Origin of the sequence: Sphingomonas prati (assembly GCF_014643515.1) — a bacterium.
Classification (GTDB): Bacteria; Pseudomonadota; Alphaproteobacteria; order Sphingomonadales; family Sphingomonadaceae; genus Sphingomonas_R; species Sphingomonas_R prati.
In genome coordinates this window covers 278,164-382,692 of sequence record NZ_BMJP01000004.1, presented here as the reverse complement: position 1 = coordinate 382,692, position 104,529 = coordinate 278,164, and the positions used below count along the sequence as shown (strand labels likewise).

Genomic DNA, 104,529 nt, shown 5'->3' with positions numbered 1-104,529 from the left:
GGGTGGAGCAGCCCGGTAGCTCGTCAGGCTCATAACCTGAAGGTCACAGGTTCAAATCCTGTCCCCGCAACCAACGATCTCACAACTCCCTCAGGCCGTCCGGCTTGAGGGAGTTTTCGTTTGTCCGCCGCACACGGGCAGCTCCAGCATCGACGCAAACTCACCGCGCAGTTCGATGGCGAGCTTTCCATCCGTTGCGGTCAGCACGACAGACGCTATCAACGCGCGCTGGCGCTTGAAGGCCTCCGCCTTGAGCGCATCATCATGGAACGCTGCAGCGAACTTTGTCACCCCAAACTGACGTAGCAAAACTGGGCGCAGCGAGGGAGTTGCAACAGGACATTTGGTCGCGCGTCCAATCGCACATTTTGGCTTTGCGGTCGCGCAGCAGCTTAAGCAGCATCGGACTCCGCACGCCGGTGAGCATGTCCACGGCGAGACTGTTGATCTCTTGCAACACTCCGGCGATCCGATCTACGGAGGCCGGGTCCTTCTACATTGTCTCGTTCGCTGGACGTGCCATTTCCCGCCGGAATTCGTCTGCGAACCGTCGGGCATGATGCTCAGTCAACAGATGGTGTTGAAGCGCCGAGAGCGCTGCGGCTTCGAGCGGACCCTTGTGTACGAACACCGTGCTCGAGCAAGTACCCCGCTTCTTATTTGGCCTGCGCAGCTGGAATAGTCATTGCCCGGGATTGTGTAGCCGGGCTCAGCAGCCGCCGGATAGCGCGCCAATCCACCAGCTTGAAATTCTGCGCCTGCGGAGCGTTGTCGCCGTCCTGCGCGATCATGATGCCCTCGGGGAATTCCGAACCGAAGTCGCCGAGCGCGACCTCGATGCCGTCGGTTTGGCTTACCGCCCCTAAACGGCCGGGCGCGATCCTGAAGCGTCCAAGGAAGCGTTCGCTAGCGAGATCGTACAGCGCATAGGCATTATCACCCTGACTGGATGCCACGAGTATGCCCCCGCCGGCCGGTTCCAAGGCCAGCGCCAAGCCCTCGACATCGGCGACCAAGGTACGACCACCCACCTTGGCGACGGAAACCGGCGTATTGTCTCCATCGGGGCGCGCGTCGAACCGCCAGATACCGACATCCTCCTCCGCGACGTAGAGCCGCTGACTGCGGGGATCGATCACACACCCTTCGGATTGGCTACCGAGTTTCAACGTGCGGACCACGGCACCCTTCGGAGCGCCTGCGCTGAGATCGAGTGCGACCTGATTGATCGTGCCGTCCTTCAGAACGACAAAGGCATCCACACCGTCGCCGCGCGCGGTCAGGCAGATGCCATAGGCCTCACCCGTGCCCGCCGCAACGACACCGATCGGCAGGAGTCGAGCAGCAGCGGTATCGAGCCGGAACAGCGCGATTTTCGGGGCCAGCGGGTCGTTGCGGTCCGACGCGGCCACTAGCACGGCAGACCGACCGGCAATGGTCGTCTCGATCACGTCAACATTGTTGACGCGTCCCGCGTTCACGTAATTGCGCTGACGGCCCATAAGATCATAAACGTTGAGCCCTGCCTTCTTGTCGGTGCCGACGATCAGGCTGGCAGCCGGATCCGCCGCATTGCGCCAGATGGCAGGATCGTCCGCCGCATCAGCGTTCGCAGTTTGAACGGCGTTGGTTTCACGCGAAGCGAAAACGGTTGGGGATGGCGCGCGCTTCGCTACCGTGGCCCAGTCGGGTTGGGCAGTCGCGCAGCCTGCAAGCGCGGTCGCTGTGGCTACCGCTGTCACGGTTCTGAAAAACGTCTGTCGCGATGCTGTCATGCTAAACTCCCAGGCCGGCCGCGTCGCAGTTCATTGCGTCAAAGCAATGACGCCAGAATGTACCCCGGGGAAAAACATGAAAACGATCGCCTCGCTGCGTCTCGGCGTAGCCTCAATGGTTCTGGCTGCGTCCATGCCCGCGCTGGCGCAGGAGGCACGCGGCAACACCGCGCCTGCCGAAGCGCCGCAAGAGAAGGCAGGTGAGGAGGAAACTGCGTCGGACATCATCGTTACCGGCACGATCGCCTTTCGCAATCGTACAACCGATCCCAACCCCGTGCTGTCCTACGACCTGGAGTATTTTCAGCGTTTCGAGCCGGTGTCGGTGGGCGAGATGCTGAAGCGCGTGCCTGGGGTTACGTTCACGTCCGACGTCCTGGAATATGATCAGCCGCAGTTTCGCGGCCTGCCCGGAGGCTACACGCAGGTGCTGATCAACGGGCGCCGCGCGCCCGGCGGCGAAGCGGATCGCAGCTTTTTCGTCGATCGCATTCCCGCCGAATTGGTGGAACGGATCGAAATCGTCCGCAGCCCGCGCGCCGACCAGCCGAGCGAAGGGGTGGCCGGATCGCTGAACATCGTCACCAAGGAAGCCGCCACCTTCAACGGCGGCTTTGCCAAGCTGGGCACGCTGATCAACAAAGACGGCACGTTCCGCCCATCGGTCGCCGGCGCCTATGCGGGTCGGATCGGAGAGGATACGAGTTACTGGGCTGCGCTCAACTATCAGGAGCGTCGTAATCCCAAGAAAAAGCTGTCGTTGCGCTTCGACGATGTCGCGACCGGCCCGCTCGACGAGAGCAATCCGGTCTTCAACAACACGGAGATCCAGGACGATACCCGGGACGGCAGCGACCTGTCCGGCTCCGCGGAAATCAGACATGCGCTGCCCGGCGACGGCTTCGTCCGCTTGCAGGGCTTCTTTGTCGATACCGATCGCAACGAGTTCGAGCGTTCGGTGACCTACGAAGGTGCGGACCTCGATTTTGACGGAGTCGAGGTGCAGAACGAGGAAATCAGTCAGCAGACCTATGCGCTGAGCGCGGACACGCGCATTCCGCTTGGCGAAAAGCTGAACCTCGGTCTTGCCGCCGGTTGGTCGGGATACCGGGAGGATACCGCCACGACCGTCTTCGTCGGCGAAAACGCTGACGATTTTGACGACGTCGAAATCGACGACGAGGATCGGATCAGGATCAAGGACGACGAGTTCACCGGGACGGGCTATCTCGCCCTGGAACAGGGGATCGCGAAGGTAAAACTGGGAATCGATCTGCTCCACAAGAAGCGCAGTGGCCTGAATGACGGAGACTTCCTGAGCGGCGAGTTCGCGGTGAAGGAAAAGCGCTACGATCCCTATGCGCGGCTGACGCTGGAGCCCAACAGCACGCTGAGCGCTGACCTCGGGCTGCGTTATGAGATCACGCGACGGACAGTCTCCGGAGAAGCGGTAGCGACCACCCGCTACAAAGCCGAAATGCTCAACCCCTCGGCGCACCTCCGCTATGCGCCGACAGCGGCGGATCAGTTCCGCCTTTCCATCGCCCGCACCGTCCGTCGGCCAAGCTACGATTTTATCTCGCCGTTCCAGGACGAAGAGAGCCCAGGCGACGACGATGCCACGCGCGGCAATGCCGCACTGCGTAATGAAAGCGCCTGGGGCGTGGACATCGGGTATGAGCGGCGCGTCGCCGGAAACGGGATCGTCGGCATCAATGGCTTCTACCGGCGGATCAACAACCTCATCGAACTCGTGTCACTGGGCGAGAACCCGGACAATCCGGACGGCCAGCTGTTCACTCCGCAGAATATCGGCCGCGGCAAGACGTGGGGCGTCGAGATCGATGCCTCGACACCACTCACTTTCCTGAACCTCCCCGATACTGGGGTGTTCGCGAACTATACCTACCTCGACAGCGAGGTCACCGATCCCTTCACCGGTGAAAAGCGCCAGTTCAACAACCAACCGCATCACCTGTACAATGCGGGCTTCATCCAGACCGTACGGTCGGTGAACGGCAGCTTCGGCATGACCGTATCCGGGCGAAGTAAGGCGCAGGCATCGAATTTCGATCAGACCGTCGATCTCCGTTATGGTGCCGACCTTGAAGCGTTTGTCGAAAAGCGGTTCGGCAAGACTTTCGTGCTCCGTTTTTCCGCACAGGACATCTTGCGCCGTACGAAGTACGAAGATTTCCGGAAATATGACGGGAACAACTACGCAGAAATTCTTGCCAACCGACAGGCCGGCGATGTCGATGAATATGAACTGGAGCGCGAGCGCGCAGGACCGCTGTACCAGATCACGCTGCGCGCGGCATTCTAAAGAGGACTGGCACTGATCCTGCCGGAACGCGTCACTTTATACTTGCGGCCGAGACAGCCCCTATCCTCTGCCCTACCTGATCGCGTGGGGCAGTTGTTTTTCCTTCCGCGATCAACCCGTTCGTGTCGGTCTGTTCTGCCACTGCGACATTGCCGTGGCCGGCAGGAGCGGGTGCTTCGAACATGATACCCTCGGTCTGCCAAGCGGGCCGAGGGTAAGTGCGCGTCCGGTCCACGTCCCCGTGACACGCTGCGAACGGCGAGCGGCTCGGCAGTCACAAGGGTCACGCCGTCCGACGAAGGGGTCTCTTTTGGCGCGGGCAGGCAGGGATTCTGAGCGCCGGTTTTCACATGTCGATCGGTCGGCCCTTTGCGACATCAATGTCGGCGTCGTCGGCACACGACGGCAGCAAAGCTGTCCTGCTCGCCAACCGTAGGATCGCGTGACTTTCGGTGGGGCCATTGACCCGTGCCTGCGCGGGTCGTGGCCATAGCCGGCATGTGCGCCGTTGGCAGATCGATCAATTACGAGCAGCTCGGCACCTTCGTCGCCAAACATGAACACGTGACCCGCGCAGCGGATTGAACGCCAGCAGGTCGGTTGCAAGCAAAGTGGTCGCCGTTCGAGACCGCGTCGCAACGTGCCGTCGTGTTACCGGGTGGACCGTCGCGACGCCCTCGATGCCAAAGGCGCCTTTCGCAATCAGTGCGCAACCGCGCGAAACCCGGCCGTTCGGGCAAGTTCGGCAAAAGTCGCTGGAGAGCCGGTCGGATCGGGCCCCCTGTCGCGGTTTGGAACGGACGGCCGGCACGTCGCTGTTCTCGGCGAGCATCATCAGACACACGAACGCCGGCAAGACGATGTCTTGCCGGCGTTCAATGTTCGGTCGGTCAGTCGGAGTTAGAAGCTGAAACGCGCGCCGACCCGGACCGAGTAGAGCGAGAGGTTGGGCAGCAACGCGGCAGTCGGCTCGCTTGGCGAGGAGTAGACGTAGCGACCGCAGGTGTTGGCACCGACCGCTTCGCAGGCAATCCGGATCGGGGTCTCCGTGTAGGGGAAGCCGAACTGGCGGAGCGAGCCCCACTTGTTGTTCAGCAAGTTGCCGAGGTTCTCGATGTCCGCGAAGAGCGAGAAGCGCGACGTTCCGATGAATGCCGGCACCTCCTGCTCGACGTGGAGATCGATCTTCGTGAACCAAGGCGAGCGGAACGCGTTCCGCGGTGCGATCTTGCCCTGATACTTGTTGAGCTTGCTCGTCGTAATCAGGTTTTCAAAGCGCGCCTGCGTAGCCGCATTGTCATAGCGTACCAACGGATCGCCGCCGACCGTCGGGACGTAGAGCAGGTTTCGCCCGCCGACGCCGACGACACCGTACACTGCGCCGCGACCCTGAGTCGGATCGAACGAGGTGTAGCTGAAGGGACGGCCGCTCCGGGTTTCACCGAACAGGGTCGCCGAGGTGTTGAAGTCCCCGAAGAAAGCCCGAACGAAGCTGACGTTGTATTTGACCTGATATTTGGTTTCTTCGTTCGACGTGCCGTAGGTCGCCTGATTGCTCCCGTTGAACGCGCCGCTGTTGTAGTTCGAGCCTGCCGTCGACGAGGTCGCGGGGGCTTCGTCGGTCACGTCCTGATACGTGAAGCTTGCGCCGAAGCTGAGCCCCAGATCGAACGATTTTTCGAAGCGGGCGACGGCGACGTAGCTGCGGCCACGCTTCACGTTCGTCAGCAGGATGTCCTGGTTGGTATCGGCGGCGAGGACCGCGGCGGTCAGGCCGGACTCCGCGATACGACGGTAACGCTGGCGACCGTCCGGGGTGAGCGAGCCGGGGATCGGGACCGAGCGTATATCCCGGAACGCGACCTGGTTGCGCACGGCCGAATAGAGGAAGTCGACGCCGAAGTTCCACTTGTCACCAAGCGGGCCAAGATCGGCCGAATAGTCGGTCGACAGGGTGGCACGCCACTGCGACGGCAGCTTGAAGTTCGGATCGAGTGCATTCGTGGTCGCGGTCGTGGCGAGCGTCCCGTTCTGCAGCAGCGTACCTGCGGCCGGGGCAATGGCAGTCCCGTTGACGTTGGTCAGGATCGCCGAACCCTGCGCCGGCGTTGCGCCGGTGTAGGAGGTGGAGTTGTTGTTTTGCCGGACGTCGATCGAATTGGTCAGGATGCCGGTGTTCGAGAAGCTGTTCGAAATATAGACGTCTGGCGCGCCCCCGGCGAAGATGCCGACGCCACCGCGGAACGAGAGGCGCTGCACCGGCTTGAAGTTGAAGCCGATGCGCGGCTGGAACACGCCGCGACCGTTGATGAAGCTGGTGTTGTCGAACCCGTAGCGAGCCAGGAAGTTCGGGTTCTGCTCCGCGGCGCTGTGACCGCCGAACAGATCGTAGCGCGCGCCGTAGGTAAGGGTCAGCATGTCGTTGACGCGCCAGTCGTCCTGGATGCCGAACGTGTAGGTCTGGTACCCAAACTGCGCCGCGGCGTCATTCTCGTCGAGCGACGTGGCGTTCTGGTAGCGTAGACGCTGTGCATTGCCGGCCGCGAAGTCGGCGATCGAGTCGAAGTAGTAGTCGCCAGCCGAACGCTGGAGGAACTGGTTGAACGTGTCGTTGTCCTGATATTCCGCCAGGATCTTCAGTTCGTGACCGTTGAGCGTCAGACGGGCCAGGCCGGAGAAGCCGTAGGTCTTGCTGGTGAGCGCGTTCGACTGACGCGAGATGTCCGGACCGAACGAGACGGTAGGCACGCCGTTCGGGCAGACGATCGACAACGAGGTCGAGGTGCCGAGCGCCGCCGCTGCGGTGCCGCGGTCCGAAGTCGGCGCAGTGCAGACCTGGAACTGCCCGAACCCACGACCCAGGATCGGGTCCTGACCGCGCTTATAGTCCTTGTAGAAGCCGCGGACTTCGGTCGAGAAGCTGTCGGACCAGTCCGAATTCAGCTGCGCGATACCGGAGTGGAGGCGGTTGGAGGCGCGATAGCCGTTCGACCGCAGGCCGAGCGACGGCGTCGCCGTGCTGGTCGACGCGTTCTGGCTGATGAGGATCGAGTCCTTCGTGTAGGTGTAGGTCAGCGAGGCGCGCTGCGTATCCGAAAGGTTCGCATCGAGCTTGGCCACGACGCGGTCGTCTCGATCGTCCGAGTTGCTGAGCACGCCGCCGGTTTCGTAACCGTAGCGGCTCTGCGCGATCTGACTGACCTGGTCGATCGCCGCGCTGGTGAGGTTCGGGATGCCGACGCCGGCGCCGCCGTCGCTGGCCCCTTCGAAGATCGGCGTGCCGGCGCGGATCCGTTCACCCGCAACCATGAAGAACAGCTTGTCCTTGATGATGGGACCGGACAGCTGGATGCCGTAATCTTCGGACTTGAAGTTGGGAATAACGACGCTGCGGTTGCCGATCGTCTTGTCGCCGTTCAGCTCGTCGTTGGTCTGGCTGTAGAAGCCGGTGCCCTGGAAATCGTTGGTGCCGGAGCGCAGCACGATGTTGATGGCGCCGCCCTGGAAGTTGCCTTCGCGAATGTCGAACGGCGCGATCTTCACCTGGAACTGGCCGATCGCGTCGAGCGGCACGGGGCCACGACGGCTTGGCAGACCATCCGGGTTCAAACCGAAATTGTCGGAGACCGCGACGCCGTCGACCGAGAAGCGGTTGAAACGCGGGTTCTGACCGGCGAATGACACGGCGCGGTTGTTCGCGAGATCGAGCGAGGCAAACGGATCGCGGCGGGCGAGATCGCGGATATCGCGGTTGATCGAAGCGACCTGCGCGATGTCGGCGCGGCTGAGCACCGTGCTGGGGCCCTGCGACACGCTGCTGGCGTTCGATGCGGCCGCCGTGATGACGACTTCTTCGCCCGCATCGGCGGTGTTCGCCGCGGTCAGCGTGATGGGAACTTCATAAGCCTGGCCGACAATGGTGAAGATGTCGGTGATTGTTGCATCGGTGTAACCCGGCGCGCTGACAGCGACGCTGAACGGGCCGCCCACGCGGAGGCCGTTGGCGTTGAAGCTGCCTGACGCGTCGGTCGTGAGCGTCGAGCGGGTGCCCGTCGACGGATTGGCGATGACGACGGTCGCCCCGGCAACCGGCGCACCGTTCGCGGTGACGGAACCGCGGATAATCGACGTAGTTTCCTGCGCATAAGCCGCCGGCGATGCGAGCGCGACGACCGCGCAGCCGATCAGAAACTTGTTCATGTCCGTGTAATCCCCCTGTGTATACGCGACATCGACCGTTCTGGCTCCGGCCGTGTGCCTTCGATCGTCCGGCCGATCGGCTCCGGGACAATCGTCGGCGCAAACCGCGACGTGGCGTTGCAACGACGCGGCCGGTAGCCGAGTCCTTCCGGTGAGCAAAGCGGGATGAAAGCCGCTTGATTCGCGGGTTTTGGCGCGTCGGCGAGAAAGGTCGGCGGCAGATTGGCGCAAATCCGGGGCTTTCTACCGGTGTCATTTGCGCGTCACAAAATACGTTATGAGAGAAGGTTTTTGCTGTCGCCGGATTAACGTCCTTCAATGATGTCGAATATGTAAAATTGTGGTCTTCCTGCAACATGCGGTTCCGTCGTTCGCGATTTGACGGGCTTGAAAGTCTTGGGAGACGGCCCGTAACGGTCGTGCCAAACGATACTCGTCCGGATGGATGAACCGCCGACTGCGATCCCAACGGCGACTCGTCTCGAGACAGGAAAGTGCGACGTCGCCGCCAGACTGACGGCGGGTAACGGCTTTTGCTTCGCCACTCCGGGCAATTCAGCGCCACGTCGAAGTTCGGCAACAGCGGGTCGCCACGGTGTTGCCCTGCCGGCGACCGCTTGGGACGTCCCGCCGGCAGGGGCTACGCAGTGACCGAGTCGCCCGCGCTGACATTACAGTGCCGCAAACTTGTTGCTGTGAAAAGACTGTGTCGCTGCGTTACGAATATGACGATCGTGCAATACAGCTACCGCATGATCTCAGGGTCGGACGACGTGCGGGATGTCGTTAGGCGATTTGACCTGACGCCCAGATGTGCAGTTTTGCGTGTCATGGTGTCGGCTGCCGAGGCCGGAATGCCGTAGTCGCGAAACCGCCGCGTATCAGGTTGCGCCCAGGGTCAGCGTTGCCTGTATTCCCCCGTCGGGGTGGGCGGCCAGGGAGAGGGTGGCGCCGGTCGCTGTCGCCTGAGCGCGGGCGATCGTGAGGCCGATGCCGGTGCCGTCGCCGCTCGACCGTGAGACGTCGGCGCGGACGAACGGGTCGAAGGCGCAGGCGAGCATCGCGTCGCTCATGCCGGGACCGTGGTCGCGTACGGTGACGATCACGGTCTTGCCGACGCGACGCGAGGCGATGTCGGCATCGCCGCCATATTTGATCGCGTTGTCGATCAGGTTCGACAGGCAGCGGGTGAGCGCGTCCGGCCGCACCCGGACCAGCGCGCCGCAGCCATCGACGAACCGGACGGCGTGGCCGAACTCCGCGGCATCGTCGGCAAGGCTGGACAGCAGCGAGTCGAGATCGACCATCGACCAGTCCTCCACACTGTCCGCGCTGCGCGCGAGATCAAGGCCGCGCTTCAGCATCGCCAGCGTCGCCGACAGATCGGCCACCAGCCGGTCGCGCAGCACCTCGTCCTCGACCTGTTCCAGGCGGAGACGCAGGCGGGTGAGCGGGGTTTGGAGATCGTGGCTGATCGCGGCCAGCATGCGGGTTCGTTCGCGAAGGCCCGCACGGACCCGTTCCTGCATGAGGTTGAATGTCGCAAGCGCAGCGCGGACGTCGCTGGGGCCGGTTTCGAGCACCGGTTCGGCGTCGATCGATCCGGCGAACGCATCGGCGGCGGCGGACAGGCGACGCAGCGGGCTGGTCGCGAGCGCCGCGACCAGCAGCGAGAGCGCGATGGCGGCGGCGGCCACGAGCCACAGAAACACCGTGTCGGTCGACCAGCTCGGCGGCAACGGCAGCCGGGGGAGGGCCACGGCCAGGGCCAGCGGCCGGCCGTCCAGCCGGAACCGGACGAGCCAGCAATCCGGCACCATCAACGGGGCGAACCCCGCGGCGCGCGGGCGCCCCCAGAACGGATCGTTGCGCAGGCAGACACTGGCCGGCGCGCGTCCGACCGTCGGCCGCATGCCGGGCGCAATGCGAAGCGCCAACATCCGGGTCAGCGCGTCGTCCTGGACCGTCGCCGGGATCGGCGGCCCGTCGACCAGGCGCGCGCCGACCAGGCGGTTGTCGCGCAGGCTGGCGAGCGTGCCCGCACGGTCGCGGTGGAGCCGGTCGATCACGTCGACCGCGCTGGCGATCACCCGCTCGCTGCGCAGGCGGTCATACTCTGCGCGCCGACCCTGTTCGGCGAGGAGCAGCGCCCCGAACATGGCGAGCGAGATGCCGACCGACAGGATCACCGCGATCCGGCCCGCGAGCGAGCCCATGAACCGAACGAGCCGATCGATCGCGCGCATCATTCGAACCGCACGGTCGCGGCGAGCATGTAACCCTGGCCACGGACCGTCAGGATCAGGTCGTCGCCATCGGGGCGCAGTTTCTGGCGCAGCCGGCTGATCTGGTTGTCGATCGTCCGGTCATAGGCGGCGGTGGCGGCGCGGGCGGGAAACAGCGCCTCGCGCGAGAGCGGCCGCCCGGCGGACTGGACGAGGCGGGAGAGCATGTCGAACTCCGCGGTAGACAGCATCACCACACTGTCGCCGGGCGCCAAGAGCCGCCGTTTGGTGAGGTTGAGCCGCCAGCGGCCGAAAAGCGCGTTGCGCGGCCCGGCGACCGCGCCGGCATCGCGCGCACCGCGCCGGAGCAGGTTGCGGACCCGCGCGGTCAGCTCGCGCGGCTCGAACGGTTTGGTGAGATAATCGTCGGCGCCGAGTTCGAGTCCGAGGACCCGGTCGATCGCGCTGTCGCGTGCGGTCACCATGATGATCGCGCCTTCGTAGCCCTCGGCACGGAGTTCGCGGCACAAGGTCAGCCCGTCGCCATCGGGCAGGCCGAGGTCGAGGACGATGAGGTCGACGATGCCGGCGGCGAGCACCGCGCGGATGCCGGCGACGTCGCCCGCCGGGGTCAGGCGATATCCCTCCCGCATCAGCTGCGCGGTCACCAGGTCGCGGATGTCGGCATCGTCGTCGGCGATCAGCAGGTGCGGGCGATCGGTGGGGGTGGTCGTCGTCATTCCGGTTCCGCGCGGTCCGGGGCGCAGATGGCCGCCGATGGAGCATAGGTGAGCGCCACGCGCATGCACAGTAGCGCCAGGCGTCGATGCGCGTCACAGGATCTGAGGCATTGTGCGTTGATCGCCCGGGCGATCTCCTGCGCCGATCGGTGGGACCAGTAACGGAACTCGTTCGCGTCCATCGCCGGCGGGTCGCGTTCGTCGACCGTCACAATGTGTCGTCCGACCCGATCGCCTGGTACAGCGTCACGCGGTTGACGAGGTCGGTCAGCGTGGCGGTGATCGCGGTCTGTCGCGCGGAATAGAGCGTGCGTTGCGCGACCAATGTGGTCAGGAAACTGTCCGTGCCCTCCCGGTAGCGCGCCTCGCTGATTCGGTAGCTGGTCTGCGCGGCGGTCACGAGATCGGCCTGCGCGCGGCGCTGCCGATCGATCGTGCCGCGCCGGGCAAGGCCGTCGGCGACGTCGCGATAGGCGGTCTGCGCCGCCTTTCGGTAGGTCGCGAGATAGTAGTCCACCTGGGCCCGGGCGTAGTCGAGATTGCCGCGGTTCGTGCCGCCGAGGATCGGGATGCTGGCGGACGGCGTCGTCGTCCAGGTCGCGCCCGAGAACAGGCCGGTCAGCGCCGTGCTGGCGAGACCCAGCACGCTGGTGAGCGAGATCGTCGGGAAGAAGGCGGCACGCGCCGCACCGACATCGGCGTTGGCGCTCTTCAGCTGATGTTCGGCCTCCACCACGTCGGGGCGATCGAGCAACACGGTGGACGAGAGCCCGGCGGGCACGTTGGCGATCGCGGGATCGAGCGCGGCGAGACTGGCGGGCAGCAGCGCGTCCTCGACGGGACCGCCGACGAGCAGTTCGAGCGCGTTGCGATCCTGCGCGACCTGGGTCGTGCGCTGTGCCGCGTCGGCTTGCGCCTGGGCGAGCAAGGTGCGGGCGTCGGCGACGTCGGCGCCGTTCACCAGCCCGGTGTCGTGCAGTTCCTCGTTCAGCCGGACCGTCCGCGCGCTGCTCTGCACCTGATCCTGCGACACGGTCAGCAGGTCGCGGTCGGCGGCGAACGTGAGATAGGCGCTGGCCGTTTCGGTGACGACGGCGAAGCGCGTCGAGCGGGCGCCGCTCTGCGTGCCGAGATAGGTTTCGAACGCGGCCTGCGACAGGTTCTTCTGGCGACCGAACAGATCGAGTTCGAAGCCGCTGATGCCGACATTGCCGGAGAATAGCGAGCCGGACCCGGACGTCGCGGTGCCGCCGCCCACCGCCTGGGCAAGCGAGGCGCTGCCGTCCGCCGACAGGGTGGGCAGCTGTGCGGATCGCTGCACGCGGTACAGCGCGCGGGCGGAGGCGACGTTGGCGACGGCGGCGGCGAGATCCTGGTTGTTCGCCAGCGCGCGTTCGATGACGGTGCGGAGCTTTTCGTCGCGGACGAGCGAGCGCCATGGCATCCCCGCCTTGCCCGCGGCCGCGGGAGCGTAGGCGGCGCCCGACGGCCATCCCTGCGGCACGGATTGCGAGACCGACCGGACATAGGTCGGCGCCAGATTGCAGGCGGTGAGCGCGCTCGCCCCCAGCATCAGCAGTGCGGTACGCAGGCGGATCATGCCGCGGTCTCCTTGCGGCCATGGAACAGTTTCGCGACGACGACGAAGAACAGCGGCACGTAGAAGATCGCCAGCACCGTCGCGGTCAGCATGCCGCCGATCACCGCGGTGCCGATCGCGATGCGGCTGTTGGCGCCCGCACCACTGGCGACCGCGAGCGGGAACACGCCGAAGATGAAGGCCAGGCTGGTCATCAGGATCGGGCGCAGCCGGGTACGCGCCGCCTCCAGCGCCGCATCGACGACATCCTTGCCGGCGCGGCGGGCTTCCTCGGCGAATTCGACGATGAGGATCGCGTTCTTGGCGGCGAGACCGATCGTCGTGATCAGCCCGACCTGGAAGTAGATGTCGTTGTCCAGCCCGCGCAGCGTCACCGCCAGCACCGCACCGATGATGCCGAGCGGCAGGACGAGCAGCACCGCGATCGGCACCGACCAGCTTTCGTAGAGTGCGGCGAGGCACAGGAAGACGATCAGGACGGACAGGCCGTAGAGCATCGGTGCCTGGCCGCTCGCCTGCTGTTCCTGGAACGACAGGCCCGCCCACGCATAGCCGGTGCCGGGTGCCAGTTCCTTCTGGAGCTTCACCATCTCGGTCATCGCGGCGCCCGAGCTGCCGCCCGCGGCGGGCTCACCCTGGATCTCGTAGGAGGAGCGGCCGTTGAAGCGCGCGACGCTGTTCGGGCCCTTTTCCCACGACAGTGTCGCGATCGAGGAGAAGGGCGCCATCGTGCCGTCCGCGGTCCGGATGAACCAGCCGTCGAGATCGTCCGGCAGCATGCGGTAGGGGGCGTCCGATTGCATATAGACGCGCTTTACGCGACCGCGATCGACGAAGTCGTTGACGTAGACGCCGCCCCACGCGCTCGACAGCACGTTGGTCACGTTGGCCTCCGTCAGGCCGAGCACGGCGAGCTTCGCGTCGTCGAGCGTGACGCGCAGCTGCGGCGTATCGGGCAGCGTGGATGCGCGGACGCGGGCGAGCTTGGGGTCCTTGTTCGCCGCGGCGATCAGCTTGTCGCGGAGTGCCACGAAGGCGTCGCGGCTGAGCCCGCTGGTGTTGGTCAGTTCGAACGTGAAGCCGTTCGACTGGCCCAGGCCCGAGATGGCCGGCGGGGTGAGCGGGATGACGGTGGCATCACGGATCGTGCCGAATTCCTTCATCGCGCGGCCGTTGAGCGCGTCCGCGCTCTGGTCGGCCTTCTTGCGATCCTCGAACGGGGCGAGGCTGGCGAAGGCCATGCCGGCATTCTGGCCGGATCCGCTGAACCCGAACCCGGTGATGCTGAACGCGTTGGCGACCGTCGCCTTCTCCTTGGTGGAATAGTAGGCCTGGATCTTGTCGCGCACGGCCTCGGTCCGCTCGTTGGTGGCGCCGGCGGGCAATGTGTACATGACCATCACCTGGCCCTGATCCTCGGTGGGCAGGAAGCTGGTCGGCAGCCGCACGAACAGGATTGCGAGCACGATCGTGATGACGCCGACAACGCCCAGATGGAGCCAGCGCCGGCCGATCACCGCACGGGTGCCCGCGACATAACGCTGCGTCGTGCGGTCGAACCAACGGTTGAACCGGCCGAACACGCCGCGCCGTTCCAGCGGGTCGCCGTGAACCGGCTTGAGCAGCGTCGCGGTCATTGCGGGGGTCAGCACGAGTGCCACCAGCACGGACAGCAGCATCGCGGACACGATGGTGATCGAGAACTGGCGGTAGATGACGCCGGTCGATCCGCCGAAGAACGCCATCGGCAGGAACACCGCCGACAGGACGAGTGCCACGCCGACCAGGGCCGAGCCGATTTCGCCCATCGAGCGGATCGTCGCGGCCTTCGGATCGAGTTTCTCGTCGGCCATCACGCGTTCGACATTTTCGACCACGACGATCGCGTCGTCGACGAGCAGGCCGATGGCGAGCACCATGGCGAACAGGGTCAGCGTGTTGATCGAATAGCCGAAGACCGACAGCACGCCGAAAGTGCCGAGCAGGACGACCGGGACGGCGACCGCCGGGATCAGCGTCGCGCGCCAGTTCTGGAGGAACACGAACATCACGACGATGACGAGCACGATCGCGATGGCGAGCGTTTCGATGACCTCTTCGACCGACAGCTTGACGAAGGTCGTCGTGTCGCGCGGGTAGGCGATCGCGTAGCCGGCCGGCATGTTGGTCGCCAGTTCCGCCATCCGCGCCTTCACCGCGGTTGCGGTTTCGAGCGCGTCGGCGCCGGTTGCCAGCTGGATCGCCATGCCCGACGCGGGGTGGCCGTCGAGCTGTGCCGAGGTGGTGTAGCTGTCCTGCCCCAGTTCGACGCGAGCGACGTCGGCCAGCCGGACGATCGATCCGTTGCTGGTGGTCTTCAGCACGATCTGGCGGAACTGTTCGGGCGTCGACAGGCGCGACTTGGCGCGGACGGTGGCGTTGAGCATCTGGCCCTTCACCGCCGGCTGTGCGCCGACCTGGCCCGCCGCGACATCGACATTCTGCGCCTCGATCGCGCTCTGCACGTCCGACGGCATCAGCTGGACCGCGGCGAGCTTGGTCGGGTCGAGCCACACGCGCATCGCATATTGCGAGCCGAACACCTGGCTCTGGCCGACGCCCTCGACGCGGGCCAGATCGTCCTGGAAATTGCTGACGAGATAGTCGGCGATGTCGCTGGCGGACGCCTTGTTCGTCTTGTCGTACAGCGCGACGATCAGCAGGAAGTCGCTGTTCGACTTGGTGACGGTCACGCCCTGCGCGGTCACGGCGCTGGGCAGCCGGGCGGTTGCCTGCTGGACCTTGTTCTGGACCTGCACCTGCGCAGTGTCGGGGTCGGTGCCTTTCTCGAACGTCACGGTGATCGACGCCGAGCCGGAGGAGTCCGAGCTGGACTGGAAATATTGCAGGCCGTCGATGCCGGTCAGCTGCTGTTCGATCACCTGAGTCACGCTGGTTTCGAGCGTTTCGGCGGATGCGCCGGGATAGGTCGCGTTGATCGCGATCGTCGGCGGCGCGACGTCGGGATATTGCGCGATCGGCAGCGCGCGGAGGCCCGCAATGCCGCCGAGCATGATGACGATCGCGATCACCCAGGCGAAGATCGGGCGTTCGACGAAGAAGCGGCTGATACCCATGTTATTTGGTCCCGGTCTGGACGGCGACGGGCTTCACGGCCGCGCCGGCCTGCGCCTTGTCGGTGCCCTGCACGATCAGGCGGTCGCCCGCCTTGAGGCCGGCGGTGACGAGCCATTTGTCGCCGATCGCCTGACCGGTGGTGACCTGGCGCAGCGCGACCTTGTTGTCGGCGCCCACGACCAGCGCGGTGGCATTGCCCTTCGCATCGCGGGTGATGCCCTGTTGCGGTGCGAGGATGCCGTTGCGCACGACCGTCTGCGGCACGGTCAGCCGCACGAACATGCCGGGCAGCAGGATGCCCTGCGGGTTGGGGAAGCGGGCGCGGAGCGTGACGGTGCTGGTGGTGGTGTCGACCGTGACCTCGCCGAACTGGATCGTGCCGGTCTGCGCATAGCCGCGGCCGTTTTCCAGCGTCAGGCGCACGGTCGTGCTGGCGGGCAGCGTGTCGCCGTTGGCGAGGCTTTCGCGGAGGTCGAGCAGCGCGGTGCTGGATTGCTGGATATCGACGAAGATCGGATCGAGCTGCGAGATGGTCGCCAGCGCGGATGTCTGCCCGGCGGTCACGAGCGCGCCGACGGTGAAGGCGGAGCGGCCGATGCGGCCCGAAATGGGTGCGTAGACGCGGGTGAAGCCGAGGTTGACGTTCGCGGTGCGCAGGCTGGCGCGGTACTGCGCGGTGCTGGCGGCGGCCTGCCGCGCGGTGGCGACGGCGTCGTCGACGTCCTGGCGCGCGACGGCGTCCGCGCTTTGCAGCCGGTTGTAGCGCGCGACCTTGGCCTGCGCGGTCACGGCCGCAGCCTGCGCGCTGGCGAGTTGCGCCGCGGTCTGGTCGCGCGTGGCGCGGTAGAGCCGCGGGTCGATCTGGTACAGCGGCTGGCCGGCGCGGACGACTGCGCCTTCCTCGAACAGCCGCGCCTTGATGATCCCGTCGACCTGCGGGCGCACCTCCGCCATCGCCGTCGCGGCGATGCGGCCGGTGAGTTCGGTGGTGGTGGTGACGGGCTGTGCCGCCAGCGTCACGACGCCGACCTCGGGCGTGGGCGGCGGACCCATCGGTGCGTCGGACGCGCCGCCGCAGCCGGTGAGGGACAGGCCGAGCAAAAGGATCGGGGCGAGGCGCAGGGGCGAGGGGAGCATGGCGCTGTTTCGCTTACCGGGGGCGACGCAGGCGGATGCCGCGCAGGTCGGTGCCGGTGTGAGGCGACGCCGTGTCGTGCGCGGACCGGACGGCATCCGGTCGGGGCGCGGACGCCGCGGCGACCATCGCGGCGGCGAGTTCGAATGCGAACATGGGGAGAGGACCTTCTCTGGTGGTCCTCTCGACTAGACGCGAAATCCGCCCCTAAACATGCACGCGGGGTAAGCGAACGTATCGGATTGTAACGGGCGGAGCGTCAGACGGTCGCGGCCCCGGTCAGGCGAGGACCCGCCGGGCGAACGCGGTGGCGGCGGCGAGGCCGTCCTGTCCGACGCTGTGGCCCATGCCCGGCGAGACATGGGTTTCGACCGCGACGCCGACCGCCGCGAGGGACGCGGAGGCGAGGTCCAGCGAGCGGAACGGCACCACTTCGTCATCGGTGCCGTGGATCAGCAGCACCGGCGGGCGGCTGCGGATCTCGCCCTCCAGCCGATCCGGCGCGACGAGCATGCCTGACATGCCGACGATGCCGGCGATAGGCCCTGCGCGGCGGAGACCGACGTGCAGCGCCATCATCGTGCCCTGGCTGAACCCGACGAGCAGGAGGCGGTCGGCGGGCAGGCCGGTTTTCTCGAGCTCCTGCGTGATGAAGGCGTCGAGCGTCGGCGCGGCCGAAACGGCCCCCGCCGCGCGTTCGGCCATCGAGAATGTCTGGATCGGCCACCACTGGTAGGCGGCGGCCATCTGCGGCATCCGCATGGGTGCATTCGGCGCGACGAACGCGGCGTTCGGGAGTGCCGGCTGGATCATGCGCGCCAGCGAGATGAGATCGTCGCCGTTCGACCCGTAGCCATGGATCAGGATGACGAGCGCGTCCGGCGCGGAGCCGGAGAGGGGGGCGAGGCGGGGACCGTCGAGCGACACGGAAGACCTTTCAGCGGTGGGGGCAGGGCAGACCTAGCCGGTCGGCGCGGTCATGTCGCGGCGCGATCGGCGTCCTCGTTCGACGCGGCGACTTCGCGCGCGAGGCGGATGAAGGCCGTGAACGCGGCGGACGGGTTCCGGCGGTTCGGATAGTAGAGGCACAGCGGCGCGAGTGGCGGCGTCCAGTCCTCCAGGATCCGGACGAGGCGGCCGGCGGCGAGGTCGTCCCGAATGTCGGGTTCCATGAAGAAGCCGATGCCGACGCCCGCCAGAACGGCCATGCGGGAGAGGCTGGCCTCATCGAGCGTGATCGGACCCGCGACATCGATCTGGACCGCCTGTCCCTCCCGTTCGAAATGCCAGCGGTAGAGCGCGCCGTTGGGAAGCCGGATGCGGATGCAGGGATGACCATGCAGGTCCGGCGGGACGCGCGGGATGTCCCTGTCCCGGAAATAGGACGGGGCGGCCACGACGGCGAAGCGGCGGACGAGGCCGAGCGGGATCGCGATCGTGTCGCTGGGGACGAGGTCCGCGGTTCGGACGCCCAGATCGAAGCCCTCCGCCACGATATCGACCAGGCGCCCCTCGGTGACCAGATCGACGTGGACGCGCGGATGGCGGCGCAGGAACTCCAGGATGAGCGGTGAGAGGATTTCGCGCGCGGCCGTCGCAAAGGCGTTGATCCGGAGCGTTCCGGACGGCGTCTCCTGCTGCGCACGCGCCATGTCCATTGCCGCGGTGATGGTGTCGAGCGCCGGGCCGACTTGACCGACGAAGGTCCGGCCGGCGTCGGTGAGCGAGACACTGCGCGTCGTGCGGTTGAACAGGCGGATGCCGAGCTGCCGTTCGAGCTTGCCGATCGCGTTGCTCAGGGCGGTGGTCGATACCCCCAGTTCGAGCGCCGCCGCACGGAACGAACCGCGCCGCACGATGGCGAACACCGCCTCCAGCTCGATCAGGCCGGACCTAGCCACCGTCCCGGAAATCGCAACGCTTCATCCCGCTTTGTCCCGATTATCGTGGCCGTCGTCCATCGCTAATTCGAGGTCCGACGAGGCAGGCACGCGGCCGGCCCGTCGATCCGGAGCCAATGGAGAAGCGAAGATGACCGTCACATTGCCAGGCACGATCGCAGCCTATTTCGAAGCGGATGCAGCGGGCGACGCCGGGGCGGTTGCCCGGTGCTTCGCGAAGGACGGCGTCGTCAAGGACGAGGGCGAAACGCATGTCGGAGGTGCCGCGATCGGGCAGTGGAAGGCCAATGCGTCGAGCCAGTATCATTACACGGTCGAGCCGTTCGCCGTGGCAACCGAGGGCGACCGTACCATCGTCACCGCGCATGTGGCGGGCGACTTTCCCGGCAGCCCGACGGACCTGCGCTACCGCTTCGTCCTGGCCGGTGGGAAGATCGCGGAGCTGGAGATCGTCCCGTGACCCCGTTCGTGACGCTGGAGGGAAAGCGGGCGCTGATCACGTCCGGCACGCGCGGGGCGGGGGCCGCGACGGTCGCGTTGTTCCGTGAACTGGGCGCGGAGGTTCTGACGACCGCCCGGACGAAGCCCGATGCCCTGCCGGACGAGTTGTTTATCGCGGCGGACCTGACCACGCCGGAGGGATGCGCGGCGCTGGCGTCCGCGGTTCTGGCGCGATGGGGTGGGGTGGACATCGTCGTCCATATGCTGGGCGGGTCGACCGCGCCTCCCGGTGGGTTCGGCGCGCTCGGCGATGCCGAATGGGCGCGGGCGCGGGCGCTGGACCTGAATCTGATGCCGGCGGTCCGGCTCGATCGTGAACTGGTGCCCGACATGGTGGCGCGCGGCGACGGTGTCGTCGTGCATGTGACGTCGATCCAGCGCGTGCTGCCGTTGCCCGAGGCGACGACCGCCTATGCCGCCGCGAAGGCGGCCCTGTCGACGTACAGCAAGAGCCTGTCCAAGGAGATCGGGCCCCGCGGGGTTCGTGTGGTGCGGGTTTCGCCCGGCTGGATCGAGACCGAGGCTGCGGTGGACCTAGCGGAGCGGCTCGGGGCGGAAGGCGGGGTGGAGGCAGGCAAGCGGATGATCATGCAATCGCTGGGCGGGATCCCGATCGGGCGGCCGTCGACACCCGACGAGGTGGCGAACCTGATCGCCTTCCTGGCATCCGCCCGCGCCGGCAGCATCACGGGCGCCGAATATGTGATCGATGGCGGCACGGTGCCGACGGCTTGAGCCGGGACCAGGTGCTGCGCGCCGTTTTCGTGCCGTTCGTCGATTTCCTGGCGGCCTGACTGTAGTGATGATGCTTGCGTGTGCGTGCTGTGACGTCGCGGTGCCGGGAGTTCGAGCATGATCGCAATCGGGTGTCTGGCGCTGCTCGTCCTGCCATTGACCGGGCTGGCGTGTGGCGGATGGATCGCCGGTCCGGACGGGGCGATCTGGGGTGCCGCGATCGGGTTCGGCCTGGCGCTGGGGGTCTGCGGGTTCAGTGCGTACGCCTTGCGGGTGATCGGTCGGCGGCCGTGATGCAGTCGTGACGTTCGAGGGTAGGCGGCGCCGGGCGGGCGCGTTACGCTGGTGGCCATGCTTGCGATCCGCCTCCTCGTTGCGCTGACTGCGTGTTTTGCCTCCACGTCCGTCCTGGCGGAGTGCCGGGTCGGGGCGCTCGACGCGTTTCCGGAAAGGGCGCGGATCCATGTGCCCGTTTCGCCATCGGCCGGCGCCATGCCGCTCGTCATCCTGCTCCACGGCAGCACGAGCACGGGCGCGGAAATGCTGCGCGAGAGCCAGCTTGCCGGGACGGCGGACCGGCATGGCTTCATCGTGGTGGCACCCGACGGCGGGATCGCGGCGGGGCGTGGATATGTGTGGAACATCCCCGGCGTGGCGACCGTCACGGGGGCGATGCCCGCGAAGGACGCGCGCGACGACACCGCTTATCTGACGGGCCTGATCGACCGGATGGTCGCGACGGGCTGCGCCGACCGCAGCCGCGTCTACGCGACGGGATTGTCGGGTGGGGGGCGGATGGTGTCGTGGCTCGGCTGCGTCGATCCGCGCCGGTTTGCGGCGATCGCGCCGGTCGTCGGGTTGCGCGCCGGGCGTCCGCTGGGGTCCGATCCGAGACGCGTGGACCCTGCGACCTGTCGCCCGCGCGCGGCGTTGCCGGTGCTGGCGTTCTCGGGCGATGCCGACACGACCAACCCGATTGCGGGGGGCGGGGCGCCTTACTGGCAATATCCGCAGACCGCCGCGTTGCAGCGGTGGGCGACGCTGAACGGCTGCACCGAACCCTATGCGCGCGACGTCGGCAAGGGCGTGTACGAGCAGGGCTATGCCCGTTGCCGGGGCGGGGCGACCGTGGCGGCGCGCGTGATGCGCGGGGGCAAGCATAGCTGGTCGGTCGTCGACAACGAGGCGATGTGGGCGTTCCTGGCGCAGCACCGGCGTTAGCGGGCAGCCTAACGCACGGAACTTCCCTCAGTACGGTGACGGTCAGGCGCCGCCGAACGGGTCGCTGCAGGTGATGCGGCCGGGCGTGTCGATCCGGCCGGCGAGGCGGCGGCGATAGTCGGGCGCGCCGGGTGTCGACAGCGTGATGTCGTACCAGCCGAAGCTGTCGCGCAGCGGCCAGCGGTGGCGCGGTTCGGTGAGCGCGACGCGGGCGGGCGTGGTGCCGATCCGTTCGACCTGCGCGACCAGCCCAAGGCTCCGCGGATCGGACGGGAGGCGCAGGACCAGATCGTCTGGGGTTGCGGTCCAGCCGAGCGTCGCGAGGGCGGCCGGGTCGGCGCGGTACCCGGCGAAGTGGCGGTGGAAGCCGTTGGGGCCGAGCACCCACAGATCGTAGCGATCGCCGTTGTCGAACGACCAGTGGTCGTCGAGCGCTTTGCCCGGTTCGACCGTGTAGCGCCGCGGTGCGCGGGTCAGGTCGCGCCGATCGTAGACGTGGAAGACCGCGGCGGCGGTGCCGTCTGCGGCGAACCGGAGCTGGATCGCGCCGTCGGCGATCGTGTCGATGACGGTCAGTGCGTAGGGGAGCGGGCGGGCGCGACGGATGCCGGGTTCCTGCCAGGGGCGATCGGTGGTGGTGGGTGCCTGCGGGCGGACCTGTTTGGGGATCGCGGCGGCGCGGGTGGCGTCCGGGCGCGGGTCGGGCATGACCGCGGCCTGTGTGCGATCGGCCTTTGTGAAGTCGAACGCGGACGTCAGGTCGCCGCAGACCGCGCGGCGCCAGGGGGCGATATTGGGTTCGTGGATGCCGAAGCGTCGTTCGAGGAAGCGGATGACCGATGTATGGTCGAACACCTGCGAATTGACCCAGCCGCCGCGGCTCCACGGCGAGACAACGTAGAGCGGCACGCGGGGCCCGAGACCGTAGGGGCGACCGCGATAGGCGGGGAGATCGAGCGGGGCATCGGCCTTGCTCGGTTGGAGATGGTAGCTGCCGGTCAGGTTGACGGTCGATCCGCCGCCGGGCGTGCCGTCAGCAGCGCGCGATGGGGGCGCGGGCGGGGGCATATGATCGAAAAAGCCGTCATTCTCGTCGAACATGACGAGCAGCGCGGTGCGTGCCCAGACGGCGGGGTCGGCGGTCAGCGCGTCGAGCACCGCGGCGGTATAGGCGGCCCCCTGCGCCGGGCTGGACGGGCCGGGATGTTCAGAGCCCTTGGCGGTGGCGATGATGTAGGACACCTGCGGCAGCTGGCCGGCGAGGACGTCGGCGCGCAGCGCGTCCAGCTTGTGCGTGGTGATCGCGCGGTCGCGGAGCACGGCATCGCCGCGGCCGTCATGCGCGGCGCGGAAGGCGGCGAAACCGGCCAGCGGGTTGTCGGTGAAGTTGTCGGCCATGTCCTGGTAGATGCGCCAGTCGACGCCGGCGGCCTGCAACCGTTCGACGACGGTGGTCCAGCGGTAGGCGTCGGGGTTGCCGCCGTCCTGCGGGAAACTGTCGTGCGAGTTGCCGATCGCCGGGCCGCCGAGCGTGCCGCCCGGATCGTTGGTGCCGGACCAGAGGAACAGCCGGTTGGTGTTGGTGCCGGTTTGCGCCGAGCAGTGATAGGCGTCGCAGATCGTGAACGCCTCGGCCAGCGCGAACTGGAACGGGATGTCCTCGCGCCGGTAATGGCCCATCGCGCGCTGGCTCTTGGCCTCGGGCCAGTGCGCCATGCGACCCTCGTCCCAGCCGCGTTGCGCATCGGGCCAGCTGTGCGGCGTGCCCTCCATCCGCATTAGATCGAAATCAGTGCGGGTGGCGAGGTGGAAGGGCCGGACGGTGCGCTCGCCGGCCGGGTCGGTGCGGTCGCGCTGGTCCCAGACGGGGGCCGGATCTGGCGTCCCGGGGACTGGGATGGGGAGGCGATCGGCAAAGCCGCGAACGCCGCGCAGCGAGCCGAAATAATGATCGAAGCCGCGATTTTCCTGCATCAGGATGACGACATGCTGGACGTCCATGATCGAGCCGGTCCGCGCGTCGGGGGCGATCGCGGCGGCGCGGGCGATCGCGGCGGGTAGCGTCGACAGTGCGGCACCGGCGAAACCGGTGGCGAGCAGACTGCGGCGGGACAGGTCGGTCATCGGGATGGTCCCATGGCGAACGGGCGCGGTCCGGCTTCTACGCGGACCGCGCCCGGATGGCGTCAGAAATCGACGGACAGCGCGGCGGTCACGGTGCGCGGCGAGCCGAGGAAGGCCGACCCGCCGTCCGCGCTCGACAGGTAGCGCTTGTCGGTCAGGTTGGTCGCCTGGATCGTGACGGAGACGCCCTTCAGCCGGTCGTTCACCTCGCCGAGGTCCGCGCCGACATAGCCGCTGACCAGCGTGAACTTGCCGGCCTTTGCCTCGCCCCGCGTATCGATGTTGCGGTCGCCGACGAACTTGGTCGCGACGCCCGCCTTGAAGATCGATTTCTTGTAGTCCGCCGACAGGACCCACATGGTGCGCGGCGAATTGATCACCTGCACCCCCGGCGTCACGCCGACATCGGCATCCTGCGCGGCGTTGCCCGTGCCGATATAGGTCGCGTGGTTGTAGGTGAAGCTGCCCGACAGCGTGAGCGGCGGCAGGATGCGGTAGGCGAGCGCGGCCTCGACTCCGCGGCTCTTCACGCCACCGACGTTCAGGTAGACGCTGTCCTGCTGTTCCAGATAGTCGATCCCGGTGACGAGGTTCGACGAGATCGACACGATCTGGTTCTTGAACTTGATGTCGTAGCCGGTCAGCGAGGCCTGGATGCGGCCGGTGCTGTAGCGGGCGCCGACCTCGATATTGTTCGCGGTTTCGGGGCGCAGGTTGCGGATCGTCTCGGCGGGCTGGCCGAGCGGACCGTTGCCGATCGCGGCGAAATTCTGCGAATAGCCGGCGAACAGCTCCATCCCCTGGAGCGGCGTGACGTAGGTCAGGCCGGCGTTGATCAGCGGCTTGGAATGCGACTTCAGCGACGTCGCGCTGAGATCACCGAGCAGTTCGGTGCGGGTCTGGTCGAGGAAGAACTGTTTCACGCCGAACCGGGCGGTCAGCGGCCCGGCGGTCACCGCGTCCTCGGCATAATACATGATCTCGTCCAGGCCGTAGTCGGTGCTGAACTGGACGTAATAAGGCGTGCCGTCATAGGCCGGGCCGACGGTGGCGTCGGTGACCTTGTGCCAGTCGCGCAGCTGGTTCGAGCGGCCATGTTCGTACCAGAGGCCGGCGCGGAACTGGTTCTGGACGGATCCGAAATCATGCTGCCAGTCGACGTCGCCGGTGAAGCCGAAGCGGTCGTTCTGGTAGTGGGTGTGGCGGTACGACATGACCGGCGTCGCGTTGGCGGCGTAGCAGGTCGGCGAGTATTCCGCGGGCACGCCGCTGGTGCCGACGCAGCCGGCGGTCATGGTGGCCGCCGCACCGGTCGGCGTGACGAAGTACACCTTGCCGATCGAATCGTCGCCGCGCACGGTCGTGCCACCGGTATATTCGCTTTCGGGATTGCCGGCGCCGTCGTTCCGGACGTCAACCAGATAGGGCGGCGCGAAATCGCCGCGGCCGCGCATGCGGTGATAGTAGCCGGCCGCCTGCAGCTTCACCTCGCCCACTTCGGTGCGCGCCTTGAGATAGCCGAACAGGTTCTTGCGCAGCGCGCGCGACGTGGAGCGATAGGCCTGGTCGGTGTAGGGCAGGCCGGTCCAGTTGTCGGTATAGGCATCGTGATTAGGGTCGTTGGCGAATTGCGCCGGCGAGACCGATCCGAATTCGGATTCATCGGCATCGTCGTAGGAGACGAAGCCGGTCAGGTCGACGGTGCCGACCCGGCTGAGCAACTTGGCATCGATATGGTCGCGGCGGGTCTTGCCCGATCCGCCGATCCAGTCGTGAACGCGGGAGGTGGAGGCGCTGACGTAGGCGGTGGTGTTCGGCGCGATCGTGCCGGTGTCGCCGCGGACGTAGAATTTGCGCGCACCGAAATCGCCGCCCGCCGCGGTAAAGCGCAGCCGGCTGTCCGCGGTGGGATCGGACGTGACATAGTCGAGCGTCGCGCCGAGTGCCTCGTTCGAGCGCGACGAGATGTCGGCGGTGCCCTGCGACACGTTGACGGTCTTGAGGTCGAGCACGTCGATGTAGCGGTTGGCGCGCGATCCGCCGCCATAGCCCGACCCGCCGTTGGGCAGGCCGTCGATGGTGGAGCCGATCTGCTGTCCGCCGCCGCCGCCGCTGTTGAACCCGCGGATGCTGATCGACGTCACCCAGTCGGACGAGCCGAACGCGTCGCCCTCCGCCACGAACACGCCGGGCAGTTCGTTGATGACGTCGTTGACGCTGGCCAGCGCGGACTGACGGTCGATCATCGGCGCGGTGACGCGGGTGTTGGCGAAGGCGGTGGACTGCCCCGTCACGACGATGTCGTCGCCGGCGGACTGCGGGTCGTCCCGCGTCACGGGGGTCTTGTCGGCCGTGCCCGACGCCGCCACCGGAATCACGGCAGTTTGCGCGGCAGCACCCGTCGTCGCCGTCGCGATCACCAGGATCGCGGCCCCCGTCATCCAGCTTGTCATGTCGATCTCCCCGCGGTGCGGTCCGACTTTGGTCGGGTGTCACCGGTCACGACGCCCATGCGGAGATCATGTGACATCGTTGTGACATCATGTGGGATTACGTGGAAGTTTATGGGTTGTATCGGGTCGTCCTTCCCGCGAAACAGGGGCGGGGGAGTTGCCGGATGACGCAGTCGGATCGTATCGCCAGCCTGGTGGCGTTGCTGAAAGCGCGCGGATCCTGTTCGATCGCGATGCTGGCCAGTCACTTCGCCGTGTCGGACGAGACGATCCGTCGCGACGTCCGGCTGCTGGAGACCACCGGCCGTGCGTACAAGGTGCATGGCGGCGTCAAGCTGCCCGACAATCAGCTTGAGGCGCCGTACCGGCTGCGGATGCACGAACAGTCGGCCGCCAAGCAGGCGGTCGCGCGGCGTGCCGCAACGCTGATCGAGGACGGCATGACGGTGCTGATCGATTCGGGGACGACATCCTGCTGGGTGGCGCGTGCGTTGGCGGACCGCAAACGGCTGACCATCGTCACGAACAATCTGGAGGTGGCCGGCGACATGCTGGGGCGCAGCGGGATCCGCGTCTTCCTGGCCGGCGGGGCGGTGAACGTCGATTATCGTGCGACGTTCGATGCGGAGGCGATCCGTTACTCGCGCTGTTTTTCGCCCGATGCGACGATCCTGTCGATGGGCGCGATCGAGGCGCAGCGCGGCTTCATGGATTTCGAACCGGACGAGGCGGGGTACAAACGCGCGCTGCTCGACGGGGCGAGGCGGGTGATCGTCGTGGCCGATGCGGCAAAGTTCGACCGCGCGGGGACGGTGCATGTCGCCGATTTCGCGCAGGTCCACGACCTGGTTACCAACGCCCCCGCGCCGCCGGCGATCGCAGAGGCCGCGGCGCGGGCCGGAACCCGTTTGCACGACGGCTGACGTCGCGTCACGACGGGCGTTGGCGGATGAACCAGAGTGCCGAGCAGAACGTCAGCACGATCAGCGCGCCGCTCGTCCACAGCCCGGCATCGAGGAACAGGTCGAGCCAGTCGCGATCGCGGGTGGTCGCCCGGCGGATCAGCACCAGCGCGATGCTGCCCGAATAGCCGAACGCGTCGGCGAGGTAGATGAGGAAACCGGCGGTGCCGGGGGAGGGGCTGAGCGCGATCATGCGATCGAACAGGATCGCGCTGAACGGCGCGTAGGCGAGGTAGATGCCGACGCCCATCAGGATCATGCCGGCGACCGGCCCGATCGCGCCCGTCCGCAACGCGATGGTCGAGACCGCGAGGATCGCCGCGCCGAGCATGATGACCGCGTGGATCGTCACCACGGCACGCCGGTTGTCGCGCACCAGTGCCAGCATTGCGAGCCCGAGCAGCACGATCAGCGCGATCGGCGCCTCGGTCGCCGCGTAGAGTGCGGGGGTCGCGGGATGATCCAGCGCGGTCCAGAGTTCGGGCGCGAAATTGTCGCGCAGGTCACGCAACGCGGCGAGCATCGTGTAGCCGGCGACCAGCGCGGTGACCGGCAGCCAGTGGCGGCGCAGATAGGCGCGGCGGGCGGGCGCATTCATCGGTGCACGGGCGCCGCGTACGGCCTGATCCTGATCGTCCGGCGGCGGGGAGCGGGCCAGGACGACCATCCCGCCGAGCAGCAGCGGCGTGAACAGCAGGCCGGTCAGCGCCGGCATCCAGAACGGGCTGACCCCGAGGCCGAGCAGCGCGCTGCCGACCGACCGCGTGACGCCCGACGACAGGATGAAGCTGGCGGTCAGGATCGTCGCCAGGATGTCCGAATTGCGGCGGCCCTCAAGGTAGCTGAACACCAGCCCCCAGATCAGCCCGAGCGGCAGGCCATTCAGCAGCATGGCCAGCGGGCCCCAGCGGGCGGGGAGCAGCGCCAGCAGAAGGAGCGCGACCCAGGCCGCGCCGATCAGCGACAGGATCAGCCGGGCGCGATGTTCCGGGCGATGCGCGGAGACGACATGGACGCCGATCAATTTCGACGCGGCATAGCCGACCGCCTGTGACAGGATCAGCGCCGTCTTGTAGTCCAGACCGTCGAACAGGCCCGGCACGCCGGCAAAGTCCGCGACGGCGAACGGTTTACGGAAGCCATACATCGCGAAATAGACGCCGAACGCCGCGATGCCGGGCACGAACGCCGTCAGGCTGAGGCGGCCCGATGGCGGCGAGGATACTGAAAACACTGACGCCGACTAGGGCCGGACCATGTCAGGGGCGTGACAGCTCTCCCACCCGACGCGCCCGCCGGATGACAGTGTCCCGGCGATTGCGTAAGACAAGTGTCATCCGGCTTGCCGCATACGCGTCAAGACGCGGATCGACGTACCGAGAGCCGTTCATGCTGTTTGCCGTCGCACTGGCCTATGCGAGCCTGTTGTTCCTCGTCGCGTACCGGATCGACGGGGCCGGGGCGGACGGGGTGCGCCGCCGGTGGCGCGGGACCGCCTATGCGCTGTCGCTGACCGTCTATTGCACCAGTTGGACATTCTACGGCGCGGTCGGCAGCGCGAGCGTCGGGGGATGGGCCTATCTGCCGATCTATCTCGGGCCGATCCTGCTCTACGCGCTGGGGATCCGCTGGCTCGAACGGCTGATCGTGGTGGCCAAGGAAGTCGGTGCGACGTCGGTGTCGGATTTCATCGGAACGCGGTTCGGCAAGAGCCGCGGCGTGGCGGCGCTGGTAACGCTGCTCGCGCTGGCCGGCACGGTGCCGTATCTCGCGCTGCAGCTCCGGTCGGTCGGGACGACCTATGCGCTGTTGTCCGACCATGCATCGACGTTGCTGCCAATGGCGACGACCGCGGTCGTGCTGGCGGTGTTCGCGATGCTGTTCGGCACGCGGCGCTACGAGGCGGCGGGCAAGAACCCCGGCGTCATGTTCGCGGTGGCGGTGGAGGCCAGCGTGAAGCTGATCGCGTTCCTGGCGATCGGGGTGTTCGCGGTGATGCAGATCACCAATACGCCGCCCGCGGTCCGCGCGCTGGCCGTCGACCGGCTGGCGACGCTGTTCGCGCCGGGGGCGTTGCGGGCGGACTTCTTCGTGACGACGTTGCTGGCGGCCGTGGCGGCGATTGCCCTGCCGCGGCAGTTCCACATCGCGGTGACGCAGGCCGACGACGCGCGCGACATCAGGCGCGCGCGCTGGCCGTTCGTGGGGGCGCTGGCGATTTTCAGCTTGACCGTGCTGCCGATCACGCTGGCGGTGCTGGCCGCGGGATCGGGCGGCGCGGCCGACATGCTGGTCATCCAGCTACCGTTGCAGGCGGGCAGTTTCCCGGTGGCGCTGCTGGTGTTCGTCGGCGGTTTCTCGGCCGCGACGGGCATGGTGGTGGTCGAGATGATCGCGTTGTCGACGATGGTGTCGAACGACCTGCTCGCGCCGTTGCTGATCCGTCGGCTGACGGTGGCGAGCGAGGCGGATGCCGGCGTGGTGCTGCTGCGCGTCCGGCGCACGGTGATCGCAGGGCTGATGGCGATTGCGCTCGGCTATGCGGTCGCGCTGCCGACGGGTGTCACGCTGGCCGAGACGGGGCTGGTGGCGTTCACGGCGATGGCGCAGTTCGCGCCCGCGCTGATCCTGGCGGTCGAGCGCGAGGGGCGCGACGCGCCGGCCGCCAAGGCGGGGCTGGCGACCGGGCTGGTTGCGTGGACCACGCTGGTCCTGATCCCCGCGCTGGGCGTGGCCGCACCGCTGAGCGGACTGGCGGCGGCGATCGGGCTGGGCGGGTTCGCGACGGGCGCGGTGGCGAGCCTGGCGGCGAACCTGTTCGTCCACGCGCTGGTCGCGGCGCGGCCGGCCGGGCGGAGCGTGATCGCGGCCCCCGCCGCCCGTGACGCCGGGCGTGCGATGACGTCGGGCGAGTTGCTCGATTTCGTCGCGCGGTTCGTGGGGATGGACAAGGCGCGGGCTGCGTTGAACGAAGCCGGCAGACCGGGCGGCGGAGCCCATTCGCAGGCGCGCGCCGCGGAACGGCTGATCGCGAGTGCGGTGGGGGCGCCGTCGGCACGGGCGCTGGTGGCATCCGCGCTGTCGGGCACCTCGCTGTCCGCGATCGAGGTGGCGCGGATGCTGGATGCGAGCGGGCAGAGCCTGCAATTCTCGCAAGGGCTGCTTGCCGCGACACTCGAGAATATCGATCCGGCGGTCAGCGTCGTCGACCGCGACCTGGCGCTGGTCGCGTGGAATACGCGGTATCTGGAGATGTTCGGGTTCCCGCCTGGGATGATCCGGGTCGGCGCACCGGTGGCCGACGCGATCGCGTTCAACGCGATGCGCGGTGAGTGCGGACCGGGCGAGGTAGACAGCCATGTGGAACGCCGGCTGGCGAACATCCGGCGCGGGCGGCAGCATAGTTTTGAACGGACGCGCAGCGACGGCCGCGTGCTGAAGACGGTCGGCGGGCCGATGCCGGGCGGGGGTTACGTAATGTGCTTCTCCGACGTGACGGCGGAGGCCAAGGCGCGGGACGTGCTGGAAAGCGCGCGGATCGAGCTAGAGGCGCGTGTCGAGCAGCGTACGGCCGAGCTGTCCGCGGTGAACGCCGACCTGGCCCGCGCAACGGCCGACAAGACGCGGTTCCTGGCAGCGGCCAGCCATGACCTGATCCAGCCGCTGCACGCCGCGCGGCTGTTCACCGCGGCGCTGGACCGGGCGGTGGGCGGGCATCCGCTGGCGGCGAAGGTCGATCAGTCGATCGTCGCGGCGGAGCGGCTGCTGCGCGCGCTACTCGACATTTCCCGGCTGGATGCGGGCGGGATCGTGCCGGTCGTGCGGCCGTTCGCGCTGCGCCCGTTGCTGCGCGAGGTGCTCGACGGGCTGGCGCCGCGGGCGGCGGAGAAGGGGCTGACGCTGCGGCTGGCGTGCGGCGACGCGGTGGTGGCGAGCGATGCGACGATGGTGCGGTCGATCGTGCAGAACCTGATTTCGAACGCGGTACGGTACACCGCGGAGGGCGGGGTGGTGGTGGGCGCGCGGCGGCGCGGCGACGGCATCCTGATCGAGGTGTGGGACAGCGGGATCGGCATTCCGGCGGCGGACCGCCAGCGGATCTTCGGCGAGTTCGAACGGCTCGAAAGCGGTGACGATGTGGGGGTCGGGCTGGGCCTCGCGATCGTCGAGCGGACCGCGCGGCTGCTCGGCGCGCCGGTGACGTTGACCAGTCAGGTCGGGCGCGGCAGCCGGTTCGCGTTCACGCTGCCCGAGGCGGCGGACGCGCCGGTGGTGGCGCCGCGTGTGGCCCCCAAGCGGTTCGCGCGGGCGGCGACGATCCTGGTCGTCGACGACGATGCGCGGGTGTGCGAGGCGATGGTCGCGATGCTGTCGGCCCGTGGCCACCGGGTGCATGTCGCGGGGAGCGCGGCGGCGGCGCTGGCGACCGGATTGCCGTATGACGCGGCGCTGATCGATTTCCACCTAGGCGAGGAGATGGACGGGCTGGCGCTGATTGCAGCACTTTCTGCAATACCGGCGGCGCTGGTGACGGCGGAGCCCGGCCCGGCGCTGGCGCAGCGGGCCGCGGCGTGCGGGGTCGCGCTGCTAACCAAGCCGCTCGATCCCGATGCGTTCGACAACTGGCTGGCGGGCGCGCTCAGCGCTTGATGGCGGGGCGGGGCTCTAGCCCCAGCGCGCGGGCGGCGAGCGCGGCTTGCGTGCGGTTGGTGACGTCGAGCTTGCGCAGCACGGCGGTCATGTGCGCGCGGACGGTCGCCTCGCTGATGCCGAGATCATAGGCGATCTCCTTGTTGTAGCGCCCGTCGAGCACGCCGAGCAGGACCTTGAGCTGCGTCGGGGTGAGCGATGCGACGCGGGCCGAGGCGTCGTCGGTCGGATCGGCGGGCGGGTCGGGCTCGGCGGGCGCGGCATGGCCTTCGAGTGCGGCGGCGATCGCCTGTTCGATCGTGGCGAGGTCGGCGCCCTTGCCGAGGAAACCGATCGCGCCGAACCGCCGCACCTCGGGCAGCGCCACGGCGGCGTCGGCGCTGGAGACGACCAGGATCGGCACGGTCGGCCGCTCGGCATGGATCAACGCGACGCCCGCATAGCCGGTGGCACCGGGCATCTTTAGGTCGAGCAGGATCAGCTCCAGATCGTCCGTCTCCGCCGCCAGCGTCGCGGCGCGGGCGAGCGTGCCCGCTTCGAGCACGCGCGCGGCGGGGCGCACGGCGGCGACCGCCAGGCCGAGCGCCTGGCGGAATAGCGGATGGTCGTCCGCGATCAGGATCGATCCGCTCAGCCGATCCGCTCCTTTACCAGCAGCGCAACCACCGAGGGATCGGCGAGGGTCGAGATGTCGCCGAGGCTGGTGGTGTCGCCCTCCGCGATCTTGCGCAGGATGCGCCGCATGATCTTGCCCGACCGCGTCTTGGGCAAGGCAGGTGCGAATTGCAGCGCGTCGGGCGTGGCGATCGGGCCGATTTCGCGCCGAACCCAGGCGCGCAGTTCGTCGCGGGTCGCATCGTCGCCGGTGTCGCCGGCGTTGAGCGTGACATAGGCGTAGATGCCCTGACCCTTCACCTCGTGCGGCATGCCGACGACCGCGGCCTCGGCCACGCGCGGATGGGCGACGAGCGCGCTTTCGACCTCCGCCGTGCCCATCCGGTGGCCGGAGACATTGATGACGTCGTCGACGCGGCCGGTGATCCAATAGTCGCCGTCCGCGTCGCGGCGTGCGCCGTCGCCGGTGAAATATTTGCCGGGATAGGTGCTGAAATAGGTCTGGAAGAAGCGGTCGTGATCGCCCCAGACGGTGCGCATCTGCCCCGGCCAGCTTTCGGCGATAACGAGATTGCCCTCCGTCGCGCCGTCCAGCACGACCCCCTCCGCGTCAACGAGTTGCGGCATCACGCCGGGCAGCGGCTTGGTCGCGCTGCCGGGTTTGCCGACGGCGGTGTGCGGGGAGGGGGCGATCATGATGCCGCCGGTCTCGGTCTGCCACCAGGTGTCGACGATGGGGCAGCGGCCGTCGCCGACGACGTCGTGATACCAGCGCCACGCCTCCGGATTGATCGGTTCGCCGACGCTGCCGAGCAGCCGCAGTGATGCGCGCGACGAGCGTGCGACCCAGGTGTCGCCTTCACGCATCAAGGCGCGGATCGCGGTCGGGGCGGTGTAGAAGATCGTGACGCCGAGCCGATCGATCGTTTCCCAGAAGCGGCCATGGTCGGGATAGTTGGGCACGCCGTCGAACATCACGGTGGTGGCACCGCTGGCGAGCGGGCCGTAGACGACATAGCTGTGGCCGGTGACCCAGCCGACATCGGCAGTACACCAGAAGAGATCACCCTCGCGGTAGTCGAACACTTCCTGAAACGTGACCGCGGTCCAGACGAGGTAGCCGCCGCTGCTGTGCAGGACGCCCTTGGGTTTGCCGGTTGATCCGGAGGTGTAGAGGATGAAGAGCGGATCCTCCGCGTCCATCGGTTCGGGCGCGCAGTCCGCGGACGCGTCGTCCATCGCCTCATGGTACCAGATGTCGCGCCCGGCGGTCATCGGGATGTCGGCACCCGTGCGGCGGACGACGACCACACGCTGCACGCCGGCGCATTTTTCGAGCGCGGCATCGACGTTTGCCTTTAATGGGATGCGCTTGCCGCCGCGGCAGCCTTCGTCCGCGGTGATGACGAAGGTCGATCCGCAATCCTCGATCCGCCCGGCCAGGCTGTCGGGCGAGAAGCCGCCGAACACCACCGAGTGGACTGCGCCGATCCGCGCGCAGGCGAGCATCGCGACCGCCGCCTCGACTATCATCGGCATGTAGAGCGTGACGCGGTCGCCCTTAGCGACGCCTTGCACCTTCAGGACGTTGGCAAACTTGCAAACGCGGGCGTGTAGGTCGCGGTAGGTAACGCGCTCTGTTTCGCCGGGCTCGTCACCCTCCCAAATGATCGCGACCTGATCGCCGCGCGTGTCGAGATGCCGGTCGAGGCAGTTGGCCGACACGTTGAGCTTGCCGTCCGCGAACCAGCGTATGCGGAAATCGGCGGCGTCGAACGAGGCGTCCTTCACCTGCGTGTAGGGCTCGATCCAGTCGATCGCCCGGCCGCGGTCGCGCCAATAGCCATCGGGATCGGCGGCCGCGGCGGCGCGGCGGTCCTGCAACGCGGTGTCCGGCGCGGTGTTTTTGTCGGGGTCCGCACGCTCTTGGATTGCGCTCGTCATCGATCCATCTCTCGCTTGCTACGTCCGATGCAATCTATGGGCTGACCGTGGTGAGCGGTATACGACGTTTATCGCGGTTAACGCCGCGCGGCCGCTGCGCGATGATGTACCCAGTACAAAACGGGTCGACCCGTTCGGGCTGGGGAGAGGCCAATGAGGCGTTTCAAACGCTGCGCATCGCGTATGCTGCTGCTTTCGGGCACTGCCATGCTGGTTACCACCGCCGGGCCTGCCGCGGCGCAGGGTGCCGGTTCGCCCGGGACCAGTGCGCGCGAAGCGGCACTGGAAGCCCGGCTGAAGCTGCTCGAACAGGCGGTGTCCGACCTCAGATCCGAGTTGGTCCAGAGCCGTGCGTCGTCATCGGTGGCGTCCTCGTCCGCGCCGATCGCCACCGGGGCGTCGGCTGGCGCCGCACCGACCGCGGTCGCGTCCGCATCGTCCGGCCAGTCCGGCCCCAGCGGACCGTCCGGTCCGGGCGTCAATCCGCAGGTCGCGAGCGCCGGGACGGCGGGCGGCCCCACGGCAAACAGCACCGCATCGAGCACCGCGTCGTCCCCGTCCGGCGACGGGTTCCGGATCGGCAACACGACGGTCAAGCTGAACGGCTTCGTCCGGCTGAACGTCATCGCCAGCCGGTACAGCGACGGCGAGGTCGCGGTCGGTGGTCTCGGCAAGGAGTTCTTCCTGCCGCAGCAGATCCCGGTCGGCGGCGGTTTTTCCAGCGAGGATCTGTTGCTGTCCGCCCGCCAGACGCGGCTCGGGTTCAGCACATCGACCCCGGTGAACGGGACGGACATCAAGACGCTGATCGAATTCGATTTCGCGCTGGCGACCGCACCGGTGGGGGCGCAGCGTGCGACCAATCCCTACACGCCGACGTTCCGGCGCGGCTTCATCGAATATGGCCGCTGGCTGGTCGGGCAGGAGTGGTCGACGTTCCAGAATCTCGGCGTGCTGCCCGAGACGACCGATTTCGTCGGTCCGCTGGACGGCACGGTGTTTAACCGCCAGGCGCTGATCCGCTATACCGTGCCGTTGCGGCCCGGCATGACGTTGCAGCTGGCCGCGGAGAACCCGGAGACCGAGACCGCGCTGCCGACCAACGCCGCGCTGGTCGATACGGACGACGACCGGTTGCCCGACGTCGTGGCGCGCGTGAACTGGAAGGGGACGCTAGGCGAATTCGCGCTGGCCGGCATCGCACGCGAACTGCGCACCGATACGCTGGGCGTCGGCGACAGCGCGTTCGGCTGGGGCGTGTCGGGATCGGGCAAGATCCCGTTCGGCGCCCGTCACGACCTGCGGTTCATGGCGACATACGGCCAGGGGATCGGGCGCTATCTCGGTCTCGGCTACGTGCCGGATGCGATCTACGGCGGCACTGCGCAGTCGCTGGGGCGGATCGACAATTTCGCGGCGTTCGCGGCGTTGAAGCTCGGCTGGAGCGCGACCGTGCGTTCCACCTTCATGGGCAGCTACCAGTCGGCCGACTATCCGGAGGGCGTGATCGTGACGGGTCTGGCCAACGCCAAATCCTATGGCGGTGCCGCGAACCTGTTCTGGACGCCGGCCAAGGGTTTCGACCTGGGCATCGAATATCGCCACGCCGTCCGCGAATTGCTGTCGGGGGACAAGGGCGCGCTCGACCGGGTCGAGTTCGCAGTGAAATACGGGTTCTGATCAGGAAGGACGACGCGATGGCGACGACATACGACGAAGCGCCCGATCCAAAGGCGACATTCCAAAGCGACAAGAAAGTCATCATCGCCTCGTCGCTGGGCACCGTGTTCGAATGGTACGACTTCTACCTCTACGGGCTGCTCGCGACCTATATCTCGGCGCAGTTCTTCTCCGGCGTGAACGAGACGACCGGGTTCATCCTGGCGCTCGGTGCGTTCGCGGCGGGTTTCGCCGTCCGGCCGTTCGGCGCGCTGGTGTTCGGGCGGATCGGCGATCTGGTCGGGCGCAAGAACACGTTCCTCGTCACGATGGGCATCATGGGCCTGTCGACCTTTGCGGTCGGCCTGTTGCCGTCCTACGCGTCGATCGGTGTCGCGGCACCGCTGATGCTGGTGTTCCTGCGGTTGCTGCAGGGTCTCGCGCTCGGCGGCGAATATGGCGGTGCGGCGACCTATGTCGCGGAACATGCGCCGGCGAACCGGCGTGGTCTCTACACCAGCTTCATCCAGACGACCGCAACGCTCGGGCTGTTCGCGGCGCTGCTCGTCGTGATCGGGCTGCGGTTTGCGCTGGGCGAGGAAGCGTTCGCCGCTTGGGGCTGGCGTCTGCCGTTCATCATCTCGATCGTGCTGCTCGGCGTATCGCTGTGGATCCGTCTCCAGCTTTCCGAAAGCCCCGCGTTCCAGCGGATGAAGGACGAGGGCAAGACGTCGAAGGCGCCCCTGACCGAAGCGTTCGCGCGCTGGGGTAACCTGAAGATCGTGCTGATCGCGCTGTTCGGGGCCGCAATGGGCCAGGCGGTGGTGTGGTATACCGGCCAGTTCTACGCGCTGTTCTTCTTGGAGAAGATGCTGAAGGTCGATGGGGCGACGACCAACGTGCTGATGGCGGTGGCACTCGCGCTGGGGACGCCGTTCTTCGTCATCTTCGGCTGGCTGTCGGACAAGATCGGCCGCAAGCCGATCATCCTGACGGGCTGTGCCGTGGCGGCGCTGACGTATTTCCCGCTGTTCGGCATGTTGACCCAGGCCGCCAACCCCGCGCTGGCCGCGGCACAGGCCGCATCGCCGATCACGGTCGTCAGCCACGACGACGAATGTTCGGTGCAGTTCGACCCGGTCGGCCGCAACAAGTTCGACGCCAAGAGCTGCGACATCGCCAAGTCGTTCCTGGCCAAGAACGGCGTCAATTACGCCAATGTCGAGGCACCGGCCGGCACGATCGCGCAGATCAAGATCGGTGGGCAGACGTTCGTCGCGCCCGATCCGTCGAAGGTGGCCGGTGAAGAGCGCAAGGCCGCCATCACGGCGTACCAAGCCGAGTTGAAGACGGCGATCGCGGCGGCAGGTTACGCGCCGAAGTACGATCCGGCCGGCATGAACACGCCGCTCGTCATCGGGATCCTGTTTTTCATGGTGCTGCTGGTGACCGCGGTCTACGGCCCGATTGCCGCGCTGCTGGTCGAACTGTTCCCGACCAACATTCGCTACACGTCGATGTCGTTGCCCTATCATATCGCCAATGGCTGGTTCGGCGGGTTTCTGCCGACCACGGCGTTCGCGATGGTCGCGGCGACCGGCGATATCTACTACGGGCTGTGGTACCCCGTGGTGCTGGCGGCGATCACGCTGGCCCTGGGGCTTGTGTTCCTGCCCGAGACGTTCAAGCGCGATATCGAAGCCTGATCGAGCCGACACCCCGTTGCGACTGCAACGGGGTGTCGTTCGGTCGATCGACCAGTATCGCGCTGCCGACGGTCCCGCGCAGCAAGCGGAACTTCCATCGCGAGCGGCGCATTTTCCCTTCTACGACCGCGCGGGCTTTCAGGCCGGCGCGGTTTGGTCGTCATCATGCCGATGACGAAGGCCGTTCGGTCGGCCAGAGGGGGACGCGATCGTGTCTGCAACCATCAGTCGACCGGTTCCGGCCGCGCTTCATCCGTTTCACGCCGTCTTACTCGCCGGGATGGTGCCGCCGTTCCTCGGCGCGCTGCTGAGCGATGTGGCCTATGCGGATGCCTATCAGATCCAGTGGCTGAACTTCGCATCCTGGCTGATCGTCGGGGGCATGGTGTTCTGTGGCCTGACGCTGCTGTGTGCGGCGATCGATCTGCTGCGGCGGGACCGGCGGACCAACGATGTGGTCGGTTACTTCGTGCTGGTGCTGGCGACGTTCGTACTCGGTTTTCTCAATGCGCTGGAACATGCCAAGGACGCGTGGGCGACGATGCCGGGCGGGCTGATCGTGTCCGTCGTGGTGGCGGTGCTGGCGCTGGCGTCGACGTGGGTCGGCTTCTCCAAATTTCGCGCAGGAGCAGTCGCGTGATGCGCATCGGCCAGATCTCCACCCTTTCGCTGGCCGTGCTGCTGAGCGCGTGCGGCAACGACCCGGACGTGACGCAATATGGCGCCGAGCCGACGTTGCCCGCGCAGCATCGCGGGCTTTTGCCAAGCATGAAGATCGCCGACCCGGCGGTTTGGGGCAAGGCGCGCCCGATCGTGCCGGCCGGCTATACGGTCACGGCGATCGCGACCGACCTGCTGGTGCCGCGCCAGACGCTCGTCCTGCCCAACGGCGATATCCTGGTGGCCGAGGGCAAGGGTGGCGGCGACGCGCCGAAGCAGCGCCCGAAGGACATCATTGCCAGTTTCATCAAGGCAAAGGGTACGACGTCGGTCAAGGGCGGCAACCGGCTGACGCTGCTGCGCGACAGCGACGGCGACGGCGTCTACGAAGGGCGGACGGTGTTCGCCGAGCATCTGAACGCGCCGTACGGTCTCGCGCTGGCGAACGGGTCGCTCTACGTCGCGAACCAGGATACGCTGGTGCGGTTCGCGTACCAGTCCAGGCAGATCCGGGCGAGCGGCCCGCCGGTGAAGGTCACCGACCTGCCGTCGGCGATCAACCATCACTGGACCAAGTCGCTGGCGGCGAGCCCGGATGGGCGGTTCCTGTATGTCGGCATCGGATCGAACAGCAACATCACCGAACGCGGGATGGCGGCAGAAGTCGATCGTGCGCAGGTCTGGCAGATCGATGCGCAGACCGGCGCGCACCGGCCGTTCGCGACCGGGATCCGCAACCCGACCGCGCTGGCGATCCAGCCGGGGCTGGGGCAGTTGTGGGCGGTGGTGAACGAGCGTGACGAGCTGGGGCCGAACCTGGTGCCGGATTATCTGACGTCGGTGCGCGACGGGGCGTTCTATGGTTGGCCCTACAGTTACTACGGGCAGACGGTCGATCCGCGCGTACGGCCGCAGAACCCCGAGCGCGTCGCGGCGGCGATCCGGCCGGACTATGCGCTGGGTGCGCATGTCGCGGCGTTGGGTGTCGCGTTCTCGGCACCGGTGATGGGTGCGAAGTTCGGCGACGGCGTGTTCGTCGGCGAACATGGCAGCTGGAACCGCGATACGCCGTCCGGCTACAAGGTGGTGTTCGTGCCGTTCCGCGGTGGGCGGCCGACGGGTACGCCGGTCGATTTCGTGACGGGCTTCATGGGCGCGGACGGCAAGACGCGCGGGCGGCCGGTGGGCGTCACGCTCGATCCGCGCGGCGCGATCATCGTGGCGGACGACCTGTCCAACACGCTGTGGCGCGTGACGCCGACGCGGGCGGCGCAGCGGGTCGCGTCGCGCTAAGGCGGCCCGGCCGCGTCGCGCCGAAAACGGTGGTATAAGCCGCTTTGCGCGTTATGAGTGGGCATGCCCGAGGAGAGTCCGCTAGAAGCCCGCCTGTCGCAGCACCTGCCGCTGACCTATTCGGAGCGGGACGCGCTGCGATCGCTCGAACGGCGCGAGCGGCTGTACCAGGCCGGTGAGATCGTCGTGCACGAGGGCGAGGAGACCGACAAGCTGTACGTGGTCGCGAGCGGCTGGCTGCACGGGTCGGTGCAGCTGAAGGGTGGCGGGCGGCAGGTGCTGCGGTTCTACTTTGTCGGTGATCTGACCACGACATTCTCGATCGCGTGGGGGCGGAGTGCCGCGACGCTGACCGCGGTGAGTGCGACGACATTGTACGAGCTGCCGCGGCAGGCGTTCGGCCGGCTGTTCCGCGATCATCCGCGGCTGGGCGCGCTGCTCTACGGGGTCAGCGCGTCGGAGCATGTCGCGATGGCGGACCGGCTGACGTCGGTCGGGCGGACCGACGGGATCACGCGGATCGCGACGCTGCTGCTCGATATCCGATCGCGGTTGCGCGTGACCGACGGGATCGACGGGGCGACGTTCGAACTGCCGCTGACGCAGCAGGATCTGGGCGACGCGGTGGGGCTGACCAAGACGCATGTCAGCCGGTCGCTGAAGGTGCTGGCGGAGGCCGGGCTGGTCGACCGCGACGGCAAGATCATCCGGATCAACGATGTCGAGCGGCTGTCGCAGATGGTCGATTTCCAGGATCGCCACAGCCATGTCGCGACCGACTGGTTGCCGCCATACGGGTCGAACGGCGCGGGCGAGGCGAACGGCAGTTCGAAGCCCGCAAACGGATCGAACGGCGCGAATGGTGACATACGTCATCAGGTGCTGCCCGCCGAGTGAACCTATGTCACCGCCGCCCGCGCTTATTTCGCGTGGCGGTGCGCCACCCCTCGAAACCCTGACTCAGCGCGTCATGGTCCCGTCCAAAGCAGCCCGGAGTCGGGGTGCAGGAGCAGGGATACCGATATGGCCGAGCGGCTTGGCGTAGCGATCGTGGGCGTTGGTGGGGCAGTCGCCACCACGGCGATCGCCGGAATCGAATTGATCAAGGCAGGGTCGAACAGCTTTGCGGGGCTGCCGCTGGCGGACCGCGACGTGGCCGGCATGGTGGCGTACCGCGACATGGAATTCGGCGGCTGGGACCTGGCCGACGATACGCTGGCCGACTGCGCGCTGCGCCACGGCGTGATCGGCGAGAAGGAGCTGGCCAACGGTGCCGCCAGCCTGAACCAGATGCGGCCGTGGAAGGCGGTCGGCAGCACGGGCCACTGCGCCAATATCGACGGCAGCAACAAGATGGAGAGCGGCCACCGCGCCGCGGTGCGCCAGATCCAGGCGGATCTGCAGCGGTTCAAGGAAGAGAAGGGTCTCGACCGCGTCGTGGTGGTGAACCTGGCCTCGACCGAGCGGATGCCGGTCGCCGACGCAGAGTGCCTGCAATCGCAGGAGGCGTTCGAGCGTGGGCTGGACGCGGACGACAGCGCGATCAGCCCGGCGATGCTGTACGCCTATGCATCGATCGATGCGGGTGCGCCTTACGCGAACTTCACGCCGTCGGTCGCGGCCGATGTCGCGCCGCTGGCGGATTTTGCGGCGGACCGGAACGTCCCGGTGGCGGGGAAGGACGGCAAGACCGGCCAGACGTTCATCAAGACGGTGATCGCGCCGGCGCTGCGTGATCGTGCGCTGCATGTCGACGGGTGGTTCTCGACCAACATCCTGGGCAATTCGGACGGGCTGGCGCTCGACGATCCGAAGTCGCTGGAGTCCAAGCTGGGCACCAAGGGCAGCGTGCTCAATTCGATCCTGGGCTACCCGGTCGAGGATCATATCGTGATGATCCATTATTACCGGCCGCGTGGCGACGACAAGGAAGCGTGGGACAACATCGATCTGACCGGTTTCATGGGCCAGAAGATGCAGCTGAAGCTGAATTTCCTGTGCAAGGATTCGATTCTGGCAGCGCCGCTGGCAATCGAGATCGCGCGGTGCCTGGACCTGGCGCAGCAGCGCGGCGAAGGCGGCGTGCAGGAGCAGATGGGGCTGTTCTTCAAGCTGCCGCAGATGAAGGGCAGCAACGATCCGGTCCATGCCTTCCCGGAACAGCAGCTGATCCTCGACCGCTGGCTGGGCGACCAGGGCGCGTGAGTGTCGGACTGTCGCCGGCGACGCTGCCGTTCTTCCGCGAACTGGGCGACCTGAAGCGGATACATTCGGCCGCCGCGTCAGGGTCGATTGCGGAACGCTTGTTCCGTGACGGCTGGGCGGCGCTGTTCGACGGGCAGGCGCCGGCGACGGTGATGAAGCAGGTCGTGGCCGCGGCGCTGGTCGCGGCACGGCTGGGCGACCTGGACCTGGCGGCGTTGCAGGCGCTGGGGACGGGCGAGCAGGCTGTGGTCATCCTCAACCGCAGTTTCGACGAGGTGACGGGCGACATGGACCCGGCGCTGTGCGCCCGGTTGCGCGGGGCGTTGTCGTCCGGGCGGCCGGCGGCGGGGGACGTGCCGGCGTTCGTCGACAAGCTGGCGCGGCAGCCGCGGGCGGGGGTGACCTGTCCGGGGCAACCGCGGATCATGTTGCAGCCGGCGGAGAACCATGCGGAACATTGCCTGATGGTGGCGGTGTACGGCGTGGTGGCGAGCCCGTGGTACGGGGCCGATCCGGTCGCGGTGTTCCTGGCCGGGATGGCGCACCACCTGCACAATGCCGACATGCCGGACAGCGGTTATTCGGGCGAGATGCTGCTGGGCGGGATGCTTGATACGGTGATCGTGCATGCGCGCGAGGCGGCGTTTCGCGAGCTGGCCGATGTGCCGGAGCTGGAGGCCGATGTGCGCGCCGCGCTGGCGCCGATCGGTGGGGACGAGACGTCCGAGGCGCGCGCGTTCCATGTCGCCGACGTGCTGGACCGCGTGCTGGAGATCGAACAGCATATGCGTGCGGCGCGGCTGACGATGGGCGTGGTACTGGACGATTACGGGCTGGTCCATGACGGCCCGGTCAAGGCGTTCCACGATGAGATCCTGGCGACAACCGGCCTGTCGGGTCGGGCGTGACGCTCCGTTCGCCGCTGACCGGTCGGGTGTTGATGGCCGATACGCCCCATTCGCTGGCGGCGCCGGGGGAGCGGTGGCCGGTGGTGGACGGGATCCCGTATCTGCGCACAGAGAGCGAGGGGCTGGTCGCGGTGGCGCTCGATGATCTCGACGCCGGGTGCCCGGACGATGCGCTGGTCGCGTTGCTGACCGATCAGGATGCGTGGTGGACCGGGCCGGCGACCGACCTGCGTGAGCTGAAGCGGCTGGTGCGCGAGCGCGACATGCTGTCGTTGCGCGAGGCGATGGCGCTGCTGCGGATGGGGCCGGTGGCGGACTATTTCGCCTATCGCTGGAGCGACCCGACCTATCTGGCGGGGCTGGCGCTGATCGAGGCGCATTGGGCGGCGCCCTATGCCGCGTTCGAACTGGCGTGCGGGATCGGGCATTATCTGCGCGAGCTTGGCGCGCGCGGTGTCGCGTGCATCGGCGCGGACGTGGTGTTCGCGAAGTGCTGGCTGGCCAAGCATTGGGTGGCGCCGCTCGCGAACTATGTCGTGTTCGATGCGGCGGGCCGCTGGCCGGTGGCGGATGCGCGGTTCGACCTGACGATGTGCAACGACGCGTTCTATTTCCTGCCGGATCAGGCGCAGGTTGCGGAGCGGTTGCGCCATGTGACGGCCGACGGCGGCGTGCTGGCGGTGAGTCACGTGCACAATGCCGGCTATCGCGGTGGGGCGAAGGGGCCGGCGCGTTCGGCGGCGGAGTGGGCCGCGCTGTTTCCTAGCGCCGTCGTGCATAACGAGGCCGTATTGCTGGCGGCGTTGATGACGCGCACGGCGCCGGCTGCGGTGGGCTGGCACGATGATCTGGCGGTGGAGGCCTGGTCGCTGGTCGAGGGCGGGCCTGCGCCGCGTGCTGTGGTGGACGGGATCGCGATGCCGGTGCCTGACGCGGTGCTGCGGCCGAACCCGTTGCTGACGGCGGACGGCGTGCAGTGGCCGTCCGAGCGGTATCGCGAAGAGTATGGCGACGGGTGCCTGTGGGCGCGGGATGATGCGGACCTGCCGACCACCGATCCGGTGCGGCTGCGTCGCGTCGTCGACCTGCCGGAGCGCTGGTGAGGTGGGCATGATGCGGTGGGGCATTGCCGGCTATGGCTGGGTGGCGCGCGACTATATGGTGCTGGGCATCGCCGCGGCAGGCGGGCGGGTGACCACGGTCGCCGATCCTTCGCCGGCGGCCCGTGCGCTGGCGGTCGCGGCCGGGCTGGCGGCGTATGAGACGACCGAGGCGATGCTGGCGGCGGGGGATGTCGACATCGTCTATGTCGCGACGCCCAACGATGCGCATGTCGGGCCGGTGCGTGCGGCGGCTGCGGCGGGCGTGCCGGTACTGTGCGAGAAGCCGATCGCCGCGACGCTGGAGCAGGCCGAGGCGTTGGCGGACGCGGTGGCGGGTAGGCCGTTGTACGGGACGGCGTTCGACCAGCGGCATCATCCGGCGCACCGCGCTATGGCGGCGGCGATTGCGGGGGGCGAGATCGGGCGGCCGGTGGCGGTGCGGATCGTCTATGCGTGCTGGGTCGCGCCGGACTGGACGCCAGACGGCTTGGTCCACGACAATTGGCGGGCGGACCCGGTGCGGGCGGGCGGCGGGGCGGTGATCGACCTGGCGCTGCATGGGCTGGATCTGGCGGAGCGGTTGCTCGGCGAGCCGCTGGTCGATCTGGCGATCATGCTGCAGCGCCGGATCCATGCCTATCCGGTCGATGATGGCGGGATGCTGACCGGCCGGACCGTGGCGGGCGTGCTGTTCCAGAGCCATGTCGCGTACAATACCGCGGAGGTGCTGCCGCGCCGCCGGCTGGAAGTGCTTGGCGAACATGGCCTGCTGGTTGCGACCGATACGATGGGGCAGACCGCGGGCGGCACGCTGACGCGGCGTTGCGCGAAGAGCGGCGTCGAGACGGCGGTGGCGTTCGACGCGGTGACGTCGCCGTTCAGCGCGCAGGCGGCCGCCTTCATGGCCGCGGTGCGGGGCGGCCCCCATGATTTCTCGATGCCGCGCGACCTTGCGTTGATGCGGCTGTTCGACGCTGCCTATCAGGATGCCAGACGATGCCTTTGACGATGTTCGCCTGCGCGAATTGCGGGTTCTGGCAGCGCCATTTTTCGCCGCCGGACTGCCCGGTCTGCACCGACGTGCGCAACGATTTGCCCGAGGATGGCTGGCGGTTCCTGCACGAGGCGGACGTGGCGGCGACGCATGACGGGGCTGCGCGCGAGGTGGCGCCGGGCCTGTGGGCGTTCAGCACGACGCCTGCGCTGGGCCTGGCCGGAACCGGCTGGCTGATTGTGCGCGAGGGCGGCAATATCGCGTTCGAGGCGGCGCCTTATTATTCCGAGGCGATGCTGGAGAAGATCGCGGAGCTGGGCGGGATCGCGTTCCTCGCGGCGAGCCATGCGCACGGATACGGCGCGCTGTTCCAGTTGCAGCACCGGTTCGACCCGGCGGTCGTCGCGATCCAGAAGGACGATCTGCGCATGACCAAGGGGTTCCGGGTGACGGTGCCCTACGACGACGTGCTTGAACTGGCGCCCGGATACACGTTGCATCATGTCGGCGGGCATTATGAGGGGCAGGCGTGCCTGCACGATGCGCCGGGCCGGCGGCTGTTCTGCGGCGACATGTTCAAGATCGACCAGGACGCGGACGGCCGATCGACCGCGATTTCGAGCCACAAGGCGTTTCACAAGGATATTCCGCTGACCCATGCCGAACTGGCGCAGTACCGCGCCGCGATCGCTCCGCTTGAGTTCGACGCGGTGCTGACCCCGTTCGAATATGCGCCGGAGGTGGACCGGACGGTCGCGCTGGCGGCGCTGGACGATGGGCTGGCGCGAATGCCGGGCGTGCGGAGGTTGGGGCTTTGAGGACTGGGTTGCCCGAGGGCTTGGGTGCGGCGGCGCATCGTTATCTCGATGCGTTTCCGGCGGGGGACGTGGTGGCGTTCCCGATCGATCCGCTCGACCGGCTGGGCCTGCCGGTGTGGGTCGTGGCGCTGTTCCCGGAGGATCCGGCGCTGGCCGGGATCATGCCGTACGGCGTGGGCTACGGTGCGACCGAAGAGGCCGCTGTGCTGGGCGGGCTGGGCGAGATCGCCGAGATGGTGTGGCCGACGCTGACGCTGGGCACGCGGACCAAGACGAGCGGGAGCTATACCGCGTTGGTCGCCAGTCTGGGCGAGCGGGGGGTGGCCGATCCGCTGACGCTCTGCCTGCCGGCCGGATCGTCGGTCGGGCGCGAGACGGTGCTCGACTGGGTGGAGGCGAAGCGCTGGGCGGATGGGTCGACCGTGCTGGTGCCGATCGATCTGGCGGCCTATTCCGCGAAGGAACTGGCGCCCGGGTATCGGCCGTTCACGACGATCATCTCGAACGGGATGGGCGCGGGGCCGGACCTGGACTGGGCGGTCGGGCACGGGCTGTGCGAGATCCTGCAGCGCGACGGCAACGGGCTGGTGTTCCGTGCGCTCGACAACGGCGTCCTGCTCGATCTGGACGGCAAGCTGCCCGCGTCGACGACGGCGATCCTCGACCGGTTCGCGGGGGCGGGCATCCGCGCGATACCGAAATTCGCAACCGACCAGTTCGGCCTGCCCAACCTCTACTGCGTCGGGATCGACGAGGCGGCGCCGCCGGCCGCGCCGATCATGGTCACGGCATGTGGCGAGGCCTGCCATGCCGACCGGGTACAGGCGCTGGAGAAATGCCTGACCGAGTTCGCGGCGAGCCGGGCGCGCAAGGCGTTCGCGCACGGGCCGGCCGATCTGGTCGCGCGCGTGGCGCCGGAAGGCTATGTCGCGCGCTTCCTGGCGCAATCGGGCGGTGCGGCGAAATCGAGCGACAGCCGGGCGTTCGATGCGATGCGCGACTGGACCGGGCGCGATGCGGGCGAGCTGCGTGGGTGGCTGGCGGACAGCGTGTTGTCGGAGCGCGCGACGATGCGGTTCGACGCATTGCCGTCGCAGCCCGCGGCGGACGGCCATGCGCGTGCGGCACGGGCGCGGGCGGCGGTCGAGGCGGCCGGGTTCGACATCCTGTATGTCGACATGTCGCCATCCGACGGGTCGGTCACGGTGGTGAAGGTCATCGTGCCGGGCATGGAGGTGGAGACGATGAGCTATGCCCGGATCGGGACGCGCAACACCGAGAAGTTGCTGGCGGTGGACAGTCCGCAGATCGGGTTCGGAGCGGAGACCGACAGCCTGCGGCGGATCCGGCTGACCCCGGAGGATGCCGAGCGGTTGGGGCATCCGCTGTTCGACGTCGCGGCGGCGGAGCGGATCGTGGGGCCGCTCTACCCGCTGTACCGCGAGCCGGAGGCGCATCATGTCGCCGCGGCGGGTGGTGCGCGATGAGCCTGCGTTATGCGTATAATACAAACGGGGCGGCCAACCACCGACTGGACGACGCACTGCGGCTGATCGCGGACTGCGGCTATGACGGGGTCGCGCTGACGCTCGACCATCATCATCTCGATCCGTTCGCGCCGAACTGGGCGCGTGAGGCGGAGCGGGTGGCGCGGGTGTTGCAGGAGTTGCGGCTGGGCAGCGTGATCGAGACGGGCGCGCGCTACCTGCTCGATCCGCGTGAGAAGCACGAGCCGACGTTGGTGACGGCGGCGGCGGACGGGCGGGCACGGCGTGTGGCGTTCCTGTGCCGGGCGCTCGACATCGCGGCAATGCTGGGCAGCGAGACGATGTCGTTCTGGGCCGGCGTGCCGAAGCCGGGTGTGGACGCGCAGGCGGCGCATGGCTGGCTGGACGAGGGGTTGGCGCGCGTGCTCGACTATGCCGAGGGGTGCGGCGTGGATGCGAGTTTCGAGCCGGAACCGGGCATGCTGATCGAGACAGTGGCAGACTATGAGCGGCTGGCGGAGCGGCATCCGCGGTTGCGGCTGGCGCTCGACACCGGGCATTGCCTGGTGACGCAGGATATCGCGCCGGATCTGGCGGTGCACGCCTATGTCGACCGGATCGGGACCGTGGCGATCGAGGATATGCGGCGCGGCGACCATACGCATTTGCCGTTCGGGGAAGGCGACATGGACATTCCCGCGGTGCTGCGCGCGCTGGAGGATATTGGTTACGCTCGGCTGGTGTGCGTCGAGATGTCGCGCGAGAGCCCGCGGGCGCATGCGGCGATCCCGGAGTCGATCGCCTATCTGCGGAGCATCGGCGCTTGAGGGTCTGCTTCGTATCGCGGCGGTTCTTCCCGGCGATTTCGGGCATGTCGATCTATGCGATCAACCTGCTGCGGCAACTGGTCGCGGGTGGGCGCGACGTGACGATGATCAGCCAATATTATGGCGATCCGGAACGCCGCAAAGTTTACGGCGGCGGGCCGCCGCCGGAGGTGCTGGGCGTTCGGGTGATCGGGCTGGAGGCAGTCGGCGAGCAGGACGGCGGCGATTTCGAGCGCGATGTCGAGACGATCGCGGCGACCATCGCGGCGGAACATGCGCGGGCGCCGTTCGACGTACTGCACGCGCAATATGGCTATCCCACCGGCTGGGCGACGTTGATCGCGGCGCAGCGGCTAGGGTTGCCGTGCGTCGTGTCGATCCAGGGTGGCGACGGGCATTGGGTGGGGTCGTGCTGCGAAACGCACCGGATCGCGATGGAGCGCGTGCTGGATCATGCGCATGCGGTGCTGATCGGCGGCGCGAGCTTTGCCGGCGAGGTGCATGACCGGCTGGGGACCGCGATGGGGCGGTTCACGATCGTGCCGGGGGCGGTCGATACCGAGCGGTTCGTGCCGGGTGAGCCCGCCGAAGGGCCGGTGCGGCTGTTCTATCATGGGCGCGTCGATCGGCGGAAGGGCGTGCTCGACATGCTGCATGCGTTGCCGGCGGTGGCGGGCGACTGGACCTGCACCGTGTCGGGCATCGGTCCGGACCTGGAGCCGGCGCGGGCGCTCTCGACCGAACTGGGGCTGGACGGGCGGGTCATGTTTACCGGCTATGCGGACTATGATCGCGTGCCGGAGCTGTACCGCGATCATGACGTGTTCGTCTCGCCGACCTATGCGGAGGGGTTTTCGAACACGATCCTGGAAGCGATGGCGGCAGGGCTGGCGGTAGCGTCGTGCCGGTCGGTCGGCGTGGTCGATTGCGTGCGCGACGGGGAGAACGGGCTGTTGACCGAGGCGGGCGATGTGCCCGCGCTGACCGCGATGCTGACGCGGCTGGTCACGGACGCCGCGTTGCGCGGGCGGCTGGCGGCGGCGGGGCTGGCGGAGTGCCGGCGCGTCTATAGCTGGCATGCGGTCGGACGGCAGATCCAGGAGATCTACGCGGCGGTGCTGGATGCGCTGCCGCTATCGGGGATCGACGAGCAGATCCCGGTGACGCCGTGCCGGTTCCGCAGCGAGCCGCACCTGCTGTGACGCATGTCGTCGCGATCTCACCGCATCTGGACGATGCGGCCTTCTCGGTCGGTGGGCTGCTGGCGGCGCATGCGCGGGCGGGGGACCGGGTGACGGTGGTGACCTGTTTCACCGGCAATGTCGCGCAGCCGACCGGGTTCGCGCTGGCGTGCCAGACGGACAAGGGGTTGGGGGCGGAGGTCGACTATATGGAGCTGCGCCGGGCGGAGGACCTGGCGGCGTGCGCGGTGATCGGGGCGGCGGCGGTGCATCTGCCGTTCCTGGAGGCGCCGCATCGTGGGTATGGCAGCGCGCCCGAACTGTTCGCGGGGCGGCGGGCGGACGATGGCGTGCTGGGGCCGCTGACGACGGCGCTGGCGGAGTTGCTGGACGGGCTGGCGGCGGATGTGGTGCTGGGGCCGCTCGCGATCGGCGATCATGTCGATCATTGGCAGGTGCGCGACGCGCTGGAGGCGGTCGAGCCGGGTGCGCTGTTGTGGGAGGACTGGCCCTATCTCCGGCGGTCGGCGGTGCGGCCGGCGCTGCCGCCGGTGCGGAGCCACCGGTTAAGCACGGACGACCGGGCGGCGCGGACCGCGATGTGCGGGGCCTATGCGTCGCAGCTCGGCTATCAGTTCGGCGGGCATGACGCGATGGTGCGGGAGGTGGCGCTGGTGGAAAGCGAGCAGCTGTATCGCGGGTGCAGGGCGGCCAGCTGACAACCTTGTCGGAACGATATTGCCACGCCGCGGGAATCGGCTAGGCCGGTCGCAACGAACAAGGGCAGGGGCAGGCATGGCACGGAAGGCGGGACCGGCACGCAGCACGACGATCGTCGATGTGGCGGCACAGGCCGGCGTTTCGCCCATGACCGTGTCGCGCGTGATCAACGACCGGACCGGCGTCGGCGCGGAAACGCGGGCGGCGGTGCAGGAGGCGATCCGGGCGCTCGGATACCGCCCCAACGTCGCGGCGCGCAGCCTGGTGATGTCGGCGGAGCTGCGGATCGGGGTCGTCTATTCCAACCCCAGCGCGGCGTTCATGAGCGATTTCCTGACCGGCGTGTTCGAGGAGGCATCGGCGCGCGGGGCGCGGCTGGTGCTGCTGAAGGGTGAGGGCGGGCGGCCGCCGGCGGAGGATGCGTTGCGTGACCTGATCGCGTCGGGCGTGTCGGGGGTGATCCTGACGCCGCCGCTGGGCGAGTCGCCCGCGGTGCTGCGCGTGCTGCGCGAGGCGGGGCTGCCGATGGCGTCGGTCGGCGCGCATCAGGTGGCGGACACGATCTGCGTGCGGATCGACGACCGGAAGGCGGCGTACGAGATGACGCGCGAGCTGATCGCGCTGGGGCATCGCCGGCTGGGGTTCATCGTGGGCAATCCCGACCAGGCGGCGAGCGCCGAGCGGCTGGCCGGGTTCCACGCGGCGGTGCGCGAGGTGGACGGCGTGCAGACCGCAGTGGCGCAGGGCGATTTCAGCTATGCGTCCGGGCTGGTCGCGGGCGAGCAGCTGCTCGATGCCCCCGTGCCGCCGACCGCGATCTTTGCGAGCAACGATGACATGGCGGCGGCGATCGTCTCGGTCGCGCACCGCCGGCAGCTGGACGTGCCGGGCGAGCTGACCGTCGTGGGGTTCGACGACACGACCGCGGCGGTGATGCTGTGGCCGCCGCTGACCACGGTGCACCAGCCGGTGCGGCGGCTGGCGGCGGAGGCGCTGGGGCTGCTCGCGACCGAGATTGCGGGGGGCGGGGACGCGGTGGAGCGGGCGGACCGGGTGTTGGCGCATGGCATGGTGAGGCGGCAGTCTACGGCTGCGCCTCGGGGGTGAGGTTCGCACTTGGGGTGGTGCGAGTTTTTGTTGAGGCCCGCTTACCCCAAGCCACGCCCCCCCCTCCCCGACCCCCCCCCGGTGGGGGGAGGGAGTTAGGGCGCTACTTTTCCTTCGTAGTGGAAGAAGGCGAAGTCGGCGGGGAGGGCGGTGCCGGCCATGTCTTGCGCGGCCATGCCGACGAAGGTGCCGGTGAAGTTCGGGAGGCCGGGGAGCGAGGCTTCGTCGGACAGGATGCTGGCGTCGTGGATGTCGGGGAGCCAGTGCCAGTCGGTTGCGTCGGCGGGACGCCAGGCGAAGCGGAGGCGGTCGAGGTCGACCGAGACGTGTAGGTCGATCGCGCCGTCGGGGAGTGCGGTCACCGCGGGGGCGATGGTGCAGCGGCCGTCGTCGGGGCTGGCGGTCATGACCTGGAGCTGGCGCGTGCCGGCGTCGTGAGTGATGAACAGGTAGTGGAATTTTGTGCTGTTATAGTAGCAGATGAGGCCGGCGGATTGCTGGAAATGGTCGGGCGCGAACTCGATCCGCGTGGTGGCGGTGTAGGACAGATGTTCCTGGCGGCGGGCGACGAGCGCCTGAGCGAACTGGCTGCCGACCGTTTCGCGGCCGTGGAGGCGCAGGAAGCCGGGGCGCGCCGTGACGCTGAACAGCGCGTCCGGATCGGGCGTGCGGAGCCATTGGTAGACGGAGGGCAGGCCGTCCGGGGTAAAGGCGGGGTTGGTCGGTTCGACGGGCCACGGCGCGGGGGGCAGCGTTGGGAGCGGGGGTGTCGGATCGGGTTCGGCGTCGCCGGCGATCGTGCGGAGCCAGCCGTCGTCGCCCCATATCATCGGTTGCAGCGCGGTTTCGCGGCCGAGGACGCAGCGCGCGCGGTCGGGGAGCGGGCGGCCGCAGAGATAGGCGATCCAGGTGGTGCCGTCGGCCAGTTCGACGAGGTCGCCGTGGCCGGCGCGGGTCACTTCGCCCATGCGGCGGCCGGCGGCGGTCAGGACCGCGACGTCGGGATGGACCTCGTACGGGCCGAACAGCGACCGCGACCGCGCCATGGTGACGGCATGGTCCCAGCCGGTGCCGCCCTCCGCGACGAGCAGGTGGTACCAGCCGTCGCGCTTGTAGAGATGCGGCCCCTCGGTGAAACCGAGCGGGGTGCCGTGGAAGATGGCGCGGCGCTCGCCGATCAGGCGGAGCGTGGCGCGGTCGAGTTCCTGCGCGATGATGCCGGCGAAGCGCGGATGGTTGGGCCGGTGGTCCCACAGCATGTTGAGCAGCCAGCTGCGCCCGTCGTCGTCGTGGAACAGCGCGGGGTCGAACCCGCTGGAGTTCAGCAGGACGGGATCGGACCATGGGCCGTCGATGCTGTCGGCGGTGACGAGATAGTTGTGGAAATCGCGCAGCGAGGCGCCCGACGCACCGTTGACCGTCGTCTGGCCGTAGCGTTTGACGTCGGTGTAGACGAGCCAGAAGCGGCCGTCGGCATGGGTCAGATCGGGCGCCCAGACGCCGCAGCTGTCGGGATCGCCACGCATGTCGAGCTGGCTGGCGCGGGTCAGCGGACGCGCCGCGAGCCGCCAGTTCACGAGATCGCGGCTGTGGTGGATCTGGACGCCGGGGAACCACTCGAACGTCGACGTCGCGATATAGAGATCGTCGCCGACCCGCACGATCGACGGATCGGGATTGAAGCCGGGCAGCACGGGATTGCGGAAATGCGTCATGCGGGTTTGCGTACCAGGGTCCAGAGGATTGCGGCACCGACGAGATCGAGCACGCCGAGGACGATGAAGAAGGGTTCGTAGCCGACCTGATCGACCATCCGCCCGAGCAGCAGCGTGAACAGCAGGACGCCGAGATTGGCGGCCAGCCCGGCGAGACCGGTGACGGTGGCAACTTCGTCGCGGTGGAAAAGGTCCGACGCCATGGTGATGACGGTGACCGACAAAGTCTGGTGCGCGAAGCCGCCGAGGCAGAGCAGCCCGATCGCGACATAGGGGTTGGTCGCCATGCCGACGAACGCCATGCCCATCATCATCACCGCGCCGAGCGTGAAGGCCCAGCGCCGCGCGTCGATGAGGTCGACGCCGCGGCGTTGCAGCCAGGCGACGACCGCCGGGCCGAACAGGCAGCCGAGATCGGCGGCGAGGAACGGCAGCCAGGCGAAGATCGCGATCTGCGTCAGATCGAACCCGCGTTCGCGCGCGAGGTAGAGCGGCATCCAGAAGGACAGCATGCCCCAGACCGGATCGGCGAGCAGGCGGGGGAGCGCGATGCCCCACAGGTTGCGGCGGCGGAGCAATGCGCCGATCCGCTGGCGCTTGCCGGCGCCGGATAGCCGCTGTTCCTGACCGCCCTCGATATGGGCGCGTTCGGCGGCGCCCAGCCGCGGGTGATCGACGGGCTTGCGGTACCAGAGCAGCCAGAAGACGCACCAGACGAGCCCGAGCCCGCCGGTGACGACGAACGCCAGCCGCCAGCTTTGCGTCATGACCGCCCAGGCGATCAGCGGCGGGGCGAGCACCGCGCCGAACGACGCGCCGATATTGTAGATGCCGCCCGCCAGCCCGCGTTCGCGCGCGGGAAACCATTCGGCGATCACCTTCTGCCCCGCCGGCTGCGCCGATCCTTCGGCCAGGCCGAGTGCCAGGCGGAGACCGGCGAAGGAGGGCCAGCCCTGCGCCATGACATGCGCGATGGTGATGAGCGACCAGACCGCGACGCACAGCGTAAAGCCGAGCCGCAGGCCGAACCCGTCGAGGAAATAGCCGACCACCGGCTGGAACATGACGCCCAGCTGAAACGCGCTGGTCACCCAGCTATATTGTTCGCTGGAAATGCCCTGTTCGACGAGGATCACGGGGGCGGCGACACCGAGCACCGAGCGGGCGAGATAGTTCAGGATCATCGCGCCGACGAACAGGCCGATGATCGTCCAACGGACATAGGGGAAGGGCCGGCGGCGTCCGCCATGATCGACTGCGGCTGGCGGTACCATATCAACTCCAGTTAACGTTACCTCGATCGTCACGCAATCGCAGCGTCGCGCCGTCCGAGGCAGTAAAACTATTCTGTAACACGCCGTAACATACTGAAAATTACGAGTCTGCATGACAAACAACGATCACTCATGTCAATTAAGTAGGAGTATTGACTCGAGTTAAGACGCGCGATACCCGATGTGATAACGTTAACGCAATGCTGAGCCGCCGGGATTTTCCGGGGCCGCGGATCGTAAGCGAAGTCAGGCGCGAAGACGCCGACCGTCGATCAAAGGGAGGATATAATGCACATGACGCACGATACGGCACGCTCGATCGCAGGCACCGGAACCCGATCGTTGAAGCTGTCTGCCGGCCTGATGGCGCTGGCCTGTGCGATCAGTGCAAGCCCGGTGCTGGCGCAGGTTGCACCCGCACCGGCCCCCGATCCCGTCCCGGCGGCGGGCCCGGCCCCGGCCCCGGCGGAGGCGGTCGCACCCGGTAGCGTATCGGCGACAACCACGACCGGCCCGGTGCAGACCAACGCCAGCGACGGCGACATCGTCGTGACCGGATCGCGTATCGTGTCGAATGGCTTTGCGGCCCCCACGCCTACCACCGTCATCGGCGCGGCGCAGATCCAGGCGAACGCGCAGCCCAACGTGTTCACGACGATCGCGCAGCTGCCGTCGTTGCAGGGATCGAGCGGCTCCGCGACCAACACGTTCAGCACGTCGAGCGGCCAGCAGGGGCTCAGCTCGTTGTCGCTGCGCGGGCTCGGCACGATCCGCACGCTGACCCTGCTCGACGGGCAACGTGTGGTCGGTGCCTATTATACCGGCGTGACCGACGTCAGCCAGTTTCCGCAGCTGCTGATCCAGCGGGTCGATGTGGTGAACGGCGGCGCGTCGGCATCCTATGGGTCGGACGCGGTCGGCGGCGTGGTGAATTTCATCACCGACACGCGCTTCACCGGGATCAAGGGTAACGTGCAGGGCGGCATCACCACTTACGGTGATAACGAGCAGGGCCTCGCGCAGCTGGCGGTGGGCAGGAGCTTCCTCGAGGATCGGCTGCACATCGTGGCGAGCGCCGAATATGCGAAGGAAGCGGGTGTCGGCGCCGGCGATTTCGGCACCGACCTGGCAGGAAGCCGCGACTGGTTCAAGCAGACGTCGCTGGTCAACCGCAACGTCACGAACGACGGATCGCCACAATATTTGCTGCTCAACAATACGCAGAGCACGGGTTTCGCCAAATATGGGCTGATCACGGCCGGCCCGTTGCAGGGCACGGCGTTTGACCAGGCGGGCAATCCGTTCCAGTTCCAGTACGGATCCAACGGGACGCCGTCCGGCGACGCCGCGGGCACGGTCAATGGATGCTACCCCGGTTACTGCGTCGGGGGTGATTTGTCGGGCAATATCGACACGGGCCGGTCGTTGCAGTCGGCCATCGAACGGATCGTCGGCTATGGCCGGATCGGCTATGATTTCGCGGATAACAACGAAATCTACGGCACCGTCAATGTCGGACAGGTGAAGACGAGCAACCAGCCGACCAACGGCGCGAATCGCCCCGGCCTGACCATCCAATGCTCCAACGCCTATGTCCCGGCGTCGGTGCAGGCATCCTGCGCGGCGGCGGGGATCACCAGTTTCCAGTACGGGACGAGCAACGCGAACCTGCCCAATACCAAGGTGTTCACCGACCGCCGCCAATACCGGTTCGTGGTGGGCGCCAAGGGCAAATTCGACGTCGGCGGATCCGACTGGTCGTACGACACCTATTACGAGCGCGGGGTCAACAAGATCGCGGTCGACGTTGAGAACGTGCTGCTGACGCAGCGTTACAACCAGGCGATCAATGCGATCAACCTGGACGGGCAGATCGTGTGCGCCGATGCGACCGCGCGGGCCAACGGGTGTCAGCCGATCAACATCATCGGCGGGGCGACGCCGTCGGCCGCGGCACTCGAATATGTCCAGCCGGAGAACGGGCCGTACCAGCGGATGAAGCTGACCCAGGACGTGGTCAGTGCGAATTTCAGCGGATCGCCGTTCGAGCTGTGGGCCGGGCCGCTGTCGGTCGCGTTCGGCGCGGAATATCGCAAGGAATATTACACGGTGCGCGCCGACGCCTATGGCGCGGGGGTGAGCGAGACGAGCCCGAACACGGCAGAGTATCCGGCGGACCCGACGCTGCTGTCCGACGGCAACAACTGGTATGCCGGTAACTACAAGAACGGCAGCGGTGAATATGACGTCAAGGAAGCCTATCTCGAACTCGACCTGCCGCTGGTCAATTCGGACGCGCTGGGCCGCGCGAACCTGAACGGTGCGGCGCGCTATACCGATTACAGCACGTCGGGCACGGTATGGACGTGGAAGATCGGCGGCAACTGGGACACGCCGGTGAAGGGGCTGCGCCTGCGCGCGGTGACGTCGCGCGACGTGCGGGCGCCGAACCTGTCCGAACTGTTTGCGGCGCCGGTGACCACGACGCTGCCCAACTTCCTCGACCCGGCGCGCAACGTGAACGTCGTGGTGATCCAGAACCAGGTCGGCAACCCCGACCTGACGCCCGAAAAGGCGCGCAACACCTCGTTCGGTGCGGTGCTGTCCAACCCGCCATGGCTGCCGGGGTTCAGCGTGTCGTTCGACTATTACAAGATCAAGGTAAAGGACGTGATCAGCAGCCTGGGCGCGGCGCAGATCGTCGACCTGTGCTACCGCAACATCCTGCCCGAGACGTGCGGGACCTACGACCTGAACAACCAGTCCGGGCCGAACTACGTGAACGTCCAGTCGTTCAACCTGGCGAGCATCAAGACGAGCGGGTTCGACATCGAGGCGAGCTATCGCTGGCAGCGACCGCTGGGCCTGGACGGCACGTTCACGCTGCGCGCGCTGGCGACGCATATCCGCGAGTACATCACCGACACGGGCCTGCCGGGGACGGTTCCGGTCGACAGCGCGGGCGTGAATACGGGGTCGACACCCGACTGGAAATGGCTGGCGGTGCAGGCTTACGAGACCGAGAAATTCGGGTTCAGCATCCAGGAACGCTGGTTCAGCGACGGCAATATCGGCAATCAATATGTTGAGTGTCAGCCGGGGAGCTGCCCGGAATCGACCGTGAACGCACCGACGATCGACAGTGCGTTCATGCCGGGGTCGTTCTACATGGACATCGGCGCTTCGTACAACTTCACCAAGAAGGTGACGGGATATGTGAAGGTCGACAATCTGTTCGACAAGGATCCGGCGACGTCCCCGTATAATGCGAACCCGGCGTTGTATGACATTATCGGGCGGAGTTACCGGGCTGGGGTGCGGTTCTCTTTCTAAAGGTCTGATTGGGGGGGGTGTGCTGCCCCTCCCGTCCATGCCGAGCGAAGTCGAGGCACGCTCCCCCGAGCGTAGCCGAGGGGTGATGTGGGCTTCTCGACTGCACTCGAAGGGATCCCTCGACTGCGCTCGGGATGGACGGGTTTGGGTTGGCGTTTGCGTTTCCCCACCCCGTTCGGTTCGGGCTTGTCGAGAACTCAGCGCGGCGTTCTCGACAGGCTCGAACCGAACGGATTGGGGGGCGGCTTAGTCTGCCGTCACCGCCCTGGCCTTCCCTTGCGTCCCCGCCATTTCGCGGGCGGCGTTGGCCAGCGTGATCCACATCGAGCCCTCGGGGATGACATATTCGTTTTCGCCCCAGAAGAACGGCCAGTCTTCGTGGTTTTCCGGATAGTCGGGCTTGATGATCAGGACGCCCGGCACGACGCCGCCGGCGATGTAGGAGAAGTCGGCGCGGTTGTTGCCGTAGGCGACTTCCTTCGACACCGTGCCGACCGCGGAGACGAACGAGATGTCGGACGCCGGATGGTGGCCGAGCATGAAGTCGATCCCGCGCTGCACGCCGCGGCCGTCGACGACTTCCGGGAACGCGCGGTGCAGGATGTAGCTGTTGAGCGCGTAGCCCATGACGGTGCCGCTGCCGGCCCAGCCGCCGGTGGTGATCGGCACGCCGAACGGGTTGGCGCGGGCGGCGGTGTCAGCCTGCGTCTGCCAGGCCTGGACGACGGGGAGCATCGCGGCGCGGTAGGCGGCGGGCATGAACGGGATCGCTTCGGCGGCGGTCCAGGCCATGTCGTCGAACTTCGGCGCGATCTGCGGCCAGAGTGCCATGATGCGGTCGGCATAGCGTTTGTCGCGGGTGGTGCGGAGCAGTTCGACCGCGGCGGAGAACTCCTCCTGCACCACCGGGCCGCCGGTGGTGTTGCCGTGGCTGAACAGGTCGGGCGCGTGGCCCTGTTCCTGCGTCCAGGTGCGTTCGGCGATGGCGCGGGCCTTGGTGGCGAGCGCGTCGTCATAACCCTTCAGCACGCGGGACGCGGCGGCGAGTGCGGCGATCGATCCGTAGTTGAGCGCGGAGGCCTTGCTGGTGAACGCCCAGCGATCGTCTGGCATGCCGCTGCGGCCGGCCTTCTCCTCGCCGGGCTTCAGCTTGGCGTCGTAGACCAGCCGGTCGGTCTTGCTGCCCGCGTCGCCGAGGTGGGTATATTGCGCGACGTCGGGTTCGACGATGCCGTTGATCGCGTAGCCGACCGCGTCGAACTGCGCGACAAGTTGCAGCGTGCCGTGGCGGACCTGCTGGACCATGTCGGGGATGCCGTCGGGCACGTGGATCTCGACCTGGCGGCGCGCGTCGGTTACGCTGACCGTGTCGCGGTCGAGGCCCCAGCGTTCGCGCGCCGAGACGAGCTGGCGGATCACCTGATATTGCGATTGCGTGCGGATGTCGAAGTCGCCCGCGTCGAACCAGCCGCCGACGTTCAGCCCGGCGATGTGCTGGCCGGGCTTGAACGGCGCGGTGGGCCCCTGGCGGTAGAGATCGATATGTTCGTGATTGAGCGGGGCCTGGACCGCGTCGTCGAGATGCGCGGGGCCGTGCCAGACGCGGTAGCCCTCGTTCACCGCCATATGGTCCATAGCGACCGGGAAATAGACGTCGTTGGTCGGGTGCCAGGCCTTGTCGTAGATGTCATCGGCGATGCGGAACGTCGCGGTGCGCGTGCCGGCATAGTCGAGCAGGTAGGTGCCGGGCTGCTTCACCGCGCTGAAATCGAGCTGGACGTAGCGGTAGCGCAGATAATTGCCCCAGGGCTTGGCGGCGGGGACCGCCACGGGCGTCATGCTGCCGTCCTCGCCCACGCGGATCAGCTGGAGCCGGCCGGTGCGGGTGTCGGCACGGTCGAGTTCGACGGTGGCGAGCTTGCTTGCGGCGGGCGTGTAGCCGAGCTGCGAATGGGCGATGACGGGCGCGCGGAGCCAGCCGGGGACGCTGTTCGCCTCGACGGTCCAGGTCAGCACGCGGCCGGTGCGGCCGGCGGGGAGCAGCGAGCGCGCGACGAACCAGCCGTTCTGCGCCTGGTTGCGACCGTCGAACAGGGCGATCGGCGGGCCGTCGCTGCGCAGCGTGACGCGGCGGGCGGGATCCTCGGGCGCGAGCACAAGGCGGGTGCCGGACGCCATGGGCAGCGGTTCGGCGCCGGTCCCGTCGGCGCGGCCGCTGGCGGGGTTGCGCTCGGGCGTGCGGATCATGGCGTCGGCGGGGTGGAGCGGCATCGTGCCGGGGCGGCCGTCCGCCATGTAGCTCTTGTGCATGTAGGCCGACGGCAGGAATTCCATGTTGAACCCGGCCTTGCCGACGAGTGCCGCCGGGACGGGCTGGGTCAGGTCGACGGTGATCGCGGCGGCGGTGCCGCGCGGTTCGACGCGGATGGTGTAGCGCCAGTTGTAGGCGGGATATTCGAGCGTGGTAACCACGACGCCGGTCTTCTGGTCGACCGTGCGGCTGATGTACTTGGCGGCGGGGTCCCATTGTCCGGGGGTCGCCTGGAGCCGGACGTCGCCGTTGGTGACGGTGCGGACGCCCTGCTGGATGATCTCAATCCCGCCGATCTTGGAGTCGGCGAACAGGCCGTCATACCAGTTGCTGAAGACGAGCATGTCGACGCCCGACGTGTGGAGATAGCCGGCCGGGTCCCAGGCGAGCGGGGCTTTGGCAGGCGCGGCCTGCGCCACTGTGGCGGCAGGGAGGGCGGAGCAGAGCAAGGCTGCGACCAAGGCGAGACGCTTCGACAGACGGTTCATCTTTATGATTCCGATCGGGGGCAATGGCAGCGAGGATTAAGGGACGGCGATTTCGAAAGTGCCGACCGGCAGCGTATCGCCATCGACGAGATTGACCGCGGGCGCGTCCGCCCAGGCGTAGCGGACCTTGGTCACCGGGCGGCCGTCGCCGGCGATCGTTACGTCGCTGCCGCTGGGGCGGCCGGGGGCGAAGCGGCAGCTGGCGGCGTCGCACAGTTCGAAGCCGATCGCGTCGTTGGAGCCGATCGCGCGCAGGGTGCCCGCGACGCCGGAGAAGCGCAGCGTGACGCCGCCGTTCAGACCACCCGCAGCCGACGCGATCGCCGGGCCGGACGGGGCGATGGCTTCGCCGTAGGCGGTGGCGCGCATGACGCGGGCGAGGCGCTGGCCGACCTCATGCTTTTCGCCGGGGTGGATATCGAGCGGATCGCCGAGATCGAGGCTGACCGCGATGCCGGAATGGCCGTCCGCCGCGGTCATGCGGCGCTGCGCGTCGCGGACATGGGCCCAGCCGCTGTCCTGCGGCGTGGAGGCGCGCGCGCCGTAGTTGGCGAGCTGGACCACCGCGAGCGGCAGCGTCGGCTGACCGAACTGCGTGCGCCAGTCGCGCAGCATGGCGGCCAGGCGGCGGTCGTAGCCCGGGATGCCGGTATCCGATTCACCCTGGTACCAGGCGATGCCGGCGAAGCGGGTGGCCCCGAGCGGTGCGATCATCGCGTTGTGGAGCGTGCCGGCACCGTTGATGTCGTCCCACGGCACGCGCGGGGCGCTACCCTTCACGTCCCCGGCGACGGAATATTCCCAGCTGTCCCCGAGCGGGAGGCTGCTGCCGTCGGCGAAGGTGATCCGCATCGTGTCGGCCGGGCCGGTCATGCCGCCATAGGCGTAGACGTCCTGATCGTTGACGGTGATGACGTTGCGGCCAGGTTTCAGCGTGCCGGCGGCGATGGCGTAGACGCGCGACTGGCCGGCGAGGCTGCTGCCGCCGACGCCGACGCCGTTGACCCAGGTGCGGTCGGCATCGTCGACCATGCCGATCGCGAGCGTGGCAACGCCGCTGGCCTGCGCCGGCGTCAGATCGACGACGCGGCGGTACCACAACATGCCGTTGAAGTCGGCGAGCGCGGGGATGCCCCAGCGTTCGAAATTGTCGATCGCGGGGACGGGCTTCCAGTCGAGCGCGGCGGTCGGCTGCCACGGTTCGCGGCCTGCGGTGTCGCCGCTCTGGCCGCGCCACCAGGTTTCCCAATTGGTCGAGGCGCGGCGGTTGGCGGCGGCGGGATCGCGGCGGTAGAGCGCGAGCAGGTCGGCCTCGTCCTTCAGCCCCGCGGTGCGGAGCGCGGTGTCGCCCATCCAGGCGCTGATCCGCGAGCCGCCCCAGCTGGAATGGACCGCGCCTATCGGGACCTTCGCGGTGCGGCGGAGTTGCTGGACCATGTAGTAGCAGGCGGCCGAGAAGGTCGGGACGGTGTCGGGCGCGGCGACCGACCAGTTCGGCGTTTGCCCGAAGCGCGCAAGCGGCGCGGCGCTGGTTGCCTTGGCGACGGTCAGCAAGCGGAGTTGTGGGTCGGCGGGTGCGTGCGCGTCGGGGATCAGGTCCTGCGCCTGGCCGACCTGCAGTTCCATGTTGCTCTGCCCCGAACACAGGAACAGGTCGCCGATCAGGATGTCGCGAAACACCGTCGATCCGCTGGGGGCGGCGACCGACATTTCATAGGGGCCGCCCGCGGGCATGGCGGGGAAGCTGCTGCGGAACCGGCCGTCGCGCGCGGCGGTGGTGACGACGCTGCGGCCCGCGAAGCCGATCATGACGCTTTCGCCCGGCATCGCGGTGCCTTCGACCGCGATCGGCTGCCCGCGCTGCACGACCGCATGGTCGCCGAAGATGCCGTCGAGCGTGGGGGCGGCCGCGGCGGGGGGGGCGAGCGCGGTCAGGAGCAGCGCCAGGGCGGGACGGTTCGGCATGGCGGAGAGCATCCTATCGAGGCGGGGCGTCAAATGGTCGGCAGCCCATATTCGGTGATCTTGCGAATCAGGTCGCGGTGCCGCGGCAGACCGGCCATCAGCCGCTCGGTCTGCACCCGGTTCTCGCGGATCGCGCGGTCCGCGGCGCGGACGTCCGTTTCCGCCACGCCCGGCGGAACATGGGTGCGGTGACCCATGCCGTAGAGCACATATTGGTAGCTGGCGGCGGGGAAGACCTCCTCCGCCCGGTCGAATTCGTCGAGCATCCAGGGCGCGTGGTAGCGCCACAGTTCCATCAGGCCCTGCAACCGGTCCGGGATCGATTCCGGGCGGACATTGTCGCGCCAGAAGTCGGTGTCGGTCCGCTGGGTCAGCGCATAGTGCAGCTTCAGGAAATCGATGATCCGGCCCCAGCGGTAGAGCGTCGTCTCGTTGAAGCGGCGCGCGACGACGTCCATCACCTCGCGGCAGGCCGGCAGCTGGTCGGCGATCAGCTTGGCCGACAGTTCGATCAGAACGATCGCGGAGGCCTCGAGCGGTTCGAGGAAGCCGGCGGCGAGCCCGACCGCGACCGTGTTGTTCTTCCAGAAGATTTCGCGGTGGCCGGCCTTGATCGACAGCTTGCGGACGGGCAGGTCGCCGGCGGCATCGCCGATATAGGCGCGCAGTTCGCGTTCGGCCTCGTCCACGCTGATGTGGCTGCTGGAGAACACATGGCCGACACCGCGGCGGGTGGGCAGGCCGATGTCCCAGGTCCAGCCCGCGGATTGCGCGGTTGAAATGGTGTGGCTGGCGATCGGCGCCTCGTCGTCCGGGTAGGGGACCTGGATCGCGAGTGCGGTGTCGCAGAACAGCGTGTCGGCGCAGCTCTTGAACGGGACGCCGAGCGTGCGGCCGATGAGCAGGGCGGCAAAGCCGGTGCAGTCAACGAACAGGTCGCCTGCGATGTCGCCCGCCTGTTCGGTGCGGACCATGGCGATGTCACCGGATTCGTCGACGACCGCTTCGGTGACATCGGCGAGGACGTGGCGGACCCCGAGCACGTCGCAGCAATGGCGTTGCAGGAAGCCGGAGAATTTGCCGGCATCGAGATGATAGGCGTAGTTTGCGACCGCCTCATATTCCGGGGTGGCGATCGTCTTCGGACCCAGGCCCGCATCGCAGACCCGGCCCTGCGGCGTGACCGCGTCGCAGAAGCTGGTGTCGTCCGGCGTCTCGAGCCAGTGCGGGGCGAGGTTCACCTGACCGAAATTCTGCGGCAGCATGAGCGGGTGGTAGTAGCCGTCGTCCGGCGCGCCGGTGGTCCAGCGGTTGAAGCGCGCGCCCTGCTTGAACGAGGCGTCGCATTGCCGGAACAGTTCGGTTTCGGAGATGCCGATGCGGCGCAGCGTATTGCGCAGCGTGGGCCATGTCCCCTCGCCGACGCCGATGATCGGGATGTTGGGCGATTCGATCAACGTCACGGTGAAGCCATGTGCGCGACGCGCCTGATGCTTCGCGGCGATGACGCCCGCGGTCAGCCAGCCGGCGGTGCCGCCGCCGACGATGACGATGTGCTTGATCTCTCTCACGTTATCTTATCGTTCACAGGCCGGGGACCCGATATCTGGGGTTGCCGGAACGTCCGGCAACCCCGTTGGCAGTCGATCAGTAGCGGAAACGCGCGCCGAGCGTAAAGCGGCGGCCATAGTCGAACACGTCGAGCAGCTGGTTCTTGAACCGGCCGTGCGTGCTTTGCTGGTTGTTGTTGATGTTCAGGATTTCACCAAACACGCTGAACTTGGGGTTGATGTCCCAGCTGGAGCTCAGATCGACCTGGAAGCTGGAGTTGACGAAGGTCGGCTCCGACCCGAACGAACCGGTGTTCTGGTTCTGCCCGAAGCCGGCGAGATATTCGTCACGCCAGTTAAGTGCGGTCCGGAACTGGAACCCCTTCTTGTCGTAGAAACCGACGAAGTTCGCCGAGTTCGCCAGGCCCGTCACCGCGAAGCCGGTCTGCGAAATGTCGCTCGCATCGTACGGCTTGTTGGTTTCGACGAACGTAGCGTTCGCTTGAAACCCGAAGCCGGTGTCGCCGAACACATGCTGCAACGCCAGCTCGACGCCGCGGACGGTGGCGTCCGGGCCGTTCACCTGCTGCGACACGGCGAACACCGCGGCCTGCCCCGTCGTCGGATCGATCACGTCGTTGATCGTTTGACGCGTCACGCCGCCGACGATGAAGTTGCTGACGTTCTTGATGAAGAAGTCGACCGACAGATAGGAGTTGCGCTTGTAGTACCATTCGCCGGCGAGATCGAAATTGTCGGCGAGGTATGGCTTCAGGTTCGGGTTGCCGCCGCTGGCGGACAGCGCGTTGACGCGTTGACCGTTGCCGAGCGTCGTGACCGGGTTCAGCAGGCTGAGGCTTGGGCGGGTCAGCGTCCGCGATGCGCTGAACCGGGCCTGCAGCTTGTCCGTCAACTCCAGCCGCATGTCGAGCGTCGGCAGAAGGTAGGAGTAGTCGCTCTTCGACGTCACCGCCTGCGTATCGGTGAAGGCAAGCGTCAGCAGCGTCGGATCGGCGGCGCTGCGCACGATCGAGACCGGCTGGCGACCCTGACCGGTGGCGGTCAGGTGCGTATTCTCGTTCCGGACGCCGGCGTTGAAGTGGAACGGCATCCCCGCGACTTCGGCATCGAAGTTGACGCGCATGAACAGCGCCCAGGTCTTCTCGTTCACGCGCAGCACGCTGCCCGGATCGACCGCCTGATCGAACGAGCCGGTGAAGCCGGTGACGCCGGGATAGTTGTAGCCCGCGACGTTGCCGGCCTGCGGGTTGCCGAGGCTGCTGAGATACGCCTGGTAGGCGGCCGGATCGAACTTGATCACCGAAGAAGGCAGCGTGCCGTCGAAGCCGGGGATGAAGTTGTTCAGGCTGATATTGCCCTGAAACAGGCTGGACGGCAGCGGCGAGACGCCGGTGCTGCCGCCGGACGGGCCGCCGTAACCGGCATAGGCCTGCCAGTAGTTGTTCGTGAACGTGCTCTTATTCGACAGCCGGAACGTGTCGTCATAATATTGACCGCCGACCTTGATGGTCAGATCGTCCTGCTTCCAGGTCGCGGCGCCACGGAACTGCTTCAGAACGTCGGTATTGTTCTGGGTCTGCAGCACGGTGACGTGCGAACCGATCACGGTGGGGTCGGTGAAGCGCGATTCGTCGCCCGCCGGACCATAGTTGGTCAGGACAGGGAACGCGCTGCTGCTGTTGCCGTTGATCGACAGGCCGGTGGTGTTCGACAGCAGGCCCGAATAGCCGATGTCGGCGTTGCTGCTGCCGATCACGTCACCCGGGTTCAGCCAGCTCTTGGCGTAGGAGCCGTCGGCTTCGAACGACAGGTTCTCGCTGGCGTCGTACTTGATGTTCAGACCGGTTTGGTTGGTCTGCAGGATCTGCTTGTTGATCGCCGAGGTGAAGTCGGTCGGGGTTCCGGCCTGCGTGAAGCTGGTCGGGGTGCCGTTGTCGTCGAGCGTGACGTTGCGCAGGTCGCTCTGATTGAACCAGACGCCGAAGCCGTAGACGTCGGTCGTGATCTTCTGGCGCGAGAAGTTATTGTCCAGCGTGACCATCAGGCTTTCCGATGGATGCCACTGGAGCGCGACGCGACCGTCGATCCGCTCGTCCTTCACCTGCTGCTGTTCCGCGCCATATTGCTGCGGGAACCAGCCGACGACGGTCTTGTTCGCGGTCGACAGCTGGTCGGCCGTACAGTTCGGGGTCAGCTGGCACGGTGCATAGTAGCCGCCCGGCCAACCGGACACGTAGACGCGGTTGGTATCGGTATCACGCCGCGTGTAGATCACGTCGGCCAGGATGCCGAACGTGTCGTCCGCGAACGTGTCGCTGACGAGCAGGCCGGCCGTGGGCACAACGCGGCCGGCACGGTCCTGGAGCGAACCGGAGACGGTGGTGGCCAGGCGGAAGCCGCTGTGGTCGAACGGTTTCGGGAAGGCGATGTCGACGGTCGCGCCGATCGAGCTGGATGCGAGCGAGACGTCGGGCGTCTTCAGGACGCTGAGCTGGCCGATGAAATCCGCACCCACGGTGCTGAAATCGATCTGGCGGCCGCCGGTCGCGGTCGAGATGCGGCGACCATCGTACAGCGTCGTGTTGAAATCGCCGCCGAAGCCGCGGACGGTGATGCCGGTGGCCTCACCGCGTGCGCCGGAACGCTGGATCGACACGCCGGGCAGGCGCTGGAGCGAAGCAGCGACGTTGGAATCGGGGAACTTGCCGATGTCTTCGGCCGAGATGACGTCGACGACGCCTTGCGACGTGCGCTTGATGTCCAGGTTGCGCTGAAGCGAGCCGCGCAGGCCGGTGACGACGATCTCCTGACCGTCGTCGGCGGGTGCTGCCTCGGTGGTCGCGATCGACTGACCGTTCACGGGGACGGGCGCGGTTGCGGCGTCCTGCGGCTGGCCGGCCTGTTCGGCGGTGATCTGAGTATTGGGAGAGGGAACGGCGGGCTGGAGGCCGGCCGGCTGGGCGGTTCCGGTCGTCACGGCCCCGGTTGCGGGGGTAGCCGGCTGCGCGGCGACGGGGGTCTGCGCCTGCGCATAAGCGGGGGTCGCAAGCGCGATCGCGAGTACCGACGAGGCGCCGATCAGCGGGGAACGACGCGCCTTGTTCCAGCGCGAACCGAACTGGCCAGTGATGATGTTCATGCCCTCTCCCTTTATAGATGGGCCGTTGATCGGCCGCGTTCTGTCTCTCGTGCTGCCCCCGCTGAAGCGGGAACCGGCAATCCGGACGTGATGGCGGTGGCTTAGGTAGCGCTAAACCGGGATGCAAGCTGTTTGTCAGTGTAATGCAATACGTTACCCGACCGTGGCTTGGCGGTAACGCTCTCAACGACTACAGTCGGAAACGGAGAGGGCTTGTGCCCGCAGGATGAGGACGACGGCGTGGCGGCATGGGAAGTGCTCGGGTTCGAGCAGCACGGGACGCTCGGCATCCGCGCGTCGGGCGACGCGGAACGTTTGTTCGTGCAGATCGTGGTGGGGGAGTTCGGGCCGGCGGCGGCGGATTATCCGATCCTGTTCGCCAAGAGTCCGGAGACCGGCCGCTTCTACGCCGGTGCACTGTTGCGGTTGCAGGCGGGCGACGATGCGAACCTGGACGAAAGCGGCCGGTTGCGCGGCTATCGCCCGGCGGACCTGGAGCGCGAGGGGTTCTTCGTGGAGCAGGACCGGATCGTGATCGACCGCGACCTGCCGATGTTCGTGGACGGGGGCGGCGCGCCGCTGTTCGACGGCGACGGGGGGCAGGGCGTGGCTTTGCAACGCGTCCAGCGCGCGCTGGGGCGGTTGCATGCGGGCCTGCCGGCGACGGATGCGTTCATCGCGCGGTTGCTGGAACGGTCGCTGCTGGAGCCCATCGACATCGACCTGCGGTTCGACGACGGTACGCGGTTCCGGCTCGAGGACCTCTATACGATCAGTGCCGATGCGGTGGCGGCGTTGCCGGACACGACGGTTCTGGCGATGTTCCACGATGGCGACCTGGCGGCCTGCTATACGCAGATTCAGTCGGTGCGGCAGATCGCGCGGATGGCGCGGGTGCGGAACGACCGGCTGGCCGGCGCATGACCGGGCGGGTGGCGGACGTCGCGGCGGATGCGCTGACGTCGCCCGACCGGTTCCGGGCGGAGGTGGTGGCCGCGTGCCGCCCGGTGGTGCTGCGCGGTGCGGTGCGCGACTGGCCGGTGCGGGCGGCGTCCGAGCAGGGCGAACTCGCGGCGTATCTTGCGCGGCTGGACGCTGCCCGGCCGGCGGAGGTGTTCGTCGGCGCGCCGGCGATCGCCGGGCGCTACACCTATAGCGACGACCTGAGCGGGTTCAATTTCGAGCGGCGGACGATGCGATTCGGGGAGGCGCTGGCGGAGATCGTCGCGACGGCGGGCGTGGCGGAGGCCCCGACGATGTATGTCGGGTCGCTGTCGACCGAGGGATATCTGCCGGGCTTTGCCGCGGAGAATGGGCTGGCATTTCTGCCGGCGGTGCAGCCGCGGATCTGGCTGGGGCATCGGTCTTCGGTCGCCTGCCATTATGATACGTCGGACAATATCGCGTGCGTGGTGGCGGGGACGCGGCGGTTCACGCTGTATCCGCCCGAGGCGATCGGCGACCTTTACGTCGGGCCGATCGACCATACGATGGCGGGGCAGCCGGTCGCGCTGGCCGTGGGCAGTGCGCCGGGCGACCCGCGCTATCCACGGTTCGAAGCGATCCGCGACACCGCGCTGGAGGTAGATTTGGAGCCCGGCGACGCGCTCTATATTCCTAAGCTGTGGTGGCATCAGGTGGAGGCGACAGGCGCGCTGAACGTGCTGGTCAATTACTGGTGGGATGCAAGCAGCGGCGGGCCGGACCAGCCGCACAGCGCGATGATGCTGGCGATGGTCGCGATCGCGGAGCGACCGGAGGGGGAGCGTGCGGCGTGGCGGGCGTTCTTCGACCATTATGTGTTCCGGCCGGACGGGCACCCGCTGGCGCACCTCCCGGCGGAACGGCACGGGATCCTGGGGGCGGGGAACTCCGGGCGCATCCGGGCGATGGTGATGCGGTTGCTGCGCGGGGTTTGAGTTTGATTGCTTCCGTCCGTTCGGTTGGAGCTTGTCGCGACCTGCGCTGAGTTCTCGACAGGCTCGAACCGAACGGGGTGAGTGTCTGGAGTTGGGGGCGGTCCTTTTACTTCGCGACGGCCACTGCGGTGCGGACGTCGAAGCGGTCGGACTTGCTGGCGACGCCGGGGCCGGGCTGGCCGGAGCCGACGGTGACGCGGTAGCGGCCGGTGGCGACGCGGCGGGTGCCGTCGACGTCGACGCTGCTCAGGTCGCGCGGTGAGAGGTTAAAGGTCAGCGTGCGGCGTTCGCCGGGGGCGAGCGTGACGCGCTGATAGCCGCGCAGCGCGATGCGCGGTGCGCCGGGCGTGTCGGGGAAGTTGAGGTAGAGCTGTGCCACCTCGTCGCCCGCGCGTGCACCGGTGTTGCAGAGCTCGGTGGTGACGCGCAGGCCCTGTCCGGCGCCGCCGGCCGCGGGGGTGAGGTTCAGCGCGCCATAGTCGAACTTGGTGTAGCTGAGCCCGTGGCCGAACGCGTAGACCGGCGTGCCGGCGAAGTAGCGGTAGGTGCGGCCGGTCATGGCGTAATCATCGAACGGCGGCAGGTCCGTGACGCTGCGGTAGAAGGTCAGTGGCAGGCGGCCGGCCGGGTTGGTGCGGCCGGACAGGACGTCGCCGATCGCGGTGCCGCCGGCCTGGCCCGGATACCAGGCCTCCAGGATCGCGGCGGCATTGTCCTTGGCCCAGGCCAGGTTGATCGGGCTGCCGTTCATGGCGACGACGACGATCGGCTTGCCCGTGGCGCGGGCGGCGGTCAGCATCGCCTGCTGATCGGGGGCGAGATCGAGCGTCGTCTTATCGCCGCCTTCGAAGCCGGGGACCTTGATGCCGGTCTCCTCCGCTTCGAGGTCGGAGGTCAGGCCGACGACCGCGACGAGCACGTCGGCATCGGCGGCGGCGCGGGTGAGATCGGCGGTCGGGTTCTGCGAGATGCGTTTCCAGACGAGCGAAACCTCGCCCTCGATCGTGAAGGGGTAGCGTTTGCCGGCCTGGAGCTGGAGTGTTTCAAACGTGGCGAGGTCGTTCCAGCGCGACTTGGCGCGGTCCGAAATGAGCTTGCCGTCGAGGCGGGCCGAGCCGCCGGCGCCGGTCAGGCCGACGCGGTAGGTGCCGCTTTCGGCGGGCACGAGGAAGCCGGTGCGGACGACGCGGTGGATGTCGGACAGCTTGGCGAGTTGCAGGTTGCGGTCGCCGACATCGGGTTCGATCCGCGTGACGACGGGTTTCGCCTGGTAGCGCATCGCGGCGATCGCGGCGTCGCGCGTACCGGGCGCGAATGCGGTGGGGGCGGGGCGCAGCGGGTTGTAGTAGCGCACCAGCACGCCTGGCTTGCCGTCCGGCGTGCGGAGCATCTGCTGCGGCACGCGGTCGCCATCGGTCAGCGACGCGCCGAACGGCACGAGCGTGACGCGCGCGCCGGGCATAGCGCGGCGGAGACCGTCGACGACCGAGACGGGCGTGCCGGTGAGGCCGGAGGAATAGTTGCCGCGCAGGACGCGCGTGGCATCACCGAGCGGGCCGACCACCGCGACGCGGATGCCGGGTTTCAACGGCAGGACGCCATCGTTCTTCAGCAGCACGAGGCTCTTGGCGGCGGCGGTCAGCGCCAGCGCGTCCTGGGCCGGCGCGCCGATCGCGGCGACGGGGATGGTGGCGGGCGTGCCGGCGAGGCCGGGCAGGTCGCCGGTGCGGTAGCGCGCGGAGAACAGCCGGACGAGCGTGGTGTCGATCTCGCGCTCGGTGATAAGCTGACGGCGCAGCGCCTCGCGGTAGCGGTCTTCGAGCCCCGACGTGTCGGAGAGGGTGGCGTTGTGGCACTCGCTGTCGACGCCGGCGCGCATCGCGGCGGCGACCGCGGTCGGGCCGTCGGGCGAGTATTTGTGAGTGTCGGCGATGTCCTTCACCGCGTCGCAATCCGACACGACATAGCCGGTGAAGCCCCATGCACCGCGGAGATGATCCTTCAGCAGCAGGTCGCTGGCGCAGGCCGGTTGGCCGTCGATGCGGTTGTAGGCGCACATGACCGAATTGGCGCGCCCCTCGACGATCGCGGCGCGGAAGGCGGGGAGGTAGGTGTCCTCCAGATCGTGCGCGGAGACGAAGACGTTCGCTTCGTGGCGGGTCGATTCCGGGCCGCTGTGGACCGCGAAATGTTTCGGCGTGGCGACGACCTGCGGCAGATCGGGGTTCGGGCCCTGCATCCCTTCGATGAAGGCGACGCCGGTGCGGGCGGCGAGATACGGATCCTCGCCATAGGTTTCCTGGCCGCGGCCCCAGCGCGGGTCGCGGAAGATGTTGATGTTGGGCGACCAGGTGTCGAGGCCAGTGCCGATCCGCCCGTTGCGCCCGGTCTGGCGCGAGAGCGTGTGGAGCGCGCGGACCTCCGTGCCGATCGCGGCCGCGACGTTGCGGACGAGCGGGGCGTCGAAGGTGGCGGCGAGGCCGATCGGTTCGGGGAAGTTGGTCGTCTCGGTGGGCCCAAGCGCGCCGTGGAGCGATTCCGTCCACCAGTTGTAGCGCGGGACGTTCAGCCGCGGGATGGCGGGGGCGACGTTGAGCAGCTGGTCGAGCTTCTCCTCGATCGTCATGCGCGCGACGAGTGCGGCGGCTATGCGATCGGCCTGCGCATGGACCGGGCTCACGGCCGGGGCGGGGGCGATGGGCTGCGCGGTTGCGACGCTGGTGAGCGCGAGGCCGATCGCGGCCGATGCCCACAGGACGTGCCTTTGCGAGTGCGATCCGCGCGTCATCCCCATCTCCCCTGTCGTCTTGTCTTGTTTTGGGTCTTGTAAGACTATTGTTAGCGTCGGACAACGTCCGAAATAGTTGAGCTTATTGCACTAGGAAGCGGCTGCCGTCGGCATTGTCCGCGCTGGGTCCCGGGCTGTCAGCGCGCAGCGTGCCGCCATTGGCGACGTGGAGGTAGCGGTTGGTGACGAGCGACATCAGCACCGCGCCGCCGCTCAAGGATTCCATCCACTGATATTGCTGCGCCGGGCCGCCGTCGGTGGGGCGCATCGCGGCGGAGCCGTCGGGCGCGGTGGTGAGCGACTGGCCGCCGCGGGTGAGCGAGACGCGGCCGAGCGGGTGCCGGTCGACGCGGAGGCCGGCGAGTGCGGGGGCGGCGGGCTTGCCGATCGGGGTCAGGCGGATGGTGCGGGCATATGGGATGTCCGGGCGGCTTTCGGGGTGGCCTTCGGTCACCTTGAAGTCAAGGAAGTCGGCATGGCCGCCGGGCGTGCCGGCGCTGTTGTAGGCGAACAGTGCGTAGCGGACGCCCTGGAACGTCAGCAGCTGGAACGGCATCGTCACGGGCGTGCCGAAGTCGGTGAAGCGGCGGCCGTCGGTCGAGACGCCGAACTGCGCGCGGTCGTGCGCCAGATCCGCGGTGGCGCGCAGCCAGAGATGCGTGGCGGTGAGCGGGCGGCGGAGGGTGCCGGCCAACTCGTCGGTCATGACCAGTTCGAGACCCTTGGCGGACCGTTCGACGCCGATCGTGGCGAATGGCCGGTTGAGCAGCGCGAGCCCGGCGACGTCGCCCGCACGGAGCCCGGCGACGTCGAGTTCGACGACCGGCGTGGACTGCGGGCCGATCGCGCGCTGGGTCAGCGTGTTGCGCGCCTGGAGGAAGCCGGGGGCGGGCAACGTGGTCAGCCGGAGTGCGCCGGGGCGGGCCGTGAGCGACCAGTTGGCCGCGACGGGGACGTGGTTCCATTGCCAGATGGGCCCGAGCGCGGGGCCGGCGAAGCTGTCCGACCGCTGGTAGGGCGCGTGATCGGGCGAGGCGGGCAGCCGCGGCTTGACCCAGGTGCGCGGCGAGCGGCCGAGATTGCCGGGGAGGCCGAAATAGGGCCAGCCGTCCTTCCACGTCACCGGCGACAGCGCGGTGAGGCGGCCCACTGAATTGCCCTCGAACATGGACCAGCCCCACCATTCGCCGGCAGGCGTCTGGATGACGCCGCCCTGGTGCATGGCGAGGCCGCCGCGTGCCTTCGGGTCGGGGCCGCGTAGTTTGAGCGGTTCCTTGTTGCCGGCGACGCGCCAGCCGGCGGTCTCGCCGAATTCCTCGTCCGCGCTGATCTCGGGGTTCACCTCGTACGGGCCGAAGGGTGAGGATGCGCGTGCGGCGGGCATGCGGAAGCGGACCGCATATTCCGCGCTGGTGATGTAGTAGCGCCCGTCGAACTTGTAGAAATGCGACCCCTCGCCCATCCCGGCGCCCTTGGGGATGACGATCCGTTCGGTGCCGGGGACAATGTCGGTCAGGCTGGCGTCGAGCTGCGCCATGTGGATGTCCTGGTAGCCCCAGATGACATAGGCCTTGCCGTCGTCGTCGAACAACACCGACAGGTCGTGGAAGCTGCGTTTCATCGATGTGCGGGTCCACGGGCCGCGCGGGTTCGTGGCGGTGAAGCGTTGCGTATTCTGGCCGTTGACGTTGCTGAAGATGTAGAAAGTGCCGTTGCGGTAGCGCAGGCTGGGCGCCCAGATACCGCGGCCGTAGATGTGCTTGCCGCCCTCCAGCCGGTACTCCGGGCCGAGATCGAGCTTGTCGAGCGCGTAGCCGAGGAACGTCCAGTTCACGAGATCGCGCGAATGGAGGATCGGCAGGCCGGGCATGGTGTGCATGGTTGTGCCGGTCATGTAGAAATCGTTGCCGACGCGGATCATGTCGGGGTCGGAGAATTCATCGAAGAACAGCGGGTTGGTGAAGGTGCCGTTGCCGTTGTCCGCGGTCCACGTGCGGGCTGCGGAAGATGGCGTAGCTGCGGCGGGCAGCAGCGCGGTCGCCATCATCAAAGCCAGTGCGGCGTACGCCATTTCTTCTCTCCCGTTGCAGGCCCCTAACATCGCCGTGGGCGGGTTTCCACTTGCTTAAGTCGGACAATTGGGGTTTCTTGACGGTCAAAGGGGTGCACCCGAACAGGGGCATCGCATCGCCGCTCAGGGGAGAGAGATGTGTTGAATCGTCGTTTTGGGCAGGCCGTGTCGGCCGTCGCGCTGATCGCCGCCGTGCCGACGCTGGCGCAGGCCCCGGCGCAGGTGCCGGGCCAGTCGATGACCGCCGCGACGGGCACGCTGTCTGCCGACCGGCCGGGTCCGCGCATGAACCGCCAGGTGTTCGGGCAGTTCGCCGAGCATCTCGGCACCGGCATCTATCCGGGCATCTGGGTCGGCCCCAATTCCAAGATCCCGAACGACGCCGGGTATCGCCGCGACGTGATGACCGCGCTGAAGGCGATCAAGGTGCCGATGGTCCGCTGGCCCGGCGGCTGTTTCGCGGACGAATATCATTGGCGCGACGGGATCGGCCCGCGCGGCAAGCGGCCGGTGAAGGTGAACACCAACTGGGGCGGCGTGACCGAGGACAATGCGTTCGGCACGCATGAATTCATGGGCTTTGTCGAGCGGCTGGGCGCGGAGGCCTATGTCTCCGCCAACCTGGGCAGCGCGCCGCCGGCCGAGACGTCGCAGTGGGTGGAATATCTGACCGCGCCGGCGGGCACGACCGTGCTGGCCAAGGAACGCGCCGCCAACGGGCATCCCGCGCCGTGGAAGGTCCAGTATCTGGGCATCGGCAACGAGCTGTGGGGGTGCGGCGGTAACATGCGCGCGGAATATGCCGCAGACCTGACCAACCGTTACGGCCAGTTCGCCAAGTCGACCAACGGCAAGATGCTGAAGATCGCCAGCGGGCCGAGCGACAGCAACTACGAGTGGACCGAGACGCTGATGAAGCTGTCCGGCAAGAACATCGACGGCCTGGCGCTGCATTACTACACCCGTCCGCGCGATACGAAGTGGGAAGACAAGGGCCCGGCGCTGGGTTTCCCCGAGCGCGAATGGGCGACCACCATGGCGCACACGTTGCAGATGGAGGATTTCGTCACCAAGCACAGCGCGATCATGGACAAATATGATCCGGACAAGAAGGTCATGCTGGCGGTCGACGAATGGGGCACGTGGTACGACCCGACGCCGGGGTCGAACCCGGGGTTCCTGCAGCAGCAGAACTCGCTGCGCGATGCGGTGGTCGCCGGGCTGAACCTCAACATCTTCGCGCATCATGCCGACCGGGTAAAGATGGCCGCGATCGCGCAGATGGTGAACGTCTTGCAGGCGATGCTGCTGACCGACGGCGCGAAGATGGTGAAGACGCCGACCTACCATGTGTTCGACCTGTATCAGCCGTGGATGGACGCCACGACGCTGCCGATCACGGTGAAGTCGCCATATTATCACTATGACGAGGTCGCAGTGCAGTCGGTCAGCGCGTCCGCGGTGCGCGACGCGAGCGGGCAGGTGCATGTCGCGTTGGTCAATCTCGATCCGAAGAATGCGGTGCCGGTGTCGGTGAAGATGACGGGCGTGCAGGCGACGACCGCGACCGGACGCATCCTGACCGCCGCGACGATGGACGCGCATAATACGTTCGACCAGCCAAACGCGCTGGTGCCGGCGGCGTTCAGCGGCGCGCAGGTGGCGGACGGGACGTTGACCGTCACCTTGCCGGCGAAGTCGGTGCTCGTGCTGGCGCTGCGCTGAGCATGGACGCGCCGGGTGGTACCGGCGCACCCAGTGATGGGGTGAGCCGGCGCGGCGTGCTGGGCGCGTCGGTGGCGGCGTCGGCGGTGCTGGCGTTGCCGGAGGCGTTGCAGGCCGCGCCGGTGCCGGTTGCGGCCGGCGGGGATCGGTTGTGGTACGCGCAGCCGGCCAAGGTGTGGACCGAGGCGCTGCCGATCGGCAACGGGCGGCTGGGCGCGATGGTGTTCGGTGGGGTCGCGGCGGAGCGGTTGCAGCTGAACGAGGACACGTTCTGGGCGGGCGGGCCTTATGATCCGGTCAATCCCGCGGCGGCGGGGGCTCTGCCCGAGGTGCGACGGCTGATCGCGGCGGGGCGGTTCGCGGAGGCGCAGGCGCTGGCGAACGCGACGCTGATCGGCAAGCCGCGCGGGCAGATGCCGTATCAGACGGTCGGTGACCTGATGCTGCGAATGCCGACTTTGAGTGCGGACGTGTCGGGGTATCGGCGCGAGCTGGATCTAGATGCGGCGTGCGCGACGACGCGGTTTACGGCTGGCGGCGTGTGGTATGTTCGTGAGGTGATCGCGTCGCCGGCGGCGGAGGTGATCGCGGTGCGGTTGTCCGCGGACCGGGCGGGGGCGATCGATCTGGACCTGGGGCTGGAGACGCCGCAGGCGGTCACGATAGTGGCGACGGCGGACAGTCTCGTGCTGGACGGGCGTGGGCCGGCGGCGGAGGGCTTGGCCGGCGCGTTGCGGATCGCGGCGCGGGCGCGGGTGGTGCCGACGGGCGGGCGGATGACGCGGGCCGGTGCAACGCTGAGCGTGCGCGGGGCGGATGCGGTGACGATCCTGGTCGCGGTGGCGACGAGTTATCGCCGGTTCGACGATGTCGGGGGTGATCCTGGTAAAATCGTGGACGCGCGGATCGCGGGGGCGGCGCGGCGGGCGTATCGTGATCTGGCGGCCGACACGGCGATCGAGCATCGTCGGTTGTACCGGCGCGTGACGCTGGATCTGGGGCAGACCGCGCTGGCGGAGCGGCCGACCGATGTGCGGATCCGGAGCGGCGATGCGGCGGACGGGGCGGCGCTGGCGGCGCTCTACTTCAACTATGCGCGCTATCTGCTGATCTGTTCGTCGCGGGCGGGGAGCCAGCCGGCGAACCTGCAGGGGGTCTGGAACGACAGCACCACGCCGCCCTGGGGATCGAAATACACGATCAACATTAATACCGAGATGAACTACTGGCCGGCCGAGCCGCTGGCGTTGCCGGAATGCGTCGCGCCGCTGGTGGCGCTGGTCCGCGACCTGGCGGTGACGGGCGCGCGGACGGCGGGCCGCATGTACGGCGCGCGCGGCTGGGTGGCGCATCACAATAACGATCTGTGGCGCGGAACCGCGCCGGTCGACGGGGCGCAATGGGGGCTGTGGCCGCTCGGCGGGGCGTGGCTGTGCACGCATCTGTGGGACCATTATGACTATGGTCGCGACGCCACCTATCTCGCGACGGTCTATCCGTTGATGAAGGGGGCGTGCGACTTCTTCCTCGATACGTTGGTGACCGACCCGGCGACCGGCCGGCTGATGACGAGCCCATCGATCTCGCCGGAGAACGAGCATCACAAGGGGGTGGCGGTGTGTGCCGGGCCGGCGATGGACCAGCAGATCCTGCGCGACCTGTTCGACCAGACCGCGCGGGCGGCGGCGATCCTGAAGGTCGATGCGGACTATGCACGCCGGCTGGGCGCGATGCGGGCGCGGCTGGCGCCGGATCAGGTGGGGGCGCAGGGGCAGTTGCAGGAGTGGCAGCAGGACTGGGACGCGGGCGCGCCGGAGCCGCATCACCGCCATGTGTCGCACCTGTACGGGCTGTTCCCGAGTGCCCAGATCGACCTGGACCGGACGCCGGCGCTCGCCGCTGCGGCGCGGCGGTCGCTTGAGCTGCGCGGGGACGAGGCGACCGGGTGGGCGACGGCGTGGCGCGCGAACCTGTGGGCGCGGTTGCGCGACGGGGAGCGGGCGCACCGCATCCTGCGCTTCCTGCTGGGGCCGGAGCGGACCTATCCCAACATGTTCGACGCGCATCCGCCGTTCCAGATCGACGGCAATTTCGGCGGCGCGCGCGCGATCGCGGAGATGCTGATGCAGAGCGAGGGCGACGAGATCCTGCTGCTGCCCGCGCTGCCCGCGGCGTGGGGGCGCGGGCGGGTGACGGGATTGCGCGCGCGCGGCGCGGTGCGCGTCGATCTCGAGTGGAGCGCGGGCCGGCTGGACGATGTCGTGCTACACGCAGACCGAGCCGGCACGCATGTCGTGCGACTGGGCGGGCAGCGCCGCAGCGTGACGCTGTCGCCCGGCCGCGCGGTGCGGTTGCGCGGACCGGATTTGAAACAGGCCTGATCACAAGGTCGTGAGGAGTGGGAACATGGGACGTTCAGTAACGCATATCGGCCTGAAGGTCGGACTGGCCCTGGCCGGCGCGATGGCGATCGCGGTGCCGGCGACGGCGCAGGTCGCGACGCAGGCGGTGCCGCCGGTCAAGGGTGCCGCGCTGCTGAAGATGGAGCGGATCAAGGTCAACTCGCCGGCGATCCGCGGCAATCTGGAGGGCGAGAGCGCCGACCGCGACGTGCTGGTCGTCCTGCCGCCGAGCTATGCCGCGAACCCGCGGCGGCGTTATCCGGTGGTCTATGCGCTGCACGGTTACTCGATCGGGGCGGAGCAGTGGACGCGCGAGATCCAGGTGCCGCAGACGATCGCCGGGGCGTTTGCGAAGGGCGCGCGCGAGATGATCGTGGTGTTCCCGGACAGCAAGACGATCCACAACGGGTCGATGTATTCCAGTTCGGTGACGACGGGCGATTTCGAGACGTTCATCGCGCGCGACCTGGTCGCCTATATCGACGGGCATTACCGGACGATCGCGGACCGCCGCAGCCGCGGGCTGGCCGGCCATTCGATGGGCGGATACGGCACGACGCGGATCGGGTTCAAGCATCCCGACATGTTCGGCGCGCTGTACATGATGAGCCCGTGCTGCCTGGCGCCGCGCGACCCGGCGATGTTCGACGCGGAAGCGATGGCGGCACTGGAGAAGGTGAAGTCGCCCTCTGAATCCGCGAGCCTGCCGTTCATGGTGCGCGCTCAGCTGGCCAGTGCCGCGGCGTGGTCGCCGAACCCTGCGAAGGGTCCGCTGTACCTCGACCTGCCGGTGAAGGGCGGGGTGGTGCAGCCCGAGGTGCTGGCGCGCTGGACCGCGAACGCGCCGCTGGCGATGATCGACCAGTATGTCGGCAATCTGCGCCAGTACAAGGCGATCGCGATCGACGTGGGCGACCGCGACGGGTTGAAGGACGACGCGGCCAAGCTGCACGCGGCGCTCGACCTCTACAAGATCGGCAACAGCTTCACGGTGTATCCGGGCGACCATGTCAGCAACGTCGCCGAACGATTCCAGGATTTTGTTATGCCGTTCTTCACGCGCAACCTGGTGGGAGCCAAGTGACCATGCGACCGATTGCCCCGCTGATGATGACGGTGGCCTTCCTGGCCGCGGCCCCGGCTTACGCTGCGCCCGATCCGCTGGCGCCGACCGCGCGGTGGAGTGCCAATACGGGCGGCCGCGCGCCGGTGCCGCCGATGGGATGGAACACCTGGAACGCGTTCAACAGCGACATCGACGAGGAGAAGATCCTGGCGTCGGCGCGCGTGCTGGTCGACGGCGGGCTGGCGAAGCTCGGCTACCGCAACGTCAATATCGACGATGGCTGGTGGCAGCAGCGCCGGCAGAGCGACGGGCGGCTGGTGATCCGCACGGCGAAGTTCCCGTCCGCGGGGAAGCCGGGCAGCACGGACACGAGCTTCCGCCCGCTGACCGACAGGATCCATGCGATGGGCCTGCGTGCGGGGATCTATTCCGACATCGGGCGCAACAGCTGCGGCCAGATCTACACCCCCGATTTCAAGAACCAGCCGGAGGGGAGCGTCGCGGAGCGCGAGGTCGGGCTGTACGGCCATGTCGACCAGGACATCCGGCTGTTCTTCGAGGAGTGGGGGTTCGACACGATCAAGGTCGACGGATGCGGCGTGCGCGGTCTGCCCGCAGACAGTCCGCGCGTGAAGAGCGGGCTGTACCGCGCGTTGCCGCCGCTGATCGACATGCAGTCGATGGCGCGCACCGACGTGGGCGCGGTGAAGGCGCTGTACGGGTCGGTCGATACGGCGCTCCGGCGCTACAATCCCGACGGCGACTATACCTATTCGCTGTGCCTGTGGGGGTCGTCCGACGTGCGCGCCTGGGGCAAGGACATGGGCAATATCAGTCGCACGAGCGACGATATCTCCCCGCACTGGGGGCGGATGTTGAGCAATTTCGACAGTGCGGTGACGCGGTCGTTGTATGCGCATCCCGGATCGTGGAACGACCCGGACATGCTGTTCGTGGGGACGGGAGATTTCGACGCGGCGCACCCGGTCGAGGCGCGGTCGCATTTCAGCATGTGGGCGATGATCAATGCGCCGCTGTTCATCGGCTACGACCTGCGCAAGCTGACGCCCGAGCAGCGCGCGATCTTCGGCAACGCCGCGGTGGTGGCGTTGAACCAGGATCCGGCGGGGAACCAGGCGGTGGTCGCGTACCAGTCCGACGACGTGCAGATCCTGGTCAAGACATTAGCGGGTGGCGGCAAGGCGGTTGCTTTGTTCAACCGGACGGCGTCGCCCGCGCCGGTGATGCTGACCGCGGCGCAGCTGAAGCTGGTCGATACCGCGCCGATCGCGCTGACCGATCTGTGGACGGGCGCGCGGCGCAGTTTCACGAAGGAGCAGGCGTTCACGCTGAAGCCGCACGAGACCCTGGTATTCCGCGCGGCGGGGCAGCGGAGTCTCGCGAACGGCCTGTACCTGTCGGAACAGCCGGGCAGCGTGAACCCGGCGGCGGACGGCGTGGTGACCCCGCGGGTGGACCCGACGATCCACAAGTCGGTGATCTCGTGGGCCGGCACGCGCGGGCCGGGCGAGCATCCGCAATATGCCGGCTGGGGCGGGGCGCAGGCGGATCGCGCGGCCTATGGTGACGTCCTGCGCGTGGCGACGCGGAACTACGACACGGGCATCGGCGTGCTCGCCGGATCGCGGCTGGAGGTGCGCAATGCGGGCTATACGCGCTTCACCGCGGCGGTGGGCGTGGACGACAGCGCGTCGCCGGCCGGCGGGGCGGTGCGGTTCGAGGTGTATGGCGACGGTCGTAAGCTGGCGACGTCGCGCGCGGTGAAGTTCGGCGAGGCGGCGGTGCCGCTCGCAGCGGACGTGACGGGGGTGAAGATCGTCGAGCTGGTGGCGCGGCGGGCGGACGGTGCGCGGGGTGATCCGCCAGCGGTCGACTGGGCCGACGCGGCGCTGGTTCGCTAGTGGTGCGCGCGTTGTCGTTCGCCGGGGCGCTGGCCCTGTTTGCGGCCTTTGCGGGCGGCGCCGTTCGGGCAGCGCCAGCGATCCCGGTGACGGTCGCGGTCGATGTCGGGCGGCCGGGCAAGCCGGTGAACCCGGTGTGGCGGTTCTTCGGCGCGGACGAGCCCAATTATGCGACGATGAAGGACGGGCGCACGACGCTCGCCACGCTGGGGAAGCTCGCGCCCGACCGCGTCTATTTCCGGACGCACAACCTGTTGACGTCGGGGGACGGGACGGCGGCGCTGAAATGGGGGTCGACCAACGCGTATACGGAGGATGCTGAGAGCCGGCCGCGCTACGACTGGACGATCGTCGATCGGATCTTCGACACTTATCGGGCGCGCGGCGTGCGGCCCTATGTCGAGGTCGGGTTCATGCCGGAGGCGCTGTCGTCGAAGCCGGTGCCGTACCAGCATGACTGGCGGCCGGGCAGCGGCGACCTGCGCACCGGCTGGGCTTATCCGCCGAAGGATTATGCGAAGTGGGACGCGCTGGTGTTCGCGTGGGTCACGCACTGCGTCGAGCGGTACGGCCGGCAGGAGGTCGCGAGCTGGTATTTCGAGACGTGGAACGAGCCGAACCTGCCGCAATATTATTGGGGGGGTACGCAGGCGGAGTTCTTCAAGCTGCACGACACCACGGTGCGCGCGGTGCGGCGGGCGTTGCCGGAGGCGCGGGTCGGCGGGCCGGATATCGCCGGGGCGGGCGACCAGTATCTGACGCAGTTCATGGCGCATGCCGCGAAGGCGGGAACGCCGACCGATTTCCTGTCCTTCCATGCCAAGGGCAACCCGACCGTGGTTGGGACCGGTGCGGGCAGCCATGTGCGGATGGGCCTGTCGGCGCAGTTGAAGGCGGCCGACCATGAATATGCGCAGATCGCGGCGAACCCGGCGTTCCGGACGAAGCCGATCATCATCGGCGAGGCGGACCCGGAGGGGTGCGCGGCGTGCCAGGGGCCGGCCAACGCGTATCGCAACGGGACGATGTATTCGAGCTACACGGTCGCGTCGTTCGTGCGGTTGCAGGCGCTGGCCGAACGGCGCGGGCTGAACCTGGAAGGGATCCTGACCTGGGCGTTCGAGTTCGAGGACCAGGCGCCGTTCGCCGGGTTCCGCCAGCTGACGTCGGGCGGCATCGACCTGCCGGTGATCAACGTGTTCAAGCTGTTCGCCAAGCTGCGCGGGCGGGAGCTGCCCGCGGTGTCGGACCATCAGCCGCCGCTGGATGCGGTGATGGCGGACGGCGTGCGCGGGGCGGCGGACATCGGCAGCATCGCGGCGATCGACGGGGACCGGGTGGCGGTGCTGGTCTGGCATTATCATGACGATGATGTGGCCGGGCCGGACGCCGCGGTGCGGGTTGCCTTGGCGGGGTTGCCGCGGGCTTTGCGGGCGGGGGCGCGGGTGACGCAGTACCGCGTCGATCCGGGGCATTCGAATAGCTATGCGGCCTGGTTGGGGATGGGGTCTCCGCTGGCGCCGACGTCGGTGCAGCGGGCGGCTTTGCTGAAGGCGGCGGCGTTGGCGGAGAGTGTGGTGCCGATGGTGGTAAAGGGCGCTGGTGGGGTGGTCGATGTGGTGGTGCCGCGGTCTGGGGTGACTTTGGTGGTGGTTGAGCCGCGGGGGTGAGGTTGGGGTTGGGCTGCCTTCCTCCCCCACACCATTCCCCACTCCGTTCGGTTCGAGCTTGTCGAGAACGGCGTGCAGGGTTCTCGACAGGCTCGAACCGAACGGGACTGGGGGAGCCCATTCCTATCCTCCCCACCCCGTCCATCCCGAGCGCAGTCGAGGGACCCTTCGAGCGTAGTCGAGAAGCCAACAGCGCCCCTCGGCTGCGCTCGGGGGAAAGCGTGCCTCGACTTCGCTCGGCATGGACGGGGGTTTGGGGTTGGATAAGAGGGGGCGTGTGGTGCGTGTGACTGGGTAGAGACCAGGTGAGCGCGCGTGAGCGCTTACCTCAACCGCTCCGCCACCACGCCAGCCGCGATCAGTTCGGCCAACGCCGCCTCATGCAGTCCCAGCCGCTCACGCAACACATCCCCGCTGTCCTCCCCCGAACGCGGCGGGGCGCGGAGGTAATCGGCGGGTGTCTCCGAGAACTTCCCGGGATAGCCGAGCACCTGCACCGGCGTGCCGTCGGCGCGGGTCATCGGTTGCACCAGGCCGCGGGCGGCGATGTGGGGGTCGGCGAGGATGTCGGGAATGGTGTTGACGCGGCCTGCCGGAAGCCCTGCCACGTCCATCGCGGCGAGGAGGTCGTCGGCGCGCCACGTCGCGATTGCGGGGGCGAGCGCGGACTGGAGTGCGGCGCGGTGCGCGTTGCGGGCGGCGTTGTCGGCGAAGCGCGGGTCGGTGGCGAGGTCGGGCAGCCTGAGCAATGTGCAGAAGGCGCGGAACTGGCGATCGTTGCCGAGGGCGACCAGGATGTCGCCGTCCGCGCAGGCATAGTCGCGGTAGGGGACGAGGCCGGGATGGTCGTTGCCGCGCCGGACCGGAGCGACGCCGCCGTTGAGCCAGGACGAGGCCTGGTTGGCGAGCAGTGCCACCTGCGTATCGAGCAGCGCCATGTCGATATGCTGGCCGATGCCGGTGCGGTCGCGGTGGGCGAGTGCGGCCAGGATCGAGACCGTGGCGTAGAGCCCGGTGGTGAGGTCGGTGATCGGTACGCCGACCTTCATCGGGCCGCCGCCGGGCTCGTCGTCGGGGCGGCCGGTGACGGACATCAGCCCGCTCATCCCCTGGATCATGAAGTCGTAACCGCCGCGGTCGCGGTAGGGGCCGTCCTGCCCGAAACCGGTGATCGAGCAGTAGATGAGGCCCGGCGTCGCGGCGCTGAGGCTGGCATAGTCGAGGCCGTATTTGACAAGGCCGCCGACGCGGAAATTCTCGACCACGATGTCGCTGTCGGCAGCGAGCCGGCGGATGAGGTCCGCGCCGCGCGGATCGGCCATGTCGATCGCGACCGACCGCTTGTTGCGGTTGGCGCAGAGATAATAAGCGGAGTCGCGCGATCCGTCGTCGAGGAAGGGCGGGCCCCAGCGGCGCGTGTCGTCGCCTTGGCCGGGCTCTTCGATCTTCACGACGTCAGCGCCGAGATCTCCGAGGATCTGCGTGCTCCATGGGCCGGCGAGGACGCGGGAGAGGTCGAGGACGCGGAGGCCGGCGAGGGGGCCTGTGGAGGGTTGGGTCATGGGTTTGCGACCGCGGTGGGGCGGGATGCGCGTTGCGGATCGGGGGCGATCCTGTTCGCGATTGTCGCGTGGTGCCGGCCTTTCCTGCGCATTTCGTGCGATCCTCCGTGCGGTCTTCGCCGTCTGGAGGTGTCGTAGAACCGTTTGTCCTGAGTGGCCATTGAGCTTGTCAATATGGCGTGCCGAAGGAGGGTAGCGCGGGTCCTTCGATACGCGCCTTCGACTGCGCTCGGTCGCTACTCAGGATGGACGGGTTTGAGGTGGGGGTGGGGTGTGCGTGGGTTTCGCGGTCCGCGAGGTTAGCTCGAGCGGTGCTGTTGGCTTCTCGACTTCGCTCGAAGGGTTCCTCGACTTCGCTCGGGATGGGCGGGGCCAGTGTGTTCTCCGGCATGCACTCAACCCGTTCGGTTCGAGCCTGTCGAGAACGCTGCGCTATGTTCTCGACAGGCTCGAACCGAACGGGGGTGGGGATTTGGGTTCGGGATGGAAGCGCGGTCGCTTTGGGATCGACCCTTAACCCTAGCCACGCCCCCCACCCCGGCCCTCCCCCCGGTGGGGGGAGGGAGTTGTGCTTAGAAGCCGCGGCGGAGGGTGACGAAGAACTGGCGGGGGGCGCCGGCCAGAAGGGTCTGGTTGTCGCCGCGGGCGCCGAAGCCGTTGGAGCCGACGGTGGAGACGTAGTTCTTGTCGGTCAGGTTGGTGACGCTGCCTTCGATCGCGAACCCCTTGAGCGGGCCGGTGGTGGCGAAGGTGTAGCCGATCGTCGCGTCGAGCAGGAGGCGGCCGCCGACCGACTGGTCGTTTTCGTAGGTGAAGAAGCGCCGCGACATATAGTCCGCGCCGATCCGGGCGAGGAAGCGGTCGTCGTTGTAGACGATTTCGCCCTTTACCATGTGGCGCGGGCTGTCGGGCACGGTCTTGCCCGCGGTGGCGGTGTTGACCGTGCCGTTGGTGTTCAGCACGTCGTCGCGGAATTCCGACTTGTTGTACGAGTAGGACGCGAACAGCGAGACCGCGGGGATGACCTTGTACAGTGCGGTCGCTTCGAAGCCGTAGTTGCGGACGTCGCCGACATTCTGGAGCGTCGTCGGGTTGCCGACCGAGGCGACGCCGTTGACCAGCGACAGCAGGCGGTTGGTGAAGTCGACATAATAGGCCGCGGCCGACGCCTGGAACCCGGCGGCGCGGAACCGGCCGCCGACTTCGTAGCTGTCCGACTTTTCGGGCTTCAGCGTGTCGCGGATCAGGTCGAACCCGACCTGCGTCGTGGCGAAGGGCGAACCGCCGACCGCGGCCGAAGTGAAGGCGCGCATGTTCTGCGTGAAGGTGGCGAACAGTTCGGTCGAACCACCGAGCGCGTAGACGGCGCCGGCCTGCGGCAGGAAATAGTCCTTCGCGTCGATCGTGCCCGAGGCCAGGTTGCCGACGAGCTGCTTGGCGCGGTTGGTGACCTTGTAGCCCTTCCACCCGCCGTTGAGCGTGAGTGCGCCCAGTTCGAGGCGGTCGGCGACATAGTACATCGCGGTGGTCGTATCGAACTTCACGTCGAACTGCGTCGCGAACGGGTTCGACTGGAACGACAGCGCGTCGCGCGACGGGGTCGCCTGGTCGGCGAGGCCGTAGAAGCGGCGGGCGTTGCGGAACGCGTTCGATTCGTACCAGCCGCCGACTTCGAGGCGGTTGGGGCCGGCCTCCCACGCGACATGGCCGAGCGCGCCGCCGCGGGTCATGTCATATTCGGTCGAGCGGACCGACAGTGCGGAGCCGCCCGGCGTCGGGGTGTAGGGCAGGAACCACAGGCCCTGGCCGTGATTGTTGTGGAAATAGCCGGTGAGCTTGATCGACAGCGCGTCGGTCAGCTTGCCGTCGAAGGTGGCGCCGCCGAGATAGTCGCGGCGGAGACCCGCGGCGTCGAAATAGGCGTCGTCGACCGTCTCGTACGGCGCCGGGAAGGTGAGGCCGACGGTCGGGTAGGGGAGGGCGGCGGTGGCCGAGCCGGCGCGGGTTGCCTGGTTCTGGTAGATCTGCGCCAGGCGGGTCGCGAGCGGGAAGTCGTTGGAGATGTTGTCGGTCTTCAGCCCCAGCCGGTCAATCATGTCGAGGCTGAGATCCTGGTAGTCCTGCTCGCGCCGGTCGGAGAAGTTGAAGAAGCCGGTCAGGCTGCCGCGATCGCCGAGGTCCTGGACGATCTTGACGTTCGCCTGATGCTGGCGCTGTTCGCCGAAGCCCTTCCACTTGTCGGTCTTGAGATAGCCGTAGCTGATATAGCCTTTCAGCCCGTTGCCGGTCAGGTCGCCGCTGTCGAGCCGGACGAAGCCGCGATAGGTCGCGTCGCTGCCGTAGGTGCCGGACGCAGCGAGATCGAGATCGTTCGACGGGTCGCGCGATTCGAACATGATCGTGCCGCCGAGATTGCCGGTGGAGGCGGTGCCGAGCGCGCCGGCGCCCTGCGCGACCGAGGTGGCGCCGATATTTTCGGAGATGAGCGCGCGGCTGATGTGCAGGCCGTTGCTGTTGCCGTAGCTCATGTCGCCGAGCGGCACGCCGTCGAGCGTGAAGCCGAGCTGGTTCTGGTTGAACCCGCGGATCGAGATGCGCGACGACCATTCATAGGCGCCGAACGCGTCGGCCGCCTGGAAATTGACGCCGGGCAGCTTCGCGATCGCCTTCAGCGGCGTGGTGCCGGGGGTGAGGACCGCGATGTCGCGCGCGGTGATCGTCTGGACCGAGCGCGCCTGGCCGAAGCCGAGCACGACGATTTCGGTGCCGTCGGTCGGGTCCGCGGCGGTGGCGTCCGCGGGGACGTCTGCCGTGGTGGTTGCTTCGGCGACGGCGACCGTATCGGCCGGCGCGGCGGCCGCGTGGGCGGTGCCCGACATGGCAAGGATGGCGGTTCCGGCAAGCAGGCAGGCGCGGCGAGCGATCATGGAAGGTCCCCTTTGAGCGCGTGTGCCGATGCATCTGTCGCGCAAGGGAGCCCTTGCAGGGGGCGCTGGTCAGGTTCGTGAAGGTTCCGTGTCGGTTCGATGACGGCGGGGCGAGGCACCCCTAACCCGGCGATACAGGTCCGTTTGGTTGGAGCTTGTCGAGAACTCTGCGCGGAGTTCTCGACACGCCCGAACCTAACGGGTTCTGGTCGGGGGACGCTGTCGGCCGTCCCGGCTGCGCTCGACGGGGTCCCTCGACTTCGCCCGGGATGGACCGGGTTTGGAGGGGGGATTCTACGGACCGCGTTCTTGGGGCCCGTCTTATCCCAGCTGGTTGATCGCGAAGGCGTAGGTTTCGGCGGCTTCCCGGAGCGCGTCGAAGCGGCCGGATTTGCCGCCGTGGCCGGCGCCCATGTTGATCTTGAGCAGCAGAAGCGCGTCGTTCGTGCGGGTGGCGCGCAGGCGGGCGGCCCATTTGGCCGGTTCCCAATAGGTGACGCGTGGATCGTTCAGCCCGCCGGTGATGAGCATCGGCGGATAGGCCTGTGCCGCAACATTCTCATATGGGGAATAGCCGTGGATCAGGTCGAATGCGGCCTTGTCGGTGATGGGATTGCCCCACTCGGGCCACTCGCCGGGAGTGAGCGGCAGGGTGTCGTCCTGCATCGTGTTGAGGACGTCGACGAACGGGACGTCGGCGATGACTGCGCCCCACAGGTCGGGATCGGTGTTGGCGACGACGCCCATCAGCCCGCCGCCGGCCGAGCCGCCGTTGATCGCGATGCGGCCGGGCTTGGCGAAGCCTTCGGCGATCAGACCCTTCGCGACGTCGACGAAATCGTGGAACGTGTTCCAGCGCTGCGTCGCCTTGCCCTGGAGATACCAGTCGTAGCCAAGATCGTCGCCGCCGCGGATGTGCGCGATCGCGAAGGCGAAACCGCGGTCGAGCAGCGAGAGCCGGCCGGTGGAGAAGCTGGGCGGGATGGCGTGGCCGTAGGCGCCGTAGGCGTAGAGGAACAGCGGGCCGGACCCGTCGCGCGGGAAGCCGACCGGGTAGACGATCGACACCGGGATCGACGCGCCGTCGCGGGCGGGCACCATCAGCCGTTCGGTGGCGTAGCGGCTCGCGTCGTAGCCGGACGGGATCTCCTGCACCTTCAGCGTTTCAAGCGTGTCCGTGGCGGGATCGTAGTCGAACACCGTGACGGGGGTGACCATCGAGGTGTAGCCGATCCGGTAGAGCGGCGGATCGAACGCCGGGTTGGAGCCGAGCGCGGCGGTGTAGCTCGCCTCGGGAAACGCGATGCGGTGATCGTCGCCGGCGTAGGTGCGCAACCGGATCTGGTCGAGCCCCTCGACGCGCTCGGCGATCACGAGATGCTTGGCGAAACTGGTGAGGCCGGTCAGGTAGACCTGGTCGGAGCCCTCGATCACGCTCGTCCACTCGCCCGGCGTCGCGGGGTCCGCACGCGCGATGCGGAAATTGACGTGGGTGTCGTTGGTCAGGATCCAGAGCGTGTCGTGCGCGTGATCGACCGAATATTGCCGTTCGACCTGCCGCGGGCTGACGAGCAGCGGCGCGGCGTCGAAGTCCGCGGTGGGGACGAGCCGGATCTCGTCGGTCTGGTTGTCGCCGGTGCCGATCAGCAGATATTTGCGGTCCTGCGTGCGGCCCAGACCGATGCGGAAGCCCTGGTCGGGTTCCTCGTAGAGCGTCGGCGCGGCGGTGGGATCGTCGCCCAGCCGGTGCGCGCGGGCGCGGAAGGTGCGCCAGTTGTCGTTGACCTCGGCATAGGCGATGCGGGCGCTGTCCGCCGACCAGACGACGCCGCCGTTCACGACCTCGCTGACCGTCTCGATATCGCTGCCGGTGGCGAGATCGCGGATCTTGAGCGTGAAGCGTTCGGCGCCGCTGGTGTCCGCGCTCCAGGCGAGCAGGCGGGTGTCGGGGCTGATCGCAAGCGTGCCGGCGCGGAAATAGTCGTGGCCGGCGGCCTCCGCGGTTTCGTTGAGGATCAGTTCGTCGGGTCCGCCGGCGACCGGGCGGCGATACCAGAGCCGATATTGCCCGCCGGTCTGGAACGCCCACCAGTAAAGATAGTCGCCGTCGACCTGCGGCACCGAGGCGTCGTCCTGCTTCAGCCGGCCCTTCATCTCCTCGAACAGCGTGTCGACCAGCGTCGCGCTGGGGGCCATGGCTGCCTCGAAATACGCGTTCTCGGCCTTGAGATAGTCGAGGATCTCGGCGTCCTCGACCTTCGGGTAGCCGGCGTCCTTGAGCCAGTGATACGGGTCCTCGATCGTCACGCCGTGCGCGGTGGTGGCGTGCGGGCGGACCGCGGCGACGGGCGGCGGCGGAAGCATCGCGGTGGTGGTCGGGGTGCTGGCGGAGGGCGTGTCGGACAAGCTGCGGTCTCGGTCTGGCTGGCGCGGGGGCGTGCGCGGGACTATCTGGGCGTCAACGCTAGATAGAAGGGCGACGGGCCATGTCCACCTACGAAGACCGGCTGAAGCTGCTGCGCGACGAACTGGCGACCCGCGCGCTGGACGGGTTCGTCGTGCCGCTGACCGACGAACATATGTCGGAATATGTCGGTGCCTATGCGCAGCGGCTGGCGTGGCTGACCGGGTTCCAGGGATCGGCCGGGGCGGCGGTGGTGCTACCCGCGGACGCCGCGATCTTCACCGACGGGCGCTATACGTTGCAGGTGCGCGAGCAGGTCGACGGCGCGCACTGGTCGTACCAGGCGGTGCCGGAGACGAGCATCACGCGCTGGCTGGCCGAACATGCGCTGGCGGGCGGGCGGATCGGGTACGACCCCTGGCTGCACACGCGCGACTGGGTGGTCCAGGCGACCGCGGCGCTGGCGGCGCGCGGGGCCGAGCTGGTCGCGGTGGACGGCAATCCGGTCGATGCGGTGTGGGCGGACCGCCCCGCGCCGTCCGACGCGCGGCTGGTGGTGCATAGCGACGCGCATGCGGGCCGGACGTCGGCCGACAAGCGGCAGGCGATCGCCGACTGGCTGGTGACGAAGGGTGCGGACGCGACGGTGCTGGCGGCGCTCGATTCGATCGCCTGGACCTTGAATATCCGCGGGGCGGACGTCGACCATACGCCGGTCGCGCTGGCCTATGCGGTGGTGAGCGCGGACGGGACGGCGGACCTGTTCGTGGCGCCGGAGAAGATGGCCGACGACGTGGCGCAGCATCTGGGCAATGCGGTGCGCGTGCATCCGCGCGACGCCTTTGCGGATCATCTGCGGTCGCTGGGCGGGCAGCGAATCGCGGTGGACCCGGCGCAGTCGGTGGCGGCGATCTTCGCCGAGCTGGAGGCGGGCGGTGCGCAGGTGATGGAGGCGCGCGACCCGACCGTGATCCCGCGCGCATGCAAGAATGCGGGCGAGATCGCCGGGCAGCGCGCGGCGCAGGCCCGCGACGGGGCGGCGGTGACGCGGTTCCTGCACTGGCTGTCGATCGAGGCGCCGAAGGGCGGGCTGACTGAATTGTCCGCTGCGGCGAAGCTGGAGGCGTTCCGGCGCGAGGACGCGCGGCTGATCGACCTGAGTTTCGATTCGATTTCCGGGGCGGGGCCGAACGGCGCGATCTGCCACTACAAGGTCGACGAGGCGAGCAACCGGCCGATCGAGATCGACAGCCTGTACCTGATCGATTCGGGCGGGCAGTACCGCGACGGGACGACCGACATTACGCGCACCGTGGCGGTGGGCGAGCCGACCGCGGAGATGCGCGACCGCTTCACGCGCGTGCTGAAGGGTCATATCGCGCTCGCCCGTGCGGTGTTTCCGGAGGGGACGTCGGGCGGCCAGCTCGACGTGCTGGCGCGGCAATATCTGTGGGCGGCGGGGCTGGATTACCCGCACGGGACCGGTCACGGCGTGGGGTCCTTCCTGGCGGTGCATGAAGGGCCGCAGCGCATATCGGCGGCGTGGAGCAGCCAGTCGGGTGGGGCCGAGCCGTTGCGCGAGGGCATGATCCTGTCGAACGAGCCGGGCTACTACAAGGCGGGCGAATACGGGATTCGGATCGAGAATTTGCTGCTGGTCGAACGGCGCATGATCCCGGGCGCGGAGGGGGCGATGCTGGCGTTCGAGACGCTGACCTTTGCGCCGATCGATCGGACGCTGGTCGATCTCGAGCTGCTCGATGCGGGCGAGCGGGCGTGGCTGGACGGCTATCATGCGCAGGTGCGCGACGTGGTCGGGCCGCTGATCGACGGGGCGGCGAAGTACTGGCTGGACGCGGTGACGGCGCCGCTCGGCTAGGCGGAATGTCCGCTTGCGTGGGGGCAGGGGGCGGGCCCATGATCCGGGCCTGAGCGTTGCGCCGCGAAGGCGACGAGCAAGAGGACGAGAGATGCGGAAACTGGCGAAGTTCGGACTGGGCCTGGCGGCGGCCGGCGGCATTGCGGTGGCGGCGCTGGCGGTCGGTTTCCCGACCCCGCCCGCGACCCCGCCGATGGCGGCGGCCGAAGCCGCGCGGCGCACCGCATGGGACTTCAACCTGGTCGCGATCGACGGCGAGCCGATGCCGATGAAGGCGTATCGCGGCAAGGTCGTGCTGCTGGTCAACACCGCCAGCTTCTGCGGTTTCAAGAAGCAGTTCGCCGGCCTGCAGCAGTTGCAGGACCGGTACGGCAAGGCGGGCTTCACGCTGATCGGCGTGCCGTCGGGCAGCTTCAAGGACCAGGAATATGGGTCCAACAAGCAGATCGCCGACAATTGCCAGACGATCGGTATCAAGTTCCCGATGGCGGAGAAGTCCGCGGTGGTGGGGACGAGCGCGCTGCCGATCTACAAATGGGCGGCGGCGAAGGTGGGCGCGGAGAACACGCCGCGCTGGAATTTCCACAAATATCTGATCGGGCGGGACGGGCGGCTGATCAAGGCGTTCGGGACGACGACGGACCCGACCGATCCGGCGCTGAACGCGGCGATCACGACGGCGATCAGGGCGCGTCCGGCGCGGGCCTGAGCGGGTTTGCAATCGGTGGGTGAGCGGCGACGGGGGGTTGCCCCGCGGCAGCGGTCATCCCGGCGTAGGCCGCGATCTCGTTCTAGCTTGGGGTGATGTTTGACCTGAGGGACATCCCGGCTTTCGCCGGGATGACGGCCAAGGGAAGAATCTACTTGGTCACGTCGGTAACAGACAGCCCGGCGGACGTTTCTTGAGGAACCGCCGCGGCGGGAATTTCTCGCGCCTGTGCCTTACGGCGGCGGAGATTGTCGCGGAGGGCGGCGGCCAGTCGTTCCGCGCGGTCGGTTTGGCCGTTGCTCATCCCGGAAAGCATAGAGGGGTCGACGTCCGCGGGCCAGCCCCGCTCGGCCTTTCGATCGTGATGTGCCAAGACGGACGCTTGACGCCCGCCGTCCCCTCCGCCATAGCCCGCGTCCTGTCAGGGCCCGCCCCGGCATGCTGCCGTAGCTCAGTGGTAGAGCGCATCCTTGGTAAGGCTGAGGTCGTGAGTTCAATCCTCACCGGCAGCACCAGCATTTATAGCGTGTAGAGCGGGCATCTTTGGATGCCCGTTTGCGTTTCGGGGTTCCTCCGCTGCAGCTCGAGCTGCTTCGTCAGGCGCCGCGATCGCGGCGGAAGGCGCGGGGGGAGCGGGCGGCGTGGCGGGTGAAGAAGCGCGAGAAATAGGCCGGGTCGGCAAAACCGAGCGCGTAGCCGACCTCTGCGATCGACAGGTTCGTGTAGAGAAGCGCGCGGCGCGCCTCCAGCATCGCGCGTTCGTCGAGCATGGCGGCGGGCGGGCGTGCGGCGATGCGAGTGCAGGCCGCCCGCAGGCTCGTGTCGCTGGTGCCGAGCGCGGCGGCGTGGGTGGCGACGCTTTCGCGCAGGCGGAATCGCTGTTCGATGCGGGCGCGGAAGCGCGCGACGAGCGCGGCCTGCTGCCCCGGATCGGGGGTCGCAGCGTCGGACCTTGCGGGTATCGCGCGAAGCGCGCCGACGAGTAGTGCGAGCAACCCAGCCTCGACCGCGGCGTGATGGCCGGTCGCCGACCAGCCGAGTTCGCGGTCGAGCGTGTCGATGCCAGCCCGGATCGTGCGGGCGATGTCGGCGTCCGGTTGCAGTGCGCGGACCTGTGCAAATACCGCCGCGAGATCCGGATGGCGGGCGACGAGCCGGTCAAGGCAGGCGCAGGCAAGCGTCACTACGGCGCCGGTCGACTCGCGCGTCCACTGGAACCCGTGGACGACGCCGCCGGGGACAAGCAGCAGCGCGGGCGTCGTGAACGGTAACGTCCCGCCTTCGGCCAGCATCGATCCGCCGCCGCGATCGACGAAGAAGATCTGGACCAGGTCGGCGTGCGCGTGGGGGCGGATCATCCATTCGCTGGGGCGCGACCGCGCGTCGAGCCGTTCGACATGGATGAAATCCGGCGCGACCGCCCTGTGCGGTTCGCCGTAAAGATAGAAGCTGGGAACGAGGGCGTTCTTCACGGCAGTACGATAGGCGAGGTCCGGCGGATCGTCCAACTTATTGAACGGGATTGCCATGGCCCGGCGAGGTGGGTTGGAACAGATTTGATGCGAAGGCGGATCGACCGCCAAGGAGAGGATTTTTGCGAACCCAGATCGCGATTATTGGCGCAGGCCCGGCGGGCATGTTCCTGGCGCACCTGCTGCGGCAGGCCGGTATCGACGCGGTGGTGATCGAGCGGCGCGACCGGGCGTATGTCGAAGGGCGCGTGCGGGCCGGCGTGCTGGAACCGGTGACGACCGATCTGATGCACCGGCTGGGTATCGGCGAGCGGCTGCTGCGTGAGGGGCTGGTCCATGGCGGGACGAACCTGGCGCTCAACGGACAGGTGTTCCGCATCGACATGGCGGCGCTGACCGGTGGGTCGACCGTGACGGTGTACGGGCAGCAGGAGGTGATGCGCGACCTGTTCGATGCGGCGGAGGCAGTGGACTTGCCGATCGTGTGGAACGCGGCGGACGTCGCGCTGTCCGGGCTGGACGGCGACCGGCCGGTGGTGACGTGGCGGGTGGACGGCGTGGAACGCACGCTGGAGTGCGATTTCGTCGTGGGGTGCGACGGGTTCCACGGGGTGAGCCGCGGCGCGATCCCGGCGGACGTGCTGCGGACGTACGAGCGCGTCTATCCGTTCGGCTGGTTGGGGATACTGGCGGACGTGCCGCCGGCCGATCATGAGTTGATCTACGCCAATCACGAGCGCGGGTTCGCGCTGGCATCGATGCGGTCGCCGACGCGCAGCCGCTATTATATCCAGAGCGCGGTGGACGAGGATATCGCCGACTGGTCCGACACGCGGTTCTGGGACGAGCTGTGCGTGCGGCTGGGGCCGGAAACCGCGGCGAAGGTGGTGCGCGGGCCGTCGTTCGAGAAGACGATCGCCCCGCTCCGGTCGTTCGTGTGCGAACCGATGCGCTGGGGCCGGCTGTTCCTGGCGGGGGACGCCGCGCATATCGTCCCGCCTACAGGCGCGAAGGGTATGAACCTGGCGGTGTCGGACGTGACGATGCTGGGCGAGGCGCTGGTCGAGCGGTACCGCGACGGGTCCGACGCCGGGATCGACGGATATTCGGCGCGGGCGCTGGCGCGGGTCTGGAAGGCGGAACGCTTTTCCTGGTGGTTCACATCGGTGACGCATCGTTTCCCGACGATGGACGGGTTCGATCGGCGTATCCAGATGGCCGAACTGGACTACATCCGCGGATCGGAAGCGGCGCAGCGCACGCTTGCGGAGAACTATGTCGGACTACCGTTGGGGGCAGCATGAGAAACAGGATCTACGACACGCCGGCAGCCGCGCTCGACGGGCTGTTGTTCGACGGGATGACGATCATGTCGGGCGGGTTCGGCCTCTCGGGCAACCCGGAAAGCCTGATCCCGCAGATCCGCGCGAGCGGGGTGACCGGGCTGACGGTGATTTCCAACAATGCCGGCGCGGATGGGTTCGGGCTGTGGATGCTGCTGGAAAGCCGGCAGATCGCGAAGATGATCGCGAGCTATGTCGGTGAGAACAAGCTGTTCGAGCAGCAATATCTGAGCGGCGAGCTGGCGCTGGAGCTGACGCCGCAGGGGACGCTGGCCGAGCGGATCCGCGCGGGCGGGGCGGGCATTCCGGCATTCTACACTAAGACGGGCGTCGGCACGGTGGTGGCCGAGGGCAAGCCGGTCGAGACGTTCGATGGCGAGGAGTATGTCCGCGAGACGTGGCTGCGCGCCGACCTGTCGATCGTGAAGGCGTGGCGGGCGGACCCGGCGGGGAACCTGATGTTCCGCAAGACCGCGCGGAATTTCAATCCGAACATGGCGACCGCGGGGCGCGTGACGGTGGCGGAGGTCGAGGAAATCGTGCCGGCCGGCAGCCTGGACCCCGACTGCATCCATACGCCGGGCATCTATGTCGACCGGATCGTGCTGAGCACGGTGAACGAGAAGCGCATCGAGAAACTGACGCTGCGCGAAGGGGAGGAGGCGTGATGGGTTGGACCCGCGACCAGATGGCGGCGCGTGCCGCACGCGAATTGCAGGACGGATATTATGTGAACCTGGGCATCGGCATTCCGACGCTGGTGGCGAACCATGTGCCGGACGGCATCGACGTGACGTTGCAGTCCGAGAACGGGATGCTGGGCATCGGGCCGTTCCCGACGCGCGATGCGGTCGACCCGGACCTGATCAATGCGGGCAAGCAAACGATCACCGCCTTGCCAACGTCGAGCTTCTTTTCGAGCGCGGACAGTTTCGCGATGATCCGCGGCGGGCATATCGACATGGCGGTGCTGGGCGCGATGGAGGTGAGCGTCGCGGGCGACATCGCCAACTGGACGATCCCCGGCAAGATGGTGAAAGGGATGGGCGGTGCGATGGACTTGGTCGCGGGCGTGAAGCGCGTCATCGTGGTGATGGACCATGCCAACAAGGCGGGCGAGCCCAAGATCCTGGACGAATGCACGTTGCCGCTGACCGGTCGGGCCTGCGTCGACATGATCGTGACCGATCTTTGCGTGATGGCGTGCGACAAGCCGGGGCTGCGGCTGGTGGAACTGGCCCCGGGCGTGACGCTGGATTTCGTGCGGGCGCGGACCGGGGCGGCGTTCACGGTGGCAGAGGGGATCGCGGCATGACCGGAGTTGCGCCTTATTCGAGTGACGATGCGGGGCCGCCGCCGTCACGGTACGGCGATTACCGGTCGACCGCGCTGCGTGCGCCGTCGCAGCCGCGCGTGCAGGCGCCGCAGACGCTGACCGAGACGACGGGGCCGGGCGGCGTGTGGGACCGGATGATGGGGTCGGCGTTGGCGGACCTGACGACGCAGCATGGCGGCGTGCCGATCGGGCAGCGGATCATCGTGTCGGGCCGCGTGCTGGACGACCGGGGCCGGCCGGTGCCGGATACGGTGATGGAGATCTGGCAGGCGAACGCCGCGGGGCGTTACATCCATGCGCGCGACCAGTGGGATGCGCCGATCGACCCGAATTTTACCGGGGCGGGCCGGGTCGTGACCGATGCGGACGGGCGGTACCGGTTCGTGACGGTGCGGCCGGGGGCCTATCCGTGGGGCAATCACCACAATGCGTGGCGGCCGGCACACATTCATCTGTCGCTGCTCGGGCCCGCCTTTGCGACACGGCTGGTGACGCAGCTGTATTTTCCAGACGACCCGCTGATCGAGATCGACCCGATCGCGAATGCGGTGCCGATGCCGTACCGCCAGCGGATGGTAAGCCGGTTCGACCTGGCGACCACCGAGCCGAACCATGCGCTGGGGTATCTGTTCGACGTGGTGTTGAAGGGGCGCATGCAGACGCCGTTCGAGGATGATCATCATGACTGATCCTGCCGATCGCCAGCCGGATGCGCGGCAGGACAATCAGGACCCGGCGCTGTTCGGCCAGACCCCGAGCCAAACGGTCGGGCCGTTCTTCCACTACGGACTGCCGTGGAAGGGCGGCGCGGACCTGGTCGGCAAGTCCGACATGGGCGCGCGGCCCGACCTGTTCGCCGAGGAGCATTGGGTGCTGAACCTTTCCGCGCCGACCGGCACGCCGGTGGGCGAGGTGATCACGGTCGCCGGGCGGGTGCTGGATGCGGAGGGGGTGCCGGTCGCGGACTCGATGGTCGAGATCTGGCAGGCGAACGCTTCCGGGCGGTATCGCAGCGTGGACGATGCACGCGACGACGTGCCGATCGATCCGCATTTCATCGGGTTCGGGCGGGCGGCGACCGATGCGGAGGGTGTGTACCGGTTCCGCACGATCATGCCCGGGCGGGTGCCGGGGCCAGGCGGCACGATGCAGGCACCGCATCTGGCGCTGTCGCTGTTCGGGCGCGGGCTGATCAATCGGCTGGCGACGCGGGTGTATTTCGGCGGGCTGCCGGGGAACGACGAGGATCCGGTGCTGGCGTGCGTGCCGGCGGCGCGGCGCGCGACGCTGATCGCCGAACCGCGCGGGGAGGGGGAGTGGTGGCTCGACCTGCATCTGGGTGGTCCGGCCGAGACGGTGTTCTTCGCGCTGTGAGCGAGTTGCGCACCCGGACGGTCGCGACGGCGGCAATGATCGCGCTGTTCGACGATGTGGCCACGATTGCGGGGGCGATCCGGTTCGAGGTCGCGCTGGCGCGGGCGCAGGCGGAGGAGGGCGTGATCCCGACGGCGTGCGCGGGCGAGATTTCGGCAGTTGCGGCAACGGTGCGGTTTGATTCCGCCGAACTGGCGGAGGCGGCGGCGTTCGCCGGGACGCTTGCCATTCCGCTGGTTGCGGCGATCCGCGCGGAGCTGGGCCCGGAGGCGGCGCGCGTGCTGCACCGCGGGGCGACAAGCCAGGATATCGCGGACACGGTCCTGATGGGGCAAATTCGGGGTGCCGCGCGGTTGTTGGCGGGCGATGTGGCGCGGATGACGGCGGCGTTGGCGGCGAGCGCGCGGGCGCATGCGGCGACGCCGGCGATCGGGCGGACATTGTTGCAGGACGCACGGCCGATCGGGTTCGGCCTGCGGATCGCACAATGGCATGCCGGGATCGCGGGGGCGGCGGCGCGGCTGGAGCGTGAGGTGGCGAGCGGGGCGGCGTTGCAGTGGGGCGGTGCTGCGGGGACGCGGCCGGACCAGGACGGGCGGGCGGCGGCGGTAGCGGCGCGGCTGGCGCGGGCGCTTGATCTCGCTGATGCGCCGCCGTGGCATGCGCGGCGCGAGGGTGTCGCCGGGATCGCGGCGGCGGTCGGTATCCTGATCGGCGCGGTGGCCAAGATGGCGCGCGACGTCGCGTTGCTGAGCCAGACCGCGGTCGGCGAAGCATATGAACCGGCGACGGCGGGGCGCGGCGGATCGTCCGCCATGCCGCACAAGCGCAATCCGACGGGTTGCCAGGTCGCGCTGTCTGCCGCGGTCCGCGCGCCGGGGCTGGTCGCGGGCATCCTGTCTGCGCTGCCGGCCGAGGAGGAGCGCGGGATCGGCGGGTGGCAGGCGGAGGGGCCGATGCTGATCGACCTGTTCCTCATCGCGTCGGGCGCGGTCGATGCGATGGCGACGGTGGCAGACGGGCTGGCGATCGATCCGGCGGCGATCGCGCGCAACTTGGCGGCGGCGGGGCAGGGCGACGATATCGGCGAGAGCGCGGCGCTGGTCGATGCGCTGATCCGGATGGGAAGGGACTGAGCGATGCCGTTTGCGATGCGGGACGCGGTGCGGATCTACTGGAAGCTGGACGGCGACGACGGCGCGCCGCCGCTGGTGCTGCTCAATTCGATCGGCACCGACATGGCGTTGTGGGACGCGTGCCTGCCCGCGCTGACCCGGCGGTTCCGCGTGCTGCGGATCGACACACGCGGGCACGGGGCGTCGGATGCGCCCGAGGGGGATTACGATCTGCCGATGCTGGCGGCGGACATGGTCGCGGCGATGGATGCGGCCGGGATCGAGCGGGCGGCGGTGGCGGGCGTTTCGCTGGGCGGGATGATCGCGATGCAGGCGGCGCTCGACCATCCGGCGCGGGTCGCGGCACTGGCGCTGATCTGCACGTCGGCGACGATGGATGCGGGTGCCTGGGAGCAGCGGATCGCGACCGTGCGACGGGACGGGACCGCGGCGATCGCGGAGCTGGCCATGGGGCGGTTCCTGTCGCCGCAGTTCGCCGCGGCGCATCCGGCGGTGGCGGCGTCGCTGCACCGCGCGATCGTGGCGATGGCGGATGCGGGTTATGCGGGTGCGGGTGCGGCGATCCGCGACATGGATGTGATCGGGCGGTTGCCGGAACTCACGCGGCCGGTGCTGGTGGTAGGCGGCGAGCGCGATATTTCGACCCCATTCGACGGGCATGGCGCGCGGATCGCGGCGGCGATTCCGGGCGCGGAGGTAGCGCAGCTCGATTGCGCGCATCTCGCGCCGATCGAGGCGCCGGCGGCGCTGGCCGGGGTGCTGGTGGCGTTCCTGGCGGAGGACGATGCGGTGGCGGAGGCGGCGGAAACGCTGTTCGAGGCGGGGCTGCTGAACCGGCGGCGCGTGTTGGGCGATGCGTGGGTGGACACGTCGCTGGCTGGGCGGACGCCGTTCAACACGGAGTTCCAGGCGATGATCACGCGGATCGCGTGGAACGAGATCTGGGGGCGGCCGGGGCTGGACGACGCCACGCGCCGGCTGCTGGTCGTGGCGATCACGGCGAGCCTCGGGCGGTGGGAGGAGTTCGGGTTGCATGTCCGCGCGGGGCTGTCGCGCGGCGGGTTCACGCGCGACATGCTGAAGGAGGTGCTGATGCAGACCGCGATCTATGCCGGGGTGCCGGCGGCCAACACCGGGTTCGCCAAGGCGGGGCGGATCATCGCCGAGCTGGATGCCGCGCAGGGAGAAAAATGATGGCCGATGCTTTTGTCTGCGATGCGATCCGGACGCCGATCGGTCGGCTGAACGGTGCGCTTTCGACGGTGCGCGCCGACGATCTGGCCGCGCTGCCGATCCGCGCGCTGGTTGCGCGGAACGGCGGCGTCGATTGGGACGCGGTCGAGGATGTGATCCTGGGCTGCGCGAACCAGGCGGGCGAGGATAATCGCAACGTCGCGCGGATGGCGGTGCTGCTGGCGGGATTGCCGGAGGGGGTGCCGGGCGGCACGGTGAACCGGCTGTGCGGGTCCGGCCTGAATGCGGTCGGCATGGCGGCGCAGGCGATCCGGAGCGGCGACGCGGCACTGATGATCGCCGGCGGGATCGAGCAGATGACGCGGGCGCCGTATGTGATGGGGAAGGCGGGTAGTGCGTTCGACCGCGCGCAGAAGATCGAGGATACGACGCTGGGCTGGCGGTTCGTCAACCCGGCGATGCGGCAGGCCTACGGCGTCGATTCGATGCCCGAGACCGCTGAGAATGTCGCGGCCGAATGGGGGGTCAGCCGCGCGGACCAGGACATGTTCGCGCTGGCCAGCCAGGAGCGGACCGCGGCGGCGCAGGCAACCGGGCGGCTGGCGGCCGAGATCGTGGCGGTGGAGGTCCCGCAGCGGAAGGGCGAACCGGTGCTGTTCAGCGCGGACGAGCATCCGCGCGCGACGAGCCTGGCGGCGCTGGCCGCGCTGAAGCCCGTGGTGCGGCCCGACGGAACGGTGACCGCGGGCAACGCATCCGGCCTGAACGACGGGGCGGCGGCGATGCTGGTCGCGTCAGAGGCGGCGGCGGCACGACATGGGCTCGCCCCGCGGGCGCGGATCGTGGCGATGGCGTCGGCGGGTGTCCCGCCGCGCGTGATGGGGGTCGGACCGATCGAGGCGGTTCGGCGCGTGCTGGCGATCGGCGGGATCGGGATCGAGCAGCTGGACGTCATCGAGCTGAACGAAGCATTTGCGGCGCAGGCGATCGCGGTGCTGCGTTCGCTGGGGCTGGACCCGGCCGATCCGCGCGTGAACCCAAATGGCGGGGCGATCGCGCTCGGCCATCCACTCGGCATGTCGGGCGCGCGGATCGTGATGACCGCGGTCGAAGAACTGAACCGGACGGGCGGGCGCTACGCGGTGGCGTGCATGTGCATCGGCGTGGGTCAGGGGATCGCGATGCTGATCGAGCGGGTGTGAGTTAGAGCCCTTCGCCGCCGACCCACATCGCGTTCGACAGCCGGCGGGCGAGCGACCAGGTCTGGTGGCGGATGTCGGGCACCGCGACGATTTCCCAGAAGGTGCCGCGCGTCATCGGTCCGATTGCGTAGAGCCGGTCCGACGCGCGGCCGGTGTCTTCCAGCACCGCGGACTGCGGATCGACGTCGATCCCGATACGGAGCGGGTCGGGCCGGATTCGGCCGCCGGCAAGCAGGTCGCGGAGCAGCGGTTCGGTCGTGCGGCCGATGTCGCCGAGCGGGCCGGTGCAGTTGACGATCCGGCGGATGGAGAGCGTGGTCGTGTCGTCGGAACTGCGCGGGCGGAAAGTGACGGTGGGTTGCGCGTCCGTCGTGGCGACCGCGACGAGCTTGCCCGCGACGATGTCGAGCTGGCCCGTGGAGCGCAGGGCGGCGATGCGGTCCGCGACCTGCGGCGCGAGGCGGTGGCGGTGGACGTCCCACCAGGGGCGGAGGTGGCGCAGGAAACGCATCCGGTCGGCCGGGTCGGTCGCGCGCCACACCGCCTGTGTATGCGGGCGGAGCGCGTCGACCGCGGCGCGCCAGCCGACCGTCGCGGCACGCGCGCGGACCTGCGCGAGCAGAGCGGAGGGGCGGCCGCGCGGGCGTTCGGGCAGCGGGGCAGGGGTAAGATCGCCGTGCGGGCGGGGCAGGAGGCCGCGGCGCGACAGGGCCACGATGCGGCCGCGGAACCCGCGTGCTTCGAGAAGCAGCGCCACGTCGACCATCGTCAGGCCGCCGCCGAGCAGCAGGACGGTGTCGTCGTCCGACAGGTCGTCCGCGACGTCGGCCGCCCATGGGTCGGGGGCGTAGTGATCGCGCGTCAACGCGTCCGGGTCGATGCCGGGCGGGGTGTGCGGGGGCAGATTGCCGGACGCCAGTACGACGGCGTCGGCGGCGATCGCGGTGCCGTCCGCGAGCGTGACGACGGCCTGGTTCTCGTCGAGCGTCAGGCCGGTGGCCTCGCCCTGGACGATCGTGAGGCGGCCGTCGGAGCGGGCGGCGGCCTCGGCCAGGATGTCCGACAGATATTGGCCGTAGACGAGCCGCGGTGCGAAGCCGCCGACATGGTCGGGGTGATGGACGCCGAGCCAGCGATCGAAATGGCCGGGATCGTCGGGCAGCGCGCTCATGTTGCCGGCGCGGACGTTGAGTCGGTGGTCGGGATGCGCGGCGCTATAGGCGACGCCGACCCCGACACGCGCGCGCCGTTCGATCAGCGTGGCGCGCGGCCCCTCGTGGCGCAGCAGGTTCACGGCCATCAATGCGCCCGCAAAGCCGCCGCCGACGATCGCGACATGATCGACGATCGGCGGTTGGGAGGCGGGTGAGGGCGTGGGATCGTCGGGGATCGGGGGGCTCCTGATGATGCGGTGACTTTATACGAAGTGCATGTCGCCGGTCCTGCGCGATGCGGCAAGGCGGAACTGGCAGGCGGCGGATCACGGCGGTGGAAGCTGATCCATGTTGGGACATTCGCGCGGAACGGGCGCTGGCGGCACCGGTTTAGGCTTTGCAACAGGAGGGCATTCGCGATGACCGACGGCGCGACGAACAGCGGGCAGGACGATGCGCCGCTCGCGACATCCAAGCATGGCGACCCGGCTGGCGAGACCGGCGGGCGAATGCGCGAGACGGCGGGCGACCAGATCACGTCGCGCGCGGTGACGATCAACCGGCCGCGGACCGAGCTTTACGCCTATTGGCGCGACTTCGCGAACCTGGCGACGTTCATGGAGAATGTCGAACGGATCGACGTGAAGGACGCGACGACCTCGCACTGGGTGGTCGCCGCGCCGGCCGGCAAGACGGTCGAGTGGGATGCATTGGTGACCGAGGACGAAGCCGGTTCGCTGATCGCGTGGGAGAGCGCGCCGGGGGCCGACGTGCCGAACAGCGGGCGGATAGAATTCGTCGAGGCGCAGGGCGGGCGCGGCACGGTGGTGACCGCGACGATCCTGTACGATCCGCCGGCGGGTGTCGTCGGCAAGATCGTGGCGAAGCTTTTCCAGCGCGAGCCCGCGATCCAGGCACGCCGCGACCTGCGCCGGTTTAAGCAGCTGATGGAAACCGGCGAGATCAGCACCAACGCGATGAACCCGGCGCAAGCCGCGGCTAAGGAGGTTTAATCGATGCGCGCACTTGCCTGGCACGGCCGCCACGACGTTCGCGTCGATACCGTCGACGATCCGGAGATCGTCAACAGGCGCGATGCGATCATCAAGGTCACGTCGACCGCGATCTGCGGATCCGACCTCCATCTGTACGACGGCTATATCCCGACGATGAAGGCGGGCGACATTCTGGGCCATGAATTCATGGGCGAGGTGGTCGAGGTTGGCCCCGGCAGCACGTTGAAGAAGGGCCAGCGCGTCGTCGTGCCGTTCACGATCGCGTGCGGGTCCTGTTACCATTGCGGGAAGCAGCAATTCTCGGCGTGCGACAACGGCAATCCGGCGGACAACCAAGACATCGCCGAGAAGCTGTACGGGCAGCCGATGTCCGGGCTGTTCGGGTACAGCCACATGACGGGCGGTTATGCCGGCGGTCAGGCGGAATATGTGCGTGTGCCCTATTCCGACGTCGGGCCGATCGTGATCCCGGACGGGGTGGACGACGACAAGGTACTGTTCCTGTCGGACATTTTGCCGACCGGATGGCAGGCGGCCGAGAATGCCGACATCGAGCCGGGCGATACGGTGGCGGTGTGGGGTTGCGGGCCGGTCGGGCTGTTCGCGGTGCAGTCCGCGTTCCTGATGGGTGCGGCGCGGGTGATCGCGATCGACCATTTCCCGAAGCGCTTGGAACTTGCGCGGCGGTTCGGCGCGGAGACGATCAATTTCGAGGAAACCGCGACCTACGACGCGCTGATGCAGATGACCGGCGGGATCGGGCCGGACGCGTGCATCGACAGCGTGGGGCTGGAGGCGCACGGGCTGTTCGTCGACAATGTCGTCGACCAGATCAAGAAATCGACGTTCCTCGGCACTGACCGGATCCATTCGATCCGCCAGGCGATCGTGGCGTGCCGCAAGGGCGGACGCGTGTCTATGCCGGCCGTCTATGGCGGGATCGTCGACAAGTTCCCGCTCGGCGCGCTGATGGAGAAGGGGCTGACGCTGAAGACCGGTCAGACCCATGTCCAACGCTACCTGCCCGGCCTGCTGAACGCGATCATGGAGGAGAAGATCGATACGACCTTCCTGATCAGCCACCGGATGCCGCTGGAACAGGGTGCCGAGGCGTACCGCATGTTCCACGACGAACAGAATGACGTGACCAAGATCGTGCTGAAACCCGGCATGGCTTCGGCCGCTGCCGCCACCGCTTGAAGGATCCCATCATGACCGAACGCAAATATGCCGTGATCACCGGGGCCTCGACGGGCATCGGTTTCGAACTCGCCAGCCTGGCCGCGGAGAATGGCTACGACATCCTGGTCGTGGCGGACGAGGCGCTGATCGAGGCGGCCGCCGCCGATTTCCGGACGCATGGTGGTGCCGTGGAGTCGCTCGAGGCGGACCTCTCGACGATCGAGGGCGTCGATGCGCTGGTCGCCGCGACGAACGGCCGGACGATCGACCTGCTGTGCGCCAATGCCGGGCGCGGGCTGGGCAAGGGGTTCCTCGATCAGGACGTCGCCGACTGGCGGCGGGTGGTCGACACCAATATCACCGGGACGCTGTATCTGTTGCAGTCCGT

The 104,529-nt window shown here is 68.1% G+C and carries 73 protein-coding genes and 1 tRNA gene (1 of these 74 only partly in view); 44 read left to right on the top strand and 30 right to left on the bottom strand.

All coding sequences use genetic code 11. The features are described 5' to 3' along the window. Positions 1 to 90: 90 nt before the first annotated feature. Together IEX50_RS13950 and IEX50_RS13945 are read right to left on the bottom strand one after the other, a co-directional pair. Positions 91 to 291, bottom strand: coding sequence for a hypothetical protein (locus IEX50_RS13950; protein ID WP_157176206.1), 201 nt, complete (start codon positions 289 to 291; stop codon positions 91 to 93). Positions 292 to 656: 365 nt separating this feature from the next. Then, entirely contained in the window at positions 657 to 1,775 is a 1,119-nt protein-coding gene (locus IEX50_RS13945; RefSeq protein WP_157176207.1) for a phytase, read from the bottom strand. A gap of 76 nt (positions 1,776 to 1,851) precedes the next feature. Between IEX50_RS13945 and IEX50_RS13940 the strand changes: the two genes are divergently transcribed. Further along, a complete protein-coding gene (locus IEX50_RS13940; RefSeq protein ID WP_184075292.1) occupies positions 1,852 to 4,101 on the top strand; it encodes a TonB-dependent receptor plug domain-containing protein in 2,250 nt (749 codons plus the stop codon). Between the two features lie 900 nt (positions 4,102 to 5,001). On the opposite strand, the gene IEX50_RS13935 is transcribed toward IEX50_RS13940, so the two are convergent. The 10 genes from IEX50_RS13935 to IEX50_RS13890 all read right to left on the bottom strand — a co-directional run bounded on the left by IEX50_RS13935 (position 5,002) and on the right by IEX50_RS13890 (position 19,019). Then, the gene (locus IEX50_RS13935) at positions 5,002 to 8,301 is read right to left on the bottom strand and encodes a TonB-dependent receptor (protein ID WP_157176209.1); all 3,300 of its coding nucleotides are present in this window, start codon (positions 8,299 to 8,301) and stop codon (positions 5,002 to 5,004) included. A gap of 881 nt (positions 8,302 to 9,182) precedes the next feature. Beyond that, the gene (locus IEX50_RS13930) at positions 9,183 to 10,547 is read right to left on the bottom strand and encodes an ATP-binding protein (RefSeq protein ID WP_229674029.1); all 1,365 of its coding nucleotides are present in this window, start codon (positions 10,545 to 10,547) and stop codon (positions 9,183 to 9,185) included. After that, positions 10,547 to 11,266 carry a response regulator transcription factor gene (locus IEX50_RS13925; protein WP_157176211.1) on the bottom strand — a complete coding sequence of 240 codons (720 nt, stop codon included), beginning with the start codon at positions 11,264 to 11,266 and terminating at the stop codon, positions 10,547 to 10,549. Before IEX50_RS13925 ends, IEX50_RS13930 begins: the two co-directional genes overlap by 1 nt. Then, on the bottom strand, positions 11,263 to 11,478 hold the full coding sequence (locus IEX50_RS13920; RefSeq protein ID WP_157176212.1) for a hypothetical protein: 216 nt from the start codon (positions 11,476 to 11,478) through the stop codon (positions 11,263 to 11,265). Before IEX50_RS13920 ends, IEX50_RS13925 begins: the two co-directional genes overlap by 4 nt. After that, complete coding sequence (locus IEX50_RS13915; protein WP_157176213.1) at positions 11,475 to 12,866, bottom strand: efflux transporter outer membrane subunit; 1,392 nt, start codon at positions 12,864 to 12,866, stop codon at positions 11,475 to 11,477. The genes IEX50_RS13920 and IEX50_RS13915 overlap by 4 nt, the downstream gene beginning before the upstream one ends. Continuing rightward, on the bottom strand, positions 12,863 to 15,982 hold the full coding sequence (locus tag IEX50_RS13910) for an efflux RND transporter permease subunit (RefSeq protein ID WP_157176214.1): 3,120 nt from the start codon (positions 15,980 to 15,982) through the stop codon (positions 12,863 to 12,865). The genes IEX50_RS13915 and IEX50_RS13910 overlap by 4 nt, the downstream gene beginning before the upstream one ends. A 1-nt stretch (position 15,983) precedes the next feature. Further along, positions 15,984 to 17,120 (bottom strand): efflux RND transporter periplasmic adaptor subunit, encoded by a 1,137-nt coding sequence (locus tag IEX50_RS13905; RefSeq protein ID WP_184075290.1) that lies wholly within the window; start codon positions 17,118 to 17,120, stop codon positions 15,984 to 15,986. Positions 17,121 to 17,133: 13 nt separating this feature from the next. Next, a complete protein-coding gene (locus IEX50_RS13900) occupies positions 17,134 to 17,274 on the bottom strand; it encodes a hypothetical protein (RefSeq protein WP_157176215.1) in 141 nt (46 codons plus the stop codon). 123 nt (positions 17,275 to 17,397) lie between these two features. Continuing rightward, the gene (locus IEX50_RS13895; protein ID WP_157176216.1) at positions 17,398 to 18,045 is read right to left on the bottom strand and encodes an alpha/beta hydrolase; all 648 of its coding nucleotides are present in this window, start codon (positions 18,043 to 18,045) and stop codon (positions 17,398 to 17,400) included. A 50-nt stretch (positions 18,046 to 18,095) separates the two neighbouring features. Further along, the gene (locus tag IEX50_RS13890; protein ID WP_157176217.1) at positions 18,096 to 19,019 is read right to left on the bottom strand and encodes a LysR family transcriptional regulator; all 924 of its coding nucleotides are present in this window, start codon (positions 19,017 to 19,019) and stop codon (positions 18,096 to 18,098) included. Positions 19,020 to 19,149: 130 nt separating this feature from the next. On the opposite strand from IEX50_RS13890, the gene IEX50_RS13885 reads away from it, so the two are divergent. From IEX50_RS13885 to IEX50_RS13870, 4 genes are all read left to right on the top strand, one after another. After that, entirely contained in the window at positions 19,150 to 19,479 is a 330-nt protein-coding gene (locus IEX50_RS13885) for a nuclear transport factor 2 family protein (RefSeq protein WP_157176218.1), read from the top strand. Next, positions 19,476 to 20,255, top strand: coding sequence for an SDR family oxidoreductase (locus IEX50_RS13880; RefSeq protein ID WP_157176219.1), 780 nt, complete (start codon positions 19,476 to 19,478; stop codon positions 20,253 to 20,255). Before IEX50_RS13885 ends, IEX50_RS13880 begins: the two co-directional genes overlap by 4 nt. 117 nt (positions 20,256 to 20,372) lie before the next feature. Then, positions 20,373 to 20,549 carry a hypothetical protein gene (locus IEX50_RS13875; protein ID WP_184075288.1) on the top strand — a complete coding sequence of 59 codons (177 nt, stop codon included), beginning with the start codon at positions 20,373 to 20,375 and terminating at the stop codon, positions 20,547 to 20,549. 57 nt (positions 20,550 to 20,606) lie between these two features. After that, positions 20,607 to 21,476 carry a CE1 family esterase gene (locus IEX50_RS13870; protein WP_157176490.1) on the top strand — a complete coding sequence of 290 codons (870 nt, stop codon included), beginning with the start codon at positions 20,607 to 20,609 and terminating at the stop codon, positions 21,474 to 21,476. Positions 21,477 to 21,518: 42 nt separating this feature from the next. On the opposite strand, the gene IEX50_RS13865 is transcribed toward IEX50_RS13870, so the two are convergent. Next, positions 21,519 to 23,600 (bottom strand): phosphocholine-specific phospholipase C, encoded by a 2,082-nt coding sequence (locus IEX50_RS13865; RefSeq protein WP_157176220.1) that lies wholly within the window; start codon positions 23,598 to 23,600, stop codon positions 21,519 to 21,521. Between the two features lie 62 nt (positions 23,601 to 23,662). Beyond that, entirely contained in the window at positions 23,663 to 26,053 is a 2,391-nt protein-coding gene (locus IEX50_RS13860; protein WP_157176221.1) for a TonB-dependent receptor domain-containing protein, read from the bottom strand. A 164-nt stretch (positions 26,054 to 26,217) separates the two neighbouring features. Between IEX50_RS13860 and IEX50_RS13855 the strand changes: the two genes are divergently transcribed. Continuing rightward, the gene (locus IEX50_RS13855; RefSeq protein WP_229674027.1) at positions 26,218 to 26,976 is read left to right on the top strand and encodes a DeoR/GlpR family DNA-binding transcription regulator; all 759 of its coding nucleotides are present in this window, start codon (positions 26,218 to 26,220) and stop codon (positions 26,974 to 26,976) included. Positions 26,977 to 26,983: 7 nt separating this feature from the next. Here IEX50_RS13855 and IEX50_RS13850 read toward each other — a convergent pair whose 3' ends face one another. Beyond that, complete coding sequence (locus IEX50_RS13850) at positions 26,984 to 28,249, bottom strand: DUF5690 family protein (protein WP_229674026.1); 1,266 nt, start codon at positions 28,247 to 28,249, stop codon at positions 26,984 to 26,986. 155 nt (positions 28,250 to 28,404) lie between these two features. Here IEX50_RS13850 and IEX50_RS13845 point away from each other — a divergent pair, with 155 nt between their 5' ends. Then, positions 28,405 to 31,665 carry a hybrid sensor histidine kinase/response regulator gene (locus IEX50_RS13845; protein WP_184075286.1) on the top strand — a complete coding sequence of 1,087 codons (3,261 nt, stop codon included), beginning with the start codon at positions 28,405 to 28,407 and terminating at the stop codon, positions 31,663 to 31,665. Here the strand turns inward: IEX50_RS13845 and IEX50_RS13840 are convergent. Both IEX50_RS13840 and acs read right to left on the bottom strand, forming a co-directional pair. Continuing rightward, positions 31,655 to 32,299: a LuxR C-terminal-related transcriptional regulator gene (locus IEX50_RS13840; protein WP_157176493.1), complete on the bottom strand. Its 645-nt coding sequence runs from the start codon at positions 32,297 to 32,299 to the stop codon at positions 31,655 to 31,657. The two genes, IEX50_RS13845 and IEX50_RS13840, sit on opposite strands and share 11 nt — an antisense overlap. Beyond that, entirely contained in the window at positions 32,296 to 34,224 is a 1,929-nt protein-coding gene (gene acs, locus IEX50_RS13835; protein ID WP_157176223.1) for an acetate--CoA ligase, read from the bottom strand. The genes IEX50_RS13840 and acs overlap by 4 nt, the downstream gene beginning before the upstream one ends. A 153-nt stretch (positions 34,225 to 34,377) precedes the next feature. On the opposite strand from acs, the gene IEX50_RS13830 reads away from it, so the two are divergent. The 15 genes from IEX50_RS13830 (at position 34,378) to IEX50_RS13760 (ending at position 50,892) form a co-directional block, all read left to right on the top strand. Then, entirely contained in the window at positions 34,378 to 35,904 is a 1,527-nt protein-coding gene (locus IEX50_RS13830) for a DcaP family trimeric outer membrane transporter (protein WP_229674024.1), read from the top strand. 17 nt (positions 35,905 to 35,921) lie between these two features. After that, the gene (locus IEX50_RS13825) at positions 35,922 to 37,589 is read left to right on the top strand and encodes an MFS transporter (protein WP_157176224.1); all 1,668 of its coding nucleotides are present in this window, start codon (positions 35,922 to 35,924) and stop codon (positions 37,587 to 37,589) included. Between the two features lie 211 nt (positions 37,590 to 37,800). After that, entirely contained in the window at positions 37,801 to 38,229 is a 429-nt protein-coding gene (locus IEX50_RS13820; protein WP_157176225.1) for a DUF2231 domain-containing protein, read from the top strand. After that, positions 38,229 to 39,542 carry a PQQ-dependent sugar dehydrogenase gene (locus tag IEX50_RS13815; protein WP_157176494.1) on the top strand — a complete coding sequence of 438 codons (1,314 nt, stop codon included), beginning with the start codon at positions 38,229 to 38,231 and terminating at the stop codon, positions 39,540 to 39,542. The genes IEX50_RS13820 and IEX50_RS13815 overlap by 1 nt, the downstream gene beginning before the upstream one ends. 63 nt (positions 39,543 to 39,605) lie before the next feature. Continuing rightward, entirely contained in the window at positions 39,606 to 40,439 is an 834-nt protein-coding gene (locus IEX50_RS13810) for a Crp/Fnr family transcriptional regulator (RefSeq protein ID WP_157176226.1), read from the top strand. A gap of 126 nt (positions 40,440 to 40,565) precedes the next feature. Next, positions 40,566 to 41,747 carry an inositol-3-phosphate synthase gene (locus IEX50_RS13805; protein WP_157176227.1) on the top strand — a complete coding sequence of 394 codons (1,182 nt, stop codon included), beginning with the start codon at positions 40,566 to 40,568 and terminating at the stop codon, positions 41,745 to 41,747. Continuing rightward, positions 41,744 to 42,655 carry a hypothetical protein gene (locus tag IEX50_RS13800; protein ID WP_184075284.1) on the top strand — a complete coding sequence of 304 codons (912 nt, stop codon included), beginning with the start codon at positions 41,744 to 41,746 and terminating at the stop codon, positions 42,653 to 42,655. Before IEX50_RS13805 ends, IEX50_RS13800 begins: the two co-directional genes overlap by 4 nt. Beyond that, positions 42,652 to 43,758, top strand: a complete 1,107-nt coding sequence (locus tag IEX50_RS13795) for a class I SAM-dependent methyltransferase (RefSeq protein ID WP_198350643.1) — start codon at positions 42,652 to 42,654, stop codon at positions 43,756 to 43,758. Before IEX50_RS13800 ends, IEX50_RS13795 begins: the two co-directional genes overlap by 4 nt. Before the next feature lie 7 nt (positions 43,759 to 43,765). Next, positions 43,766 to 44,764 carry a Gfo/Idh/MocA family protein gene (locus IEX50_RS13790; protein ID WP_198350644.1) on the top strand — a complete coding sequence of 333 codons (999 nt, stop codon included), beginning with the start codon at positions 43,766 to 43,768 and terminating at the stop codon, positions 44,762 to 44,764. Continuing rightward, on the top strand, positions 44,755 to 45,570 hold the full coding sequence (locus IEX50_RS13785; RefSeq protein WP_157176229.1) for an MBL fold metallo-hydrolase: 816 nt from the start codon (positions 44,755 to 44,757) through the stop codon (positions 45,568 to 45,570). Before IEX50_RS13790 ends, IEX50_RS13785 begins: the two co-directional genes overlap by 10 nt. Then, positions 45,567 to 47,057, top strand: coding sequence for a YcaO-like family protein (locus tag IEX50_RS13780; protein ID WP_157176230.1), 1,491 nt, complete (start codon positions 45,567 to 45,569; stop codon positions 47,055 to 47,057). The genes IEX50_RS13785 and IEX50_RS13780 overlap by 4 nt, the downstream gene beginning before the upstream one ends. Next, a complete protein-coding gene (locus IEX50_RS13775; protein ID WP_157176231.1) occupies positions 47,054 to 47,884 on the top strand; it encodes a sugar phosphate isomerase/epimerase family protein in 831 nt (276 codons plus the stop codon). The genes IEX50_RS13780 and IEX50_RS13775 overlap by 4 nt, the downstream gene beginning before the upstream one ends. After that, a complete protein-coding gene (locus IEX50_RS13770) occupies positions 47,881 to 49,086 on the top strand; it encodes a glycosyltransferase family 4 protein (protein ID WP_157176232.1) in 1,206 nt (401 codons plus the stop codon). The genes IEX50_RS13775 and IEX50_RS13770 overlap by 4 nt, the downstream gene beginning before the upstream one ends. Further along, the gene (locus IEX50_RS13765) at positions 49,083 to 49,784 is read left to right on the top strand and encodes a PIG-L deacetylase family protein (protein WP_157176233.1); all 702 of its coding nucleotides are present in this window, start codon (positions 49,083 to 49,085) and stop codon (positions 49,782 to 49,784) included. The genes IEX50_RS13770 and IEX50_RS13765 overlap by 4 nt, the downstream gene beginning before the upstream one ends. Before the next feature lie 76 nt (positions 49,785 to 49,860). After that, the gene (locus IEX50_RS13760; RefSeq protein WP_157176234.1) at positions 49,861 to 50,892 is read left to right on the top strand and encodes a LacI family DNA-binding transcriptional regulator; all 1,032 of its coding nucleotides are present in this window, start codon (positions 49,861 to 49,863) and stop codon (positions 50,890 to 50,892) included. Between the two features lie 95 nt (positions 50,893 to 50,987). Here IEX50_RS13760 and IEX50_RS13755 read toward each other — a convergent pair whose 3' ends face one another. Both IEX50_RS13755 and IEX50_RS13750 read right to left on the bottom strand, forming a co-directional pair. Continuing rightward, on the bottom strand, positions 50,988 to 52,607 hold the full coding sequence (locus tag IEX50_RS13755) for a glycoside hydrolase family 43 protein (protein WP_157176235.1): 1,620 nt from the start codon (positions 52,605 to 52,607) through the stop codon (positions 50,988 to 50,990). Next, positions 52,604 to 53,881, bottom strand: coding sequence for an MFS transporter (locus IEX50_RS13750; RefSeq protein ID WP_157176236.1), 1,278 nt, complete (start codon positions 53,879 to 53,881; stop codon positions 52,604 to 52,606). Before IEX50_RS13750 ends, IEX50_RS13755 begins: the two co-directional genes overlap by 4 nt. A gap of 294 nt (positions 53,882 to 54,175) precedes the next feature. Here IEX50_RS13750 and IEX50_RS13745 point away from each other — a divergent pair, with 294 nt between their 5' ends. Next, positions 54,176 to 57,214: a TonB-dependent receptor plug domain-containing protein gene (locus tag IEX50_RS13745; protein WP_373285322.1), complete on the top strand. Its 3,039-nt coding sequence runs from the start codon at positions 54,176 to 54,178 to the stop codon at positions 57,212 to 57,214. A 246-nt stretch (positions 57,215 to 57,460) separates the two neighbouring features. Here the strand turns inward: IEX50_RS13745 and IEX50_RS13740 are convergent, their stop codons facing one another. The 4 genes from IEX50_RS13740 to IEX50_RS13725 all read right to left on the bottom strand — a co-directional run bounded on the left by IEX50_RS13740 (position 57,461) and on the right by IEX50_RS13725 (position 66,688). Beyond that, positions 57,461 to 60,013, bottom strand: coding sequence for a glycoside hydrolase family 9 protein (locus IEX50_RS13740; RefSeq protein WP_157176237.1), 2,553 nt, complete (start codon positions 60,011 to 60,013; stop codon positions 57,461 to 57,463). A 36-nt stretch (positions 60,014 to 60,049) separates the two neighbouring features. Continuing rightward, a complete protein-coding gene (locus IEX50_RS13735; protein WP_157176238.1) occupies positions 60,050 to 61,978 on the bottom strand; it encodes a sialate O-acetylesterase in 1,929 nt (642 codons plus the stop codon). Positions 61,979 to 62,007: 29 nt separating this feature from the next. Continuing rightward, positions 62,008 to 63,549 carry a tryptophan halogenase family protein gene (locus IEX50_RS13730; RefSeq protein ID WP_157176239.1) on the bottom strand — a complete coding sequence of 514 codons (1,542 nt, stop codon included), beginning with the start codon at positions 63,547 to 63,549 and terminating at the stop codon, positions 62,008 to 62,010. Positions 63,550 to 63,625: 76 nt separating this feature from the next. Further along, positions 63,626 to 66,688 carry a TonB-dependent receptor gene (locus IEX50_RS13725; RefSeq protein ID WP_157176240.1) on the bottom strand — a complete coding sequence of 1,021 codons (3,063 nt, stop codon included), beginning with the start codon at positions 66,686 to 66,688 and terminating at the stop codon, positions 63,626 to 63,628. A 240-nt stretch (positions 66,689 to 66,928) separates the two neighbouring features. Here IEX50_RS13725 and IEX50_RS13720 point away from each other — a divergent pair, with 240 nt between their 5' ends. Beyond that, on the top strand, positions 66,929 to 67,612 hold the full coding sequence (locus IEX50_RS13720; protein ID WP_229674023.1) for a SapC family protein: 684 nt from the start codon (positions 66,929 to 66,931) through the stop codon (positions 67,610 to 67,612). Then, positions 67,609 to 68,607: a cupin-like domain-containing protein gene (locus IEX50_RS13715; RefSeq protein ID WP_157176241.1), complete on the top strand. Its 999-nt coding sequence runs from the start codon at positions 67,609 to 67,611 to the stop codon at positions 68,605 to 68,607. The genes IEX50_RS13720 and IEX50_RS13715 overlap by 4 nt, the downstream gene beginning before the upstream one ends. A 106-nt stretch (positions 68,608 to 68,713) precedes the next feature. On the opposite strand, the gene IEX50_RS13710 is transcribed toward IEX50_RS13715, so the two are convergent. Both IEX50_RS13710 and IEX50_RS13705 read right to left on the bottom strand, forming a co-directional pair. Then, complete coding sequence (locus IEX50_RS13710) at positions 68,714 to 71,395, bottom strand: glycoside hydrolase family 3 C-terminal domain-containing protein (protein WP_157176242.1); 2,682 nt, start codon at positions 71,393 to 71,395, stop codon at positions 68,714 to 68,716. Between the two features lie 82 nt (positions 71,396 to 71,477). Continuing rightward, the gene (locus IEX50_RS13705) at positions 71,478 to 73,466 is read right to left on the bottom strand and encodes a glycoside hydrolase family 43 protein (RefSeq protein WP_198350645.1); all 1,989 of its coding nucleotides are present in this window, start codon (positions 73,464 to 73,466) and stop codon (positions 71,478 to 71,480) included. Positions 73,467 to 73,607: 141 nt separating this feature from the next. Between IEX50_RS13705 and IEX50_RS13700 the strand changes: the two genes are divergently transcribed. From IEX50_RS13700 to IEX50_RS13680, 5 genes are read left to right on the top strand one after another with little or no spacing between them, the layout of a single operon-like run. Next, positions 73,608 to 75,191, top strand: a complete 1,584-nt coding sequence (locus tag IEX50_RS13700) for an alpha-N-arabinofuranosidase (RefSeq protein ID WP_506344880.1) — start codon at positions 73,608 to 73,610, stop codon at positions 75,189 to 75,191. Positions 75,192 to 75,193: 2 nt separating this feature from the next. Beyond that, the gene (locus IEX50_RS13695) at positions 75,194 to 77,572 is read left to right on the top strand and encodes a glycoside hydrolase family 95 protein (RefSeq protein ID WP_157176243.1); all 2,379 of its coding nucleotides are present in this window, start codon (positions 75,194 to 75,196) and stop codon (positions 77,570 to 77,572) included. Between the two features lie 25 nt (positions 77,573 to 77,597). Then, positions 77,598 to 78,677 (top strand): alpha/beta hydrolase, encoded by a 1,080-nt coding sequence (locus IEX50_RS13690; RefSeq protein WP_157176244.1) that lies wholly within the window; start codon positions 77,598 to 77,600, stop codon positions 78,675 to 78,677. 2 nt (positions 78,678 to 78,679) lie between these two features. Beyond that, entirely contained in the window at positions 78,680 to 80,581 is a 1,902-nt protein-coding gene (locus IEX50_RS13685) for an NPCBM/NEW2 domain-containing protein (protein ID WP_157176245.1), read from the top strand. Positions 80,582 to 80,583: 2 nt separating this feature from the next. Next, positions 80,584 to 82,251: a GH39 family glycosyl hydrolase gene (locus tag IEX50_RS13680; RefSeq protein WP_308419293.1), complete on the top strand. Its 1,668-nt coding sequence runs from the start codon at positions 80,584 to 80,586 to the stop codon at positions 82,249 to 82,251. A gap of 323 nt (positions 82,252 to 82,574) precedes the next feature. Here IEX50_RS13680 and IEX50_RS13675 read toward each other — a convergent pair whose 3' ends face one another. The 3 genes from IEX50_RS13675 to IEX50_RS13665 form a co-directional block, all read right to left on the bottom strand. After that, positions 82,575 to 83,813 (bottom strand): CaiB/BaiF CoA transferase family protein, encoded by a 1,239-nt coding sequence (locus IEX50_RS13675; RefSeq protein WP_157176246.1) that lies wholly within the window; start codon positions 83,811 to 83,813, stop codon positions 82,575 to 82,577. A gap of 572 nt (positions 83,814 to 84,385) precedes the next feature. Further along, positions 84,386 to 86,740: a TonB-dependent receptor domain-containing protein gene (locus IEX50_RS13670; RefSeq protein ID WP_229674021.1), complete on the bottom strand. Its 2,355-nt coding sequence runs from the start codon at positions 86,738 to 86,740 to the stop codon at positions 84,386 to 84,388. A gap of 321 nt (positions 86,741 to 87,061) precedes the next feature. Next, positions 87,062 to 89,104, bottom strand: coding sequence for a S9 family peptidase (locus IEX50_RS13665; protein WP_157176503.1), 2,043 nt, complete (start codon positions 89,102 to 89,104; stop codon positions 87,062 to 87,064). A gap of 122 nt (positions 89,105 to 89,226) precedes the next feature. Here IEX50_RS13665 and IEX50_RS13660 point away from each other — a divergent pair, with 122 nt between their 5' ends. From IEX50_RS13660 to IEX50_RS13650, 3 genes are all read left to right on the top strand, one after another. Beyond that, a complete protein-coding gene (locus IEX50_RS13660; protein WP_157176247.1) occupies positions 89,227 to 91,023 on the top strand; it encodes an aminopeptidase P family protein in 1,797 nt (598 codons plus the stop codon). A gap of 91 nt (positions 91,024 to 91,114) precedes the next feature. Further along, entirely contained in the window at positions 91,115 to 91,732 is a 618-nt protein-coding gene (locus IEX50_RS13655; RefSeq protein WP_157176248.1) for a glutathione peroxidase, read from the top strand. A 440-nt stretch (positions 91,733 to 92,172) separates the two neighbouring features. Continuing rightward, positions 92,173 to 92,247: transfer RNA gene (locus IEX50_RS13650), tRNA-Thr, on the top strand. An 81-nt stretch (positions 92,248 to 92,328) separates the two neighbouring features. On the opposite strand, the gene IEX50_RS13645 is transcribed toward IEX50_RS13650, so the two are convergent. Then, entirely contained in the window at positions 92,329 to 93,204 is an 876-nt protein-coding gene (locus tag IEX50_RS13645) for a helix-turn-helix domain-containing protein (RefSeq protein ID WP_229674019.1), read from the bottom strand. A 122-nt stretch (positions 93,205 to 93,326) separates the two neighbouring features. Between IEX50_RS13645 and pobA the strand changes: the two genes are divergently transcribed. From pobA to pcaF, 8 genes are read left to right on the top strand one after another with little or no spacing between them, the layout of a single operon-like run. Further along, positions 93,327 to 94,508: a 4-hydroxybenzoate 3-monooxygenase gene (gene pobA / locus IEX50_RS13640; protein ID WP_157176251.1), complete on the top strand. Its 1,182-nt coding sequence runs from the start codon at positions 93,327 to 93,329 to the stop codon at positions 94,506 to 94,508. After that, a complete protein-coding gene (locus IEX50_RS13635) occupies positions 94,505 to 95,215 on the top strand; it encodes a CoA transferase subunit A (protein ID WP_157176252.1) in 711 nt (236 codons plus the stop codon). The genes pobA and IEX50_RS13635 overlap by 4 nt, the downstream gene beginning before the upstream one ends. After that, positions 95,215 to 95,862: a 3-oxoacid CoA-transferase subunit B gene (locus IEX50_RS13630; protein ID WP_157176253.1), complete on the top strand. Its 648-nt coding sequence runs from the start codon at positions 95,215 to 95,217 to the stop codon at positions 95,860 to 95,862. Before IEX50_RS13635 ends, IEX50_RS13630 begins: the two co-directional genes overlap by 1 nt. Further along, the gene (gene pcaH / locus IEX50_RS13625; RefSeq protein ID WP_157176254.1) at positions 95,859 to 96,572 is read left to right on the top strand and encodes a protocatechuate 3,4-dioxygenase subunit beta; all 714 of its coding nucleotides are present in this window, start codon (positions 95,859 to 95,861) and stop codon (positions 96,570 to 96,572) included. The genes IEX50_RS13630 and pcaH overlap by 4 nt, the downstream gene beginning before the upstream one ends. Beyond that, positions 96,565 to 97,257 carry a protocatechuate 3,4-dioxygenase subunit alpha gene (gene pcaG / locus IEX50_RS13620; protein WP_157176255.1) on the top strand — a complete coding sequence of 231 codons (693 nt, stop codon included), beginning with the start codon at positions 96,565 to 96,567 and terminating at the stop codon, positions 97,255 to 97,257. Before pcaH ends, pcaG begins: the two co-directional genes overlap by 8 nt. Further along, the gene (locus IEX50_RS13615; RefSeq protein WP_229674017.1) at positions 97,254 to 98,393 is read left to right on the top strand and encodes a lyase family protein; all 1,140 of its coding nucleotides are present in this window, start codon (positions 97,254 to 97,256) and stop codon (positions 98,391 to 98,393) included. The genes pcaG and IEX50_RS13615 overlap by 4 nt, the downstream gene beginning before the upstream one ends. A gap of 3 nt (positions 98,394 to 98,396) precedes the next feature. Further along, positions 98,397 to 99,587 carry a bifunctional 3-oxoadipate enol-lactonase/4-carboxymuconolactone decarboxylase PcaDC gene (gene pcaDC / locus IEX50_RS13610; protein WP_157176256.1) on the top strand — a complete coding sequence of 397 codons (1,191 nt, stop codon included), beginning with the start codon at positions 98,397 to 98,399 and terminating at the stop codon, positions 99,585 to 99,587. Continuing rightward, positions 99,587 to 100,789: a 3-oxoadipyl-CoA thiolase gene (pcaF, locus tag IEX50_RS13605; protein ID WP_157176257.1), complete on the top strand. Its 1,203-nt coding sequence runs from the start codon at positions 99,587 to 99,589 to the stop codon at positions 100,787 to 100,789. The genes pcaDC and pcaF overlap by 1 nt, the downstream gene beginning before the upstream one ends. A gap of 1 nt (position 100,790) precedes the next feature. Here pcaF and IEX50_RS13600 read toward each other — a convergent pair whose 3' ends face one another. After that, positions 100,791 to 102,137, bottom strand: coding sequence for an FAD/NAD(P)-binding protein (locus IEX50_RS13600; protein WP_157176505.1), 1,347 nt, complete (start codon positions 102,135 to 102,137; stop codon positions 100,791 to 100,793). Positions 102,138 to 102,362: 225 nt separating this feature from the next. On the opposite strand from IEX50_RS13600, the gene IEX50_RS13595 reads away from it, so the two are divergent. The 3 genes in view from IEX50_RS13595 to IEX50_RS13585 are tightly spaced (at most 11 nt apart) and all read left to right on the top strand, a layout consistent with a single transcriptional unit that may run on beyond the window. Next, positions 102,363 to 102,956, top strand: coding sequence for an SRPBCC family protein (locus IEX50_RS13595; RefSeq protein ID WP_157176258.1), 594 nt, complete (start codon positions 102,363 to 102,365; stop codon positions 102,954 to 102,956). Positions 102,957 to 102,959: 3 nt separating this feature from the next. Further along, the gene (locus tag IEX50_RS13590) at positions 102,960 to 104,159 is read left to right on the top strand and encodes a zinc-dependent alcohol dehydrogenase (RefSeq protein WP_157176259.1); all 1,200 of its coding nucleotides are present in this window, start codon (positions 102,960 to 102,962) and stop codon (positions 104,157 to 104,159) included. 11 nt (positions 104,160 to 104,170) lie between these two features. Further along, positions 104,171 to 104,529 carry the 5' portion of an SDR family NAD(P)-dependent oxidoreductase gene (locus IEX50_RS13585; RefSeq protein ID WP_157176260.1) on the top strand. It continues 427 nt past the right edge of the window, so the window shows 359 of its 786 coding nt (coding positions 1-359); its start codon is at positions 104,171 to 104,173; its stop codon lies beyond the right edge, outside the window.

What these genes read in the sequence shown, in the direction of transcription:
- IEX50_RS13945 (WP_157176207.1), bottom strand. Translation starts at nt 1,775, where the DNA reads ATGACAGCATCGCGACAGACGTTTTTCAGAACCGTGACAGCGGTAGCC.
- IEX50_RS13940 (WP_184075292.1), top strand. Translation starts at nt 1,852, where the DNA reads ATGAAAACGATCGCCTCGCTGCGTCTCGGCGTAGCCTCAATGGTTCTG.
- IEX50_RS13935 (WP_157176209.1), bottom strand. Translation starts at nt 8,301, where the DNA reads ATGAACAAGTTTCTGATCGGCTGCGCGGTCGTCGCGCTCGCATCGCCG.
- IEX50_RS13930 (WP_229674029.1), bottom strand. Translation starts at nt 10,547, where the DNA reads ATGCGCGCGATCGATCGGCTCGTTCGGTTCATGGGCTCGCTCGCGGGC.
- IEX50_RS13925 (WP_157176211.1), bottom strand. Translation starts at nt 11,266, where the DNA reads ATGACGACGACCACCCCCACCGATCGCCCGCACCTGCTGATCGCCGAC.
- IEX50_RS13915 (WP_157176213.1), bottom strand. Translation starts at nt 12,866, where the DNA reads ATGATCCGCCTGCGTACCGCACTGCTGATGCTGGGGGCGAGCGCGCTC.
- IEX50_RS13910 (WP_157176214.1), bottom strand. Translation starts at nt 15,982, where the DNA reads ATGGGTATCAGCCGCTTCTTCGTCGAACGCCCGATCTTCGCCTGGGTG.
- IEX50_RS13905 (WP_184075290.1), bottom strand. Translation starts at nt 17,120, where the DNA reads ATGCTCCCCTCGCCCCTGCGCCTCGCCCCGATCCTTTTGCTCGGCCTG.
- IEX50_RS13900 (WP_157176215.1), bottom strand. Translation starts at nt 17,274, where the DNA reads ATGTTCGCATTCGAACTCGCCGCCGCGATGGTCGCCGCGGCGTCCGCG.
- IEX50_RS13885 (WP_157176218.1), top strand. Translation starts at nt 19,150, where the DNA reads ATGACCGTCACATTGCCAGGCACGATCGCAGCCTATTTCGAAGCGGAT.
- IEX50_RS13875 (WP_184075288.1), top strand. Translation starts at nt 20,373, where the DNA reads ATGATCGCAATCGGGTGTCTGGCGCTGCTCGTCCTGCCATTGACCGGG.
- IEX50_RS13870 (WP_157176490.1), top strand. Translation starts at nt 20,607, where the DNA reads ATGCTTGCGATCCGCCTCCTCGTTGCGCTGACTGCGTGTTTTGCCTCC.
- IEX50_RS13865 (WP_157176220.1), bottom strand. Translation starts at nt 23,600, where the DNA reads ATGACCGACCTGTCCCGCCGCAGTCTGCTCGCCACCGGTTTCGCCGGT.
- IEX50_RS13860 (WP_157176221.1), bottom strand. Translation starts at nt 26,053, where the DNA reads ATGACAAGCTGGATGACGGGGGCCGCGATCCTGGTGATCGCGACGGCG.
- IEX50_RS13855 (WP_229674027.1), top strand. Translation starts at nt 26,218, where the DNA reads ATGACGCAGTCGGATCGTATCGCCAGCCTGGTGGCGTTGCTGAAAGCG.
- IEX50_RS13845 (WP_184075286.1), top strand. Translation starts at nt 28,405, where the DNA reads ATGCTGTTTGCCGTCGCACTGGCCTATGCGAGCCTGTTGTTCCTCGTC.
- acs (WP_157176223.1), bottom strand. Translation starts at nt 34,224, where the DNA reads ATGACGAGCGCAATCCAAGAGCGTGCGGACCCCGACAAAAACACCGCG.
- IEX50_RS13830 (WP_229674024.1), top strand. Translation starts at nt 34,378, where the DNA reads ATGAGGCGTTTCAAACGCTGCGCATCGCGTATGCTGCTGCTTTCGGGC.
- IEX50_RS13825 (WP_157176224.1), top strand. Translation starts at nt 35,922, where the DNA reads ATGGCGACGACATACGACGAAGCGCCCGATCCAAAGGCGACATTCCAA.
- IEX50_RS13815 (WP_157176494.1), top strand. Translation starts at nt 38,229, where the DNA reads ATGCGCATCGGCCAGATCTCCACCCTTTCGCTGGCCGTGCTGCTGAGC.
- IEX50_RS13810 (WP_157176226.1), top strand. Translation starts at nt 39,606, where the DNA reads ATGCCCGAGGAGAGTCCGCTAGAAGCCCGCCTGTCGCAGCACCTGCCG.
- IEX50_RS13805 (WP_157176227.1), top strand. Translation starts at nt 40,566, where the DNA reads ATGGCCGAGCGGCTTGGCGTAGCGATCGTGGGCGTTGGTGGGGCAGTC.
- IEX50_RS13790 (WP_198350644.1), top strand. Translation starts at nt 43,766, where the DNA reads ATGATGCGGTGGGGCATTGCCGGCTATGGCTGGGTGGCGCGCGACTAT.
- IEX50_RS13785 (WP_157176229.1), top strand. Translation starts at nt 44,755, where the DNA reads ATGCCTTTGACGATGTTCGCCTGCGCGAATTGCGGGTTCTGGCAGCGC.
- IEX50_RS13775 (WP_157176231.1), top strand. Translation starts at nt 47,054, where the DNA reads ATGAGCCTGCGTTATGCGTATAATACAAACGGGGCGGCCAACCACCGA.
- IEX50_RS13760 (WP_157176234.1), top strand. Translation starts at nt 49,861, where the DNA reads ATGGCACGGAAGGCGGGACCGGCACGCAGCACGACGATCGTCGATGTG.
- IEX50_RS13755 (WP_157176235.1), bottom strand. Translation starts at nt 52,607, where the DNA reads ATGACGCATTTCCGCAATCCCGTGCTGCCCGGCTTCAATCCCGATCCG.
- IEX50_RS13750 (WP_157176236.1), bottom strand. Translation starts at nt 53,881, where the DNA reads ATGGTACCGCCAGCCGCAGTCGATCATGGCGGACGCCGCCGGCCCTTC.
- IEX50_RS13745 (WP_373285322.1), top strand. Translation starts at nt 54,176, where the DNA reads ATGACGCACGATACGGCACGCTCGATCGCAGGCACCGGAACCCGATCG.
- IEX50_RS13740 (WP_157176237.1), bottom strand. Translation starts at nt 60,013, where the DNA reads ATGAACCGTCTGTCGAAGCGTCTCGCCTTGGTCGCAGCCTTGCTCTGC.
- IEX50_RS13735 (WP_157176238.1), bottom strand. Translation starts at nt 61,978, where the DNA reads ATGCCGAACCGTCCCGCCCTGGCGCTGCTCCTGACCGCGCTCGCCCCC.
- IEX50_RS13725 (WP_157176240.1), bottom strand. Translation starts at nt 66,688, where the DNA reads ATGAACATCATCACTGGCCAGTTCGGTTCGCGCTGGAACAAGGCGCGT.
- IEX50_RS13715 (WP_157176241.1), top strand. Translation starts at nt 67,609, where the DNA reads ATGACCGGGCGGGTGGCGGACGTCGCGGCGGATGCGCTGACGTCGCCC.
- IEX50_RS13710 (WP_157176242.1), bottom strand. Translation starts at nt 71,395, where the DNA reads ATGACGCGCGGATCGCACTCGCAAAGGCACGTCCTGTGGGCATCGGCC.
- IEX50_RS13705 (WP_198350645.1), bottom strand. Translation starts at nt 73,466, where the DNA reads ATGGCGTACGCCGCACTGGCTTTGATGATGGCGACCGCGCTGCTGCCC.
- IEX50_RS13695 (WP_157176243.1), top strand. Translation starts at nt 75,194, where the DNA reads ATGGACGCGCCGGGTGGTACCGGCGCACCCAGTGATGGGGTGAGCCGG.
- IEX50_RS13690 (WP_157176244.1), top strand. Translation starts at nt 77,598, where the DNA reads ATGGGACGTTCAGTAACGCATATCGGCCTGAAGGTCGGACTGGCCCTG.
- IEX50_RS13685 (WP_157176245.1), top strand. Translation starts at nt 78,680, where the DNA reads ATGCGACCGATTGCCCCGCTGATGATGACGGTGGCCTTCCTGGCCGCG.
- IEX50_RS13675 (WP_157176246.1), bottom strand. Translation starts at nt 83,813, where the DNA reads ATGACCCAACCCTCCACAGGCCCCCTCGCCGGCCTCCGCGTCCTCGAC.
- IEX50_RS13670 (WP_229674021.1), bottom strand. Translation starts at nt 86,740, where the DNA reads ATGATCGCTCGCCGCGCCTGCCTGCTTGCCGGAACCGCCATCCTTGCC.
- IEX50_RS13665 (WP_157176503.1), bottom strand. Translation starts at nt 89,104, where the DNA reads ATGCTTCCGCCGCCGCCCGTCGCCGCGGTCCGCCCGCACGCCACCACC.
- IEX50_RS13660 (WP_157176247.1), top strand. Translation starts at nt 89,227, where the DNA reads ATGTCCACCTACGAAGACCGGCTGAAGCTGCTGCGCGACGAACTGGCG.
- IEX50_RS13655 (WP_157176248.1), top strand. Translation starts at nt 91,115, where the DNA reads ATGCGGAAACTGGCGAAGTTCGGACTGGGCCTGGCGGCGGCCGGCGGC.
- IEX50_RS13635 (WP_157176252.1), top strand. Translation starts at nt 94,505, where the DNA reads ATGAGAAACAGGATCTACGACACGCCGGCAGCCGCGCTCGACGGGCTG.
- IEX50_RS13630 (WP_157176253.1), top strand. Translation starts at nt 95,215, where the DNA reads ATGGGTTGGACCCGCGACCAGATGGCGGCGCGTGCCGCACGCGAATTG.
- pcaH (WP_157176254.1), top strand. Translation starts at nt 95,859, where the DNA reads ATGACCGGAGTTGCGCCTTATTCGAGTGACGATGCGGGGCCGCCGCCG.
- pcaG (WP_157176255.1), top strand. Translation starts at nt 96,565, where the DNA reads ATGACTGATCCTGCCGATCGCCAGCCGGATGCGCGGCAGGACAATCAG.
- pcaDC (WP_157176256.1), top strand. Translation starts at nt 98,397, where the DNA reads ATGCCGTTTGCGATGCGGGACGCGGTGCGGATCTACTGGAAGCTGGAC.
- pcaF (WP_157176257.1), top strand. Translation starts at nt 99,587, where the DNA reads ATGGCCGATGCTTTTGTCTGCGATGCGATCCGGACGCCGATCGGTCGG.
- IEX50_RS13595 (WP_157176258.1), top strand. Translation starts at nt 102,363, where the DNA reads ATGACCGACGGCGCGACGAACAGCGGGCAGGACGATGCGCCGCTCGCG.
- IEX50_RS13590 (WP_157176259.1), top strand. Translation starts at nt 102,960, where the DNA reads ATGCGCGCACTTGCCTGGCACGGCCGCCACGACGTTCGCGTCGATACC.